This is a genomic window from Stenotrophomonas sp. 59, from assembly GCF_030291095.1.
GTDB lineage: Bacteria > Pseudomonadota > Gammaproteobacteria > Xanthomonadales > Xanthomonadaceae > Stenotrophomonas > Stenotrophomonas maltophilia_Q.
Genome location: NZ_CP127408.1, coordinates 2,182,262 through 2,295,002 on the forward strand (window position 1 = coordinate 2,182,262; position 112,741 = coordinate 2,295,002).

The following is a 112,741-nucleotide window of genomic DNA, read 5'->3' on the forward strand; positions in this document are numbered from 1 at the left end:
TTGCCCGCCAAGCGTGATGGTGGCAGGTTTCAGCGCGCCCGGCGTGCCTCGGCCACCTGGCGTCGGTGCAGGCGGAACAGGTGGCGCTCCATGGCCATTTCCAGGCCATCGCCAAGGCGCTGGAAGCGCAGCCACAGATAGTGGCCGCCGCCGCCATCGGCCGCTTCGGCAATCACTTCCACCGGCAGGTCGATATGGTCGGGCAGCCAATCGCTGGGCTGCAGGCGCACCAGGCCCGCCTGGCCGGGGCTGGCGCCACTGCGCGGGCCCAGCTGCAGGCGTATCCCGCGACGCGACCAGCGCACCGGGCGCAGGGTCAGTTCCTGGCCCTGCTGGCGGACCAGGCGGCCAAGCAACACCATCGCCAGATCCAGCTTCGCCTCCAGCCGCTGCAACTGCAGGCTGGCTTCATTGCGGTCGTCATGCTCGTCAACGCGGCTGTCTTCAACCAGTGCCAGGCTGCGCAGCAGGCCTTCGGCGCTGCCGGTACGGCCGGCGCCACTGCCTGCCTGGAACTCGGCAGGTAGCGCCAGCTCGCAGCTGAGCGTTTCGTCGAACAGCTCGCTTTCGGCAGGATGGTGCAGCGACGTTGTCGGCAGTTGGGTCATGCCAGCGATTCTGCCTGCAGGTAGGCATGCGCCGCGCGAAGAGAGCGCTGGCCGTCATTCATCAGTGCAGCCACCGCATCGCGGCGCTGGCGCAGCAGGCCCAGCAGGTTCTGCTGGCGCTCGAACAGCGCACTGAGTGGTGCGTGGTCGTCCAAGGTCAGCGGCTGGCTGAGCAGGGCATGCAGCGTGCTGTCGTGGCCGTCGAGCAGGCTGTCGGCCTGGTCGAGCGCATCTTCGCCCAGGGCCTTTTCGAAGGCGTCCAGCTGGGCGTGCAGTTCGTGCAGGCTCATGGCGCCACCGCGGCCGGGCGGCGCTGTTCCATCGGGATCGCATTCCAGGCGCTGTCGATCTCGCCCAGCAGCTGCAGGGATTCATCGAGGGCGGCACGGTCGTTGTGCAGGTTGGCCTCGGTCAGGCGCTGCAGCACGTAGTCGTAGAGTGCCGACAGATTTCCGGCGATTTCACCGCCGGCCTCATGATCCAGCGAGCCATTGAGGTGGCCGACGATCGCGCAGACCTCACCGATCGCCTTGCCCTTGCCGGCCTGGTCGCCACGCTCGAGGCTGGCCAGTGCGCGCCGCACGCGCTCCAGCGCGCCGGCCAGCAGCATCGCCACCAGCTTGTGCGGATCGGCGTCGGCAACCGCACTGGTCACTCCCACCTGGCGGTACTGCTCGGCATATTGACGGCTGGAACCGTACATTCGTGATTCTCCTTGCGCTGGGTGCCGCCGGCAGGTCGTGGGGACCGTTGCCGGCGGTGCGGCGTTGATTGCTGTTGCGTCCGTTATCGGTGCGTTACACGCCAAACTTGAGCGTTGCACGCCGTCCTTTAGCGGTTCAGCTGTGCCAGCTGCTGCTGCAGCGACGTATTGCTCTGCTGCAGCTTGCCCATCAGGCTGTCCAGCGCGATGAACTGCTTCTTGTAGCGCTCTTCCACGTTCTTCATGCGCGTGTCGAGGTCCTTGCGGCGCTTGTCGATGTTGTCCAGCGTGGTGTTGAGGCCCTTGGTGCGGGCGACGAAGGCGCCTTCCTTGCCGACCGTGGTGCTGACATAGCCGTCAACCATGGTGTAGAGCGTGCCGGCACCGCCGGTGTCGCCGGTGATTGCCGAGCGGATCTTCTCGGGCTGGCTGGCCAGCGCGGCGGCAAACTTGGTGGCATCCAGCACCAGACTGCCGTCGGCGTTGGGATAGCCGCGCGTCTGCAGCCCCAGCGTCTTCGGGTCCAGGCCATCGGCGGACAGCTCCTTCAGCACGCCCGACATCACCGAGCGCAACTGGCTGGAGGCACCACGCATCTGCGCGTCGCCGGTCAGGGTGGCGGCTTCCTTGGTCTTGGCGTCGTACTTGGTCTCGGTGTTGATCGCCGCGATTGCTGCGTTGTAGGCGGTCACGAACTCCTGCATCACCTTGGTGGCTGCAGTGGTATCGGTGCTGATCACGACGGTGCTCTTGCCCTTGACCTTGAGGTTCAGGGTCAGGCCCGGGACGGCATCCGCCACGGTGTTGCTGGCGCTGACCACCGTGACGCCATCGATGGTCAGCTCGGCATCGGCTGCCGCGGTGTTTTCCTGGAGGCTGCCCACCAGTGCGGTCAGTTTCGGGTCGCTGCCACCGTACTCGAGCTTGATCGCATTGGCGGCGCCGGTCTTTTCCTGGGCAATCGACAGGTACTGGTTGTCCCCCGAAGCGATCAGGGTCGCCTGCACGCCTTCCTTGCGGCCTGCAGCGTCGATCTTGTTGCGCACGGTGGTCAGCGTATCGCCGGCTTCCACCTCGACCTTCATCGTCTTTGCCTTGTCGCCGACGCCAACGGTCAGCGTCAAGGTTCCGGCGCCGAAGGTGTCGGTCTTCCCTACCGAGGTATTGGCAATCAGCTTGTGTGCGGTGGCAAGGGATTTCACCTCAACCTGGTGGGTGCCGTTGGATGCGGCCGCCTTGGTCGTACCCAGGTCGTACAGCGCCACCGAGGCCGTCAGCACGTCGTCGGTGTTGGCGGGCTGCGCCTTGCCGGTGGCGGTCACCGTGCGGGTATCGAAGGCCGTGGTGGCCTTCAGTGCGGTCAGTGCGGTCTTCAGCTTGTCGAAGGCCGAAGTGACAGTGCCGATCGACGACAGCTGCATCTTGGCCTTGGACTGCTGCAGGTTCAGCGCGTTGTCGGCGGGCTTGCGGTCGGCCGCGACCAGCTGGTTGACGATGTCCGAGATGTTGAGCCCCGAGCCAATGCCACCGTATCCAAAGCTTGCCATGTGATTCTCCTGGTATCCGGGCCTGGCCGCCGTGCGGTGGCCCGTCGTCAACGAAAATAGCGGCCTGCGCCGCTGGGTCTTGAGGACTTCGTTGATGCATGCGCCGTGCCAGTTGTCTGGCGGCGGATCTGGCACGCGGTTTGCAGGAGGGTTGGGGCAGGGTGCGGGTGGGATCACCGCAGGCTGCCGGGAGTCTGCAAAAAACCCTCCCCCAAGGCAGGGGAGGGATCAGGCTACTGACAATCGGGGGGAGACGAAGCCGCCCGGTACGTACAGTCAAAGGTACAGCGCTGAAAGAGAGGTCCGCAGGAGCGGGCGATGCCAGGCCGGTTCGGGAGTGATCCCGGGCCGGGCATGGCCCGCGCCTTCGTGCACCGTGGCTTCCGGGTTGCCGCTACCGTCGGTTCGATCCGACGGTAGCGGCGCCTTCTTGCCGTGGATCAGCGCAGCAGGCTGAGCACGCCCTGCGGCACCTGGTTGGCCTGGGCCAGCATGGCCGTACCGGCCTGCTGCAGGATCTGGGTGCGGGTCAGCTCTGCGGTTTCCTTGGCGAAGTCGGTGTCCTTGATGCGGCTGCGCGACGCCGACAGGTTTTCCGAGGAGGTCTGCAGGTTGGCCACGACCGAGGTGAAGCGGTTCTGGATCGCACCGAGGTCGGCGCGGGTGCTGTTGATCGCACCCAGGGCCTTGTCGACCACTTCCATCGCCTGCTGTGCACCCTTCACGGTGGACACGTCGATCTTGTCGGCGAAGCTCTTGGCCACTGCGGTGGTGCTGGCGGTGATGTCGGTCGGGCCGGCGGCGATGCCGGTCCAGGTGCCAGTTTCCACGGCGATGCCGAGGAAGGCGCCATTCTTGTCGACACTGTCCTTGACCGAGCTCAGGTTGATCTTGCCGCCACCGGCAGCGTCGACCTCGGCCAGGACGCCGGTCTCACCGATCTTGGCATTGATCGCAGCGACCATCGCCTTGGTTGCAGCGTCCTGGGTCTTGGTGCCATCGGCACCGCCCTGGGCGGCCACGTCGATGTCGGCGATCTTGATTGCCGAACCTGCGCCATTGGTGATGCTCATGCCGGTCATCTTCACGCCGGTCGTGGCGTCTGCCGGAGCGGCGATGGTGAAGCTGACCGAGTCGAACATCGCACCGCCCAGCGCATTGGCCTTGGCGTCGATGGTCTTGTCGATGGCGATGGCCTGACCAGCGTTGGCACCGACCTGGAACAGCTGGCTGGAGAACGAGCCGTCCAGCAGCTTGGTGCCGTTGAAGTCCGACTGCTTGGCGACGCGATCGATTTCCGAGACCAGCTGGGTCACTTCGGCCTGCAGCGCCTTGCGGTCGCTGGCCGAGTTGGTGGCGTTGGAAGCCTGCACCGACAGCTCGCGGACGCGCTGCAGGTTGTTGCCGATTTCGGTCAGCGAACCTTCGGCGACCTGGGCCAGCGAGATGCCGTCGTTGGCGTTGCGGATGGCGACGTCGGTGCCGCGGATCTGCGTGCCGAAGCGCTCGGAGATCGCCAGGCCGGCGGCGTCGTCCTTGGCGCTGTTGATGCGCGAACCGGAGGACAGGCGCTGGATGGTGGTGGCCAGCGAGCTGCCGCTGGTGCTCAGGTTGCGCTGAGCATTCAGGGACATGGTGTTGGTGTTGATGACTTGTGCCATGGTGCTTTCCTTTGGCGAAGGTGGAACGTATTTCAGGAGCCGGGCGGCGGTTCAGCTGCCGCCCGGCGGTCGATCAGGGAGCGGATCAGCGCAGCAGGCTGAGCACGCCCTGCGGCACCTGGTTGGCCTGGGCCAGCATGGCCGTACCGGCCTGCTGCAGGATCTGGGTGCGGGTCAGTTCGGCGGTTTCCTTGGCGAAGTCGGTGTCCTTGATGCGGCTGCGCGACGCCGACAGGTTTTCCGACGAGGTCTGCAGGTTGGCCACGACCGAGGTGAAGCGGTTCTGGATCGCACCGAGGTCGGCGCGGGTGCTGTTGATCGCACCCAGGGCCTTGTCGACCACTTCCATCGCCTGCTGCGCGCCCTTCACGGTGGACACGTCGATCTTGTCGGCGAACTGCTTGCCCGGGACCGGGGTTGCCGCGGCGAAGCCTGCAAGCGAGCTGCTGATGGCAGTGAAAGCGCCCGCGTTGTTCACGCTGTCCTTGACCGAGGTCAGGGTCAGCGCACCGGCGGCATCGGTTTCGGCCAGCACGCCGGTTTCGCCGATCTTTGCATTGATGGCGGCAGCGACGGCCTTGCCGTTTGCAGCGGTGTTGGCGGCAACGTCACCGACGCTCTTGACCGTCATGGCGCCGAAGTTGAAGACGGTGCCCTTGCTGTCGGTGATGGTGAACGCGCCCACGGCGGTGTCGGTGTCGGCGACACCGGCAATTGCGGTTGCAGTACCGCTGGAGAACTGTGCACCACCCAGCGCATTGGCCTTGGCGTCGATGGTCTTGTCGATGGCGATGGCCTGGCCGGCGTTGGCGCCGACCTGGAACAGCTGGCTGGAGAACGTGCCGTCCAGCAGCTTGGTGCCGTTGAAGTCCGACTGCTTGGCAACGCGGTCGATTTCCGAGACCAGCTGGGTCACTTCGGCCTGCAGGGCCTTGCGGTCGCTGGCCGAGTTGGTGGCGTTGGAGGCCTGCACCGACAGCTCGCGGACGCGCTGCAGGTTGTTGCCGATTTCGGTCAGCGAACCTTCGGCGACCTGGGCCAGCGAGATGCCGTCGTTGGCGTTGCGGATGGCGACGTCGGTACCGCGGATCTGCGTGCCGAAGCGCTCGGAGATCGCCAGGCCGGCGGCGTCGTCCTTGGCGCTGTTGATGCGCGAACCGGAGGACAGGCGCTGGATGGTGGTGGCCAGCGAGCTGCCGCTGGTGCTCAGGTTACGCTGAGCATTCAACGACATCGTATTGGTGTTGATGACTTGTGCCATGAGGAGAGGTCCTTGAGCGGTTGCACGTGAGTTGGGTTAGACGCCCCCGACGTGCCCCGGGGGCGGCTCATGTCAGCGCTGCAACAGGCTGAGCACGTTCTGCGGTACCTGGTTGGCCTGGGCCAGCATGGCCGTACCGGCCTGCTGCAGGATCTGGGTGCGGGTCAGTTCGGCGGTTTCCTTGGCGAAGTCGGTATCGCGGATGCGGCTGCGCGAGGCCGACAGGTTCTCCGAGGAGGTCTGCAGGTTGGCCACCACCGAGGTGAAGCGGTTCTGGATCGCGCCAAGGTCGGCGCGCACGCTGTTGACCGATTCGAGGGCCTTGTCGACGATCGACAGCGCCTTCTGCGCGCCTTCGGCCGTGGTGACGTTCAGGTCCTTGACGAAGTTGGCCGTGGCGCCGGTCAGCAGGCCGCCGTCGGTGCTGGTCTGGGTCAGGCCCAGGCCGGCGATGGACGCGGCGGTGACGCCGGCCGGCGGGGTCGCGGCACTGACGCCCAGGGTGAAGGTCTGGCCGTCCTTGACCGAGGCCAGGCTGATCACACCGGCATTGACCGAGGCCATGACGCCGGTTTCGCCCAGCTTGTTGTTGATCGCGGCGGAGGTGGCCGAGGTGATCGATTCACCCGCCTTCACGGTGAAGTCGTTGATGGTCACCGTGGTGGCGGTGCCGCCCGGCGGGGTCACCGAGATCTGCAGGCCGGAGTAGGTGGTGTCGGCGGTGGCCTTGTCGGCCGCGGCCAGGCTGGTGCCGGTGTAGCCGTTGGCGAAGGTCGCCGCGCCCAGCGAATCGGCCTTGGCGTTGACCACGCTGTTGATGGCGATCGCCTGGCCGGCATTGGCGCCAACCTGGAACAGCTGGCTGGTGAAGGAGCCGTCCAGCAGCTTGGTGCCGTTGAAATCGGCCTGCTTGGCCACGCGGTCGACTTCCGAGACCAGCTGGGTCACTTCAGCCTGCAGGGCCTTGCGGTCGCTGGCCGAGTTGGTGGCGTTGGAGGACTGCACGGCCAGTTCACGGATGCGCTGCAGGTTGTTGCCGACTTCGCTCAGCGAACCCTCGGCGACCTGGGCCAGCGAGATACCGTCGTTGGCGTTGCGGATGGCCACGTCCAGACCGCGGATCTGGGTGGTGAAGCGCTCGCTGATGGCCAGGCCGGCGGCGTCGTCCTTCGCGCTGTTGATGCGCAGGCCGGACGAGAGGCGCTGGATGGTGGTAGCGAGCGAGCTGCCGCTGGTGCTCAGGTTGCGCTGAGCGTTGAGCGACATCGTATTGGTGTTGATTACCTGTGCCATGGGGTCGTCTCCTCTTATATGGAACCCGTTGGTGAATGAAACGAAGCGCCGCCTGCTTTTTTTGTGTGGCTGTGTGCTTCGCTGTTGCCAAATGAATAACGGCGCTTTGTCAACAACCTTTAGCCGTGAATTCCGTTGAAGCTGAAATCCGGTGCCGGAGGCTGTTTTTCCGGGGTTTTTCAGCCCTGGTCGGGCGTGAAGGCGACCCCGGAAGGGGCGGTTGGGCATGCCCAACCAGCGCTGATGAAGGTATCGGCGGGGCCGGGCCGGGCTTGATGGGCAATCACGGAAAATGCGCAGGAGCACCTTTCCGGTAGCGCCTGGCCACGCCCGGCGAGCGCGACGGAACGGTCACGCAGGAACGAAAAAGGCCGCGATGCAGGGCATCGCGGCCTTCAGGGGGTGACGCTTGCGAAGCGTCAGCGGATCTTGTTGAACAACGACATCGACTGCATCTGCGAGAAGATCGTCTGTGCCGCCTGCAGTGCGGTGCTCTGCAGCTGGTACTGGCTCAGCGCATCGGCGTAGTCCAGGTCGCGCATCTGCGACAGCGTGGTCTTCAGGGTCACGCTGTTGGCTTCGCGCATGTCGGCGGCATTGTCCAGTGCCTTCAGCTGCGCACCGCCGGCCGCGCGCGAATCGATCATCCGTTCCGACGCACGGGCCACATCGCGCAGGGCGCTCTGCAGTTCGTTCTGCTGCGCGCTCATCTTCGCGGTGGTGCCGGTGTCGGCATCAAGCGCGGCAATCAGCTTGTCCATGGTGTCGAAGATGTCGCGGCTGGTTGCCGGCTTCACGTTGAAGCTGTCACCGGCAGCAGGTGCGCCGGTGATCTGCAGGCGTACACCGTTGACTTCCACGTTGTCACCGGCCTTGAACGTGCCGGTGCCGGTCACGTTGCCAGCGCCGTCCAGTACCTGGTACTGGTCGGCGGCGGTGAAGCGGATGCTGAAGGACTGGCCGTTCCAGCTGTCGCTGCCATCGCGGGTGATGTTGGTCAGCACGCCGTTGCCGGTATTGCCGGCCGCGGCACCGCCATCGACGAAGCCGTCGCCGGTAGGAATGCGCATGAAGATTTCGCTGCCGGGCAGGGCATCCCGCACATAGGTGTCGGGGCCGACTTCAATCTGGCGCTGGGTCTGGTCGCCACGGTAGACCACCTTGCCATTGATCTTGGCGAACGGCGGATCGCCATCGTTGGTGCCGCCGAACACGTAGCGGCCAGTGCCGTCGTCGGCGTTGGCCAGCGACAGCAGGCCCTCGCGGATCTGGTTCAATTCGGTGATCAGCGTTTTCTTGTCGGCGGCGCCCAGTGCCGGATTGCTGGCCTGGATGGTCAGGTCGTTGACGCGCGCCATCAGGTCGTTGACCTGGGCCAGGGTGTTTTCCTGCACACCCAGCCGATTCTGCACGTTGCCGGCATTGAGTTTCATCCGGTCCAGTGCGGCCAGGCTGCGGTCAAGCCCCACGGCCGCACCGGCGGCGACCGGATCGTCCTTGGCGCTGACGATCTTGCTGCCAGTGGCGATCTGCTGCTCCAGGTGGCTGAGCTTGGCCTGCTTGGCCATCATCAGCGACACGGACTGGTTGAACATCATGCTGGTGGAGATACGGCTGCTCATCGACGGACGGCTCCCAGGATGGTCTGGAACATGCTGTCGGCGGTGGAGATCAGCTGCGACGCGGCCTGGTAGGCCTGCTGCAGGCGCAGCATGTCGGCCGCTTCCTCGTCCAGGTTGACGCCGGACACTTCATCGCGCGCTTCCTGCGCCTTGTCGTTGATCACCAGCTGTGCTTCCAGCGAATACTCGGCCGAGCGGGCGGCTGCACCGACCTGGGTGGTCAGGCCGCCCAGGGCGCCGTTGAGGGTGACCGTGCCGCTGTTGAACGCCTTGGCGCTCTCTACCTTGGACAGCCTGGAGGCGTTGCTGTTGTCCGAAGAGCCCGCCGGGGTCGGGGTGATGTTGAAGGTGTCGCCGACCTTCGGCGCACCGTCCAGCACGAAGCTCCAGCCATTGGCGCTGATGGTCTGGCCGGGCGTGTAGGTCTGCGGCGGGCCACCATCGATGGTGTAGGTGGTGGCCGAGGTGAACACGATCGCGGCCGGATTGCGCAGGTTGGCGTTGGTCGAATCGCTGACGGTGACACCGCTCAGCTTGCCGGTGCCGGTGTTGGACGTCGCCGCCGCGCCCTTTACCGCCGCCGCGGCGGCGATGCGCGAGGGGTCGGTGATCGCCACTTCCATGCTGCCAGCCACGCCTGCGGTCGGCTGCAGCAGGAAGCGGTCGTTGGCTGCCGGGGTACCGCCGACCACCAGCTTGACGCCGTTGATCACCAGTGGATCGGCGGCCGTGCCGGTGCCGGTCAGCGGAACGTTGGCGCCGGTGTCGGCACGGCTGGCCTTCCAGTTGGTGCCATCGAACTGCAGCACCACGTTCTGCGCGTCCAGCTTGCCAAGATCGCCGTAAGCGGCGCTGAGGCTTGCGGTACCGGTATTGGCATTGTTGGCGGTGACGCGTGGGTTGCCGATGTTGAAGAAGTCACCCCCCAGCTGGCCATACAGGTCGACGCCCTGGTGATGCACCTGGTTGAAGCTCTCGGCCAGGCCTACCGCCAGCTTGCCCAGTTCGGCCTGGGCCGGCGTCAGCACGGTATCGCGGAATTCCAGCAGGCCGCCGATCTGGCCACCGACCGCCTTCGGGTCGAGCCGGATGGTGTTGCCCTGCGTTTCCAGCGCCAGCTGCAGCCGCTCCGGCTGGTACGGGTCGGCAACGGTGGTGACCTTGGTTGCCGTGGTGCCCACCACCAGCGCGTTCCCGCCGGCGGTATAGACATTCATGATGCCGCCGTCCTGGATCACTGCGGTGCCACCGGTGTAGCCGATCAGCTGGGTGATCAGCTGGTCGCGGCGATCGAGCAGGTCCGGTGCGGCGCTAGCGACGTTGGTGCCGATCGCACCGTTGATCTGCGCGATCTCCTGCGCCAACCGGTTGACCTCGGTGGCGCCGGCCAGCAGGCCGTTGTTGACCTCGCTGTTGAGGTTGTTCAGGTGCGTGTTGAGCTGCACGAAGCGGTTGGCCAGCGCCTTGCCACCGTCCAGCATGTTCTGGCGGTCGGCGGTGCCGGCCGCATTGGAGGACAGGCCACTGACCGAATCGAAGAACTTCGACCAGACGCCCGACACGTTGGTTGCCGCGTCGGAGAACAACGAATTGACCCGGTCGGCCATGCCGGAGAGCTGCTTCAGGCGCGCCAGCTCGCCGCTGCTGTCGAGCAGGCGCGAGATCGCCAACTGGTCGGCGGTACGGCGGATGTCGGTGATGCGGGTGCCGTTGCCGACCGTGCCATAGCCGTAGTTCTGGGGATCAGCCGTGGCGAAGTTGACCTTCTGCCGGCTGTAGCCCGGGGTATTGAGGTTGGCCACGTTGTGGCTGGTGGTCGCCAACGCACGCTGGAAGGCGAGCAGGGCACCGGTACCGGTGGAAAGTACGCTGGACATGGGGTTCCTCAACGACGGGTGATACCCAGCGCCGCGGTTGCGGTGCTGGCGAAGGTCTGGCCAAGCCGCGAGCCGGCGTCTGCCACGGCGTTGACGGCACGCTCGATGGTCGGTCCGCCGGCGATCGCGGCGATCTTGGCCGCGTAGCGCGGGTCGGTGGCATAGCCGGCGCGCTGCAGGCCACTGGCGAAGCCCTGCACATCGGTGCCGGCCTGCAGGGCCTGCTGGTAGCGCGGGCTGGTCTTCAGCAGGCGCACGTAGTCGGCAAAGCTCTCGGCCGGCGAACTGTAGGCGCGGAAGCTGGCGGTCTCGTTGCGGCGCACGCCATCGACATACTCGTGGGTGCCGGCCACGGTGCGCTGGCCGTTCCAGCCATTGGCCTTGATGCCGAACAGGTTGTGCGATGTGCTGCCGTCGGCATGCTTGATGTGGCGCTTGCCCCAGCCGGTCTCCAGCGCTGCCTGGGCGACCAGGGCGCGGGCATCCACGCCCAGCTCCTTGGCCGCACGCTGCGCGTGCTGCCAGATGCTGGCGACGAAACCTTCCGGGGTGTGCTCGCCCAGCTGGGCGACGGCGGTGCGGGTAGCCATCGCATCGGCCGGGCTGATGGCCGTGCCGCGGTTGCTGGCGGTGGCCGACCACTGATCGCTGTTGGCGGCCCAGTCCTCGCCCTGCAGGCTGCCGATGTACGGATCTTCGGTGCCCAGCGAGCGGTGCATGCTGCTGCTTTCGCGCCCGGCGATCAGGTCCAGCGCCTGTTCCATCGGCGCAACCGCCGCGTGTGCGCCCGACTGGGCGCCGGCCGCCATCTGCTGCAGCAGGCGCACCGCCTGGCTGCCGTCTTCCAGCGGCAGCGACGGCGCGGGCTTGGCCGGTGCATTGAGCTGATAGGCACGACTGGCTTTGGCCGGGTCCACGCGGGTATCCAGCGCTGGGCCATCGGCGGCCTGGCCGGACAGCTGCCGGCTGATCATGCCGGACAGGCCCAGGCCCTTGCCGCGGGTCATCGCCTCGGCGATCTTCTGGTCGTACATGTCGCGGAACATCTTGTTCTCGCCGGGGAACAGCGAGTCGCCGAAGCTGGCGTCACGCATGCTCTTGACCAGCATCTGCGCGAACTGGCCTTCCAGCTGTCGCGCGACCTTGTCGATCTTGGCCGGATCGTTCTGTTGCGCCGGGTGCAGATCGAATGCGGGATTGATGCGCATGTCAGATCACCTCGAGCTCGGCACTCAGGGCGCCGGCCTGCTTCAGGGCTTCCAGGATCGCAATGAGATCGCCCGGTGCCGCGCCTACCGCGTTCACCGCGTGCACGATCTCGTCCAGGGTGGTGCCGCCGCTGAACTTGAACATGCGGCTGCCGTCATTGGTGGCGGTGATGGTCGACTGCGGGCTGGCTACGGTACGGCCGCCGGACAGCGCGTTGGGCTGGCTGACATTGGTGTTTTCCTGGATCGTCACGGTCAGCGAACCGTGCGAGATCGCGGCAGGCCCGACCCGCACCTGCTGGCCGATGACCACGGTGCCGGTACGCGAATTGACCACTACCTTGGCCGGGGCGCTGCCCGGGGTCAGCTCCAGATTCTCGATGCGCGCCAGCAGGCCGATGCGTGCGCCCGGATCGGTCGGTGCGGTGACCGCCACGGTCACGCCATCGACCGCGCGTGCCGCACCTTCGCCGAACGCGTTGTTGAGCGCCGCGACCATGCGCGAGACGGTCGTGAAGTCGTTGTTGTGCAGGTTCAAGGTGATCTCGCCGCCATTGGCCAGCGGGTCGGGCAGGGCACGCTCCACGGTGGCGCCATTGGGGATGCGGCCGACGCTGGGCACGTTCACCGAGACGCGCGAACCGTCCTTGCCCTGCGCGCCGAAGCCACCCACGATCAGGTTGCCCTGGGCGATGGCATAGATCTGGCCATCGGCGCCCCGCAGCGGGGCCATCAGCAGCGAACCGCCGCGTAGCGACACCGCGTTGCCAATCGAGGACACGGTGATGTCGATCGGCTGGCCCGGCTTGGCGAACGGCGGCAGTTCAGCGTGGATCGCCACCGCCGCCACGTTCTTCAGCTGCGGATTGACGTTCGGCGGAACATTCACGCCCAGCTCGCCGAGCAGGTTCTTCAGGCTCTGCACGGTGAAGGGCGCCTGGCTGGTGCGGTCGCCGCTGCCGTCCAGGCCCACCACCAGGCCGTAGCCCACCAGCGCATTGCCACGCACGCCACCGACCTGGGCCAGGTCCTTGATGCGTTCGGCGCTGGCCGGGGCTGCCACGATCAGCAGCATCAATGCGACGAACGACGCCGCGCGCCGCTGCCAGGAAGAAGAGAAGAAGAGTTTCATGGCCATACTCAGAACGGCGTCAGGCCGGAGTTGAAGAAGCGGCTCAACCAGCCCATCGCGTTGGACTGCGCGACAGGGCCGCGGCCGCCGTAGACGATGCGCGCTTCAGCCACACGGCTGGAGGGCACGGTGTTGTCCGCGCTGATGTCGCCGGGGCGCACGATGCCCTGTACCTGCACCAGCTCGTCGCCCTGGTTCAGGCGCAGGTTCTTCTGCCCCTGCACCACCAGGTTGCCGTTGGGCAGGCGCTGCACCACGGTCACGGTCACGTTGCCCTGCAGGCGGTTGCTCTGCGCGCTGTTGCCCTTGCCGGTGAAGTCACGCGCGCCCTTGGCCGTGGCACTCAGAATGTCCTTGCCGCCCAGGGTGACCGGTGCGCCGAGGATGGATGGCGTGCCCAGGCTCAGGTTGGATTCCTTGTTGGTGGCCGTGTTGGCACTGGTCTGCGCGGTGGTGTTTTCCAGCAGGGTGATGGTCAGCAGGTCGCCGACATCGCGTGCGCGACGGTCCGAATACAACTGCAGGGTCGGGCCGGCCGCGTAGATGGCGCCGGCGGTCGGTTCGGCCTGCGGTGGCATGATCGGCTGGATCGGTGCCATTGCCGGATAGGGGCGCACATCGCCGGCAATCACGCAGCCACCGAGCAGGGCAGCCACGGCGCAGGCGAGGGCAGTGCGGGCGAAGTTGGAAATGGGCGACATGGCGGTTTCCCGGGTTGGCCGGTCAGAGCTTGTTGTTGAGGTAGCCGAGCATCGAATCGGTGGTGGAAATCGCCTTGGCGTTCATTTCGTAGGCGCGCTGGGTTTCGATCATCGACACCAGCTCTTCCACCACGTTGACGTTGCTGCCCTCCAGCGCGCCCTGCACCACGGTGCCCAGGCCGTTGAGGCCGGGGTTGCCGTTCTGCGCCGGGCCCGATGCGGTGGTCTCCAGGAACAGGTTTTCACCACGTGCCTGCAGGCCGGCCGGATTGACGAAATCGGTCAGGGTCAGCGCACCCACTTCCACTGACGCCGCACCGTCGGCCATCTTCACGCTGATGGTGCCGTCGGTACCGATGGTCACCGACTGCGCGCCTTCGGGAATCTGGATGCCCGGCTGCACCGGGTAGCCGCTGTTGGTGACCAGCTCGCTGTCCTGGTTGATCTTGAACGAGCCATCACGGGTATAGGCCGAGCTGCCATCGGGCATCTGCACTTCGAAGAAGCCGCGGCCGTTGACCATCACGTCCAGTGCGCGGCCGGTCTGCTGCTGGCCACCCTGTTCGAAGTTCTTGGCGGTGGCGACCACGCGCACGCCGGTACCCAGCTGAAGGCCGGTCGGCAGCTGTGTCTGTGCCGAGGAGGAGCCGCCGGGTTGGCGCACCTGCTGGTACAGCAGGTCCTCGAAGCTGGCACGGTCCTGCTTGAAGCCGGTGGTGTTGGTGTTGGCGAGGTTGTTGGAAACCACCGACATGCGCATCTGCTGCGCATCCAGTCCGGTTTTCGCGATCCACAATGCCTGGTTCATCTTCGGTGTCCTGTCTGGTGGAGCCGGCCGCGCGGTGCGGCCCTTGTCTTCGGGTGTGCAAGCGGTGTGCCAGCGCCGCATTCAAGCGGCGCCGGAATTCCGTCAGCTGCCCAGGCGCAGCATGCTGTTGGCGCTGCGCGCGTTTTCGTCGCCGTGCTTGATCACCTGCACCTGCATTTCGTACTGGCGCTGCAGCTGGATCATCTGCACCAGCGCACCGGCCGCATCGACGTTGCTGCCTTCCAGCTGGCCGCTGTGCACCGCCGTGCCCTGCGCAGGTGCGAACGGCTGGCGTGGGTCGGTGTTGCGGAACAGGCCATCCAGGCCGCGCTCCAGGCGCTCGTCCGGCGCCTGCACCACCTTGATCCGTCCGACCTGCGCCATCGTCTGCGGGCCTTCGCCCTGCGGAATGATCGAGATCGTGCCGTCGGCACCGATCTCCATCGCCTGGTAGGGCGGAATGGCGATCGGGTTGTTGTTGTCATCCAGCACCGGGCGGCCGCTGGAGGTCACCAGCTGGCCGTTCGGTGTGACCGACAGTGCGGCGCCGCGCGTGTACGCCTCGGTGCCATCGGTGGACTGCACGGCCAGCCAGGTGCCGGTCTGCAGCGCCAGGTCCAGTGGCTTGCCGGTGATGTGCTGCGCGCCGGGCCGGCGGTTGAAGCCGGCGTCGACGTGCAGTGCATCCACCCGCGAGGCAAAGCCCTGGCCCTTGATCGGGAAGGCTTCGGTGTTGGCCAGCGCTTCCTTGAAGCCAGGGGTGTCCGAGTTGGCGAGGTTATGGCTGAGCGTACCCTGCGCCTGCAGGGAGGCGCGGGCACCGGTCATCGCCACGTAGAGGGCTTTATCCATGCGGGGAGTTCCGAGACGGGGTCAGCAGTTCATCAACGGATGTTGATGACGGTCTGGGTGATCTGGTCCTGGGTGGTGATCATCTGCGCGTTGGCCTGGAAGTTGCGCTGCGCGGTGATCATGTTGACCAGCTGCTCGGTGAGGTCGACGGTGGATGCTTCCAGCGAACCGGCCTGGATCTTGCCGAGGTTGGAGGTGTCCGGCATGCCGGTGCGCGGCGTGCCCGAGCTGAAGGTATCCACCCACAGGTTGTTGCCCTTCGATTCCAGGCCCTGCGGGTTGTTGAAGGTGGTCAGCGCGACCTGGCCCAGCGGCTTGTCGGCGCCGTTGGAATAGCGGGCATAGACCACGCCGGTTTCCGACACGGTGATCTCATTGAGCTTGCCGGCGGCATAGCCGTCCTGCTGGGTGTTGCGCAGCGCGAACTTCTCGCCGTACTGGGTCGAGCCGTTGATGTCCAGCGTCATGTTCAGCACGCCAGCGCCCGTGGTCGGGGTGAACGTGCCGAGGCTGACCTTGCCACTGGCCGGTGCGACCAGCTTGCCGCTGTTGTCGAAGGTGACCGGGGTCGGTGCGCCGGCCGGCTGGCCGTCCACGTAATTGCGTACGGTCCACTCGTTCGGGTTGGCACCCTTCACGAAATACGAGACCTGGATATGGCTCACGCCCAGCGAGTCGTACACGGTGATGCCGCCGCTGGAGTGGTTGTAGCTGTTGGAGTCGGTCGGGTCGAAGGTGGTGACGGTCGGCTGCTTGGCGTTGGCCGGCAGGGTGAAGCCGACCTTCACTTCGCTGGTCTGCTTCGGAGCGCTGTCGGTGGTCAGCAGCTGCAGGTCGACCATGCGGCCGGCATCGAAGTTGGTGCCGTCGGCATTCGGCGCGAACACCTGCAGGCGCGCACCCTGCGGGTTGACCACATAGCCGGACGGATCGGTCTGGAAGTTGCCGGCGCGCGAGTACACGCGGGTGCCGTTCATGTTCATGGTGAAGAAGCCCTCACCGGAAATGGCCATGTCCAGGCTGCGGCCGGTCTGTTCGTTGTGGCCCTGCTTGAACTGCTGGGCAACATTGGAGACACGGACGCCCGAACCTACGGCGTTCTTCGACAGGCCGTAACCGGTGGCCGAGAACAGGTCGGCGAATTCGGCGCGCGATTCCTTGAAGCCGGTGGTGTTGACGTTGGCGACGTTGTTGGCAGTGACGCTCAGGTCGGAATTGGCGGCATTGATGCCGGACAGCGAGACATTGAAGCCCATGGGATGCTCCTGGTAAGTGCGGGGTGTGCGGCTCAGCTGACGCGGAGCACGTAGTCGATCGGGGCCGTGCCCAGGCCCTTGAGGTTCAGGTACAGGCCGTCGGAACCGACGGTCACGCTTTCCACCGGCGCCTGCACGTAGGTGGACAACTTGGTGCTCTTGCCGGCGGTGTCGACGTGGTTGGCGACGATGGAATACTTGCCCGGCTCCATGCGCTTGCCGTTGGCATCCTTGCCGTCCCACTGGAACGCGGTCTCGCCGGCGGCCTTGGCTTCCACGCTCAGCGAGGTGACCTTGGCGCCGGTGGCATCGGTGATGTCGACGGTGATGATGCCGGCCGAGGGCGCGGCCACCGTGCCTTCAACGTTGCCTTCCTTTTCCAGTACCAGCTTTTCCGACGGCACCAGCACCTGGTGGCCGACCAGCGCCGCACCACGCAGCACCTGGTCGCTGGCCATCGATTCCTGGAAACCCTTCACCGTCTTGTTCAGATCGGTGATGCCCTGCACGGTGGACATCTGCGCCATCTGCGCGACCATCTGCGTGTTGTCCATTGGCTTCAGCGGGTCCTGGTGCTGCAGCTGTTCGGTCATCAGGCGCAGGAAATCGGCCTGGTCCAGCGTGTTCTTCTTCTTGGTGGCGTTGCTGTTCGGGGCGTTCAGACCGAGTGCGGTGTAGACGTCCTGGTTGGTCTGGTTGTTGACGGCGGTGGTCATGGCGGTATCCGGTACTGCGGGCCTCAGCGGCCCATGGTCAGGGTGGCCAGGGCCAGTTCCTTGGCGGTGGTCAGCATCTCCACGCCGGCCTGGTAATTGCGCGAGGTCGAGATCAGGTTGACCATCTGCGCCACCGGATCGACGTCGGGCTGGTAGATGTAGCCGTCGGCGTCGGCCAGCGGATGGCCGGGCTCATAGCGCTTGATCGGCGCCGCATCGCTCTGGGTGATCTCCTTCACCTTCACCGAGGTGATGTTCGGATCGTTCTTGCTGGTGACGGCCTGGAAGATCGGCTCCAGCGGCTTGTACACGGCGTCGGCGGAGCCGGCGACGGTGTCGGCGTTGGAGAGGTTGGAGGCGATGGTGCTCATGCGCACCGACTGCGCCTGCAGCGCGGAGCCGGCGATATCGAAGATCGGCAGGTTGCTCATGGCTTATTGCCCCGTGATCGCGGTCAACATGGAACGCACCTTGCTCTCGACGAAGCTGAGCGAAGCGCGGTACTCGAGCGCGGCACGGCCATAGGCTGCACGCTCGGCATCGGGATCGACGGTGTTGCCGTCCAGGCTGGGCTGCACGCCTTCGCGCGCGATCTGGAACGGGTTCAGGCCACTACTGATTTCGTAGTGCTGCTCATGGGTGGTGGCCATCAGGCCATTGGCATCCTGCCCCTGGGCATGGCGCAGGGCGGCATCGAAGTCCAGGTCCTGGGCCTTGTAGCCGGGAGTGTCGGCATTGCCGAGGTTGCTGGCGATCAGCTTCATCCGCTGTTCGCGCAACGGCATGGCCTGGGCATGGACGCCCAGGTAGTCGGTAATCAGGTTGCGCACGGTGCACTCCCACGGGAACGTTGCCCGGGAAGCTGCAAGGGGTGTGCCAAAGTGCGCGCGACATCGCGTCCGCCGGGCATGGCCCGGCGCTACTCCTGGGGTGGGGGAGGTTGTGGTAGCGCCGGGCCATGCCCGGCGGAGACCCGTGACGCGGCCTTACGCCGCCAGCGCGACCTTGCGCAGGCGGTCCAGCACGAAGTCGGCCAGCTCGTGCGGCGAGTACTTGGCGACGAAGGCGTTGGCGCCCACTCGCTCGACCATCGCATTGTTGAATACGCCCGACAGCGAGGTGTGCAGCAGCACATACAGGCCGGCCAGGCCCGGATGGCGCCGGATTTCCGTCGTCAGCGTATAGCCGTCCATGGCCGGCATCTCGATGTCCGAGATGACCATGGCGTAGCGTTCGGCCGGGTTCTCGCCCGAGGCGTGGATCTGCAGCAGGTGGTCCAGCGCCTGCTTGCCGTCGGAGAGCAGGGTGGCACCCACGCCCAGCTGGTCGAGCACGCTGCGGATCTGCTGCCGGGCCACGCGCGAGTCATCCACCACCAACACCTGCAGCTGCGGGCCGTCCGAGGGCATCGCCATCGCCGGGTCGAGCACCGCCTCGCCGCGCACCTGGGCAATGTCGGCCAGCACGCTTTCGACATCGATGACCTGGATCAGCTCGCCCTGGAAGCGGGTCACAGCGGTCAGGTAGCTCGATTCGGCGCCCAGCTCCGGCGGCGGGTGGATGTCTTCCACCGCGATGTTGACGATGCGCTCCACACCGCTGACCAGGAAGCCCTGGATCGAGCGGTTGAACTCGGTCACGACCAGGTAGCCGGGCGAGGTGTCCGCCTCCGGCTCGCGCTCGGGATGGCCGATGGCCAGGCCGAGGTCCAGCACCGGCACCGAGCGGCCGCGCACGTCGGCCACGCCGGAGAACTGGCTGGGCAGCCCGGGCACCTGGAACAGCTCCGGGCGCCGCAGGACTTCCTGCACCTTGAAGACATTGACGCCAAAAAGCTGACGTCCGCCGAGACGGAACAGCAGCAGCGCCAGGCGGTTGTGGCCGGCCAGACGGGTCCGCTGGTCGATGCGGTTGAGCAGGTCATGGGACATGGCTGCTGTATCGGCGCCGCAGTGGCGGAACTTGAGGGTGCTCTGTCGCCCGCGTGCTCCACATCGCTTTGTGCGACTCTGCACCCCATTTCGCGCTCTACGCCGCATTTCGTGTTCTACACCCCATTTGTAGAGTCGACTGTTAGTCGACTGCTCTTCTGGTCGACTGCTCTTGGATCCGATCGCCGGAAACCCCGCGCTTCGCGCGCAAGTCGACTGACGCGAAAGTCGACTAACTGTGATCTCTCTGTAGGTTGTTCATCCGGGACATCTTTGGAAAATGGTGGTTACCACACCTCTCCAGACCCCAAAGAGCCCGGATGAACCCCCATAAAAATGCCCGTTTGACCGTCCATAGTCGAGCACTTCTTGTTCGCCGCATCCTCCACGAGGGCCTGCGCCCAGAGGAAGCAGCCCAAGCATGCGGCGTAAGTGTGCGTACGGCCTACAAATGGCTGGCCCGATTCCGGGAATTGGGGGTGTCAGGACTGGAAAACCGCAGCTCACGCCCTCACCGGACACCACATGCCACATCTGCACCGGTGGTCGAGCAGATCAAGGAGTGTCGCCGTAAACGGCAGACCTATCTGACCATCTCCAAAGCCTTGGGGATCGGCCACAGCACCATTTCCAGGCTGATGCGCGCCCACGGCCTCAATCGTTTGTGCCGGCTGGATCCGCCTAAGGAGGTCATCCGATACGAATACGATCAGCCCGGAGGGCTGCTACACCTGGACATCAAGAAGCTGGGCAACTTCCAGCGGCCGGGCCATAGAACCGACGCCAAGCGCCGAGGAAATGCCGGTGGCGGAGGCTGGGGCTACGTGCACGTGGCTATCGACGATCACTCCCGCATCGCCTACAGCAGCGTTCACCCCGACGAACAAAAGGACACGGCCTGCCAAGCACTGCTTGGTGCCTTGGAGTACTACGCCAGCCTGGGAATCACCTTCAAACGAATTCTGACCGACAACGGGGCGTGCTATCGCTCCACTGCATTCGCCAAGCTACTTAAGTCCCTTGGGATCAAGCACATGCGGACCAAACCGTACACCCCGCGCACCAACGGCAAAGCGGAGCGCTTCATCCAAACCAGCCTGCGTGAATGGGCCTACGCCCGCGAATACGCCTCCTCGGACCAGCGCAATTCCGTGCTGACCCAATGGCTGCACCACTACAACTGGCACCGCCCTCACATGGGGATCGGTGGTCAGCCACCTATTTCCAGAGTCCTGCTGAACAACGTGGTGGGTTTACACAACTAACAGTCGACTCTACACATCGCCATCCCGAGACCCGGTCTCTGGCACGCCCCTTGCACGCAGCTGGGCCAGGTCCCATCGACAGGAGGCGCCATGCGCCGGGTCACATCTCTATTGGCCATTGCACTTGCCCTGGCCTCGCCATGGGCGGCTGCCTCCGACTGGCAGCCCGTAGCCAGCATCCGCGCTGCAGCGCTGACGACCTTGCCGGCGGGCAGCGAAGGTGAGGCCCAGGTGGCCGATGCGCTGCGCCTGCCGAAGTGTGGCGGCGCGCTGCAGGTGCAGCCCACCGCCAACACCACCGTGGAGGTCAGTTGCCCCGATGCGGGCGGCTGGCGCCTGTTCGTACCGGTGAAGGTGCGGCGCAACCAGACCGTGCTGGTGCTCAACCGTGGAATCGGCACTGGAGAAATCCTCACCGCCGCCGATATCACGACTGCCCAGCGTGACGCTGCCCGGATTGCCGGTGCGGTGCTGGCCGATCCCAACGCGGCGATCGGTCGCATCGCCCGCCGTCCATTGCAGGCCGGGGCCCTGCTGTCGAACAACGATCTGGTGGTGCAGCGTCTCATCAAGCGAGGAGACAATGTGGCCCTGATATCGCGTCGCGGCTCGGTCGAGGTCCGCATTGCCGGTCGCGCGATGGGCGATGCCGGTGAGAATGAACGGGTCTCGGTGGAGAACCTGTCCTCGCGGCGGATCGTGCAGGGCACGGTCGACGCCGCAGGTGACGTAATCGTGGCGCGTTGATTTACCGCAAAATATCCCTAAAGATCGCGGCCCCGAGGCCGTTATCCCTTGTGAACGGCAACTCCAGGACACCCCATGAGCCAGAAAATCGACGGCAACCTGCAGGTCCCCCAGGCACTGCGCAGCGTGACGACCCCGGCCAGCAAGCCCGGCGTCAGCAGCGATGCGCCGGCGCGCCCGGTCGAGGCAGCCGACAGCCTGCGCCTGACCGGCGAGGCCACCAATCTGCAGGCCATCGAGCGTGAGCTGACCACCGCCCCGGCGATCGACGCCCAGCGTGTGGCCGCCGTGCGCGAGTCGCTGCAGAACGGCACCTACAAGATCAATCCGGACGCGATCGCATCGCGCATGCTCGATCTGGACCAGCAGCTGCAGGGATGACCGCAGCGATGAGCGAGCCGCTGCAGCGTCTCGCCCAGGCCTTGGACGTTGAGCGCCAGGCCCTGGTCGAGCACGACGTGCACGCCCTGATCCGTGCCACCGGCGCCAAGCTGGAGGCGCTGCGGGCGCTGGAAGGCGCACCGCCGGTCGGCGAGGGCGAACAGCTGCAGGAACTGGCCGAGCGCAACCGCGCCAACGGCGTGCTGCTTTCGCGGCGCCGGCGCGAGGTCAACTGGGCACTGCGCCAGTTGGGCCGTACCGAAGACGCTTCGGCCTATGACGCCAAGGGCCAGTCACACACGGTCACTGCCCGCCGCCCACTCGCCGTCGCCTGACGCGACGGCGGTCGCACTACCCACCCCCGCGGGCTGAAGCCCGCTGCGTGACCGCGTATATTGGGCGCCTGTTCGAATGCCCCGAGTCGCCGTGTCCGCTGCCAACGCCCTGGTTACCGCCCCCCTTCCGCCGCAGCCGGTGCTGCAGGCCCTGCTTGAGCGCCTGCGCGAAGGGCTGCTGCTGTTCACTGAAGACGGGCAGGTGGCGCTGGCCAATCCGGCCGCGCAGAACCTGCTGGCCGGCGGTGAGGACGGTGCATTGCCGCCGCCGCAGCGGCTGCGTGAACTGCTTCCGCCCGATGCGCTGGAGCAGGCGCGGCAGCATGGTCACTGGAACGGCAGCCTGCCGCTGGGAGAGGGTGTGGTCATCGCCCACCTTTACCACCACGGCCCGGTGGGCCAGGGGCACTTCCTGGCGTTGTTCCGCCATATCGAAGGACAGGAAGACTACGAACGCGAGCTGCAGCAGCGCCATGCCGAGCTGCGCCAAGCCTACCTGCGCCTCAACGGTACCCAGGAGAAGCTGCTGCAGTCGGAAAAGATGGCCTCCATCGGCCAGCTCGCGGCGGGTGTCGCGCACGAGATCAACAACCCGATCGGCTACGTGCACTCCAACCTGGGCAGCCTGCAGGAATACCTGCGCAGCCTGTTCACGGTGATTGAAGCCTACGAACGCGCCTTGCGCGCGCCGGACCCGAAGGCGTTGATTCCGGAAATCGACGATATCCGTGACCGCCTGGACATCGATTTCATCAGCCGTGACCTGCCGCAGCTGATGGCTGAATCGCGCGAAGGCATCGAGCGGGTCACCCGCATCGTGCGTGACCTGAAGGACTTCTCGTATTCCGGCCGCGACGAATCGTGGAAGCTGGTCGACCTGCATGCAGGCCTGGAATCGACCATCAACATCATCTGGAACGAGCTCAAGTACAAGGTCACCCTGCACCGCGAGTTCGGCCAGCTGCCGCTGGTGGAGTGCCTGCCGTCGGAGTTGAACCAGGTCTACATGAACCTGCTGCTCAATGCCGGCCACGCCATCGCCGAGCGCGGCACGATCACTGTGCGTACCGGTGTCGATGGTGACCAGGTGTGGGTCGAATTCGAGGACACCGGCGGCGGCATCTCGCCGGAACTGCGCCAGCGCATCTTCGATCCCTTCTTCACCACCAAGCCCGTTGGCAGCGGCACCGGCCTGGGCCTGTCGATCTCCTACAGCATCATCAACAAGCACCACGGCCGCATCGACCTGGACAGTACCCCGGGCGTCGGTTCGCGCTTCCGCGTGGTACTGCCGGTGAAGCAGCCGCGCTGAGGGCGATGGCGCAGGGGACCCGGTCGTATCGCGCCGATGCGCCGACAGACGGGTAGAGTCGACTGTCAGTCGACTCGCGCGCAGCGCGGTTTTTTCGAGACTCCGCGAAGAGCAGTCGACTGACAGTCGACTCTACCCCCGATCCGCATTTCCCCTGCAGGCCCTCACCGCGGCGGCCGGCCATCGTTGTTTGAAGCAGTCGTGCTGAGGGCGATGGCGCACGGGTCCGGATCGTATCGCGCCGACAGACGGGTAGAGTCGACTGTCAGTCGACTCGCGCGCAGCACGGTTTTTTCGAGACTCCACGAAGAGCAGTCGACTGACAGTCGACTCTACCCCCGATCCGCATTTCCCCTGCAGGCCCCCACCGCGGTGGCCGGTCATCGTCGTTTGAAGCAGCCGCGCTGAGGGCAATGGCGCACGGGTCCGGATCGTATCGCGCCGACAGACGGGTAGAGTCGACTGTCAGTCGACTCGCGCGCAGCGCAGGTTTTTTCGAGACTCCACGAAGAGCAGTCGACTGACAGTCGACTCTACCCCCGATCCGCATTTCCCCTGCCGGCCCTCACCGCAGCGGCCGGTCCTCGCCGTTTGAAGCAGTCGTGCTGAGGGCGATCGCGCAAGGCTCTGGATCGTATCGCGCCGACAGACGGGTAGAGTCGACTGTCAGTCGACTCGCGCGCAGCGCGGTTTTTTCGAGACTCCGCGAAGAGCAGTCGACTGACAGTCGACTCTACCCCCGATCCGCATTTCCCCTGCAGGCCCTTACCGTGGCGGCCGGCCATCGTCGTTTGAAGCAGTCGTGCTGAGGGCGATGGCGCACGGGTCCGGATCGTATCGCGCCGACAGACGGGTAGAGTCGACTGTCAGTCGACTCGCGCGCAGCGCGGTTTTTTCGAGACTCCGCGAAGAGCAGTCGACTGACAGTCGACTCTACCCATGATCCGCATTTCCCCTGCCGGCCCTCACCGCGGCGGCCGGTCCTCGCCGGCATCCCCGGTTTCCACCGGCGCCGGCCCGGCATTGCTGCGCCGCTGTTCTTCGTAGGTGCGGAACGCCTGGTGGATGTGCTTGCGCAGCTCATCGTCGTTCCAGGGCTTGGTCAGGAAGCGGTAGATCGCACCACGGTTGATCGCATCGGTCACCGTGTTCAGGTCGGTATAACCGGACAGCACCAGGCGGATCGTGTCCGGGTACAGCATCTTCACCCGGCCCAGGAACTCGGTGCCGCTCATGTCGCTCATGCGCTGGTCGGACAGGATCACCTGCACATCGTTGATCGCCAGCAGGTCGAACGCATCGCGCACGTTGCCGGCGGCCAGGATGCGGTAGCCATCGCGACGGAACAGGCGTACCAGCGAGCGCAGCACGTTCTCCTCGTCGTCCAGCAGCAGCAGCGTGCGGTCCGGGCGGGTCTCGGCAAATGCTTCCGGGCGCAGGTAGCGGCGGCGCAGGGTCATGCCAGCGGCATCGGCCGACATCGGTTCGCCGAACAGGTAGCCCTGGAACACGTCGCAGTCGTTGCGGCGCAGGAAGCCCAGCTGAGCCTGCGATTCCACGCCGTTGGCGATCACCGTCATGCCCAGCTGGTGGCCCATGGCGATGATCGCGCGGGCGATGGCGGCCTCGCGGTTGCCGGCGGGTGCACTCTTGATGAAGCTGCGGTCGATCTTCAGCTTGTCCACCGGATAGCGCACCAGCGCACTCAGGCTGGAATCGCCGGTGCCGAAGTTGTCCAGGCTCAGGCTGATGCCTTCGTTGCGCAGGTTGGCCAGCGTCTCGTGCACGAAGTTGACGTTGTTGGTCAGCGCGCTTTCGTTGATCTCCAGCGTCAGCATCTGCGCCGGCACGCCCGCGGCCTGGATCAGGCCCATCACTTCGGCGAAGAAGTTCGGCCGCAGCAGCTGCAGGGTGGAGACGTTCACGGCAATCGTGAAGTCGTCGAAGCCCTGGTCGCGCCACAGGCGGGCCTGCTTCAGCGCGCCCTCCAGCACCCATGTGCCGATCTGCACGATGATGCCCAGCCGCTCGGCGGTGCGCATGAAGCGCTCCGGCACCAGCATGCCCAGGGTAGGGGACTGCCAGCGCAACAGCGCCTCCATGCCTACCACGTGGCCGTCGCGGGCACTGACCAGCGGCTGGTAGCGAAGCTTCAGCTCGCCATTGGGGATCGCGTCGACGATCTGGCGCGCGATGATGCTCTCGCTGTGCGCGCTCGGCGGGGTATCCACTGCGTGGATGCGCACCGCGTTGCCGCCTTCGCGGGCCGCCTGGTAGAGCGCATCCTCGGCGTGGTCGAGCAGGCGGGAGGTACTGCTGGCGTGGTCCGGGCACAGGCTCACGCCCAGCTTGCCGGTCATGAACAGCGTGTATGGCAGCACCGACAGGGGCAACTCCATCTGTTGCCGGATTTCCTCGGCGAAGTCCTCCGGCAGCGGCACGTCGGCGGTGCGCGGCACCGCGATCAGGAACTCGTCGCTGCCATGCCGCCACAGTTTGCCGCGGCCTCGCAGGTAGGACTGCAACCGCTGCGCTACCAGCACCAGCGCCTGGTCACCTACCTCGGCGCTCATGTTTTCGTTGACCGAAGCGAAGTGGTCGATGTCCACGTGCATCAGCATCAGCGCGGTGCCGCCGGAGGCCGCCTCGGCGACCATCGCCTGCAGCTCGGGGTTGCCGGCACCGAGGCGGTCGGGTGCATCGTCGATGCTTACCGGGGGCTGGTTGGGATTCCACATAGGCTCAGTATTCCGGTGAATCGACGGCAGCCATGCTGGCCGCCTGGTAGGGGAGGTGGACGTCGATCAGGGTGCCCTCGCCGTGTGCGGACTCGATCCGCACATGGCCGCCGACACTCTGCGCGCGCTCGCGCATCACGATCAGGCCCAGGCCGCGCGGACCGTCCGGGTCGAAACCCTCGCCGTCGTCGCGGATCTGCAGGTGCAGTCCCCGCTTGCCGACGTCGCGCAGCTGCAGTTGTACCTGGCTGGCGCGCGCGTGCCGCAGCACGTTGGTCAGGCTCTCCTGCGCGATGCGGAAGCAGGCCTGTTCGATGCTGTTGTCGGGACGGTGCGGCAGGGGCTCGATCTCGGCCAGCAGTTCCACCGGCGAAGAACGGAACAGCACCCGTGCCTGCCAGCTGAGGGCCGCTTCCAGGCCCAGCGCGTCCAGCTGCGGCGGGCGCAACAGGGTGGAGATGTCGCGCAGCTTGGCCACCGTGGTGTCGGCCAGGCTGACGATCTGTGCCAGGTCCTCGCCGCGGCGCTGTGGATCATGCTCGTCCTGCGCCGCATAGGCGGACAACTTGATCGCAGTGATCGCCTGGCCGATGTCGTCATGCAGATCGCGCGAGATCGCGCGGCGTTCGTCCTCCTGCAGCGAGAACAGCCGGCCAGCCATCGCCTGCAGTTCGCGGTTGCTGGTTTCCAGTGCACTGCGCGTGCGTTCGGAATCGCTCAGGTCACGCACGATCAGCAGCTTGCAGTCGCGGCCGCCGTAGCGCACCTCGCCCACCGCCAGGCCGGCATGGAAGCTGCGCCCGTCTGCGCGCTGCATGGCCACCACGCTGCTGTGGCCGGGGCCCAGGTGTGGCTGCCCGGCGCGCAGCTGGCTGCGGACGCGGGCCAGGTCACCGGCAGCGACCAGCGCCGACAGTGGCTCACCCAGCAGGGTGTGGCTGCCATAGCCGAACAGGCTGGCCGCCCAGGCGTTGGTGTACAGCACGTGCTCGTCGGAGAGGATCACCACGCCATCGGGCAGCACCCGCACCAGCTCACGGAACTGTTCTTCGCGCTCGCGCAGCAGGCGTCGCGATTGCTCCCGCTCGGTCACGTCCTGCAGGGTACCCAGTACGCGGCTGCGGCCGGACTCATCGACACCACTGGCGGCACGCAGGTGCACCATCAGGGCGCGGCCGTCCATCGACAGCAGGGGCAGCAGTACGTCCACCTGCACCGGATCACCCGAGCAGAGGTCGGCCAGCAGCTGTTCGGTCTGCGTGGCGGTGGCGGGGTCGGCGGGCACCAGCAGCTCGTCGAAGCGGTGCCAGCGGCGGGCTTCCGGAGGCCGGCGGCCAAGCAGGCGGTAGACCTGGTTGGAGTAGCGGCCCATGCCGGTGGATGGATCCAGCTCCCAGGCGCCGATGCGCGCCAGCTCGTGCGCTTCCTCGACCCGGGCCAGCGCCTGGTCGCGGCGCAGCTGGGCCAGGTCTTCCGCGGTGCGGTCGATGGCGATCAGCAAGCGGGCATTGTGGCCGTCATAGCTGATGGCGTTGGAGCGCAGTTCCATCTGCCGCAGCGAGCCGTCGCGCAGCTGCAGCTGGGTCCGCAGGATGCACAGCTCCTCGGGTGCCTCGCGGATCGCCTCCAGCTTGGTCTGCAGCGCCTGGTCCTGGCCGGGTGGCCACAGCGAGTCGATGGTCTGCTCCAGCAGTTCATCGCGCTCCCAGCCGAATGCGCTGCAGGCCGCCGGATTCGCGTCGAGGATCGCCAGCGTGTCCAGGTCGTAGACCAGGATCGGGCCGGGGTTGCCCTCGAACATCTGTCGCAGGCGCAGCTCCGACGCCTGCTGGCGCGCATGGGTGTGCAGCACATGCTCGGCCAGCGGCCGCAGCAGCAGGTACAGCAGGCCGGCACTGGCCAGTGCGAAGAACGAGCCCTTCACGCTCTGCCACATCGCCGCCTGCTGCGGATCCGGCACCAGCGCCTGCACGGCACTGTCGGAGGCGATCATCCAGGCCAATGCCATCACCAGGTAGCTCAGCACGACCCGCCGCCGGTCGCGGCTCAGCGCCTGCGCCATCCGCGGGTCGGGAACAGGGGCGATGCCGGTCGGTTCTGCAGGCATGGACGGGCTGGATGAAAGGGTGCCGGCCATCTTACCGCGCGGGTGTGCCCTGACCACTCAATTATCCGCCGCAGGCGCCGTTAACCACTGCGTGCCCCGCTGACGGGCGTGTCATCCGGAGCAAGATCGCGTGGACCAAGGGATCATCGCCAGCCTGCTGCAGCACCCGCTTGCGTCGGCGCTGGTCATCGTCGACCGCACGGGCCGCCCGCTGGCGGCCAATCCGGCTGCGCGCGAGCATGGCCTGCCGGCCACCGTGGCCGCCTATGCGCCGATGCTGGAGGATCTGCGCCTGATGGCGGCCGATGGCGGCATCGTGGCCTGCACGCTGCCGGGTGGCCCGCACGGGCACTACGACGGCCACCTGCGCGCCGTGCATGATGGCGCCGGTAATCTGCTGGCCTTCACGCTGAGCATTCCCGAACCGGTGCCGCTCGGCGGCGGTGGGCGCTGGGAGCTGGCGCTGGACAGTGCCGGCCACAGCCTGTGGGACTGGGACATTCCCAGCGACCGTGTGGTGCGGACTCCCGCACTGTGCGATGAAACCGCCACCGAGATACTGGCGCGCGTGCACAGCGAGGACATCGCCCAGGTACGGGTCGCACTGAACGAGCATCTGCGTGGACTTAGCGAGCAGTACAGCGCACAGTTCCGTTTCCGCCAGGCCGATGGCCAGTGGCGCTGGGTGCTGGACCGGGGCCGCGTGGTCGCGCGCACCGCCGATGGCCAGCCGTTGCGCATGGTCGGCACCCATACCGATATCGAACAGCAGAAGCAGCTGGAAGGGTTGCTTCAGGAACAGCAGCTGCACCTGAGCGAGGCCCAGCGCATCGCCAGCATGGGCAGCTGGTCGTTCGATCCCAACAGCGGTCACTTCTGGTGGTCGCCGGAGCTGCGTTCGCTGCTGGCGCTGGAGCAGGGCGCCGTGCCCGGCCAGCGCCGCTGGCTGAAGCAGCTGCACCCGCGTTCACGTGGTGCACTGCGTGCAGCCTGGCGACGGTTGTGGCGCGATGGCCGCGCCGCCAATCTCGAGCTGGAACTGACCCGCGGCCATGAACCGTCGCAGCACCTGCGGCTGTGGATGCAGCCGCTGCTGGACATGGACGGACAGCCCAAGCGGTTGCTCGGACAGGTGCAGAACATCACCGAGCAGCACCAGACCGATGCGCTGATCCGATGGCGTACCGAGCTGCTCAACCGCGTCTCCGCGCTGGGCCGCATCGGCGGCTGCGAGATCGAGGTGCAGACCCGGCACATGCAGTGGACCGAGGAGTGCTATCGCATCCACGGCCTGCGCAAGGAACCGATCACCCTCGACCAGGCGCTGGCGTTGTACACCGAGGACTCACGCAACGCCTTCGAAGCGGCGTTGGGGCGCATCGCCGATGGCGGGCTGCCCGAGCAGCTGGACCTGTGCTTCTACCGCCAGTCCGGCCTGCGCGTCTGGGTGCAGGTGCTGATCGAACTGGACCGTCGTGATGGGCTGCCGCCGCGCTTCGTGGTGCTGTTCCGTGACATCACCCGCGAACGCGAGGCCAACGAGCGTATCGAGCTGCTGGCGCATTACGATCTGCTCACTGGCCTGCCCAATCGCGTGCTGCTCGGCGAACAGACCGCCGAAGCCATCGAGGAAGCGCGCGACCGCGGCACATCGCTGGCGATGCTGTTCATCGATCTGGATGGCTTCAAGACCATCAACGACAGTTTCGGCCACGCCACCGGCGACGCCCTGCTGAAGGCGGCCGCCACCCGGCTGCACCAGAACCTGCGCAACAACGATCTGTTCGGCCGCTTCAGTGGCGATGAATTCATCGTGGTGCTGCGTGACCTAGCCGAACCGGAGGATGCGGGCCATGTGGCACGCAAACTGATCGCTTCGTTGGCCGAACCGCTGCGCCGGGGCGAAACCACCTTGAAGGTGGGCGCCAGTGTCGGCATCGCGATGCTGGGTGACGCGCAGACCGACTTCGATTCCCTGCTGCGTGCCGCCGATGCGGCGATGTACGCGGCCAAGGAAGCCGGCCGCAATACCTACCAGTACTACAGCCAGGACGCGCTGGCCCGCATCCAGCGCAAGCTTGAGCTGGAGCATGCCCTGCACGGCGCCATCGAGCGCGAAGAGTTCAGCCTGGCCTACCAGCCGCTGCTGCATGCCCACCACGGCGAGCCGCCGGCGATCGAGGCGCTGCTGCGCTGGCACCGGCCCGGGGTCGGCTACTGCAGCCCGGCCGAGTTCATCCCCATCGCAGAGAAGTGTGGCGAGATCGTTCGGATCGGCGACTGGGTACTGAATGAGGCCTGCCGCCAGGCCACCGCCTGGGACCGTGCCGGTCTGCGCTTCGACCGCATCGCGGTGAATGTCTCGGCGGTACAGCTGCGTGACCGCGGCTTTGCCGAGCGCGTGATCGAGATCTGCCACGCCCATGGCTGGCCGCCGCAACGACTGGAGCTGGAACTGACCGAGTCGGCATTGATCCGTGACACCGACATCCTGCGGCATTGCTTCGACGTGCTGGAACGGCACGGCGTGCCGCTGGCGGTGGATGACTTCGGTACCGGCTTCTCCAACCTCAACTACCTCAACCGCTTCCCGGTGGGCCGCCTGAAGATCGACCGCAGTTTCGTGCAGGGCATGCTGCACGATTCGGGCACGGCCGAAGTAACCCAGGCGATCGTGCACCTGGGCCACGCGCTGGGCATGAAGGTGGTGGCCGAGGGCGTGGAAACGCACCAGGAAGAAGACATGCTGCGCCGCCAGGGCTGCGACGAGATCCAGGGCTACCTGTACTCGCGCCCGCTCAGCCCGCGCGACCTGGCTCAGTGGCTGCGCCAGCCACAGCCGGTTTCGCTGCGCACCGATGCCAGTGGGGAAGTGGTGCTGGTGCGCTAGCTGGCGACCATCCACGCATGGCGTGGATCTACCGCAACCCGCTCTGGTGGGTGCCGACCTTGGTCGGCACGAATGCCTGCGCTCGCGACCATCCACGTATGGCGTGGATCTACCGCCCTGGGTCAACGAATCGCTGCGGGAACTCCGACCGCACCCGCGCCCGCACTGCCTCGACAACCTCGGCATAGCGCCGCAGCTGGATGCGATAACCCATATAGAACACCAGCAGCATGCCCAGCATCGGCCATGCCGCCGGGCGCACCAGGATGATGGGCACCACCAGCACGGTCAGGGCCAGCGCGAACCAGCTGCATCGCCCGATCACACGCACCTCGTGGCGTCGTTTGTCGGCCACCAGCTGGCCGTGCATCAACGGAAAATAGCGGCCGCCATAGCCCGGTGCGAAGCTCTCACGGAACGCCACGCTGCGGTCGGGCAGTACACGGAACACAAAGCTCAGCCACTTGTCGGTAGGAAGGTCGTACTCCAGTCCGATCAGCGACAGCTGTGTCAGTTCAGCCGGAGAGGCGGCGATGCGCTGGTTGAACAGGACGATGCCGGTGCGGAAGAAGAGCGGTGCCCAGAACAACAGAAGCAGCAGTTCCAGCAGCATCAATGCGATTACGGCGATGGCCATCGGTCTTCCATGAGCGGGACCGGCGCATCATGCCACAGCGATTCAGCCCATCTTGTAGATCCACGCCATGCGTGGATGATGTGGCAGCGCGTGTTCCCGGACGCCATCCACGCATGGCGTGGATCTACCTCAGGGCTTCGCCATCCAGCCCCAGGTCCCACGCCAGCCCCAGCAGCTCCTCGTCCGCGCGGGACGGCGCCGGACGTGCATCGGCCAGCTGCTGCAGTTCGCGGATCTCTTCGCGGGCGACCTCTTCCAGCTGCTGCAGCTGCTCACGCACGCTCGCGTTGCGCGGGCGCTCGTTATCGGTGAGGGAGGGCAGGGCACGGATCAGGGTCATGGTGCGCGTACAGGATGCATCCAACGGCAGGGTACAGGCAAAGGCCCCGGGATGACCGGGGCCTTGCGGGCTGCCGGCAACGGCAGCGGACATCAGGATCAGAACAGCTCGACGGTGCCAGCGCCCATGCTCTGCTGGGCAACCGGCTTGTGCGGCGGGCGTTCCCACTCGCTGCGCAGTTCGCGCAGGCGGCTGCCGGTGCGCTGCAGGGCGGTGGCGATCTCTTCGTCGAACACGCCGCCGTTGCGGTGCAGCAGCTCCTGCAGGGCCACCGCTTCACGGTTGATCGCGGTCAGGCGGTCCAGATGAGTGTGCACGCCGCCCAGCGCCTGGGTGGCGATGTCTTCGAACTGCAGGGCGCGCACGGCCTCGGCCACGCTGCCGTCGATCGAACGGGCGCAGTCGGACACTTCGCGCATGCCGTCGCCCAGCGAGGCGTTGATCTGGGCCACGTTGTCGAGCATCGCCGCCGCTTCCTGGCGCGCTTCGCGGGAACGATCCATATCGCGCGAGGCCATGTGCGAGACCGTCTCGCGGACCTTGGCAATGGCGTCCTTGGAGCTGTGCGCCAGCTTGCGGATCTGCTCGTTGAACGTGGTCGAGCGCTCGGAGAGGTTGCGCACTTCGTCGGCGACCACCGCGAAGCCACGACCGGCTTCACCGGCACGCGCCGCTTCAATGGCAGCATTCAGTGCCAGCAGGTTGGTCTGGTCGGCGATCGACTTGACGTCTTCCAGCAGCGCGAAGATGCCATCCAGGTGCTGCGCCATCTGGTCGATGTGCTGCACGGTGGTGCTGCTCTGGCCGCTGACCTGTTCCAGCGCTTCGACCAGCTGTTCCATGCGGTGGCTGGCGTGCTGGGCGAAACGGGCAACGTCGAGGCCGGCATTGCCTTCATCACCGGCGCGGTCGACGATGCGCGACAGGGCCTGGCTCTGCTGGCGCGACTTGCGGTTCATCGCATCGAAGCTGCCACCGAGGCTGGAGACGGCCTGGCGGATCAGGTCACGGGCGCGTTCCACTTCGCCGCGCGAACCGTCGATCTCGTTGCCGACGAAATTGCGCAGTTCGGTCAGTAGCTGGTCCTGCTCACGCAGGACACGGGCATGTTCCGGGGAACGGTGCGCCTGGGCGCGGGTGGTCCACCACGCAAAGCCGAGCCAGCTCAGCGTCATCGTGGTCAGGATCGCCCAGCGCAGGGCGGCCGGCCATTCGAAACCGATGGCGAAGGGGAGCAGCAGGGTCAGAGCCAGGGGGGCGGCCAGACGGATGAAAATGCGTGAGTACATGGACGTTCTCGGGAGGTGCACGGAGGATGTATCGGCCGTACCCCCTTTCTCTTTAACGTCGATGTGCCTTGAAGTGCATTCTGAATGCGCCGGTTTTCCGGCGCCTTGGCGGCTTCAGGGCCAGGCAGCGACGGGGTCGGATCCCTTTCCATGGAAAAGGGCTCTGACCCCTCGGGCTCAGGCCAGCTGCCGGTCCACGGCCTCGATCATCGCCTTGCGGCTGAACAGGAAGTCCCAGTAGCTGCCGCCCAGCTGGCGCCACAGCACCGCCGAGCGCACCGCGGCCAGCAGCAGGGCGCGGATCTCGGCCACCACGCCGGCCTGGCCCAGGTAGTGCGGGTTGCCCTGCACCATCACCCGCGGCTTGAGGTGGCTGATGGTGTCCGCGTACAGGCCACCCAGGTTGGCCAGCACGTCCGGATGGCCGCTGTCGCCCAGCTCGGTGGCCTGGCGCTGGGCGCGCTCGATGCCCGAGGCAACCTTGTTCACGGTGGCGCCGTCCTGCACGAAGCGGCGCTCCAGCTGCAGCACCGACAGGGCCAGCTTGGGCAGGATCGGGTCCTGGCCCTGGCTGCGGAAGTAGTTGTGCAGCAGGCGCAGGCCAGCCTTCAATGCATGACGGTCACCGAACACCTCCTGCGGCGAGGACGCATCGACACGGAACACGCTGTCCACGGCGGTGCGCACGGCGGCGGCGTCGGAATGGCCGGTATCGGCGATGCGGCGTACCTGCTGCAGGGCCTGGGCAATGCCGGCCAGGGCCAGGACGCGGTCGTCGACAGTGAAACTCATGCAGCGATTACCTCAAAAGGGGAAGGGGTGGTGCGCAGGCGCTGTTCCAGCGGCGCATCGGTGGCGGCGATCACCGCGCCACCCAGGCACACCTCACCGTCATACAGCACCAGTGATTGACCGGGGGTAACGGCGCGCTGCGGGCGCGCGAAGGTGACCAGCAGGCTGCCATCGTCCAGCACCTCGACCGTACACGGCTCGTCGGGCTGGCGGTAGCGGGTCTGGGCGGTGCATTCGAAGCGCCGCGCCGGCGGCGAGCCGGCAATCCAGTGCGCGGTTTCCGAACGCAGGCGGTCGGACAGCATCCACTTGCTGTCGCGGTCCTGGTCCACATACAGCACGTTGCTGGCCACATCCTTGCCGACCACGTACCACGGTGCGGCCGGGCGGCCGCGCACGCCGCCGATGTTCAGCCCCTCGCGCTGGCCGAGGGTGAAATAGAACACGCCCGGATGTTCGGCGATGACGCTGCCGTCGGCCGGGTCGAGGATCTGGCCGGGCTTGGCCGGCAGGTAGCGGCCGAGGAACTCGCGGAAGTCGCGCTCGCCGATGAAACAGATGCCGGTGGAGTCCTTCTTGGCGTGGGTCGGCAGGCTGACATCGCGCGCGATCCGACGCAGGTCGGTCTTTTCCAGGTCGCCGATCGGGAACAGGGTCGCCGACAGCTGTTCCTGGCCCAGCTGGTGCAGGAAGTAGCTCTGGTCCTTGGAGCGGTCGGCGCCACGCAGCAGCAGCCACTGGTGGCCGCGCTGGGCCACTCGCGCGTAGTGGCCGGTGGCGATGCGCTCGGCGCCCAGCTCGCGGGCGGCATCCAGGAAATGCTTGAACTTCACTTCGCGGTTGCACAGCACGTCCGGGTTCGGCGTGCGGCCGGCGGCGTATTCGGCCAGGAAGTGCTCGAACACGCCCTGCCAGTACTCGCTGGAGAAATCGCGGAAGTGGAAGGGAATGCCGAGCAGGCCGCACACCGCCACCGCATCGCGGCGGTCGTCCTCGGCGCGGCAGTCGCCGCTGCCATCGTCAGCCCAGTTCTGCATGAACAGCCCGGCCACGGCCTCACCCTGCTGTACCAGGCGCCAGGCGGCGACCGAGGAGTCGACACCACCGGAGACGCCCACCATCACGCGCGGAGTGCTCATGCGACCTCCCGGACCAGCGAAAGCGGGTGGCGCTGGCCACCCAGGTAATCGGCCACCACCTGCCAGACCAGCGGGCTGCGCTGGCGTTCGCCGGCGGCCCGCAGCTCGGCCGGGGTCAGCCACAGTGCGCGATCAATGCCGGTGTCCAACGGCTGCGCCGGGTCATGCGAGACCGGGCGCGCCGCATAGCAGAAACGCAGGAAGGTCGTGCCGTCGCCGGCGGTCCACTGGTAGCAGCCGATGAAATGGGTCAGCTGCACCGTCCAGCCGGTTTCCTCGCGGGTCTCGCGCAGGGCTGCCTCGGCCAGGCTTTCGCCAGGCTCGAGGTGGCCGGCCGGCTGGTTGAGCACCTGCCGGCCGTCAATGGTCTCTTCAACCAGCAGCACGCGGCCGCCGTCGACCACCACGGTGGCGACGGTGGCGTGCGGTGCCCAGCGCGGGTCCGGCGTGGCGTTCAACTCAGAACTCGTCCTTCTTGGTCAGTTCCAGCTCCATGGCGTCGGCGGTGCGGATGGCCGCATCGATGGCGTCGCTGAGCTGGTCGGCAGTGGCATCGGCGTCGATCTTGACCACGAACATGGCGGTGGTGTCCTGCTTTACCCAGCCGCCCATCTTGGCATCCTGCGAATCTTCCAGCAGGCGGTTGGCCACGGCCACCGGGAACTGCTTGGTCTTGGCGCTGTATGCGGGCGACCAGATCTCGCGGATGTTGTGGGTGCCGAAATCCTCCACCGCCGAACGCACATAGACCATCTGGGTGCGGTCACCCTCGACGTCGAAGACCATGCGGTAGTCGCCATCCTCATCGACTTCGTAGGTGTAGCCCAGCTTGTCCAGGTGGCGGGCCACGGCCTTGTCGGCGTCTGCTGCAGCGGCGGAGCCGGAGGCAGCCAGGGCGATCAGCAGGGTGGAGAGAAGGGTCCTTTTCATGAAGATCCTGTGAAACATTACTGAGAGAGGGTGCAATTGTGACGGCGGGCGTGCGTGCCGTCCAATCTGCGGCGGGCCGACGCAGGCTCGCCCGAGCCTCTATAATGGCCCGATGCCCCATGAGTCTTCCCCCGATTCCCAGCACGAGCACGGCGTCGCCGTAGAGGCCGCGCGCCCGGAAGTGGCGCCGCCGCCGTTCTACCAGGTGATGCTGCTCAACGACGATTACACCCCGATGGATTTCGTGGTGGACGTCCTGCAGCAGTTCTTCAGCATGGACCTGGACAAGGCCACGCAGGTAATGCTGCACGTCCATACCCGCGGCCGTGGCGTGTGCGGTGTGTTCACCCGCGAGGTGGCCGAGACCAAGGTTGCCCAGGTCAACGAGTACTCGCGGATGAACCAGCACCCGCTGCTGTGCACGATGGAAAAGGCCTGACCGGCATTTGGTGCGGGCCTATCTGCGCTTGGCGCATCGTGCCCACCAAGGTGGGCACCTACCAGGGCAGGAGCCTGTAGAGCCGAGCCCACGCTCGGCTGCTGCTCACCCAGGCATCCAGATCTCTGCCAACGGCAGCCGAGCGCAGGCTCGGCTCTACAGCTGGGTCACGCTCCCGCCAGTGCCTCCAGCGCCATTTGCGCTACCGTCTCATCAATGTCGGCCGGGTCGCCGTCATCCCGGAACCAGACCGCCGACAATCCCGTGCTGGCCGCGATCCAGCGCAGCAGGCGCGTTCGATCCAGCTCCGCCAGCGCACTGACCTGTTCAAGACGAGCCACAAACCGTTCCGGTCGCGTCGCGACATGGATGCCGGGACCGCACAGGTCCGGGTTGCTGAACAGTGTGGTGTAGTCGAAGGCCCGGTCGCCCAGCAGCCGCTTCGGGTCGATCGCCAGCCAGCCGCGCGCGCCGAAATCCAGCACGTTGTCGTGGTGCAGGTCGCCGTGCAGCGGCCGGATCTCCCGTTCGTCCTGCAGCAGCCCCTCCGCCAGTGATCTGCACTGTTCCAGCAGTGGCGGCAGCGCAGCCCTTGGCTGCAGCAGGTCGGCGAACCATGTACGCAGGCAGACCAGTTCCGCTGGCGGTGCGCTCCGTGGCCGGTGCAGCCGCTGCAGGACCTGGCACAGGATCGTGGTGCAGGCGTCGTCGTCGCCCTGGATCGAACGCTGCCGCAGCGAGTCGCCACCGGCACGCTCGATCAGGATCGCCGGCCCCTCGTGGGCCAGCAGTTGGGCAGCGCCGTCGCCAGCCCACCAGCGCAGCAGCCGATGGGCGTTCTGTTCCTCGGGTTCGTCGCTGACCTTCAGCATTGCCGGTTCGCCGGCGGCGGTCAGCACCGGCCAGAGGCGGGCGCGCGGTGTCTCGATGGCTTCGCCATCACGCCGCAATCGCCAGCGGCTCAGGTAGGGTTCGCTCATGCTGGGCGGGCTGTCCTGGAGTGAATGAAGATCAAGCGATGTGTACTGCTAACGCCATCTGAACGCAGCAATCCGCTAGGGTGATGGAAAACGCGTAGTCAGGCCGCATATTGTCCCCATCTGCCGCCGGAGTAATCCATGTTCAGCAAAGACCTCGAACACACCATCGGCCAGTGCTACAAGCGCGCCCGTGAGGCCCGGCATGAGTTCATGACGGTCGAACACCTGCTGTTGGCACTGCTCGACAACCCGTCCGCCCAGGCCGTACTGAAGGCCTGTGGTGCCGACGCCGAACGCCTGCGCCAGGAGCTGGAGCAGGCCATCGAGGCCTCCGTGTCCCGCCTGGCCGAGGATGACGGCCGCGATACCCAGCCGACCCTGGGCTTCCAGCGCGTGCTGCAGCGGGCCGTGTACCACGTGCAGTCCTCGGGCAAGAAGGAGGTCACCGGCGCCAATGTGCTGGTCGCCATCTTCGGCGAAAAGGACTCCCATGCCGTCTATTACCTCAACCAGCAGGATGTGACCCGGCTGGATGTGGTCAATTACCTGTCCCATGGCATCGCCAAGCTGGGCGAGGAGGGCGAGCAGCCGTCTTCGTCCTCGGAGGGCGAGAGCCGCATGGAAGGCGGGGAGGGCGAGCCCAAGGGAGATGCCCTGACCGAGTTCGCCAGCAACCTCAACGACCAGGCCCGGGCAGGTCGCATCGACCCGCTGGTCGGCCGTGCCGACGAGATCGAGCGGACCATCCAGGTCCTGTGCCGCCGCCGCAAGAACAACCCGCTGTACGTGGGTGAGGCCGGCGTGGGCAAGACGGCCATCGCCGAAGGCCTGGCCCGTCGCATCATCGAAGGCTCGGTGCCCGACGTGCTGGCCGACGCGGTGATCTACTCGCTCGACCTGGGCGCACTGGTAGCCGGTACCAAGTACCGTGGTGACTTCGAGAAGCGCCTGAAGAGCGTGCTGACGGCACTGAAGAAGGTGCCCAACGCGGTGCTGTTCATCGACGAGATCCACACCATCATCGGTGCCGGTTCGGCGTCGGGCGGCACCATGGATGCGTCCAACCTGATCAAGCCGGCGCTGGCCTCCGGCGAGCTGCGCTGCATCGGCTCGACCACCTTCCAGGAATACCGCGGCATCTTCGAGAAGGACCGGGCACTGGCCCGCCGCTTCCAGAAGATCGACATCGTCGAGCCGACCGTGGGCGAAACCTACGAGATCCTGCAGGGCCTGAAGTCCAAGTACGAGCTGCATCACGGCGTGACCTACTCCGACGAGGCCCTGCAGGCCGCAGTGGACCTGTCGGTGAAGCACATCGGCGACCGCCTGCTGCCGGACAAGGCCATCGACGTGATCGACGAGGCAGGTGCCCGCCAGCGGCTGCTGCCCGAGGGGCAGCGCAAGGAGCTGATCGACGTCGAGGAGGTCGAGGCGATCGTGGCCAAGATGGCGCGCATCCCGGCCAAGCAGGTCAGTGCCACCGACAAGGATGTGCTGCAGCACCTGGAGCGCAACCTGAAGATGGTGATCTTCGGCCAGGACCCGGCCATCGAGACGCTGTCCTCGGCGATCAAGCTGGCCCGTTCGGGCCTGGGCAACCCGGAAAAGCCGATCGGCAACTTCCTGTTCGCCGGCCCGACCGGTGTCGGCAAGACCGAAGTGACCAAGCAGCTGGCGTTGCAGCTGGGCATCGAGCTGGTCCGCTTCGACATGTCCGAGTACATGGAGCCGCATTCGATCAGCCGGCTGATCGGCGCGCCTCCGGGCTACGTCGGCTTCGACCAGGGCGGCCTGCTGACCGAGAAGATCGTCAAGACGCCGCACTGCGTGCTGCTGCTGGATGAGATCGAGAAGGCGCATCCGGACATCTTCAACATCCTGTTGCAGGTGATGGACCGTGGCGTGCTGACCGATACCAACGGTCGTGAGGCCAACTTCAAGAACGTGGTGCTGGTGATGACCACCAATGCCGGCGCGGCGCAGGCCTCGCGGCGTTCGATCGGCTTCACCAAGCAGGACCATGCCACCGATGCGATGGAAACGATCCGCCGCAGCTTCACCCCGGAATTCCGCAATCGCCTCGATGCGGTGGTGCAGTTCCAGGCGCTGGGCTTCGAGCACATCCTGCGCGTGGTGGACAAGTTCCTGATCGAGCTGGAGATGCTGCTGCAGGAGAAGCACGTCAGCCTGTCGGCAACCCCGACCGCGCGCGATTGGCTGGCCCACCACGGTTTCGACCCGCTGATGGGTGCCCGGCCCATGGCCCGCGTCATCCAGGACAAGGTCAAGCGCCCGCTGGCCGACGAGCTGCTGTTCGGCAAGCTGGTCAACGGCGGCAAGGTCAGCATCGACGTGCGCGACGACGAGCTGGTGGTCGAAGCCCAGGCCGAGCCGGAGCGCCTGCTGCCGGTGACGGTGGAGTAACTTCGCGCCGCACCGGTGCCCGGTACGGGCAGGGACAAGGGCGGCTTCGGCCGCCCTTGTCGTGTGCGGTGCAGTTCAGCGCCCTTGCTGGGCCAGGCGCTTGAAGGTTGCTGCATCGATCGGCTCGATCCAGGTCACGGCGCAGTGGTTGCTTTCGGTCCGAAGCGTGCTGCGGGCGCCGCCGCAGACCTGTCCAGGCGTGCCGGGCGTGAAGAGCGCGTAACGGGCCGAGGCGGCAGCGCCCAGGCAGCGCTTCTGCAGGTGCACCCGATAGTGGCTGTCACCGTCGCGCAGCAGCACCTCGCGTTCCGTACTGGAGGGGCGGATATCGCGATTGCTGCCGAGGGCAATGCACTCGGACGGGTTGGAGGGCTTGCTGGGTTCGGCGGCGAATGCCGACAGGGACAGGCTGACCAGCAGAACTGCCGGCAGCAGGACGTGCGGGAGCAGGGCGTTCATGATCGGGCGGGGGTGGCGATCCGGACTGGATCGGATCCCACGATGCCGCCGCTGCAGCAAGCGCGAATCTGCCGCAAGCAGGGCTGACCGACGCCATGGTGAGCTCGGTCATGGTGACCTCCGGCAGGGCCGGATTCCGGGCATGACAAAAGGCCAGCAACCAGGGCTGGCCTTGTCGAAGTGGCGCCAGGCGCCGACCGCTTACTTCATGCGGTAGGTGATACGACCCTTGGTCAGGTCATACGGGGTCATTTCAACCTTGACCCGGTCACCGGTGAGGATGCGGATGTAGTTCTTGCGCATGCGGCCGGAGATATGGGCGATGATTTCGTGCCCATTTTCCAGACGAACGCGGAAAGTGGTGTTCGGCAGCGTCTCGCTGACGGTGCCCTCGAACTCGATGGAATCGTCTTTCGACATGTAGTCCTGTGCGGTTCAGAAAACGGCCACGCTGGGCCTAAGGCGCAGTATTTTACGCGTGACGGCGCCAGCTTGCAAAGTTTGTGTTAACCCCCGGCCAAACGCCGTGCTGGCAAGCGCCCGACCGCCTGGGTCCATGGGCCTTCCAGGCCGTCACCGCGTACGGCCCGGCGCACGTGGAGCAGGAATTCCGCGCGCGGGAGGTGCTCGGCACCCATCCGCAGCAGGTGCGGATTCTCCACCTGGGCATCGATCAGTTCCCAGCCCCAGCCATGCAGGGTGAATGCCAGGGCGGCCAGGGCGATCTTGGAGCCGCCGCTGGCACCACTGAACATGCTCTCGCCAAAGAACATCGACCCGATCGCGACCCCGTAGATGCCACCGACCAGGGTCTGCCGGTCCCAGACTTCGAACGAATGGGCGAAGCCCAGGTCGTGCAGCTGGCTGTAGGCCTCGACCATCGCCGGGCTGATCCAGGTGCCGTCCTGGCCGGGCCGCGGCGCCGCCGCACAGGCACGCATCACGCGGCTGAAGGCGGTGTCGGCGGTGACCTCCCACGTACTGCTGCGCAACTGGCGGCGGAAGCGGCTGGACAGATGCACGCCGCCGGTGCGGAACACCACGCGTGGGTCTGGCGACCACCACAGGATCGGCTCGCCCTCGCTGAACCACGGAAAGATGCCGCCGGCGTAGGCATTGAGCAGGCGCACCGGATGCAGGTCACCGCCGACGGCGAGCAGGCCATCAGGCTGGCGCAGCGCGGTCTCGGCCGGAGGAAAGGGGGCGTCCGGCATATCTGCCAGGCGCCAGGGCAACTGGCGGGTCATGCAGCCATTGTATTCGTCGTGGTGATCGGCGATGTCTGGCACCATCAGTTCCCGTCGGCAAGGAGCCCCGCATGAGTGAATCGATCAGTGCCATCCTCGATGTGCACGACACCCCGCGCACCCGCAACGACAGCCAGAGCATGCTGCTGTCGCTGGCCGGCGAGGCGCCGGGTCAGCTGGGCGAACTGATCCGGGTTGCGCTGGCGCGCCGCTCACCGGCTTCGGCCTTTCTCGACATGACGCTGGACCTGCTGCCCGATGAAGCGGTTGCGCCGGTCTGCGCCGAGGCCTGGCGCCGCTATCGAGATGGCGAGCGCGGTGAACTGCTGGCCAGCGTGATGGAGTTCGCCAGCTACCAGGCGCCACAGGTGCTGCAGGATGACTGGGAGGCGTTGCTGGCGGTGGCCATTGAAGATGAGCTGCAGCTGGCCTCACAGGTATGGCGGGGCTTGCCTCCTGCCACTGCCGCGCACTGGGCACAGATCCTGGCCGAAGCCGATGATGATCGCGAAATGGCGCGGGCCAGGGCGTTGCTGCTTGCCACCCATCCCGAGACCTACGCCGTCGCCCGCGGATACGTGGTCGACTGGGGGCGGCTGGATGCCGATGTATGGGCGCACTGGGCCGGCGTCGCCGACGGACCGCAGCCGCGCCGCCTGCATGGGGAGCGGCCGTTGCACATCCGCTTTGGCCGCGAACAGCATCGCGCGCAGCAGGCTGACGAACCGAGCTGGCGCAAGCGCATCTGGCGCCTGCACCCGACCTGGAATGGTGGGCGGGTGCATCACGCTGGCCGTATGGGAGGGCCGCTGGAGGCGCAATGTGGCAGCTGCCATGCGCCGTTGCAGCGTCTGTTGCAGACCGATGCCGCCGCGCTGCAGCCTGGCGCAACGGGCGAGATCACGCTGGGGCTGTGCCTGGACTGCTGTGGCTGGGAGGAGCCCCCTGTGCGTTTCTATCGCCATGACGCCACTGGTCTGCCCGCCTGCCACCCGAGCCAGTACCGCGCAGTACCGGCCACGCCCACCGACAGCGGTGACCTGATGCGTGCCGAAGTGGGCCTGGCCGTCATGGACAGCGCGCGCTGGCGGCAGCAGGACTGGGGGCAGTCCAATCATCGACAGAACCTGTCGCGCTTGGGTGGCGCGCCGAGCTGGGTGCAGAGTGCCTGGTACCCGGCGTGCATCGATTGCGGCCAGGAGATGCCGTTCGTGATGCAGCTGGATTCGACGCTGCCGACCGCCGGTGGAGGCACGCTGCTATGGGGCAGTGGCGGCATGCTCTACACGTTCTGGTGCGCCAGGTGCCGGGTGAGCGGGCACTTCTGGCAGTGCACCTGAGCGGGGTGTCCTCACCATCGCTCTCGACTCTACGAATACGTGCGGCTCTCGCTATTGCTCTGGTAGGTGCCCACCTTGGTTGGCACGCCCCCCCCCCGGGGGCACCCAGGTCGCGAATGCTCGAGACTACGGCACTGCACGGAACGGCCCATGTCCCTGCAGCTCCTGCTGGTAGCGCCGCACATCGCGTCGCTCCTGCCGGCACCAGTCCTGCAGTGCTTCTGCAAAGTCCGCATCAGCCACCCAGTGCCGGCTGCGTACCAGCGTCGGCAGGAAGCCCCGCGCCAGCTTGTGCTCGCCCTGCGCGCCCGGCTCGAAACGGGTCAGTCCTTCGCTCAGGCAGTACTCGATTCCCTGGTAGTAGCAGGCCTCGAAGTGCAGTCCGGGCAGGGTGGCGCCGCCCCAGTAACGGCCATACAGCGTGTCTCCGCCACGCAGGCACAGCGCGCCGGCAATCGGTTCGCCGTCCTGTTCGGCCAGGAACAGCACCAGCCCGCGGCCCAATGAAATGGCTAGGTGGCGCAGGAAGGCCTCGGTCAGCGCGGGGGCATTGCCGTACTCGAGGAAGGTCTGCAGATAGAAGCGGTACATCGCCTGCAGATCGGCGCGACTGGCGTCATCACCGTGCACAACGCGGAAGGTGATTCCCTGGCGGGTGACCTTGGCCCGTTCCTGGCGGATGTTCTTGCGGTGCTTGTGGTCCATCGAGGCGAGGAACTGCTCGAACGTGTGCCACTCGCCCGGGTTCTGCCACTGGAACTGCACGTCTTCACGCAGCAGCCAGTCATCGCCGAACAGCGCCTCGTCCACTGCGGTGTGGAAGTTGATATGGGCCGAGGACACGTCCAGCGTCGGCAGCGCATCGCGCAACGCCGACAGCAGCGCGGCGCGGTCTGAATCGTGACGGGCCAACAGCCGCGGCCCGGTGACCGGCGAGTACGGCACTGCGCCGAGCCATTTCGGGTAGTAGTCGCGGCCATGGCGCGCATAGGCGTTTGCCCAGGCGTGGTCGAACACGAACTCGCCGTGCGAGTTGGTCTTCAGGTAACCCGGAATGGCGCCCATCAGGCGGTCGCCTTCCCACAGGGTGAAGTGCCGGGGCTGCCAGCCCCAGTCCTCGCGCAGGCAGCCGTGTTGTTCCAGGCCCGAGAGGAAGGCGTGGCTGACGAAGGGGTTGCGGCCGTCGTGCAGGGCGTCCCAGTCGGTGGCGGCAATGGACTGCAGGGAGTCGAGGAAGCGGGGGGAGGGCATGGGGGAAGGATAGGGCAGGTGGAGTGCGAAAAGTATTGCCGCACTCGACTTGAGGATTATCCGAATTGGTCGAAATCGCGAGTCGGTTCAACGATGTAGCTGGGAGTTGGATAGGACATTCGATCTTCGCGCCCATCTGGCGCATACCCACATCGAAGGATTCGACATATGGAATGCATGCATGCTCTCCGTTGTTCTGCGTTTGCGCTGATCATTGCTGGCCTGGGCGCTGGGCCGGCAGCGATTGCCCGGCCCGTACAGGCGATCGAGAGTGATCCGGGGCTGGATCTGCTGCTGACGCGAGAGGCGCAGCGGATACTTGACGCACACCAGGTCCGAACGTCGCGGTCAACTCATGTGGTCGTAAATGCTTCGGTCGATCTGGAGCGTCAGCGACTGATCATTCGCTTCGGCCCCGGCATGTTGCCTGCGGAGGATGATCACTCGCTTGAGGAAATCGAGCAGTACATCCGGAGCTCGCTTGAGACTTATGCAATGAAATCCGGTGCGGGCGAGGTCCAGTCGGAGGTCCTGTACGAAGGAAGGCCCTACTGGGAGCACTTTCCAATCATGACTTCGGCACGATCTCAGTCATCGGATGCTTCGATGGTGAACTCGGTACTGGTCTCTGCAAGTCACGGTCTGGTTCGTGTACATCCTGGGTTGGAATGGGAGTTCCAGCGCCCCGCCATGAATGGCGTCCAGGAGGATCTGATCACCCCTGGCTATGCCGAAGAGCTGCAGCAGTTGATGGAAGAGCGCGGAGGACGGTTGGTCCACCGGGCGCGTCGCAATCAGGGCGACCTGCATCCAGAGTCCGGGCGGGCCTGGAGCGAAATGTCATCCAGATACCATCTCCGCGATCTGCTGCCGGATCGGCCGGATATCTGGAATCACTTTGCCAACAGCACGGCGACAGACAGGGAGGTTTCCGATGATATTCGTGCTCGGCCCTACTATGCGAATCATCTTGGTGCAGCGGGGTTGTTCAGCATTCACACGAATGCGGATGCCTCGGGTGCGGCTCGGGGAACGCGCGTCTATTACCATCCACGCAAGCCGGGTGATCAAAGGCTTGCCGACATGGTGCTCTGCTACATGCGCGAGCTCATTACGGCACAGGAGGGGTATGCAGACTTTCCTGTGGCTGCGGCTGGTGCAGCTGCCGGCCACGGCGAGAACGGTTTCGCGCAGATGCCATCCGTGGTTGTCGAAGTTGCCTTCCACACAAACCCAACCGATGCCGCAGCTTTGCTGGACCCGGCTTTTCGCACCGCCTCAATGAAGGGTGTCGAGAAAGGCTATCGGCTGTTCCGTGAAGGGGAGGGTTGCGTGCCGTTGAAGGTGGAGCCCATCCAGTCCATCGAGCTGTCCGCGGGGAGTTCGCGGCGCGTCGATGTGGTCTTTGAGGGCCACCCCCGATATCCGATTGATCTGGTCACCACCAATGTGGGCTGTCCGCCCGGATGGACCTGTACCGACGGCAAGGTCCACATCGCTGCACCGGACGAGAAGCCCAGTCAGATCATCATGAAGTGCGAGAACGCTGGCAGTGCCCCCTTGTTCTGGAGCACGCAGGTGGTCGATGCCGATGGGGTGAAATCGCCGCCGGTCAGGCACAGGGTGCAGTGCATACGGCGACCGGGTGGGTTGAGTGTTGCGGCGGCAGGGTTGGTTGGTCACTGAAGGCAAAAAAGGCCGGCGCTTTCGCGTCGGCCTTTTGTTTGAATCGAGCAGGGCTCGACTCTACAGAGCATGGTCAGCGTTTCAGCTGGCCTTGCCCTCGGCATCCAGGAAGCGCTCGGCGTCCAGCGCGGCCATGCAGCCGAAGCCGGCCGAGGTGATAGCCTGGCGGTAGTGCTGGTCGGCCACGTCGCCGGCGGCGAACACGCCTTCCACCGAAGTCTGGGTGGCGTTGCCGCCCAGGCCCGAACGGATTTCCAGGTAGCCGTTGTTCATCGCCAGCTGGCCATCGAACAGGGTGGTGTTCGGGTGGTGGCCGATGGCCACGAAGAAGCCGTGGGCATCGATGTCGCGGGTGCTGCCGTCCAGGGTGGACTTCACGCGCACCCCGGTCACGCCAGCGTCGTTACCCAGCACCTCCTCCACCTGGTGGTGCCAGACGGTCTCGATCTTGCCCTCGGCCACCTTCTTGAACAGCTTGTCCTGCATGATCTTTTCCGCCTTCAGGGTGTCGCGGCGGTGGACCAGGTAGACCTTGCGGGCGATGTTGGACAGGTACAGGGCCTCTTCCACGGCGGTGTTGCCGCCACCCACCACGACCACGTCCTGGTCACGGTAGAAGAAGCCGTCACAGGTGGCGCAGGCGGACACGCCGCGGCCCTTGAACTCGTCTTCGGTCGGAATGCCCAGGTACTTGGCGGTGGCGCCGGTGGCGATGATCAGCGCATCGCAGGTGTACTCGTGGCTGTCGCCGATCAGCTTGAACGGTCGCTGCGACACGTCAGCGGTGTGGATGTGGTCGAAGATGACCTCGGTCTCGAAGCGCTCGGCGTGGGCCTGCATGCGTGCCATCAGGTCCGGGCCCATCAGGCCGTGGGCGTCACCCGGCCAGTTGTCCACCTCGGTGGTGGTCATCAGCTGGCCGCCCTGCTGCAGGCCGGTGATGACGACCGGCTTCAGGTTGGCGCGGGCGGCGTAGACGGCGGCGGTCCAGCCGGCCGGGCCGGAACCGAGGATGACGAGACGCTGGTGGCGGGAGGGCAGGCTGGTGCTCATGTAGACTCGCGAAAAGGTAGATGGGACAAGGCGCTGCCGATGTTTGCGCAGCATCCGTGGCTGGTCATAGAGTGGCGGCTGGGGCAGGGCGATTCAAGCCGATGAACGGAACGCCGTCATCCAGCAGTGGTTTCGGCCCTCTGATTGGCCTGCCGGACGCCGCATAACTGAAAACTGACGCCGTCTCATTTATTATCAATCACTAACAGCGCATTCCAAAGGTATGGTCTAAGGTGGCGAAGCAGGTCCCCGAACGCTCCAAGTCCGACGACAGCAAGGCGTCACGTCGCACGGCCGCGGCGGCGACGACCGACAATCCACGCCGCCAACGCCTCTGGCGCGACCTTGGCCTGATCGCCATCGCGCCGGCGCTGCTGTACCTGGCGGCCAGTCTGTTCACGTATTCAGCGACCGACCCGGGCTGGTCGCATACCGGCAGCGTGGTCGCGCCGGTGCACAACCTCGGTGGCCGCGCCGGCGCCTGGATCGCCGACGTGCTGCTGCAGCTGTTCGGCTACATCGCCTTCCTGCTGCCGGTGGTGCTGGGCGCGCTGGCGTGGATCGCCATGTTCGGCCTCAAGCGCGAGAGCAAGGGCGAGAACGACCTGGACCCGGCGCTGCGCCTGGTCGGCCTGGTCGGCTTCCTGATCGCCGGTACCGGCTTCCTGCACGTGCGCCTGTTCAGTGGCGATGTTTCCAGCGCCGGCGGCATCCTCGGCAAGCTGGTGGGCAACTCGCTTACGGTGGGCTTCGGCGCGCTGGGCGCGAACCTGTTCGTGCTGGTGCTGCTGCTGGCCTCGATCACCCTGGCCACCGGGCTGTCCTGGTTCACGGTGATGGAGAAGATCGGCCGCGGGGTGATGTCACTGGCGCCGTTGCTGGCGCGCAAGAAGGAAGAAGTCACCGAGTGGCAGCAGACCCGGGTGATGCGCGAGGAGCGCCAGGAAGTGCGCAAGGCCGACGCCGAGGTGCGCGCCAAGCGCGAGCCGGTCAAGATCGAGCCACGCCCTGAACCGGTGATCGAGAAGAGCGACCGGGCCAAGCGCGACACGCAGATCCCGATGTTCCGTGGCGTCAATGGCGATGGCTCGGACCTGCCGCCGCTGGCCCTGCTGGACGATCCCAAGCCGCAGCCGGTGGGCTACGACAAGGAAACCCTGGACGCGCTGTCGCGGCAGATCGAATTCAAGCTGAAGGACTTCCGCATCGAGGCGCAGGTGGTCGGTGCCAATCCCGGCCCGGTCATCACCCGCTTCGAGATCGAGCCCGCGCCGGGCATCAAGGTCAGCCAGATCAGTTCGCTGGACAAGGACATTGCGCGCGGCCTGTCGGTGAAGTCGGTGCGCGTGGTCGACGTGATTCCGGGCAAGTCGGTGATCGGCCTGGAAATCCCCAACGTCACCCGCGAGATGATCTACCTGTCCGAGCTGCTGCGTTCGAAGGAGTACGACAAGTCGGCCAGCGTGCTGACCCTGGCGCTGGGCAAGGACATTGCCGGCCGCTCGACCGTGGCAGACCTGGCGCGCATGCCGCACCTGCTGGTGGCCGGTACCACCGGTTCGGGCAAGTCGGTGGCGGTCAACGCGATGGTGCTGAGCCTGCTGTTCAAGGCCTCGCCGAAAGACCTGCGGATGTTGATGATCGACCCGAAGATGCTCGAACTGAGCGTCTACCAGGGCATTCCGCACCTGCTGGCGCCGGTGGTCACCGACATGAAGGAGGCTGCCAACGGCCTGCGCTGGTGCGTGGCCGAAATGGAGCGCCGCTACAAGCTGATGAGCGCGGTGGGCGTGCGCAACCTGGCCGGCTTCAACAAGAAGGTGAAGGAAGCCCAGGACGCCGGCCAGCCGCTGATGGACCCGCTGTTCAAGCCGAACCCCGAGCTGGGCGAGGCGCCGCGCCCGCTGGAGACGCTGCCGTTCATCGTCATCTTCATCGACGAATTCGCCGACATGATGATGATCGTCGGCAAGAAGGTGGAAGAGCTGATCGCGCGCTTGGCACAGAAAGCGCGTGCGGCCGGCATCCACCTGATCCTGGCCACGCAGCGCCCGTCGGTGGACGTGATCACCGGCCTGATCAAGGCCAACATCCCGACCCGCATCGCCTTCCAGGTCAGCTCCAAGATCGACTCGCGCACCATCCTCGACCAGTCCGGCGCGGAAACCCTGCTCGGCCACGGCGACATGCTGTACCTGCCGCCGGGCACCGCGATGCCCGAGCGCGTGCACGGCGCGTTCGTCTCCGACGAGGAAGTGCACCGCGTGGTCGAGCATCTCAAGGCGATGGGCCCGGCCGATTACATCGACGGCGTGCTGGACGAAGTGCAGACGATGGGTGACGGCGTGGTCGTCGGCGCCACCGGCCTGCCCGAGAACAGTTCTGCCGGCGACGAGTCCGACCCGTTGTACGACGAGGCGCTGCGGGTGGTCACCGAGACCCGCCGTGCTTCGATCTCCGGCGTGCAGCGCCGGCTGAAGATCGGCTACAACCGCGCGGCGCGACTGATCGAGGCCATGGAAGCGGCCGGCGTGGTCAGTGCGCCCGAACACAATGGCGACCGCACGGTGCTGGCACCGCCGCCGCCGAAGTAAGACCCGACGTACCCCCACGACGTCCAAGGAACCGACGCATGCTTCACCCCGTCCCCAGCGCGCTGGCACTGGCGCTGGCAGCCTTCCTGGCTGCCGGCCCGGCACTGGCAGATACCGCCACCTCCGCGCCCGCCACGGCGCCGCCTTCCACCAGCGGCGATACCGAAGCCAGCAACAATTTCAGCATTGTCCGTTACCGCGCCGACTACCAGGTGCGGCCGGATGCGGGCAATGTGCAGACCGAAACCTACGAAGTCCTGCTCAAGACCAAGGCCTCCGTCGAGCAGTTCAGCCAGGTGCGGCTGAGCTACAGCGAGAAGATGGAAACGCTGGAAGTGCTTGGCGCCTACACCATCACCGCCGATGGTCAGCGCCGCGACGTGCCGGCCGACCGCATCTACACCCAGGAGAGCTACTCCAGCGCCTCGGCGGCGATGTATGCCGACCGCAAGGTGCGGGTGATCGTGTTCCCGAACCTGGCCCCGGGCACGCGCCTGTACTACCAGGTGCGCCGCACCCAGGCCACGCCGTACTTCCCGGGCTATTTCGGCCTGTGGGAGACGTTCAATGTGTTCACCGAGTACGAGGATGCCGAGGTCACCCTGAGTGCGCCGGCCAGCCTGCCGATGTTCGTCGACAGCCGTGGCGTGCAGGGCAGCGACCGGCCGACGGTGAAGAACGGCCAGGCCCAGTGGCGCTGGCGCTACCAGCGTCGCGAGGCGATGCCGGCGCAGAACTGGTCGGCAGCGGGCTGGGAGTTCGGCCCGAACATCATGGCCAGCACGTATCGTGACTGGGCGCAGATGGGCCGTGCCTACCAGCTCAAGGCCGGTCCGGCGGCCGAGGTGACCCCGGCGCTGCAGGCGCTGGCTGATGAGATCACCGCTGGCATCAGCGACCGGCGCGAGCAGGCCGACGCGCTCTACCGCTGGGTGGCGCAGAACATCCGCTATGTGGCGGTGTACCTGGGCAATGGCGGCCTGGAGCCGAACAGTGCGCAGAGCATCCTCGACAACCACTACGGCGACTGCAAGGACCACGTGACGATCCTGGAGGCGCTGCTGGCGGCCAAGGGCATTGCCAGTTCGCCGGTGCTGATCGGTGCCGGTGGTGGGCCGACGCTGCCGAAGATCCCGGTGCTGGGCCGCTTCAACCATGCCATCACCTACATTCCCGAATTCGATCTGTACCTGGATTCGACCACCGCGTGGGCCCGCTTCGGCCAGTTGCCGGAAGGCGATCTGGGCGCGCCAGTGATGCGCACCCGCGATGCCACCCTGGCACGCACCCCGGCCAATACGCCGGAGCGTAATGCCACCTCGATGGAGGTGCGTTTCACCTTCGACGCCAACGGCAACCTGCGCGGCGAGACGATTCCGAAATTGGGCGAGAACGCCGAGATCGGCATGCGCGCCCAGTTTTCCCAGCTCAACGCGCAGAACCGTGCGCGCGCTGAAGAGCAGATCATGGCCGCGTCCGGTTTCGATGGGCGAGGGCAGCTGCAGATCCAGGGCGTTCCGGTCGACCTGACCCGGCCGTTCGGCTATCGCATGGCGTTCCAGGCCGAGGACTACGCCGACTTCAGCGTGGCCGGTGGCATGGCCGTGCCAGACCCGCCAGGTGGGGAGTCCGTGCGCGGCTTGTACGCAACCGCCTCGGCGCCCGCCAACGAGACGCCGTTCTACTGCAATGCCAGCCTGCGCGAGGAAACCTACCGCCTGCAGTTCCCGGCCAATGCACCGATCATCGCCATTCCGGCCAGCCAGCGCTTCACCAACGCGGCCGGCGAGTACCGGGTGGACTGGAGTCGCGAAGGCCAGGAGGTCACCGTGCATCATCGCCTGCAGCAGAACGCGGTGCGCGGGCCGGAGGCGCTGTGCCAGCCGCAGGACTACGCCGCGTTCCGCGCGCTGTATCGCGAAGTGCGGCGCGGCTTCCGTGGCCAGGTGCTGTACGGCAAGCTGCCGGGATCCGGCGGCTGAATCGCCGATGGACGTTCAGGGCGGCATAATGTCGCCCTGATCGCCCATTCATCTTTGTCCGGGCACACTGGCAACCACCTTTCCTGGCGCCCGCGCCCACAGGATTCCCGCATGAACTTCCGCTTCCGCCGTTTTCTTGCCACCACCACCTTGGCCGTGGCCTGTGCTGCCGCCGGCAGCGCCTGGGCCGGCGCCCGCGATGACCTGAAGACCTTCACCAGTGGCCTGAAGGGGCTGGATGGCCAGTTCAGCCAGCAGGTGTTCGACAGCCGCGGCAAGGTGAAGGAATCGACCAGTGGCCGCGTGGCCCTGTCGGCGCCGCGCCTGTTCCGCTGGGAGTACGTGCGCCCACATGAGCAGCTGATCGTGGCCGACGGCAAGAAGGTCTGGATGTACGAGCCGGACCTGGAGCAGGCCACCGTACGCGAGCAGGGCAAGGAAGAGCAGAACAGCCCGCTGACCGCGCTGATCAACCCGGCACTGCTGGAACAGCAGTACGACGTCAGCGAAGAGGCCGCGCCGCGTGACGGCCTGCAGTGGCTGTCGCTGTCGCCGAAGCGCGAGACCGAAGCCAGCTTCCAGTACGCCGCGCTGGGCTTCAATGCCCAAGGCCTGGCCAAAATGGAAATTACCGACGCCGTCGGCCAGCGCACCGTGATCAGCTTCAGCGGCTGGAAGCGCAACCCGGGGTTCGCCGCTGGCACCTTCAGCTTCACCCCGCCGAAGGGCACCGACGTCATCGGTAATTGATGGGTGACGCCGGGCATGGCCCGGCGCTACCTGCTCTGGTAGGTGTCAACCGGCAACGCCTTGGTGGGTGCCAACCAGCACCGCCCTGGTGGGTGCCAACCTTGGTTGGCACGCTCTCGCGGTACAATGCGCAGGTGGCAAGACATCGTTCAACTTCCTTCCCCGGCCCCGATCTGCTGAGCGTCGATCGGGATCACCTGCGCCCGCTGGCCGAGCGCATGCGCCCGCGCACCCTCGACGAAATGGTCGGGCAGAAACGCCTGCTGGCGCCGGACAGTGCGCTGCGTCGCGCGGTCGAATCCGGGCGCGTGCATTCGATGATCCTCTGGGGGCCGCCCGGCTGCGGCAAGACCACGCTGGCGCTGCTGCTGGCCGAGTACTCCGACGCTGAATTCCGTGCCATCTCCGCGGTGCTGTCCGGTCTGCCGGAGGTGCGCCAGGTGCTGGCCGAGGCCGCTCAGCGCTTCGCCGAAGGCCGTCGCACGGTGCTGTTCGTGGACGAGGTGCATCGCTTCAACAAGGCGCAGCAGGATGCGTTCCTGCCGCACATTGAACGCGGCACCATTCTGTTCGTTGGCGCTACCACTGAGAATCCATCGTTCGAACTGAACTCGGCGCTGCTGTCGCGTTGCCGCGTACATGTGCTGGAGGCGGTCTCGCCGACCGACATCGTCGAGGCGCTGGAACGTGCACTGGGCGACCGTGAGCGCGGCCTGGGCGAGGAGGGCATCGAGGTCGCTCCCGAACTGCTGCTGGAAATCGCCACCGCCGCCGATGGCGACGTGCGTCGTGCGCTGACCCTGTTGGAGATCGCCGCCGAACTGGCGGGCGGGGAGGGCGGTCGCATCACGCCGCAGACCCTGACCCAGGTGCTGGCCGATCGTACCCGTCGCTTCGACAAGGGTGGCGAGCAGTTCTACGACCAGATCTCGGCGCTGCACAAGTCGGTACGCAGCTCCAACCCCGATGCGGCACTGTACTGGCTGACCCGCATGCTCGATGGCGGCTGCGATCCGTCGTATCTGGCGCGCCGACTGACCCGCATGGCCATCGAGGACATCGGCCTGGCCGATCCGCGCGCGCAGAGCATGGCGCTGGAGGCCTGGGACATCTACGAGCGGCTGGGCAGCCCGGAAGGCGAGCTGGCCTTCGCCCAGCTGGTGCTGTATCTGGCCAGTACCGCCAAGTCGAATGCCGGCTACGCCGCGTTCAACCAGGCCAAGGCCGATGTGCGCGAGAGTGGCACCGAAGAAGTGCCGCTGCACCTGCGCAATGCGCCGACCAAGCTGATGAAGGAGCTCGGCTACGGCGCCGAGTACCAGTACGACCACGACGCCGAAGGCGGCATCGCACTGGACCAGACCGGGTTCCCGGATGCGATGGGCGAGCGCGTGTACTACAACCCGGTGCCGCGTGGCCTGGAGATCAAGCTGAAGGAAAAGCTGGACCGCCTGCGCGCCGAGCGCGAGGCCGCGCGGGCCGCGAAGGGCCGCTGACCCGGCTTCCGTAGAGTCGAGCCATGCTCGACTTCGCCCTTGGCCGGAGCATGATCGCCTTCGGGAACAGCAGCCGAGCATGGCTCGGCTCTACAGGGGTAATGGCAGTCGAGCATGGCTCTGCTCTGCATTGTTCCCGGCGCCGGTCTTTGGCACACTGCGCGGCCACTTTTTCAAGGATTGATGCCGTGCAGGAAATGATTCTGCCGTTGAAGCGCTATGCCCAGTTCGAGGGCCGTGCCAACCGTCGCGAGTATTGGATGTACCAGCTGTTCCTGTTCCTGGTGGCGACGGCGGTGATGCTGCTGGCCGGCGTGCTGGCGATCCTGCTGCGCAACAGTCCCGATGCGCTGGCCGGCATCCTGATCGGCATGGTGGTGCTGCTGGGTGTGATGTGGCTGGCGACGATCGTTCCGCTGATCGCCGTGACCGTGCGCCGCCTGCATGACTGCAACCAGTCGGGCTGGTTGTTCCTGCTGGCGCTGGTGCCGGGCGGTGGAATCGTGATCATGATCTTCTCGTTGCTGCCGGGCACACCGCAGGAGAATGTCTATGGTCCGGTGCCTTCGGGGCCCTGACGCTGCGCGAGTCGAGCATGGCCCGACTCCACAGAGGCAACGAAAAGAAGCCGGCGTTTCGCCGGCTTCTTCTTTACTTGACGGTGCAGTCGCCGAAGGACAGGTAGTCCGTGCCGGAGCTGAACTGCAGCGTGCAGCTGGCGGTGAAGAGGGCGCCTTCCTCCAGGGCGCCCAGCTTGGCGGCCTGCTGGTCGTCAGAGGTGGTCAATCGGGCCAGGACGTTGCCCTGGTCATCGCCGGCCTCAACGAGCGGTTCGCCCGCCAGGTTGCTGGAGACGCCCAGCGCCACAGCGGTGAAGGTCACCGTCTGGTTGAGTTCTTCCATGCTCAGGGTCGAATTGCCGGCCTCTTCATAGGCCTGGTAGAGCGTCGGCAGATCCTGCGCGGCGTACGCGGCCAACGGTGCAAGCAGGCCGAGGGTAAGGGCGATCAGTGCGGTGTGCTTCAAGGGGGTCTCACAATCATGGGATCCGATCCCATGGCGGTTGTGTGCAGATGAACGCGACCCGGATGGCGGCAAGTGCCCGCCATCCATGGCTGCGCTGGAAGCGGGGCGATCCAATGCCCCGATGGGCGGCAAAATAGGGGAATTGCTGCCCCTTGCGCAACCCGGGCATGCGCGCGCGTGATACACAGCGTGACGTTTGATCGATGTGATAATCATTCGCGTTTAAGGTAGACTGCGGTCCCTTGTGAACCGGCGGCCGCGGGCCGCTCCTGCCGCCGCCGATGAAGCATTTCGTCCTGCCTTCGCCCCGTGGTCCGCTGGCCCGCGGCCTGGTCGCCTTGATGATGGGTCTGCTCCTGGCCACCCCCTACGCCCATGCGCAGCAGCGCAACCCGCTGCAGAAGATCGGCCACACCGTGCTCGACGAGCCCGCGGCCAGCTATCGTTTCGAGCAGTTCGTGGTGGACAGCCCCGACCAGCAGCGCCGCTGGCGGGTGAATGTGGCGATCCCGGCCAAGGCCGGCAAGGCGCCGCTGCCGGTGCTGTACGCGCTGGATGGCAACGCCGTGGCGATGGTGCTGGACCAGCCGATCCTGGCCGAGCTGGCCGCGCGCAAGGCGCCGCCGGTGCTGGTGCTGATCGGCTACGACAACGACCTGCGCATTGATTCGAAGGCCCGTACCCGCGATTACACCGCATGGATCGACCGCGCGGATGACGAGAGCGGTAGCACGCAGGCGGCAGGTGGCGGCGCCGCCGCCTTCCTCGACGTGATCGAGCGCCGCATCAAGCCAGAGGTCGAGCGTCGCGCACGCATCGATGCGCAGCAGCAATCGCTGTGGGGCCACTCGTTGGGTGGGTTGTTTGTGCTCAATGCGCTGTATACCCGCCCTGCCGCGTTCCAGTCCTATCTGGCGGCCAGTCCCTCGCTGTGGTGGAGCCAGGGCGCGGCGCTGGGCGATCCGGAACAGCAGTTCGTGCAGAACGTGCATGGCCAGCCGGCACGCGTGTGGCTGATGCTCGGTGGCGCCGAGCGCGTCGGCGATCGCGGCAAGCGCGACATGAACAATCCGCGCGTGGTCGCGCACCTGCGCCGCATTGGCGGAGCTACGCCAGATGCAGCCATGCAGTTGTCCGAGCGGCTGGCCAAGGTGCCGGGACTGAGCGTGCAGTACCGCGAGTTCGAGGGGCTCGGCCATGGCCCGATGCTGCCGGCCTCGTTCCACGCGGCGTTGCACGAGCTGTACGGCGTGACCGATCGCAGTGCCGGTGACGGCGGCGCCGCCACTGGCGGTGACAACGCCACCGAATGAATCCCTTCGCACGCAGTGCCGTGCGACCCCACTACCCAGGCGAGGCTGCCGGCGTGCAGCGGCCCAGGCAACCGATGAATCCCGCGCCGCGTGGCGCGGCCTACGTGTGCAAGGAGCCTTCCATGTCGTTCCGTCCTTCTTTCCGTCTCACCTCTCTCGCCGCGGGCTTGTTGCTGGCGGTGACCGCCACCGCGCAACCGGTGTTCGATCAGCCGGCCAACGCCACCTTCAAGGGCGAAGTCGTCTCGCGCGGTGAGAACGTGGTCCCCGGCAGCACTGCCGACGTGGTCGGTCGTGGCTTCGTGCCGGGCCAGAAGGTCAGCCTGCTGCGCGGTGACAGCGTGCTCAACGCGCAGCCGGTGGTGGTTGATGCCGATGGCAACTTCAAGACCCAGCTGAGCATTCCGGCCGACGCCGTGCCGGGCACCCATCCGGTGGTGGTGCGCGCCAGCCAGCCGGCCGCAGCAACGGTGCTGAAGCTGCGCGTGTCGCCGCAGCTGCCGCTGTCCGGCCAGGCGCAGTTCGCCACCCAGTCCAACAAGCTGGTGCCGGGCCTGTACCAGTCCGCCTACAGCGCCGCCAGCAATGCCGTGTTCGTCACCTCGGCCGTGGGCCGCCCGCCGGTGACCCAGTCGCAGCTGCTGAAGCTGGACCCGAAGTCGCTGAAGGTGACAAAGGCGATCACCCCGGCGCAGGTGCCGGGCAGCACCAACGGTGCGGTGTACGCGGTCTATGGCGTGGGCGTGGATGACACCAACGGCAATGTCTGGGTGACCAATACCCGCCAGAACTCGATTGCGGTCTATCGCCAGAAGGACCTGTCGCTGGTCCACCAGTTCCCGGTCGATGCCGTGCCGCATGCACGCGACGTGGTGGTCGACGGCACCCACGGCAAGGTGTTCGCTTCGGCCACCGGCGAGGACCACCTGTCGGTGTTCGATGCCAGGACTTTCAAGGAACTGCCGCAGGTGACGCTGGAGTCCGGCGTGGATGACGGCAAGTTCACCCCGATGAGCCTGGTGCTGGACGAGAAGGCCGGCAAGCTGTTCACCGTCAGCATCGGTACCCCGGAAGCGGCGGTGATCGATGTGGCCAGCGGCAAGGTCGACAAGGTCATCGACCTGGGCAATTCGATCAGTGCCTCCGGCGTGGCCTTCGATGCGGCGCGGAACCGCCTCTACGTGGCCTCGCAGGGCACCGACAACCTGCTGATCGTCGATGTGGCCGCCGGCAAGGTGCTGCACGACGTGCCGGTCGGCGCCGGTGCGCTGAACGTCGCCTTCGATGATGCATCCGGCCTGGCCTATGTGAGCAACCGCGGCGCCGGCACCGTCACCGTGGTGAACGGCGACGGCAAGGTGGTCGCCAACCTCGACGGCGGCACGCTGCCGAACCATGTCCGTGCCGATGGCAAGGGCAACGTGTTCGCGGTGAACAAGTCGCGCGGCGCTGAAGACCCGAAGGGTGACCGCATCACCCGCATCACCCCGAAGCAGTAAGTCACACGGCGGGGTGGCGTAAGTGTCGCCCCGCCAGCAAGGAGAATGTCCATGAACATCGCGTCCCGTCTGCGCCTGTGCGCACTTCCGTTGGCTGTTTCGCTGGCGCTGGCCGCCTGTGGCGGCTCCTCGGCCCCCTCGGATGCTGCGAAGCCTGCCGAGCCGGCGGCCGCAGCGCCGGCTGCGGAAACCGCGTTGCCAGCAGGCTGGCAGCGCGTGGCCGGTGCTGAGATGCCGGCTGTGCACGACCAGAAGGCCGTGCTGCCGGCCAAGGTGCATTCCGACGATGGCGCCGACGTCGAAGTGGCCGACACCAGCCGCATCATCGCCGGTGGCGACGATGTCATCGCGGTGATCGAGGCGCTGGGGCTGGGCAAGCAGGTGTTCGCTGCGCCGACCAACACCACCACCCAGGCCGGCCTGGCCGCACCGCACCAGTTCCTGTTCAACCGCACCACGGGCGTGGAAGGCGTGCTGAGCCTGAAGGGCTCGCTGTTCCTCGGCAACAGCCTGCGTCGGCATACCGAGCTGGCAAAGAAGCTGCGCGAAGTGGGCGAGCCGGCGGTGGTCATCGATGACCTGCAGCCTGCACCGGAGAAGGTGCGCAAGGTGGCCGCCGCGCTAGGGCTGGCCGAGGCCGGGCAGGCGCTGGCCACCCAGGTGCAGCGTCAGCTCGACGAGGCTGCAGCGATTGGCAAGGGGCTGGGCCATGCGCCACGAGTGATCCACGTCTCGGCAACAGGTGCCGGTGGCTCACCGACCGTGGCGGGTGCCGACAGCGCGTCGGCGCAGCTGATTGCCCTGACCGGCGGCGTCAACATCGGTACCGAGGCGGGAGTGAAGAACTACTCGCAGCTGAGCAATGAAGGCGTGGTTGCCGCGGCGCCGGAGGTGATCCTGGTGACCGAGCATGACCTGCAGCTGTTCGGCGGAGCCGAGGGCCTGTGGAAGGCGTACCCGACGCTGAAGCAGACCCCGGCCGGGCAGGCCAACCGGGTCTGGGTGATGCCGGATGTGCAGCTGAAGTACACCAGTGTCGGCTCCGGTGCCGGTGCGCTGGCGCTGGCCAAGGCGTTCGCGGCGATGCCGAAGGCATGAGTCCAGCGGATCGGCGCCGCCGTCGCGGGCGGACGATGTTGATGGTGGCGTTGCTGGCACTGTTGGGGGCAGTGCTGGCGTCGTTTGCCGTGGGTCCGCTGCGCTTGCCGCCGCTGGAAGTGATGCAGGCGCTGGCGGTGAAGCTGGGCCTTGTCGATCCGCAGGCGGTCAGCAGTCGCGATCTGGCCGTGGTCTGGCAGCTGCGCATCCCGCGTGCCCTGCTGGGCGCGATGGTGGGCGCGTCACTGGCGATGGCCGGTGCCAGCCTGCAGGGCTTGTTCGGCAATCCTCTGGCGGATCCGGGCATCGTCGGTGTCAGCCAGGGTGCGGCGCTGGGTGCGGTGGCCGCGATCGTGCTGGGCGCTGCCGGTGCCGCCGGCTGGCTGGTGCCGGTAGCCGCATTTGCCGGCGGTGCGCTGGCCATCGGCCTGACGTATGCGTTGGCCCGGCCCGGCAAGGGCACGGGTAACGCCACGCTGCTGCTGGTCGGCATCGCGATGGCCGCGTTCTGCTCGGCGCTGATTGGTTTCCTCACTTACATCGCCAGCGAAAGCGAACTGCAGTCGCTGGTGTTCTGGCAGATGGGCTCGCTGGCACGCGCCAACTGGGCCGACGTGGCGGCGGTGGTGCCGTTGTTCGCCATTGGCGTGTTCGCGTTGCAGCGGCTGGCTACGCCGCTGGACATGCTGGCGCTGGGCGAACGCCAGGCGCAGCACCTTGGGCTGGACGTTACCCGCACGCGTCGCCGACTGGTGGCGTTCAGTGCGCTGCTGGTGGGTGCGGCCGTGGCGTTTGCCGGCTCGATCAGCTTCGTTGGCCTGGTGGTGCCACACGTGGCACGCCTGCTCGTCGGCCCGGGTCATCGCTGGTTGCTGCCGTTGTCCGGCCTGCTTGGCGCGCTGCTGATCGTGGTGGCCGACACCGCAGCCCGCACGCTGGATCCACCGGCGGAGATTCCGCTGGGCCTGTTCTCGGCTGCGCTCGGCGCGCCGTTCTTCCTCTGGCTGGTGCTGCAGCAGCGCCGCAAGGCGGCACCATGAGCGTGCTGTTGAAGCTGCACGACGTGGTGGTGCGCCGCCAGCAGCGCGAGATCCTGCATGGCATTTCGCTGGCGTTCGAGCCCGGCACGGTGACGGCGTTGGTCGGCCCGAATGGCGCAGGCAAATCCACGTTGCTGGCGGTTGCGGCCGGCGATCTGCGCGCCGATGCGGGCGAGGTGAGTCTGCTGGGCAAGCCGCTGGCCAGCTACAAGGCCGGACCACTGGCGCGCGAGCGCGCGGTGATGCCGCAGGAGCACGGCGTGCGGTTTGCCTTCAGCGTCGAAGAGGTGGTGGCGATGGGGCGGTTGCCGCATCCGCCGGATCCGGTTGTCGATGATGCCCAGGTGGAAGCGGCGATCGATGCCGCTGAACTGCAGGCGCTGCGCCTGCGGGAAGTGCAGCAACTGTCTGGTGGTGAGTCCGCCCGAACCACGTTCGCGCGCGTGCTGGCGCAGGACACGCCGCTGCTGCTGCTGGATGAGCCGACTGCCGCGCTGGACCTGCGCCATCAGGAGCGCACGCTGCGCAGCGTGCGCGCTTGTGCCGGAGCCGGTGCCTGCGTGATCGTGGTACTGCATGACCTGAATCTGGCGGCCGGCTATGCGGACCGTATCGTGCTGCTGGAGCAGGGCAGGGTGGCGGCCGATGGCACGCCCTTGCAGGTGCTGACCGAGGACAATCTGCAGCGCGTCTACCAGCAGGATGTGGTGGTGCTGGAGCACCCGCGGCGCGGAGTGCCGCTGGTGGTGGTGACCTGAGCCACGGTTCACCAGCTTGCTCCGGGTATCATGGTTGCTTCGTTTTCTTCAATGGACTGATGCCATGATCCGTACCGTTACGCGCGGTGTGCTGCTTGCCGCGATGATTGCTTCGGTGTGCGCTGCCAATGCAGCGTCGACCTCCCAGGTTTCGCTGACCAATGCGGCTGAGAACGCCTCACTGATCGAGACCCGGCATTCCAGTGGCGACGGTGCCGCTGTGACGTCGATGAAGACGCAGTACTTTGCCAACGAGGAAATGTCGGTGAGCTGGGACGACCAGCAGGTGCTGGTGCTGTGCAGTGAGGCGGCGTACCTGCAGATTCCTGCCGCCAAGCTCAAGGCAGGAGCGTTGACCGCCGAGCAGCGGCAGATGATCGTCTATCAGGCACTGATGTCCGGCCTGGGGGCTGTCGCGGGCGTTGTCGGGCCGGCAGGTGAGGTGGTAGCCGTGGCTGATGACGGTAGTGAGACCCGCAGCGTTGGCGAGAACAGGTGGGCGTATGGCGTTGAGCGCTACGACGTGATCACCCAGCGGTTGCCGGACGGTGCACTCCGGGTCCGAACCCGCAAGACGGAAACCGTGAATACCACGCCGCCAGCGGGTCCGGATGACATGTTCAGCACCGAGGACGACCAGGCGGCACGCTTGTCCGAACTGGCGCCGGTGGGCAGTTGGACTGAAGTAGTGGTGCGCGGTGGCGCGCGCCAGCCGCATGTGGATCCGGCGATGTCGCTGCAGGGCTGGATCTCGATGGGGGATGACCGGGCTGCGACGGTGGCCGAGGCACGCAAGCTGCACGGCTGCAAGTAAGGCATGGCAGAAGGGTCAGATCCCTTTGCCAAGGGCAAAGGGATCTGACCCTGATCGTTGCCGGCCTCATCGTTCCATTTATGTGCGCAATATTCACTTGCGCGCCAGATTGGCAGGTCTAGAATGCGCTCCATGAACCGGATGCCGCTCCTGAAGTTTTTCACCCTGACCCGCGCAAGCGCGGAACGGGCGTGTCTGCCTGGAGCCCTACGAGGCCGCTGAAACGGCTATCGCTGGACCTTCGACAGAGCGCCCTTCGGGGCGCTCTTTTCGTTTCTGCTTTCCCGCAAGTCGACTAACAGTCGACTCTACCCAGTCGACTCTACCCAGTCGACTCTACCAAGCTGACTCTACCCAGCCGACCAACAGTCGACTCTACCCAGTACCCAAGGAGAACGTGCCATGCACCAGATCGCCGAGACCGAACGCTAGCCGCGCACCCTGTCGCCAACCGGGGTGCGCGGCCTCCGAAGTTGGCTTTGCAGGAATCTCTTCATGAACACCCAAGTCCTTTCCCGTCGCCGCAACCTCGGCATCATTGCCCACATCGACGCCGGCAAGACCACGCTGACCGAACGCCTGCTATGGAAAAGCGGCGAGATCCACCGCGTCGGCGAAGTGCACGACGGCAACGCGACCACCGACTTCTCGGCGATCGAGCGCGAACGTGGCATCACCATCGGCGCGGCCGCCGTGCAGGCGCAGTGGGCGCCGCGCGACCTGCCGCCCCATCGGTTGACCCTGATTGATACGCCCGGCCACATCGACTTCGCCATTGAAGTCGAGCGTTCGCTGCGCGTGCTCGACGGCGCCGTGGCGGTGTTCTCGGCCGTGGATGGCGTGCAGCCGCAATCGGAGACGGTGTGGCGCCAGGCGCGCCGCCATCGCGTGCCGCTGATTGCCTTCGTCAACAAGATGGATCGCGTCGGCGCCTCGTTCGAGCGCGTGCTGGAGCAGTTGCAGGACAAGCTGCAGGCACGCCCGTGGGCGCTGGGCGTACCGCTGGGCAGCGAAGGTGGCTTCAACGGTTGGGTCGATCTGGTCGATGAGCGCGTGCTGCAGTGGCAGGACGGTGCTGTGGCGACGATCACCCCGTGGGACGACACGCTGCGCGCGGCATGGCAAGCGCAACGCGATGTATTGGTCGAGGCGGTAGCCGATCACGATGAGCAGCTGGCCGATGCCTGGCTGGAAGGGCGCGTGATCGATGCCGAACAGCTGCGCGCAGCGATTCGCCGGGCGACGCTGGCGGGTGCGGGCGTGCCTGTGCTGGCCGGTGCAGCGTTCAAGGACAAAGGCATCGAGACGCTGCTGGACGCCGTGGTCGATTACCTGCCATCGCCGTTGGACCGGCCTGCCGTGACCGCTGAAAGCGAGGGCGGCGAGGTGGTGCTGCCGCCGGACCCGGATGGCCCGCTGGCAGGCCTGCTGTTCAAGATCACCCATCAGCAGCACGGCGCCCTCAGCTTCGTGCGGCTGTACTCGGGCACCTTGAAGGTGGGCGACGCGGTGGCCAGCTCGCAGCACCCGCAGGGCCGGCGTGTCAGCCGGCTGGTGCGGGTGCAGGCCGACCAGACCCATGACATCGAACAGGCCGTGGCCGGCGACATCGTGGCGGTGCTGGGCTGGAAGGATGCAGCCAGCGGTGAAACGCTGAGCGGCCGTGCACAGCCGCTGCGCCTGGAGAACATCCAGGCTCAGGCGCCGGTGCTGGCGTGGCGGCTGGAGCCGGCGCGTGCAGCCGACCTGATCCGGATGGCGCAGGGCCTGGCCAGCCTGGCCCAGGAAGATCCCTCGTTCCGCGTCGAAACCGACCGCGACACGGCGGAGACCCTGGTCTGGGGCATGGGCGAGCTGCACCTGGAGGTGATGGTCGAGCGCCTGCGCAGCGAATGGAAGGTTGATGTGGGCGTGGGTGCGCCGCGCGTGGCCTACCAGGAGACACCGATGCGCGCGATGTCCGGCGTCGTCGGGCGGCTGGTCAAGCAGACCGGCGGCCAGGGCCAGTTCGCGCACGTGGTGCTGGATGTGGCGCCGCGCGACGACGACCAGGTGGTGTTCAACGACCGCATCGTCGGTGGCGTGGTGCCGCGCAGCTTCATTGCAGCGGTGGAGAAGGGCGTGCGTGCCGCGCTGTCGGAGGGTCCGCAGGGTCATCCGGTGGTCGGTATCGAGGTCAGCCTTGTCGATGGCCAGACCCATGCGAAGGACTCCTCCGAAATGGCGTTCCATCGCGCGGGTGCCGAGGCGATCAAGGCGGCGCTGGCAGAGGGTGGCACGCAGCTGCTGGAGCCGGTGATGGCGGTGACGGTGCATTCGCCGTCAGCGTCGGTGGGTGATGTGGTCGGCGACCTCAACCGCCGCCATGGTCGCATCACCCGCATCGACGACCAGGAGGGTCGGGCTGAGGTCAATGGCTTCGCGCCGTTGGCGCAGCTGGTGGGTTACACCACCTCGCTGCGTTCGCTCAGCCAGGGACGCGCCAGCAGCGAAGCGCACCTGCATGGGTACGAGCCGGTGCGGGTTGCATGAGGAAGGTGAGGGGGGCCCGTGCGCGGGCTCCCTTTTTTGTGTTGGCGTGGGTGTGCGTATCCACGCGTGGCGTGGATCTACCGCGGGTTGGCGGGGTTTCGTATCCACGCGTGGCGTGGATCTACCGGGTGTCGGAGGGTTTGCGTGTTGAAGTGGGGCTGCGGTAGATCCACGCCATGCGTGGATGAATTCGTCGCGTCACTTTCTTTTTTGCACTGCGCTGCAACAAAACTGCAGAAAAAGCTGGATTAAAGTGATGCCTCACGATAAATTGCGCACCCCCCGTTGCTCGCCGCCGCCCGCACCCCTCTCATGCGTGATGACAAAGACCCCGGAACCCTGGAGCTGACCCTGCCGCGAAAGCGCGGTCGTCCGCCCAAGTTCGGGTACGCCATGAGTGATGCGCAGCGGGCCGCACGCTATCGCGCGCGGCGGGCGGGGCAGGCCAACCATGCCGATGTGCGCTCCTGCTCGGACATGGTGCTGCTGGACAAGATCCGCGCGGCGGTCAGCGCCCGCGACACCGAGCTGGCCGGTTTTCTGGTCCATGTGCTCTGGCAGCGATACCCCCTGCAGCTGAAATAGGCCGTCTATGGGGTGGCCGTTGTCATCGAGCTTGTTGATAATGCGGGATTCAGGTTGTTCCCGCTGGCGCGCCCGGGATGGCAGGCGCGCATGATCGAACGGTTCCCAAGATGACCACCACCAGCGACACCACCACCGAAGCGGCGCCGAGCAACGCCCCCCTGTTCTACACCCGTCCGGTGCCGCTGCAGGCCGATGTGCACGCCGACCTGCGCATCCTGCCGGGCAGGCTCGAGTTTGCCGCGGGCAACAACGCCATTCCGCTGGTGCTCGGCGAGTTCTCGCTGGCGCTGCACCACTTCCCGATCCTGTTCGCTGGCCCGACCGCAGTGCCGATGGCCGCCGTTGGCGTGTCCGACCAGAACCTGTTCATCAAGGGCGGCCTGTGGGAAGACGAGGCCTATATCCCGGCCTACCTGCGTCGCCACCCCTTCATCTTCATCGACACCGGCTCGGACAATGACTTCCTGCTGGGCATCGACGAAGAGAGCTCGCGCGTGGTCAAGGGCGGTGACGAAGGCCAGCCGCTGTTCGTCGACGGCAAGGCCACCGACATGGTGCAGCAGGCGCTGGAGTTCTGTGGCCAGTTCACCCGTGAGCACGAACAGACCCAGGCCTTCTCCAAGGCCCTGATCGACAACGGCCTGCTGGTCGAGCGCAATGCCACCGTGCGTACCCCGGATGGCCGTGAGTTCAACCTCAATGGCTTCCAGGTCGTCGACGTCGAGAAGTTCGTCGCGCTGCCGGAAGCGACCGTGGTCGAGTGGCACCGCAGCGGGTGGCTGGCCCTGATCCACCAGCACCTGATGTCGCTGGGTCGCTTCAACGACCTGACCCGTCGCCAGGTCGAGCGTCTGGCGGCCTGATCAGGCCCTGGGCATGGCTTCCGCAGTGCGGGAGCCATGCCATTGCTGAAGGACTCGCAACAGGCGTCGCGCATCGGCCCAGTCGGGCGTGGGCTCGCCAGCCAGGTCCCACAGGTCGGCCGCAGTGTCGGCCTGCGCGGCGGCGCCGCACATCTGCAGCGCGCCCTGCAGGCGATGGGCATGGTGGCAGAGGGAGGTTGCATCAGCGGCTTCCACGGCCTGTTCAATCTGCGCCAGTTCGTGGCGGATGTCTTCCCGATAGGTCAGATCCCGGCAGGCAGGGGCTACGGACCGCTCGGTGTAGCCGTCAATGGGCAGGTCCAGTGCCAGCAGCAGGTCCGCAACCTGCAACGGCTTGGCCAGGCTGGCATCGAAGCCAGCCTTGCGGGCGCGCATTGCGTGCCGAGGCCCCTTCCTTGCTGATAGCGCAATCAGTCGCAATGGCTGTTGTGCCTGACGGCGCAGCTGTGTGGCCAATGCGTAGCCGTCCATGTCCTGCAGCCCGATGTCGAGCAGCACCACGCTGCGCGGTTGTGCGGCCTGCTCGGCGAGCGCGCTGGCGGCGTCGGCAAGCGTACGCACGTCGGCGCCCAGCCGTCGCAGCTGCTCGCCGATGATCCGGCGATTGAGCGCATGATCCTCGACCAGCAGCAGGTCGAATCCAGCCAGTGGTGTGTCGTTTTCGAGCATGCCGACGGACGCCTCCCTTTTGCTGACTGCCCGCACCGGCAGGCGCAGAGTGAAGCGACTACCACGCCCATGCACGCTGTGCGCGGACAGATTGCCGCCCATCGCCTGGCTGAGTTCATGCGCGATCATCAGGCCCAGCCCGCTGCCGCCGCGCGCCTGCCCGCCTTCACACTGTTCGAATGGGCGGAACAGCAGGGCCATCTGCCTGGCCGGGATGCCGATGCCGCTGTCGATCACGTCCAGCAGCAGCTCCTGAGGATGGTCGGCCGGTGTCAATTTCAGGCGCAGCTCGATGCCGCCGATATCGGTGAACTTCAGCGCATTGCCAAGCAGGTTGTCGACAATCTGGCGAAACCCCTCCCGATCAAGTGCAACAGCCGGGGCGGGGTCGGGCTGGCACTCGAAGCGAAGCGCCAAGCCCTTCTGTCGCGCGTGTGGCCGCAGGGCATCCAGTGATTGACGGCAGAGTCGGGCAATGTCGCACGGTTGTGCCTGGGGCCTGTAGGTTCCGCTGGCCAATCGTGAGAATTCCAGCGATCGATTGAGCAGGCCGCGCAGCGAATGCCCAGCCACATGCGCGGCCGCGAGTAGTTCGCGCTGCCGCCTGGGCGATGGAGACTGGCCGAGCAAGTCGATCGAGGCGAGCACGGTCTGCGCAGCATTGCGCATCTCGTGGCTGATCATGCCGACCGCGCGCGCTTGGCTCCGACCCTTGCGGGCCCGGTGGCTGTGCACCGCGCGCCACAGCAGGGGGATGCCGGCCAGTGTGGCAAGCAGGGTGAGCAGCCAGGGCGAAGAGGGCGCGCGCATCCAGTCCAACGCGCGCTCGATGGTCGCGGGCACTGCCTGCTGGGCCCACGCCTGCAACAGGCTGGCATGCTCTTCCAGCGTGATGTCGCGCAGGCCCTGCTCGATGCGCAGCAGCAGTTGCCGGTCCTCGTCGCGCGTAAGCAGGTGCAGGTCGGTGGAAAAGTCGCTGTCGAACCGCTGAAGCTGCAGTTGCCCGCGGAAGTGATGCCGGATCAGGGGCCGCAAGGTCGTTTCCAGGCCGATCGCGACGTCGGCGATGCCACTCTCGACCGCCGCCAGCGCGGCATGGCGGTCGGCCAGGTGCAGCCGCTGGATGCGCGGATGGTGCAGCGCAAGCCAATCGGCGTAGGGTCCGCCTTCGACGACGGCCAGTACCCTCGTTCCCAATTCCGCAATATCGTGCGGCAGGGGCTGGCCGGCGCGCCCGGCCAGCATGGTTCTTCCTCCGGGAAACGCGACCGACTCCAGCAGTCCTGGGCAGGGACGTGGCTGCTGGCGGGATCGCCCCATCACCAGCACCAGATCGGCCTTGTGCTGGCAGACCGCGACAACAGAGGCGCTGCCACTGGGGTAGGCCTGCTCCAGGAAACGCAGCCGTGCGTGTCGTTCCACAAGGCTGGCATAGCCATGGGCGAGGCTCGGCATCGGCGCCGAATCGGCGAGGGCGGCGGGCATCTGGCGCAGGGCGGGTGCGGTGGCCACCCGGACCTCGCGCCCCGACTCCCATGGCCGGGTTGGCGCGTCTTCCGCGGACGCCACAGGCAACAGAAGCAGCGCCAGCAGCAGGGCCGGCATGTGCCGTTGCAATCGGCTGGCCGTTCTCACATCACCTCCAGCTGTCGTCGCATGGCGTAGATCTCGGCATCGTTGCGCAGCCCGAGCTTTCGCAGGGCCGCGGTCTTCTGCGTGCTGATCGTCTTTATGCTGCGATGGCGTTGAAGCGCAATCTCGGAGACGGTCAGGCCTGCGAGCAGTAGATCGAGCACTTCACGCTCGTTGCGGCTGAGTTCGTCGAAGGCTGCCGGCAGCGTGCAATCGGGAGGTAGTCGTGACAGCCCCTGCGACACCCGCACGATGGCATCCGAAAGCATTGCCAGCGGTTCGGCCTTGCTGACAATGCCACTGATGCCGCTGGCAATCAGCTGGCTGACGTGCGTGGTGGGCGAGAGGGTGGCGAAGGCGAGCAGAGGCACGCGAGCAAAGCAGTCACGCAGCAGGCTCACCAGTTCTGTGGCACTGCGGTCTTCGCGGCCCAGTGCAAGGTCGATGATTGCGACGTCCACGGACATCTTCCGCAGGCTGCCGATGAATTCGTCGCTGCACGCATGGCTGGCGACGATGCTGAAACGGTCATCGCCGGACAGGTGCAGGGCGGTACCACGACGAACGACTTCATGGTCGTCCAGGAGCGCCAGCCGCAGCCGACGCGGTGCAGGAAATCCATTCATGCGCTGGGAGGTGATCGGCGCCCGTGGGGCGTGATGATCATTCTGGCGCTGCTGTCGCGTCGAACATCGAAATTGCTTGATTTTTGCGATTATTCCTAAGAGTCGATGTGCTGCATCCATCGATTCTGGACTATCCATTGACGGTATGGATTGCCGGGCCGGGGGCAATCCGTTTCCGCAAGCGAGATGGCGCCTGGTGCGGATGTCATCGGGAAACATCCGGGGCAGCACGGCGCCGATCCGCGCCCACCGGGATCGACTTCATGGCGTCTGATCGTTGCCGTGCAGGCTGCGCGCCATCTCGCTGGTTCCGGCCCAGCCAAGGTCAGCGTACAGCGGCTTCCCCTGCGCGGTGGCATGCAGGACCGCGTAAGTGGCGCCACGTTCGGCGAAGGCGTCGTCGGCCAGGGTCATCAGCTTCCGGGCGATGCCCCGGCGGCGGTACTCCGGTTCCACGTACACGTTGAGGACGTAGCCGCGGTAGCCCTGCTCCGGATGGGCAGGGTGGGGTGGCCAGTCGATCAGCATCAGGCCAATGCCGGCGATGGTCCTGCCGTGGTCTGCAAGGACATGGCCGAAGTACTCGCCCGAGGCCAGGCGCGGCGCCAGCCAGGCAAGGAAAGGAGCCGCCATCGCCCGCAGGACCTCCTCGGTCCGCCCACTCTCGCGGAACATGGCTTCGCGGTGGGCGCAGATCACATCCAGGTCGCTCGCACGGATCTGCCGCACTTCAAGCCCGTTCCATGTCGCCTCTGCGTGGCTGCCCATCGTGCTGATCCCCGGCTCAGGTCTGTCCGGCAATTCTGGCATCCTCTGCCGGGTGATGCATGACGCAGGACGCAATCGGGTCGTTGTTGCCACGCACTACCGGATGGATTGCGGCACGCGCCTCAGCCGGCGGATGTCGTAGCCCATTTCGGCGATGCGCTGCACGGCTTTCTGGTAGTCGCCGTCGGACACCTGCGGCGTACGTGCCATGTACCAGACATAGTCGCGCTTGCTGCGCGCCACGATGGTCTGGCGGTAGCCGTCATCCAGCCAGGCGATGATGTACTCGGCCTGGATCGGCCAGATGAACTGCATGCCCCATACCGCGCCATGGCCTTCCTCTTCGACATGGCCGATGGGGTGCATCGACCTCTGCGGGGCATCGAAGCTGCCCTTGCGATAGGTGAAGGTGGTCTGGATGCGCCCATCGGGCTTCAAGGCATAGCTTTCCACTGCATCGTAGGCGTCGCGTTCGGGCCAGGACGGGATATGGGCGATCACGTACCAGTCGCCCATGAAGCGGGGCACATCCACCGAAGGTGCCTGCGGAAGTGGCCGGGTGTCGCTGGAGGAGCAGCCTGAGCCGAACAGGCCGACCGCGATCAGCGGAAGCAGCGGGAACATGCGCATGTCACACCTCAGCGGGGACGGAACAGGTAATGGGCCACCAGCCATTGCTGGCCGTCGTCGTAACCGAACAGTTCGGCACACGCCATCCAGAACATCCGCCAGCGCTGCCACCAGATCCGCGCGGCCGCCGGTCCATAGGTCGCCGCCAGCACCGGCATCACCTGGTCGCGTGCAGCGTCCTGATTGGCCAGCCAGTGTTCCGCAGTGCGCTGGTAGTGAGTGCCGTCCAGCAACCAGCGCTGATCGAGCCGCAGGTCGCGCTGGAAATGCAGCAGGGTATCGGCGGCGGGCATCAGGCCGCCGGTGAAGAAGTGGCGGCCCATCCAGTTGTCGCCGCCCCGGGTCTCAAATGGATACATCAGCGTGCGATGGGCGAAGATGTGCACGAACAGCGCACCGTCCGGCTTCAGCCACTGCGCGATGCGCGCCAGCAGGCGCTCGTAGTTGCGCACATGCTCGAACATCTCGACCGAAACGCAGCGATCAAACTGCGCCCAGGGCAGTTCCAGCTGGTTCACGTCACGGGTGAGCACTTCCACATTGAGCAGTCCGCGCGCCTGGCACTGGGCCATGATGTGATCGCGCTGGCTGTGCGAGTTGGACACGGCGGTGATCGTTGCGCGCGGGTAGCGCTCGGCCATCCACAGCGTCAGCGAGCCCCAGCCACAGCCCAGTTCGAGGATGTGCTGCCCATCGGCCAGGCCAGCGCGCTGGCCGTACAGTTCCAGCATCGCTTCTTCAGCCTGGTCCAGCGTTTCGCGCCCGGTGGTGTAGTAGCAGCTGCTGTACTTCAGTCGCTTGCCCAGGCAGGCCTGGAAGAACGCCGCGGGCACTTCGTAATGCTGGCGATTGGCCGCATCGGTATGCAGGGCGAGCGGGCTGTCGGCCAGTTCGGCGATGCGGCGACTGAAACGCGCGGACTGCGCTTCGATGCCGCCTTCCGATTCTTCCTGCAGGCGCTGCGCGCACAGCCGCCGGATGCCGGCACGCAACGCGGCATCCGGCAGCAGGCCGCGTTCGGCCCAGGCGGTCAGCCCGGTTTCTGCTTCCCCGGCCGGATTCAGTGACGGTATCGCGCTCATGCGGAATGCTCCTTGGAGGGGCGGGGAAACCAGGGGAAGAACATCGACGTGCTGCGCTGGTAGGCGCGGTAGTCGTCGCCGCGGCTGCGCAGGGCCTGCTTTTCGGTGAACGGGATGCCGCTGAGATAGCGCAGGAATACATACATCAGCACGGGGCCGAGCCAGGCCAGCCACCACAGCGGCGAGCCGACGGCCAGCAGCACGTAGGTGAACCAGTGCAGCCACTCGAAGAAGTAGTTGGGGTGGCGGGAGTACCGCCAGAAGCCGTCTCGGCAGGTGCGGCCCTTGTTCGCCGGGTTGGCGCGGAACCGGGCCAGCTGCCGGTCGGCCAGCGCCTCTCCGCCCACGCTCAGCAGCCAGACGAGCGCGGCCGCCAGCACCCAAGGCGTCGTGCCAGCGGTTTGATTGGTGGCGACCGCGACGAAGGGCAGGGCAAACAACACCACCAGCAATGCCTGCGCCATGAAGAACCCGAAGATCTTTCCCTGGTGTCCCTGCCAGTGCGCACGGAGGTAGCGATAGCGCCCGTCCTCTTCTTCGTGCCGGACGCGATGCCAGAGATGAAGGGCCAGGCGACCGCCCCACAAGCCACCGAGCACAGCCAGCGCCACCCGTGGCGTCACCGCGCCATCGCCCAGCAACGCCAGCATCAGCGCGGCGGCAGCCACGCTCTTGGCCCAGAGCACATCCACAACGCCGATGTTGTGGTGACGGCGCTGCCAGGCCCAGCCCCAGCTCATCACCAGCACCGCGTACAGCAGCACCCAGAGCAGGCTGATCATGATGACGCTCCGGCGAGAGGTGGTTGTGGCGTAGTACGCGGGCCGCTACGGGCGGCCCGGCACAACAGGGAAAGCGCAATGGCCCAGCCTGCGCCCAGCACCAGTACGCCATGCCACATCGGGCTGTTGAACTGCACCGCACCGAATCCACGCGCGGCCGACAGGTAGGCCAGCGGCGCCAGCAGCAGGCCGAACAGGGGCGGCAGGGCAGGGAGGCGCTGCAGGAAGCGCATCGAGGTGGTCAAGGTCATGGCAAATGCCGCCCACAAGGCCATGATCCAGGGCGGCGGCGCCCATCCCAGCGGTGCCGCGGCGTAGCGTACGGCGCCGCTGGCGGCCGCACTGGCATCGACCAGCCAGGCGCAGGCCAACGCAAGCACCAGCAGCCGCAGATCCAGTCGCGGATGGGCCGACGTCAGCAGCTGGCTGGCGATGTAGAGCGACGCAGCCAGCAACGCGGGCCACTGCCAGCCGCGCCCGGCGCCGGCCACCGCGCATAGCCAGACCAGCTGGTTGCCAATCAGGTTGGCCCAGAACCGGCGCATTTCAGTTGCCTTCACCAGGTGCGACCGCGGGCCGATGGCCCGGGCGCGCCAGCAACAGATGGGAGACGCCGATCGAACGCTCCAGGAAGCCGCCTTCGCAGTAGGCCAGGTAGAAATCCCACAGGCGGCAGAAGCGGGCATCGAACCCCTGCGCCTGCACCGCAGGCAACTGCGCGAGGAAGCGTTGGCGCCAGGCGCGCAGAGTCAGCGCGTAGGAATGGCCAAAGTCTTTCTGAGCGATCAGCTGCAGGTCGCTGGATCGCGTCTTGGCCGCCATGATGGCGTTGATGGAAGGGATGAAGCTGCCGGGGAACACGTAGCGCTTGATGTAGTCGATGCTGCGCCGGGCCTGCTCGTAGCGGTGATCCTCGATGGTGATGGCCTGCAGCAGGGCAACGCCATCGGGCTTCAGCAAGCGCTGAAGCGTGGCCATGTAGGTGTCCAGGTACTCGGCGCCGATCGCTTCGATCATCTCGATCGAAACCAGCTTGTCGAACTGGCCCTGCAGGTCACGGTAGTCCTGCATCAGTAACGTGACCCGGTCCTGCAGGCCGGCGGCCCGCACGCGCTCGGCGGCCAGCGCATGCTGCTCGGCGGAGATGGTGGTGGTGGTGACATGGCAGCCATAGTGCTGCGCCGCGTGCACCGCGAAGCCACCCCAGCCGGTACCGATTTCCACCACGCGGTCACCCGGCTTGAGTTGCAGCTGCTGGCAGATGCGGTCCAGCTTGCGCCGAGAGGCGGATTCCAGCGATTCGGATTCGCTGGTGAACAGCGCCGACGAATACATCAGGTCAGGCGACAGGAACAGGGCGAAGAAATCGTTGCCCAAGTCGTAGTGGGCGGCGATGTTGCGCCGGCTGCCTTCACGGCTGTTGCGGTGCAGCCGGTTCCAGCCGCGCAGCAGCCAGCCAGCCACACGGGCCGGGCCCTGCTCCATGCCGTCCAGCAGGTCGCGGTTGCGTACCAGTAGCTGTATCAGTGCGACCAGATCATCGCAATGCCATTCACCCTGGATGTAGCTCTCGCCGGCGCCGACGCTGCCTTGTGCAGCGACCTTCCGGTAGAACGCCGGGTCTTCGATGGTCACCGTCACCTGCAGCCCGGCGTGGGCGTTGCCCAGCCGGACCTCGCCAAGGGCATCACGCACGCACAGGTGGCCGTCACGCAGGGGGGCAAGCTGTGCCAGCAGGCGACGGCGCAGGAAGGCGTCCAGCGCGCCGGCGCGCGGCAGGGTCACCGAAGGTGTCATCGAGTTCATTGCGGTTTCCCGGCAAGGGTGGGGTGGTCGTGTACGGGGTTGCGCTTCAGCCACAGCCGCAGCGCGTGCCAGTGGATGGCGGCCACCACCTGGGTGGTCATCAGTGGATAGCAGGCGAGCACCCGGGCCAGCCCCCGGCCATCCAGGCGGCGGCGGTGCATCGTCTGGGTGGCATCGAACTGCCGGATACCGTCGCGCCAGACCTGCATGTGCACGCGCAGGTCCTCATCGGGGCTGTTGAAGCGCCAGTCATAGCGGCAGTCCATCGGCATGAACGGCGAAACGTGGAAGCGTTTGTCGAACTGCCAACGCAGTGACGTACCTTCGTGCGTGGCCGTAGCGACCGGCAGCACATAGGCGTGCCGTTCCTTCCAGGGAGTATTGGTGATCTCGGCAACGATGCAGTCCAGCGTGTTGCCGTCGGCCTGATAGCAGTAATAGAAGCTGACCGGGTTGAACACATGCCCGGCAAAGCGAAGGTGGGTGAGCAGGCGCACTGGCCCTGAAGGTCGATGACCGAGCGTCTTCGCGGCATGGTCGCGCACGGCATCGGCCAAAGGCTGTGCGGGATCGCCGAAATAGTCACTGCGCCGGAACTCGGCGAGGTTGCGGCGATTGACCGACCACAGCCAGCGCTCAACAAATACGCTCTCCAGTTCATCCAGGTCGAGCAGCAGTTGTGCAACCGGGTAACGGAACGCATGCGGATGCGGATGATGCCGGCGATGCACCACCTGCCCGAAATAGAGTGCGCTGGCGCTCATGCCGCCACCTCGCCCGGTAGCGATACCTCGCGATGCGGTGCGCAGGCCTCCAGTGCATCCACCACGCGGCGGGCGCTGCGGATGCCATCCTCATGGAAGCCCCAGCCCCAATAGGCGCCTGCGAACCAGGTGTGGCGATGGCCCTGCAGCTCCGCCCAGCGCTGTTGCGCGCGAACCGCCGCGTGATCGTGCACCGGGTGTGCATAGTGCAGCGTGCGCAACACCCTGGCCGGATCGATGGCCTCGCTGCGGTTGAGGGTGACTACCAGCGGCGTGCTGCCGGGCAGGCCCTGCAGCAGGTTCATGCAGTAGCTGACCGTGCAGGGCGCGGCCGGATCCCGCGGGACATGCGCGTTCCAGGCGGCCCAGGCCTTGCGGTTGCGTGGCAGCAGCGACGCGTCGGTATGCAATACCGCTTCGTTGGATTGGTAGCGGATGGCACCCAGCACCTCGCGTTCGACGGGATCGGCATCACCCAGCAGGGCCAGCGCCTGGTCGCTATGGCAGGCCAGGATGACTTCGTCGAACGCCTCGACGCCTGCGGCGCTATGCACGCGTGCACCCCCGGGCATGCGTTCCACCCGCTGGACCGGGCACTGCAGGCGCTCATGCACCCGCCAGCGGCGGCGCAGGGCGTCCACGTATCGCGCCGAGCCGCCCGTGACCACCCGCCAGGAGGGGCGGCCGGTCATCTGCAGCATCTGGTGGTTGGCCATGAACTGCGCCAGGTAGCGGGCCGGGAACTCCCGCACGGTGGCCGCGGGAGAGGACCACAGCGCCGAGGCCATCGGCAGCAGGTGCTCTTCAATGAAGGCCTCGCCATAGCGCTGGGTGCGCAAGTACTCGCCCAGCGTCGGGCCTTCCTCCTCGGCCAGCAACAGCGGGGCATCCTGGTAGAACCGGCGCAGGTCGGTCAGCATGCCCCAGAAGCGCGGCGACACCAGGTTGCGGCGCTGGCAGAACAAGCCATCCAGCGAGGTGGCGTTGTACTCCACGCCGCTGCGCTCGCTGTGCATGGAAAAGCTCATCGTGGTCGGCTGCGACGCCACGCCCAGCTCGTCGAACAGTGCCGTCAGCAGCGGGTAGTGCTGGGGATTGAAGACGATGAAGCCGGTGTCCACGGCCATGCGCGTGCCGTCTATCTGCACGTCATGGGTATGGGTGTGCCCGCCCAGGTAATCGCTTGCCTCGAACAGCGTCACGTCGTGCCGTTCCTGCAGCCACCAGGCGCTGGCCAGCCCCGAGATGCCTGAACCGATGATGGCGATTCGCATGTCAGTACCTCGCCTTGGCCAGCACCCATTCGGGGATGGGCTTGAGTCCCTTGACCAGCCCGAACGCCGCCATCACGCGCAGCCCGTACCAGGTCAGGTCGATCTCCCACCAACGGAAGCCTTGGCGCACGGTGCCGGGGAAGAAATGGTGATTGTTGTGCCAGCCTTCGCCGAACGTCAGCAGGGCCAGCCAGAGGTTGTTGCGGCTGTCGTCGCGGGTCTCGAAGCGGCGACGACCGAAGCGGTGGGCCAGTGAGTTGATGGTGACCGTGGCGTGGAACAGCACGATGGTGGAAATGAAGAATCCCCACACCAGCAACTGCGGGCCGGAGGTGTGCAGGCCCGGCGCCCAGTGCTCCAGTGCTGCACCCAATGCATACAGGCCAACGGCCAGCAGCACGGGAACGGCGGTATCGAAACGGTCCAGCCAGCGCAGTTCCGGGAAGCGCGCCAGGTCCGGCACCCGCGACAGGTCGGTGGTGAAGGCTTCACGGGTCAGGAACCAGCCCATATGGCTGCGCCAGAAGCCGCCTTCGCGCGGCGAGTGCGGGTCCAGTGGCTGGTCGGCGTGGCGGTGATGGTGGCGATGGTGGGCCGCCCACCACAGTGGACCGCGCTGGACGCTGGACGCGCCGATCACCGCGAACACGAACTGCACGGCGCGCGGTGCCTGGAAGGTGCGGTGCGAGAAGTAACGGTGATAGAACGCGGTGATGGCGAACATGCGCACCGCGTAGAGCACCGCGGCCACGATGACGGCCGTCCATGAGACGCCAACCCAGATCACCGCGATGCAGGCCACGTGCATCAGCGCGAACGGCACCGCCCGCAGCCAATCGATGCGGCCCGGCTGTTCCGTGCCGGCGTCCGCGGCGTCGCCGGTATCAACCCAGCGCTGCAGGGTACGCAGCAGGCGCCAGCGTCGACGGGGGAGGGGCGATACAGAGGCCATGGCGGATCTCGGCGGGTGTCGTGTCTTCCTTTACGCAGCAGAATGCGTAATGGATGCGACGTGTTGCAGTGAATGTCGGCTTCACGTGTTCGTGACGGGGCAGCGGTCGACCAGTGGCTGCGCCCATGCCTGCTGCCACTCAGGCGTGGGGCGTTGCGCGGGTGGCGAGCCAAAGCGCACCGTCACCTGCGGATAGGTGCCCCGCGCATCGCGCAGGTTGCTGGTGCCGTTGAATTCCAGCAGGCGCCGGTCGGCACTGGCATAGACCAGCGACAGGCGGGGCGCGATGCCGCCATACCAGGTGTCGAGGCTGACCTCGATCGACTGGGCGTCGATGCCTTGCCAGCGCAGGGTGCCGGTATGTCGCACCTGCACCGGGAAGTAGCGCTGTCGCCCGGGCACCAGGAACGGCAGCGAGAGGCGCTCGCCCTGCATCAGCGCCGCCCAGTGCAGGCGGACCGCCGCATCGAATCCCGCATCGATCACCGCGTCCTGCGGCAGATCGAGCCTGCGCTGCCGGAGCGGACTGGCTGCGTCCTCCTTCCAGGCGACCGATACTGCGCCGCTGACGGCCTCGATCTCGGCTGTCTGGCCACTGCGCCGGTCCTCCAGTGAATAGCCGCGTGCCTGCGGACGGGTGCTGGCTGGCAGGTGCTTGCGGGCGAACGGCTGCCCCCCCGGGCACTGGTACAGCACCCAGCGTTCGGCACCCTCGGTCGCATCGCGGCGCCAGTGCACTTCACGGTAGAGGACCCGACCCTGCGGGGACGTGGCCACGCCCTCGCTCCGCAGCATGGGGGCCGCCAGCGCGGCATGGGGCAGGCACAACAACAGCCAGGCGATGCGCATGGCATTCATCCGTAAGGGCGGGTCCAGGTCGTACGGCAGGCGGGGCGGGTTGGATGCGCAATGCGGGCTGCATCCAATTGCCATTCCCGCGCGTACAGGGGAGAGACCTTCACCCGCCCGCCGCGAACGCAGATGTACCCTGACGCCGCCAGCACCCTCGCCAACTTCAACAGCGCACGCACCGTGTCCAGCTCCCAGCAGCCCAGCAGCGAGCCGAAAAACTGGGCCGGTGACATGGACGGTGTCGCGCGGCTGCGCGACCGCGACTGTTTCATGCGGATCTATGACCATTTCATGCCGCGCCTGTGCGTCTATCTGCGCGGGCTGGGCGCGCCCGAGGCGGTGGCCGAGGAGCTGGCGCAGGAATGCCTGCTGCGCCTGTGGCTGCGTGCGGCCGACTATGATGCCGCGCAGGGTGCGCTGAGCACCTGGCTGTACCGCATCGCCCGCAACCTGCATATCGACCGCGTGCGTCGCGAGCGCAGCTGGATGCAGGTGCAGGTGGCGGTGGAGGACGCCGCAACGATGGACGTGGTCGAGCGCAGCAGCGCCGAGCAGTTCGCCGACCAGGCCCGGTTGCGCCAGCGCATCAACGAGTTGCCCGCGGTGCAGGCGCGGCTGGTGCGCATGTCCTACTTCGAGGCCAAGAGCCACAGCGAGATCGCCGAAGCGCTGGGCATGCCGCTGGGCACGGTGAAATCGCACCTGCGGCGTGCGTTCCTGCAACTGCAGTCGAAAGTGGGAGGTGCGCTGTGAATCCGCACCATCATCTGCACGAATCCACGCTGATGAGCTACGCCGCGGGCGCGCTTCCGGCGCCGTTGAGCATCGTGGCGGGTGCCCATCTGGAGCAGTGCCCGCACTGTCGCCAGCGCCTGCGCGAGGCCGAGGCGATCGGATCGGCCTTGCTGGAACAGACCCAACCTTCCACGGGCGATCTACGCCACGCGCAGTTGCGCGAGGCGATGTTGATGCACCTGGCGGCGGACGCGCCTGCCTCGGCAGTGGCGTTGCGACCCGTTTCGAGAGAGCGACCCGAAGCCGATCCGGACCATCTCCCTGCTTCGCTTCACCCGTATTTCGGTGCGTCGCTCAGCGACCTGCGCTGGCGCTGGATGGCGCCAGGCGTGCACTGCATCCGTGCAGAGCAGATGCCTTCGCTGATCATGCTGAAGATCGCCCCGGGCAAGTGCCTGCCGATGCACAGCCACGGCCGTAGCGAGCTGACCCAGATCCTGCGGGGCTCGTACAACGATGCGCTGGGGCTGTTCGCGCCCGGCGACGTGGCGGACCTGGATGAGGACGTGGAGCACCAGCCGGTGACCGCGCCGGGGGTGCCGTGCATCTGCGTTTCGGCGCTGGATGCGCCGCTGGTGTTCAGTGGCTGGTTGGCGCGGAAGATCCAGCGCTTCGTGAAGCTCTAGCGGGGCAGGAGACGGTGATGGCCAGGGTAAAAGCATTGCGTGTTCTGTTGACCGGCGCCGCCGGGCTGGTGGGGCAGGGCGTGGCGCTGGCCTGCCAGCGCTCACCGCAGGTCGGCCACCTGACCGCGCTGGTACGGCGTCCGGGCAGCCTCAACGGTGCGGGCAGCGAGCGGGTCGTGCCGGATTTCCTGCGCATCGATGAGCAGCGTGACGATCTGGCTGGCTTCAACGCGTGCTTCTATTGCGCGGGCGCACCTCCGGTGGGCACCGCCGAAGCCGAGTACCGGCGGGTGACGCTGGACACCACACTGGCCGTGGCCCGCGCGTGGGCGGCAGTGAATCCCGACGGGTGCTTCCTGTATGTGTCCGGCGCCGGCGCGGACCCGCAGAGCCGGGTGATGCCGCTGCGGATCAAGGGCGAAATCGAACTGGCGCTCCGCACGATGCCGGTGCGTACCGTGATGCTGCGCCCGGGCGGCGTGCGGCCGGTATCGGGAACCGGCACGCGCCACGCGGTGCTCAAGCCCTTGTACTGGGGTGGCGCACCGCTGATGAAACTGGCTGGCGCACTCGTCCCTTCACTGGTCACCAGCAATCTGGCGGTGGGCCAGGCGATGATCGCACTGGCCGGACGGGAGCATCCACCTGCGACGGTGGAGTGCAAGGACATCAACCGGATCGCAGCGGGAACACCTGATCCGGCGCCTTGAGCTTTTGGTGCGCACGCCCCCAGATCCTGCAGGTCCGCCTCGATCAGCAATAATCTGACTGCACCCCCGTGGTGGTTCTGGTAAAGCGGCGCAAGACTCGCATGGAACTGCCACTGCACGTGCAGGACGCCCAGATAGCGCTCGCGCGAGGCGAAGATGCGCTGTTCCAGAAAATGCTGATCGAGGCGGCCGTGAGTGCTGCGGGCGTGTTCCTTCAGCATCAGGCTGAGAGGAACGGCATGAGGGCGGGCTGGGATGGGCACGGACATCGACAGGCACCCTGGCAGAACCGCGCCCACCGGCGTGTAGAGGTTTCGCAGCCGGTGCATATGGGCTGCACACCGGCTCGACAGGGGGTGACCTAGGGTTGGTCTACCTTCAACAGTTGCCACGCCCGTGAACCTGCAGACGCTGCCACCCCTCCCGTATCGCATGCTGCCCGACAGCTGCCAGTTTGAATTGCTGGATGTTGATGCCCTGCAGGATCCCGCCAGCGGCCGTCTGCTGCATCTGTATTCGCTGGTGGCTCGTTGCCTTTCCTGTGAGACGGTGTTCAAGGCAGAGGAAGGCCAGGGGCTGGTGAGCCATTCTTCTGCCAGAGTGGTGCGCTGCCCCACGGGCTGCGGCCAGCAGGCCTTCAAGCCGTCCCTGCTGAGGGCGTGGCGTCCGCAGGCGATTGCCCGGGCCTGATTGGTGTGCGTTGCCGTCACAGCAGCGCGGGGTTGGCCTGCCAGACCGCGTAGTTCAGCGCGCAGGCAAACGAGATCCAGGCCAGATAGGGCAGCAGCAATATCGCCGCAACGCGATTGACGCGCGCAAATGTGACGACCGTGGCGCACACCAGCGCAATCAGTAGAAGAATGTCAGCGAACGCGACGGCGCCAAGCTTCCAGCCGAAGAACAGCCAGCTCCACAGTGCGTTGACGGCCAGTTGCAGCAGATAGAGCAGAAGCGCCGGTTGCGCACCGCGCCAGCCGCGCTCGCGCCAGACCCGCCAGGCCGCCACCGCCATCAAAGCATAGAGCAGCGTCCACACCGGGCCAAAGACACCGGCCGGCGGCGCCCACGTGGGCAGCTCAAGCGAGGCATAGAAGGTGGCCGCCGTTGAAGATGCCCGCGCGCCCAACGCGGCCGCAGCGAAGGTGATCGCCAACCAGCCCAGAAACCCGGAAATCTGTGTACCGCGCTTCATTCCGATACTGCTCCATGCTCCGTATGCCGCTGCATACGCATGAAAGCGGCATTTGGATGCAGGCGCCGCAGCTTTCAGTCTGAAGACCCGCCAGTGCTTGCAGGCAGCAGGGAAGGGCGCTCGTCAAACCACTCGCGCGCCTTGGCCAGATGCCACTGGCGCTGGTCGCCATCCAGCTCGATGCCCGCTCCCAACAGCCCCCAGCGCAGATAGAGGTCGCCGCGCTTGCGCTGTTCCAGAAGATCCAGTCGCGCGCGCACCGACAGTCGATCATTCTCGGCCTGCAGGCCATCGATCACCAGATGGCCCGGGCGCCAGCGCAGTGAGGCCTGTGCATCCACCTGTCCGGAATCCAGCAGCGACAGGGTCCAGCGCGGATAGTCCGTGCGTTCGGCGAACAACGCCAGCAAGGGGCGCGCGTCGCTGAGTGTCAGGTCGGTGGTGGCGTCCACCTGGAAGGGCGATTGCGCATCGATGCGGCCGCGCTTGAAGGCCACGCGACCTCTCCACGCGGTCGAGCGTTCGGTGCCGGCCACCTGCACGTTGCGCAGTTCGACCGTGGTGCCTGACAGGTCGAAATGACGCTGATTGAAGTCGCCCCGGCGCAGCGTTGCATTCACGTCCACATCGCCCCCCATGTCCAGGCCGGCGACCTTCGCGCTGGTGTTGCGCCCCTGAAGGCGGGCCGTGCCATGGCCAACGCGGCCATCGGTATCGAGGGTGGCATCTCCGCTGAGTGAGCCGGTGCCGCGAAGCAGGCGCACCTGTTTTGAACCGAGATAGCGGTTGTAGGCGGACAGATCCGGAATCGTGGCCTCGCTGAAACTCAGATGCGCACGCACCCCCTTGCGCAGCTCCTGCAGGCGACCGTCGCCGGTCAGGTCCAGCGCCAGATCACGACCATCGAACAGCCGCACGTCCTTGGCATCGTTGGGCCGTGCGGTGAAGCGGGGCAGTCGCACGGAAAGCAGCGCTTGATTTGGAGCGCCTGACTTCAGTTCCCCGTGGGCGCTGGCGGCACCTGCAAGCCGGACACCGGCGACCTCGGCAACTGCTTCGGCAGAGGGAATGTCCACCGTGCTGCCTTCGCTCAGCTCGCCGTTGCGCAGCCGCAGGTCGGCCTTCAGTGTGCCGCCGCCGTCCAGTTGCAGCCACGGCTTGCGAACGAACAGGGCAGGGATCCAGTTGAGCGAGGTGAACGTCCATTCGCCGCGCACCGTGCCGGAACTGCGCTCAAACAGTTGGGCCGGATCCTGGAAGGGGATATCACGGCCCGTGATGTGCAGGTCCGCGTCCACTTCGCTGCCCGAGCCGGGCCGGGGTGGCAGGCGCGCCTGCAGGCGCAGGTCATTGGCCACATTGAGCTGAAGGGCCAGCACGCCGCGGTCGGGAGCGCCGTCGCCAAGGTAGAGCGGCACCTGCCAGAGCGCGTGGTCGCCAGCCTGCAGCTGGCCACCGATCAGGTGTGCCGAGAGCTGCAGGCGGCCCGGCACCGGGGCGCTGGAGATCTTCGGGGTGGTGGCATCCGTATCCATGCGCAGGCCCTGGCTGCGTGCATCAACGTCCAGCTGGGCACGCAGGATCTTCAGTTTGGCGAGCCCAGGCGCCTGGTCCCGGTAATGGCGCGGGTAGCTGAAGCGTGCAGCCAGGTTCATGTCGCCCAGCAGCTGCACGCCGTCGAAGCTGGTGTCCGCACCCTTGAACGTGACGGTTGAATCCAGCAGTTCCGAAGGACCGCCGCGCAGCTGCTTGACGAAGCCGACCGTGCCCTGGCCCTTGCCGATGATCAGCAGTTTGCCGAAACGGGCGCTGCGGATGCTGTCGCTGTGGATGGCATCGAAACGCAGCGTCCAACCCTGGTCGCTGCGCGGGGGCGGCGGAATGGCCTCTTCAACGCGGCTGATCTCGGCCGATACGCCCGTGGCCTGCAGGCGCGGAACCCGTACTTCGCGCTGGAACAGCGGCAGGATTGCCAGCCTGGCGCTTGCCCGGTCGGCATGCAGTACGTAGACGGTGTGGTTGACGTGGCCGCGCATGTGCACGTTCCAGGCGATCACGTGGCCGGGAAGCAAGGTGATGGCCGGGCCCGTGGACATCACGAACTTGTGCGGCTTGCGGTTGGTGACCTGGTCGAACAGTGGCGTGTTGAGGAAGATGTTGCCGGCCAGGAGGTAGGCAACATACAAACCCAGCAGGATGTAGATGGCAATGCGCCATCGCCGGGGCAGGTGATGTGCGGGCGCAGGAGGAGGGGACATGTACCACTCGAACAACGAGGACCCCCGCACTATTGCGAAGTGAGCGGCGGCAGCATGTGAAGCCGCCGCGCCGCGCAGGTTCGCCGTGACCTGCCACGCTAAATCAATTGCAACCCATCGGGATGGAACCGGGTTTCATACAATCCATCCGGCACCTATCCGATATCCAAGGAAGACACTGTGAGACAACGCGTCATCGTATGCCCGCTGATCCAGAACCAGGGCGCCTACCTGCTGTGCCGCATGCCGTTGGATCGTGGTGCATTTCCAGGCCAATGGGCACTGTCCGGCGGTGGGCTGGAGCCCGACGAACGCATCGAGGAAGGCCTGCGCCGGGAGATCCGCGAAGAGCTGGGGCACGCGCTGCAGATCGGTGCCGTTCAACCGTGGACCTTCCGCGACGACATCCGCACCAAGCTCTATCCGGACGGTTCCAGCGAGCAGATCCACATGATCTACCTGATCTTCGACTGCGAAGCACTGAATCGCGACGTTACGATCAACGAGGAGTTTGATGCCCATGCCTGGGTAGAGCCGAAGGATCTGGGTGCGTACGACCTCAATGAGGCGACCCGGATCACGCTTCTGGCGAAGGGGCTGCTTTCGAACTAGTGCAGGAAGAGGCACCGGGTCTATATCGAGGGCCTGCGCCAGCGGACTGCCATAGGCTATTAACGTGACGCGTCACGCCAGACGGGAATCACGTTCCTGTCAGGGCAAGTGACCGGCCGATGCGATTGGAGGCGGGAGAACGATGAAGGTCCTACTTTGGGCACCTATAGCTTTATTTGCCTTGCTGTCATTGAGAGCGCTGGCTTTCGTGGCCTATCAAGGACTGAACGGCGCCGCCTTTGAAGAGGAAGAGATCATTGTCGCGGGGGTCGGCTTGGTTTGCGGCTGGATCGCCTGGGTCATGTACAAGACCCTGATCGGACGATGGAGGAAGCAGTAGCTGCCAGGCCGCGAAGGGGCCTGCTGGGAAAGCTGGCTTCTTGTCATGGCAAGGTCGGTGGTTGAGGCGAGCGCTACGCCAGCGTCCCTCGGGATGCCGTGAACATAATATACATTATGCGAAATGCCGTATCCGCCGAGTCTGGGCCTTCGTCGGGTCCTCTTGGCAATGGCTGCGGCTCTGGCTTGGCTCTTGCCTCCCTGTTGGAACCCCCGACAAGGATGAGCTCGCAGCATGATCAAGATCGATCCGCACGAACGAATTGACCTGACGGGCCCTTGGAGCCGACCCAACTAAAGTTGTTACGCCGCTCAACGTATTAGTGCTACTTCTCTGAAGTTGGCGCCTCCATCAAGCAAGTAGCGCCATTAGTTGGCGTCCACTAGGCTCGACTGCAGGAACCGAGGCGATTCGGCTCGCCTTCTGGAGGCGAGCCTTCCAAGTAAAAGTACTACTTCAGCGCGCTCATTGCTTCGGCCGCTTGCGTTTCGGCCTAACATCAGCAGCGATGCGAACTTCTTTGGATCGCTTGAATGCAACTTCCAGCTGAGCTGGCAAATCTCGAAGCCCTGAAAGTTGTCCCTCGAGCGCGTCACATCTGCCGCGCAGGATATCGGCAGCCTGACTGGCCGTGGCGGCCGCTGCTTGGGCGGTCTGGATATCCTGGCGCAGCTGCTTCTCAAGAGCTCTGTGTTGCTCGGATGCCTTGCTTAGCTGCACCTGGAGTTCTTTCGCCTCCTGTCGGGCGCGATCAACATCGCTGAGCGCCCGATTCTCGACAGATCTGGTGTACTCGGCCCAGTCTTCTCGCTCAGATTTCGCCGTTTCTAGCGCCTCATGAAGCCTGGCGTCGAGTTGCTGTCTCGATGCTTCATTTCGATCAGCTCTTCGAAGCTCGACATCCCGCTGCTCTACAAGCTCTGACATCTGCAGACGGAGCTGGTCAACCAATCGCTGTAGCTCTGCAGCTTGCGTAGCGGCAATCCTCTCTCCTGTGAGAGCATCGTCGCGCTCTGAGCGCATTTGCGTCAGCTCGTCAGCTACAAGCCGGGACTTTGCCTCCAGTGCATCACGCCGGGCGGCCAGTGACTGCTCAGCCGCTGCAAGCTCTCGATGGGCGGCCTCCCGGGCATGACTCAACGCTAGCTCCCACCATTGTCCGGCGAGTTCTGCCAACACCGCTGGTGCATCTTCCAGGTCCGGACGCGCTGGCTGCAGGCGCGTGCCAAGTCGCTTCCACCACGTCTCCAGCCAGCGGGTCACGGTGTTCGGCGAGCCTGTCCCCAGGTGAGTCCGGATCCGCTCGACGGTTGGGCGTTCGCCCTTGCCGACCAATTCGTCGGCGGCGCTATGGACGTCAGATTCAGTGATGCCCCGGGCCATGCGAAGTCTCCTTTACTGGCGCCCTACTCTGCTGGTAGCGTACTCGCGATAAGTGATGATTATCGTGAGTACGAACCCTATCTCATAGCATACATTACATACTATGAATCAAAATCCCACGTCTTCTACCTTGCCGGCGACGGCCGCGCATCTGGTTTTGCCAGAGCAACTGGCCCAGCAAGCCGCCGAAGCGGTGCGCGAGCTGCTCGCCGAAGCGGCTGCGGCCAACACCATCCGCAGCTATGCCACCGCCCTGCGCTACTGGGCCGGCTGGCACCGAGGACGCTATGGGATCGAGCTGGTTCTTCCGGTCAGTGAGGCTGTGGTGATCCAGTTTCTCGTCGACCATGTTCAACGTCGAAGCAAAGCTGAGCTGGTGAGCGAGCTGCCGCAGGTGCTGGATCAGACGCTGGTGGCCTCCGGCCTCAAGGCCAAGGTCGGGCCGCTTAAGCTGTCGACTGTAGTCCAGCGGGTGGCGGTACTCTCAACCGCCCACAAGCTCAAACGGCTGACCAACCCATGCGAGCTGCCCAGCATCCGTACCCTGCTCAGCCGGGCTCGGCGTGCTGCGGTCAAACGGGGTGAGCGGCCTACCAAGAAAACCGCAATTGCTCGGGCTGAACTCGAGGCCATGCTAGCGACCTGCGATGACAGCCTGGAGGGCCTGCGTGACCGTGCCCTACTCTGCTTTGGCTTTGCCAGTGGCGGGCGCCGGCGCAGCGAAATTGCTGCTGCTGATATGCGCGACCTGCGCAAGGTCGGCGAGGACGGCTACATCTATCGACTGGAGTACTCAAAGACCCAGCAGGCTGGGGTGACGGCAGACTCGACCCCCGACAAGCCCATCTTGGGGCGCAGCGCAGACGCGCTCGCCGCCTGGCTGGAGGCTGCGGGGATCCAAGAGGGCGCGATCTTCCGGCGAGTCTGGAAGGGGCGATGCGGCCCCGCCCTGCTCCCCGGCTCTGTGGCCGCGATCGTGAAGCGCAGGGCCCATTTGGCGGGCTTGGAAGGGGATTTTGGAGCGCACAGCCTGCGCTCGGGGTTCGTGACGGAGGCGGGAATGCAAGGGGTGCCGCTGCCTGCAGTCATGGCGTTGACCGAGCATCGCTCCGTGGCGAGCGTGATCGGGTATTTTCAAGCTGGCGCCGCCGTAGAGAATCCTGCCGCGCGATTGCTCAAGTAAGTCATTTTTTCGATACACGCCATTGACCGGGGGACGCCGTGGCCATTTCGACAGTTCCGTCAGCGGAACAGATCATCCAGCTATACGAAGCCGGCAACCTTGCAGCCGAGCTCGCGGAGTACCACCTCCCCGCTAAGGATGGGAGCGACACGTTCCTGAAGCGCTGCGTCGTCTTGCACAACAACGGCGACATTGATCTTGTCGCCGTCCCGAGCCAGCCGACGTTCGCCATTCTCGATCTGCAGTCGTTCTTCACGGCGCAGCAATTCTATTGCGATGCCATCCCTCGACTCCGCACGAATGCAACCGCCTTGATGGCCTGCTGCCACATCCTGATCGAACGCGCGGGGAATGACGGCGTGGCACACATGCCGAACGGCGCGTTCCGTCAATGGTGCAAGGGCAACCCGGAAGGCGCGGCCGGCGTTATTCGGGACGCCAGGGCCGGGGGCGAACTGGAGATACAGTTCGTGACATTCGCTCTGCAGGGCATCAACGACATCGAGGCGGCCACCGCTTTTGTCCGGGAATACGACGACAACCGACGGCTCTGCGGCCTGTCGGCGCTTGGCCAGATGGCGTTCGCGGATGGCGACAGCGCTAAGCATGCCATCGCGGTCGTAGAGCCATTCATCGCCAGCAACAACGACGATGTGGTCCGGGTGAATGCGTTATCCGCGGCGTTCGATATCCTGCAGTCGCTCAAGGACACCGCACTGCCACGGCGACTGATCCGGTCCGCTGTGGAGAGTCCGGGGCCACAGGTTCTGTATGGACTTGCGCGGCTCCTGTTCCAGTCGCATTCTTCGCTGGACATGGAGACGGTCAGAATCGCGCTGAACGCCCTGCGAGCTGTCGATGTGGAGCACCAGGGCACTATCCGTCTGGTGGACAGCGGGCTGCAACGCATGGTCGGCACGCCCAACGAATCACAGGCGCTGGACTACCTGACCGAAATGCTGGGCGAGGGAACGCTAACCATCGAGCAGTTCAATTCGACCGTACACGAGTTAAATATCGAAAACCCGCAGCGGGTGTACGAAATAGTCGTGCGATGGCTGCTGTCGGGCAGCATCGCATTGGCCAGTAGTACCGGCCAATTCATGAGGGCCGGCAAGGAACGCGTCTTCAATACGAGTGCGCAGTCTCTCGGCCTGAGCCATGATCAGCAACTATTCCTGTGCCGCAAGGCGATCGGCTTCCTGTTCGTGCATCCCGTGGCATGCTGCTCGATCCTAGTCTCAGTGATCCGTGCCGCGGATGAGGACATCAAGGCACTCGTCGGGCAGCTCCTGTTTGACCCCATTCTCCTGAGCTATGGAGGCGGCGCCAGGGACTATCTGGTAAGCCTGTCTTCGACCGACGCGGCCTACGACACGGTCCAGAACGTGCTGACCAGGTTCGAAAAGTTCTGCTCCGCCATCGATGCGATTGGCTCCATCAGGGAGCTGCATCCTTCCGAGCGACAGCTGGACACCGTGCATCAGCGCTCGCACGACCAGATGCGGGAGGCACACAAAGAGGCGGAAAAACAGTCCGTCTTCCGCAAGCTCATGCACCATTCGACTATCCTGCACGGAAAGCGCACGCTCACCTACGTCGTAGATCCTGGTGGCCAGAAGCGTGCATTCGCCATGGATCTTCACAAGCACCGCACCTACATCGAACTCCCACACCTGGAGAAACTCGACCCCGTTGGGCTGGACTACCTGCGCCGCATGTGCATGGTCGAAAAGCCCGCATGAAGCTCATCTTCCGAAGCTACTTGGCTTCCCTGCGCGAGCGCGAAGAACTCGATGCAATCCTGCCGGATCTGCTCAGCGAGCTGGGCTACATCGTCTATTCCCGCCCGCAGCGTGGTACGACGCAGGCCGGCGTCGACATTGCGGCCGTCGGCGCGGACGAGGATGGTGAGCGCAAACTGTTCTTGTTCACGGTGAAGCGCGGAGACCTCACTCGGGAGTCCTGGAACGACGGCACGCCGCAATCGCTTCGCGCCTCGCTCGACACGATCCTAGACAACTACGTCCAGCACCGGGTGCCCAAGCGCTACCAGGACTTGAAGATCGTCGTGTGCATGGTTTTTGGTGGCGACATGCAGGAGCAAGTGCGCAGCGACGTCGAGGGCTACGCCCGGCGATATACCACCGATCGGGTCTCGTTTGCCGAGTGGAACGGGGACAAGCTCGCCGGCATGCTGATGCAAGGCATCCTACGCGAAGAGATCATGCCCAAGGCTCTGCGTCGCCATTTCCAGAAGGCGGTCGCAATGGTGGACGACCCCGAGATCGCCTTTCAGCATTACTCGCGTCTCGTGCGCGAACTATGCCAATCCGCCACGAACGACAAGGAACGAGTCAGAAGCGCCCGCCAAATCTACATCGCGCTTTGGGTGCTGTTCGTGTGGGCGCGCGACGTTGACAACGTCGAGGCGCCTTACCGCGCCAGCGAGTTTGCCCTGCTCCATCTGTGGGATCTGCTACGTCCTTACGTCGGCAAGACCCGCAACGCCGCCGGCAAGGCAATCACCGCAGTCTTGGGCGATGCTATCCAGCTTCATCTCGCGATCAGCGAGGAATTCCTGTATCGCAAGATCCTTCCGCATGTTAGCGTTCCCCACGGCATTTCAATGGCGATCTGCGGCGGGACGTCCGCCGACGTTAACCTAAGGCTGTTCGACCTCCTCGGCCGGATCGCGATGGCCGGCCTCTGGATCCACTGGATCAGCCAACAGGACCCGGATGCCGAGCGCAAGATCAGGCTGCATGCCCAGACCAGAGCATTGGTGGACGCCGGCTTCCAGCTAATCAACAATAATCCGGCGCTGTTCCTGCCGCTCCAGGATGAGCATTCCATCGAGGTCGCGCTGTTCCTGCTTTTGGTCGGGGCTGCCGATGGCAACCTGCACGACGCGCACGCGTGGTTGCAAGGAATGACACAACGGCTGGCACTGACACTGCGCACGCATGGCCGGTACCCCTGCGTCTTCTCCGAGTACCGCGACCTCATCGCGCACCCACGCTGCCGGACCGACGAGTACCGCCAGGAAGCGACGGCTGGTTCGACGCTGATTCCGCTTATGGCAGCCTTTCTCTCGTATTTCGACGACGGGGAATGCTTGGTGCAATTAGTCGACCTTAAGGCCAAGGAACTACAGCACTGCACTCTCCAGCTATGGATCCCCGACGAATCGAGCGAAGCAGGCCTCTACATCGGCAGCGACGAGCACGGGATTGCGCTATGCGATCTTCCCCTGACAATCGGCGGCCAGGATCAGATCGATACCCTCGACGCGGCGTTCAAGCAGGAAGGCGCCTTCGACAAGCTTTCGGCGATCGCGACGGGCTATTGGCCAATCGTGCTCGCCGCCTGCCACCACCACCGGTGGCCTGTGCCACCCCAGTTCTGGCGGCGTTTCGTCGCCCCACTTGCTGCGGAGTGAGCGAGGCATGATATCCGCACTGCAACAGCATCTCGCGTCACCCGACGTGACTCTGGAGACCCACGTGCGGCGCTGCCATGCCGGATTGGACGAAGAGCTGCGGCCCCGTCGCATCATCTATCTGGACACCAAGTACTGGATCATCCTGCGCGATGTTGTCGCTGGCGTACGCACGGCCGATCCGGAAACGGAACTGCTCGGCGCCCTGCGCGGACTTGTCTCAACAGGCAAGGCCTTCTGCCCTCTAAGCGAGAGTACCTTCGCCGAAATGCTCAAGCAAAGCGACAAGCGAACCCGCATCGCGACGGCGAAGATAATCGATGAGCTGAGTCTGGGTGTCGCGTTGATCCCGTTCGAGCAACGTGTCGCTATGGAACTGCGGACCTTCATCTATGGTCAATGCCGAGATCTCGGCGTCCCTGAGCTGCAGCGCCTGCCTTGGACCAAGCTCGGCTACGTCCTAGGCGTAGTGCACCCGCACGAGACCGCGTTCGACGCGAGCACCGAGCTCGCGATCCAGAAGGCGTTCTTCGACCACATGTGGTCCCTATCGCTTTCGGAGATGGTCGATGCGCTCGGTGGCAAGGAAATGCCCTCAGATCGGCACCCGCGCTTGGCCGAACAGCTCAATGCGGGCAATGCGAAGCATGCCGGACATCTGCACAGTTTCCGGCAGACCTATGTCATCGAAGCGCAGGGTGCGGCCGAGGCCTATGCGTCGATGGCCATGGAGATTGCCCGAGACTTGCAGAAGCTCATCACGGGGACCTCGCCCTCGGGGGCAGACAGTGCTGCGGAAGCGGAGGCGGTTCGTATTTGGACCAACATCTTGCTGGCGGCGCTCAAGCAAGATAAGTTCAAGGTCGTTCTCCCCAGCCTGCACATCAACACCTGCCTGCATGCGAGTGTTCGCTGGAATAAGCCCCAACAGCTTGAGGCAAACGACTTCGAAGACTTCCGGCATGCCTGTTCGGCGCTAGCGTATTGCGATATCTTCCTCACCGAACGTCGACTGAGGGCAATGGTCACCGCAAATCACCTGGCGCTTGATCGCCAATACGATTGCAAGGTCGCTGCCGCAATTCCGGACGCTCTCACTCTACTTCACTCCGAATAGAAGCCGCCACTCCCATTGCGTCGCCTTCTGTCGCGGTTGCCTGAATGCGGCAAACGAGCCATGCTGAGTTTGTCAGGATTACCATGGAGCGGCTGATTTGTCCCCCTTAGACCCGTATTTGGGCACACACGAGTTTCACGAAGGGAAGGCGTGTCGATGACAGCCCCAAAGCCGGCAATGAAGATGCCCGAGCTACCGATCTTCGCACGGTCACTCACCATAGGTTTCTTAGTCGCGGAGGTCTGGCGAGCCGCCTTCTACCTCGGTGCAAGCTTCGCCGTGACGTTATCTGAAGTGCCCATCTGGGCGAAGGTGGGGGTGATACTCGCGGGTACGGCTCTATGTTCGACCTATGCAGTGAAGCGAGGCGCACTTGCCGCGGCCGAGCGAATGGCCCGCAGTCTACGTGTCGACCTACTGATTGCAGTCGGTATAGGCATTTGGGCAAACGAACTAGCTTCCCCATGGTTGGCTAGGGCTCACACAGCTCTGAAGGATGCGGATCCTCATTGGGCGCCGATAGTTCTCGTTCTGCTCTCCGCCATCTTGCTGTCGCCGCTGATCCAGCGATACTTCCCGAGATCCAAAAAGGCAGCCCCGCAGCTCTACTTCATCGCAGATGAAGAGATCGGAGAAGAGAGAGATGATCTGCTTGCGAGCGAAGTGCAAGCCAAGGCGTTCGCGGAAACCGTCCTTGAAAGCGGCGCACATCCAGGGCTTGTCTTTGGAGTCGATGGCCCTTGGGGCGTAGGCAAGACAAGCTTTATCAACCTCGCCGAGCGCTACTGGAAACTCGCAGAAGACAGGGTCATTGTTTGCCGATTCGAACCCCTTAGGTATACGTCCGAGTCTGACCTGGCGGACCGCATGATTCGGGACTTGTCCGCCGCAATTCAACGGAAGGTCTTCGCCCCCGAGTTCCGGCCAGCGGTGTCGCGGTACTCGCGCCTGATAAAGGGGAAAGCCGATGTGTCGTTCCTCGGCTTTAAGGTCTCTCTGGAACCCGGGCAAGAGACCGTTGATGAGCTGCTCGACGACATCGACGAAGTCCTCAAGCGGATCGGCCGGCGCGTAATCATCGTCGTAGACGATTTGGATAGATTGGACGTAAAGACCACTAACAGCGTTTTGTTTGCTACACGGCGGACATTCAAGCTTTCTCAGGCAACCTACGTTCTCTGCTATGACACCGAGATACTTGCCGGCAGCAAAGATGAAGACTCGAGAGTACGTGAGTTTCTTGAGAAGTTTGTGACCGTCAAGCTAAGCTTGTTCGTCGACAGCTCAAGAATTAGGGACTTCCTGCGACGAGACTGGCAACGCGAAGAGAACCAGCTTGGCTCGATCCCGTCTGACACGATGCTGAAGCTCGGCGCTGTACTCAACGAGCTGGCGGACATTCTTGACGGCGAATTAGCGGCAAAGTACCTGCCCCTTGTTGGCGACCTGCGCAAAGTAAAGCGGTTCGTCAATGCGATGTTGCTTATGCAGCTTGAGAGAAGCGACTTGGGTCGCACGGATTTCAATAAGCGCGATCTCATCAATCTTATACTCCTGCACCTGAATTACCCTGGGTTGTTCAGACGCATCTATGCCGAAGAGACCGAGGGGCGGAGCGGGACTTTCTCAGTGCATCATGAGTACGATGCTCGAGAGTACAGAAATAGCGCTGAATTCTCAAAGCTAGCGGGCGAATGCCAAGGGACCGCAGAATTTTTACTGAAACAGCTTTTCGACGTGAAAGCCTTGGAGCTCGGTAACGTTGGTAGCGTAGATGAAAAAGTGCTGGTGTCACGGGCATGCTTTAACCAACTCCCCTTCAGAAATCTTGAAGGCTACCTCAAGCTGATTGTGCGATTCGCGACGCCTGAACCGCAGGAGACATTTGTTCTGTATCAGGAGGCCGTGGACAAGGTTCGGAAAGGAACACCAGTTGCGTCAATTCTGAAATCACCCGACTTCCACTTGAATCAAGGAGAGCGCGCGCATGATCAGTTCTGGAGAGTGCTTGTCAATCAAGCCCATGACTTCACTCACTCTGTAGCGGAAGATGCAATCGACACGCTCGTCAACTATCTGCCGTGCTACTCATCGATCGAGAATGAGGATCGAGGATTGCGACCGAGGTCGATCTATTCCTTGCTGCGCCTCCTCGATCGTGCCGGCTGGGGAAGGACGTCCGGCCGACGCCTTACAAATTCTCCAGAGAATGTTGTAGAAATCGCGCAGCGAATCTTCGGCGAGGGCTCCCACCAAGGCAAGGGTTTACTGCAACGACTCGCCAGCAGCGACCGAGGTGTTCTCGGCTGGAACGACCTAATGTTGTTTAGGCTCCAATGCTCCGCAGATCGTCAGGGACAATTGTATAACTTGCAATCAGCCCTCATTCATCACCAGGATGTAGGCGCGCCAACAACTGGCTTGGTAAGCAAACTCGCTTTGATGGGGATGAGAGGGCTATCTCAGGGTGTCTTCGCGCTCTTTAAGCGAGTTTATATTGATCCCCAGCGAAACTTTTTCTCCGAAGTCAGCGACGTCCCGGATAGCGCGCTCCTCGGCGAAGCGTGGCCTCAGATAGTCTCGCAGATTTCAAGGCGGAATCAAACTGAGCCCGGTACCCTCTCGCTTTCCCAACTTGCCTCCTCGGCACGCTCTATTATTAAATCCTTCGTGATCTATCAGCTATGCAATTCGCTGCCACCAACTGGTTCAGGTGTTGGTTGCGGGCTTTATGATGAATCGGGAAATTCCGATGGTGGTGGTATAGCAAGGCTAATGAACGAATACGTGTTCGGCGTCTGCTTCAATCCAGCCATCGAAGAAGACAACGTCTTTCATTTCCTTGATCATTGTCTTTCGCACTTGTCCAGCCCTTTCTTTTCTGAACGCGAAGAGGACGGCTACTTTGCATCCAAGACTGGGATTATCGGCGGTTTTGACACCAAGAAGATGGGGCTGTACTGGACCAAGTACGGGGAGTTTATCCGCCAAAAGGTCCTGGGCATGGAAGAGCGACATGTAATTACGAGCAATTATATAGCTTCATATCACGACGATCTGGCTGGAGTCTTCACCGTGCTTGATGTATTGGCCGACGAAGCGACTGCGGAAGGCTCGAGGCCCGATGAGGCGGTCTGACGATGCGGCTAACCAGGTGCCTCAGTCAAAGCGTGGCAGCGGGATAGCGCCTACCCACCTGCCGTTACTGCAATGCCGCCGCATCCCCACCCCCGATAAATCTTCCTAATCCTAAAACTGAATGGCAGCCCCCCCCCCCCCTGCCCCACCTTCAGGAGACATCAGGCAGGGAACGTCTCCCCAACCAGTTCCTCGCTCCGCTCCCAAAGCCTACGCGCACTGTCCGCATCAAGCGCGTAAGCAAAGGCACCATACCGAACACTGGCACCTTCAGTAATGGGCGCAACACCGCAATCTTCACAGTACTGTCCACCGATCTCCTCAGGCGGGGCCGTGACGGCAGCCCATACAGTGGTGGCCGCACCCTGTGGGATCGTCTTGTAGACCAGGTCGGGAGCGCCCACCTGCTTCATGTCATCCAGCAAGGCCTGGAACACGCCCTCTTCGGCATACCGCCCAAGCTCTGTGGCGATGGAGCCTGGCATCAACGCACAGGCACGGACACCGCGATGCTTATGGCGCCGGTCAAATTCCACCGCGAACAGCACGTTGGCAGTCTTGGCCCGGCCGTAGGCAACCCAGGGGTCATAGGCAGTCCGTTCGAAGTTCGGATCATCGATATCAACGTCACTCAAGCGGTGACCTGCGGACGACAGACTCACCAGTCGTCCGCCGTCAACGATCAGGGAGGCGATGCGATTGACCAGAACGAAGTGACCCAGATGATTGGTGCCGAACTGAGTCTCGAAGCCATCGACGGTGTACCCAAGGGGCGTCACCATCACCCCGGCGTTGGCGATGACCGCATCGAACATCTGACCGTCGGCAAGGAGCTTGTCGGCACACGCCCTGACCGAAGCCAGTGATGCCAGATCAACTTCGATCAGGCTGAAGCGCCCCCCAGCTGCATCAGCGGCTGCGCGAACGACGGCGGTAGCCGCCTCCGCCTTCGCAAGATTGCGAACGGCGCCGACTACGTCCGCGCCGCGGGCGACCAGCGCACGCGCGGTTTCGACCCCCAGGCCCGCGGATGTACCCGTGATGAGGTAGCGCTTTCCACGCAGGTCCTTTCCATCGAGCGCCTCGTCCGCAGTCGTCTGTGCATCAAACCTTCCGGTCATTGTCCTGTTCCTGCTGCATTGCCCATAGGGCGAATCTGTGGCCATGGGCGGCGAGGATCCTCACGGCGTGCCTGAGGCATGTGGTCACAGTGGCCACCCAAAGAGAGCGACCAGCCTAGGCCGGACGGCATACCGGATAAATGCGCTTCCAGGTACATGAGTCGTTAGGCCAGCTAAACAAACGCCGAGACCCTGCATGAGCAGGGTCGGCAATGCCCGGAGCCATCGCAACTCCGCGCGGACGTTGAATCCCAGCTACCCGGTGGGCAATGCCTTGGGTCGGCTGCCGTGCCTTCTCTTTGCGCGACGATCTTCGGCCACCACGCGCCTGCGCTGCGGTGAGGCCAGCTGCTCACGTCGTTCGACCAGGAAGTCCATCAATGCCCGGACCTTCGCCGGCATCTGGGCGCGCGATGGGACGTACAGGAAGAAGCCGGGAAATGGACGGCACCACGGCGCCAGCACGCGCACCAGTGCACCGCTGGCCAGGTGCTCGCTGACGCACAGATCGATGTGGCGAATCAGTCCCACACCCTGCAGCGCTGCCCGGAGCATGCTGTCGTCGTCGTTGAACACCGCGTTGCCCTGCGGTTCGAAGACCAGCTTTCGGCCTTGGCCACCTGGTGCAGTGAACGTCCAGTGGTCGATCGTCCCACTGGACGTGAACCGGTAGGCCAGGCAGTTGTGCCGGATCAGATCACCGGGAGTCTCGGGTATACCGTGCTGCTCGAGGTAGGCCGGGGATCCGACGATCGCCATCTCCAACGGAGGCGTGATCGGCACGGCCACCATGTGCTCGTCCAGGCTCTCGCCCAGGCGGATGCCGGCGTCCAGACCGTTGGCCACCAGATTGGAAAAGCCGTCATCCATGATCAGTTCAAGCCGCAGCTTGGGATAACGTGCCAGGAACTCGCCCATGTGCGGCTCCAGCAGAAGTCGTGACGCGATGCGCGAAGAGTTCATGCGAATCACACCCGAAGGCTCTGCATGGACCTCCCCCAGTTCCTCCACGGCTTTCTCGATCGCCGTCAGTGCCGGCTGCAGCACGTCCAGCAGCTGCTGTCCTTCTTCGGTCAACGACATGTTCCGGGTGGTGCGGTGCAGCAGCCTGACATCCAGCCGCTCCTCCAGTGCTTTGAGGTGCTGGGAGAGCGCTGCCCGTGTGATCTCCATCTCGGTGGCCGCCTTGGTGAAGCTGCGATGCCGGGCGATATGGGCGAACCAGGTCAGGGACGTTACGAGCGAAGGTTCGATGGGCATTGTTTAGTTCTTCTTACGGCTCATGTATCCGGAAGACTATTTATTGGACCCAATCCGGTCAATAGGATGGGCTCTGTCGGCAGCAGAGCCGGCCACCTCACACCCACACCGGAGCACGCACATGCGCAACGTCACGTTCAAGAATCTCAATGGCCAGGGCGTCACCACGGCGGCCACCCTGTACTTCCCGGAAGGCTTTGACGAAGCCCGAAAGTACCCGGCAGTCGTCGTGTCCCATCCCGGTGGTGGCGTGAAGGAGCAGACCGCCGGACTGTACGCCGGGAAGCTGGCCGAAGCAGGCCTGGTCACGATTGCCTTCGACCGTTCTTACCAGGGCGCGAGCACCGGCGAACCGCGGCAGCTGGAGAACCCCTATGTCAGCACCGAGGATGTGAGTGCGGTCATCGACTACCTGACCACCCTCCCCTACGTGGACCAGGACAAGATCGGTGCGATGGGTATCTGCGCCGGCGCTGGTTACAGCGCCAACGCCGCCATCAACGATCGTCGCATCAAGGCACTGGGCATGGTCAGTGCGGTCAACATCGGCCAGATGTTCCGCAATGGCTGGGAGAACACGGTCAAGGACGCCGATGCCGTGGGCTACCTAGACTTCGGCTCCAATGCGCGCACCACCGACATCGCTTCGGGCGAGTTCGCGACCATTCCTCTGGCACCGCTGCGCGAAGAAGACGCGCCCAATGCCGAGCTGCGCGAAGCATGGGAGTACTACCACACCCCGCGCGCCGAACATCCCAATGCCCCGGGCTTCGCGCTGACCCGCAACCTCAACCAGATCATCACCTACGACGCCTACAACAAGGCCGAGGCATTCCTGACCCAGCCGATCCTGGCGGTGGCCGGCAGCGTTGCGGGGAGCAAGTGGATGAGCGATGACCTGCTGGCCCGGGCCGCAAGCAAGGACAAGTCCCTGCATGTGGTTGAGGGTGCAAATCACATGTCGCTGTATGACGTGCCGAAGTTCGTCGATGAGGCGGTTTCGGTCCTGGCCCCGTTCTTCCAGACCCGTCTGAAGTAATCCAGATGCCCGGTGAGGCGGCTACGGCAATGCCGGGCCGCCTGGGCATCCCATCGAATACGTGAGCAGAACATGACTACATCCACATCATCGAAGGACAAGGCACCTTCGGCGGCCCAGGCGGCCTGGGGCGATATCGCCCCCGCGCTGGCGGACTACACAGACCGCGTTCTCTTCGGCGACCTGTGGGAGCGGCCAGGCCTGTCCCCCCGCGATCGCAGCCTGATCACCGTGTCTTCGCTGGTCACGCTCTATCGCATCAACGAACTGCCCTTTCACCTCGGAAAGGCTCTGGACAACGGCGTGACACGGGAAGAACTGGTCGAGCTGATCACCCATCTCGCCTTCTACTCCGGCTGGCCGACCGCATCCACCGCTCTCGGCATCGCCCGTCGCGTCTTTGAAGAACGCGGCATCTGACCAGGAGAACACCATGAGCGCCATTACCATCAAGACCGTCAGCTATCCGAACCTGGGCTGGCAGACCGCGGCCGATCTTTACCTGCCTGCCGGTTTCGATGAAGGCAAGAAGTACCCTGCCATCGTCAGCACGCACCCCATCGGCAGCTGCAAGGAACAGACGGCGGGCAATGTCTACGCCAAGGGCCTGGCCGAACAGGGCTTCGTGGTGCTGGTGCACGATGCCAGCTTCCAGGGCGCCAGCGGCGGGGAGCCTCGCTTCATCGAAGACCCGTCGATCCGCGTTTCGGATATCCGTTTCGCCGTCGACTACCTGCAGTCGCTGCCGTACGTCGATGCCGGTCGCATTGGTGCGATCGGCGTCTGCGGCGGCGGTGCGTACACCATCCACGCTGGCATTACCGACCACCGCATCCAGGCGCTGGTATCCATCACCGCCGTGAACTACGGCCGCCTGATCCGCGAGGGTTTCGCACAGTTCAAGCCGCGCGAGCTGGCAGCCAACATTGCCGGCATGCGCACGGCCCAGGCGCAGGGTGCCGAGCGTGATGTAGCCAACCTGTTGCCGGATTCGGTTGAAGCGGGCAAGGCTGCAGGCATCACGGATATCGACGTACTGGAAGCCACCGAGTACTACAAGACGGCACGCGGCCAGCAGCCCAACGGTGCCACCAGCCAGCTGATGTCCTTCAGCGGTGCGGCGATGGGTTGGGATGCGTTCCTCAACGCCGAGGTGCTGCTGACCCAGCCACTGATGGTGGTCATCGGTGACAAGCCCGGTGGCTTCGGCGCCTATCGTGATGGCTGGGAGATCTACAGCCGCGCGGCCTCCGAGAACAAGCAGATCGTCGTCGCTGAAGGCTGGTCGCACTACGACCTGTACGACAAGCCGGAGCCGGTCGCGATCGCGATGGCCCAGGTGGTTCCGTTCTTCAAGGCCAACCTCTGACTGACCGGCAGGTCGTCCATCAGCAAGCAAAGGAAGTGAACATGAAACCCCTACTGTCTGGAAAGACCGCCATCATCACTGGTGCCAGCAAGGGCATCGGCCTTGCTACAGCCAAGCTGTTCGTCTCGCAGGGTGCGAATGTCGTTCTCACCGCTCTCAAGCAGGCCGACCTTGATGCCGTGGTGAAGGAGATCCAGGACGCCGGTGGCAATGCGCTGGGCATCGTCGCGGACTCGGCCGATCCGGCAGCGCCCCGGCTGGTGTTCGCCAAGGCAATCGAAGCGTTCGGGCAGGTCGACATCCTGGTGAACAACGCCGGGTATGGCGACATGATGTCCATCGAGGAGTACACGGATGAGCACTTCGACGAAGTGGTGCAGGTGAACTACGCCGGCGTATTCCGCTTCTGTCGCGAGGCAGTGGGTCACTTCATGCCGCGAGGCACCGGCGCCATCGTCAACGTTACCTCGGTGAACGGATCGCTGCCGCTGGGCGGCCTGGCGTACGTCTCCACCAAGGCCGCCGTGAACGCGATGACCACCAACATCGCAGTCCGCTTCTCGGGCACCGGCATCCGCTGCAACGCGGTGGCCCCGGGCAACACCGATACGCCGATGGCCCGTGACTGGGCGGCCGGCAAGCTCACCGGCGGATCGACGATGGTTCCCTACATCACCAAGCATACCGACCAATCCCTGCCCTTCACGCAGCCCGAGGACCAGGCGAACGCCATCCTCTATCTGGCAAGCGACATGGCGCGCGCCGTCACCGGGCGAGTTCTGGTGGTAGACAACGGCGCCTACATCGGTGCCTGACAACAAGGAGTCGTGATCATGAAAAACGTTCTCATCCTGGGCGCAAGCGGCCAGATCGCCCAATGGGTCATCAGATCGCTCGCCGCAGAGAAAGGCATCCAGCAGACCCTGCTGCTGCGTGACCCGAAGAAACTGACGGGCAAGGAGCCGGCCAATGCGAAGGTGGTCATTGGCAACGTCCTGGACAAGAAGCTGCTGAAGGATGCGGTCGCAGATCAGGACATCGTCTACGCCAACCTGACCGGCGAAGACCTGGACAAGCAAGCGCAGGCGGTGATCGCAGCGATGAACACCGCGGGCGTCAAGCGCCTCATCTTCGTCCTCTCGCTGGGCATCTATGACGAGGTTCCGGGCAAGTTCGGCGAGTGGAACAACGACATCATCGGCGAAGACCTCAAGCCGTTCAGGCGTGCAGCGGACGCCATCGAGGCCTCGGGCCTGGACTACACGATCCTGCGCCCGGCTTGGCTGACTGACGAGGACGAGGTGGACTACGAGACCACGGAAAAGGGCCAGCCGTTCAAAGGCACCGTGGTTTCCCGCAGGAGCGTGGGTGACCTGATCAGCCAGATCATCGTCGATCCGGCTCGCCACACCGGTGGGAATCTAGGGTTGAACAAGCCAGGAAGCGACGGCGACAAGCCGTACTTCATGTAACCGCGATGGATCCCGGGCGCCCAGTGAGAATCCTGCACCTTGATGCCAGTGGTCGCCCGGGCCTGCGAGCCATTTGTCCTCCCGGCCATCATGGCTCCTACTCGCGTCGGCTCAGCAGACATTTCGTCGAATGCTGGTTGGATGCGTGGCCAGAAAGCGAAGTGGAGTACAGGGATCTGGGAGCGGCACCACCAAAACAGGTGGGTCCGCGCTGGATTCAGGCGGTGTGTGATGGCGGTCCGCTGTCACCCGCACAGCTCGACGCCGTGGCTGAGAGTGATCTGATGGTGGATGAGTTGTTCTGGGCAGACATGGTCGTCATTGGCACGCCGTTGTACGACCTGACGATGCCATCGTGCCTTAAAGCATGGCTTGCCAACGTTGTACATCAAAGCCGGACTGTGCCGGATGACGCAGAAAACGCCGACCCTCGACGAGCCTTCTGCGAGCGGTTCTTTCCCGTGGTCGTGCTGAGTGCGCGCGGTGGCCACGGCATGGATGAAGGCGGCGAGTTCGCGCACCTCAACAAACTGGAGTCCAGCCTGCGCGCGGCGCTGGGCCGCATTGGAATCACCGAGATACATGCCATCGCGGTCGAGCATACAGCCGAGGGGGGAGAAGCACTGTTGCGATCCCTAGCCAACGCGATCTCGAGGATGGAGTGCCTGGCAGCCGCACTGCTTGATCGCTATCAGCACGATCGGCAGCAGATGACAACAACCCAATTCTAAAGAACGAAAGAGGCCAACCCATGGGACGTCCCCACATCATCTGTCACATGGAAACATCCATCAATGGCAAGGCCTACGGCCCGTTCATGGAGGTTCCGCTTCGCGCTGCATTGGCTCGTGCCTATGACGAGACGCATCTGAGCTTTGGCAGCCAGGCCTGGCTCTGCGGCCGGGTAACGATGGCGTACTTCGCCGGTACTGGGTCCCCCCGCTTTGATCCCAAAGCCCCCCGCGTGGCTCGACAGGACTACATCGGTGATGCAGGTGCGCGTGATTTCGTCGTCTCCATCGATGCTTCCGGAAAGCTCCCCTGGAACAAGAACACCGTCCAGTATGGGTTGCGGCCAGAGGCGCATCTGATTGAAGTGCTGACGGACCGCGCCTCTGATGATTACATCTCGTATCTCCACCAGCGGAAGATCTCGTACATCTTCGCCGGTGGCGATGAGCTCGATCTGGCCCTGGCCGTGCAGAAGCTGAAGGTCTTGTTTGGCATCCAGACACTGGTCGTATCTGGAGGCCCCATCGTCAATGGAAGCTTCCTCCATGCGGGACTGATCGACGAGATCAGCCTGGTGACCGTTCCTGCCCTGGATGATGCCAACGACACCCCGACCTCGTTCCAACGCCCGGCGAGCCTGAGCTCGCAGCCACCACGCAAGTACACGCTGAAGTCAGCGCAGGTTCTTTCGGATGACGTGCTGTGGGTGCGCTACGTCACCCCTTGAAACGGTCGAATCAATCCGGTTCGGCCCCTGAAGAGATACTCTTGTGAAGCTAAATAGCATTGAAGGAAAGATCGCCGTGATCACTGGTGCCTCGAGTGGCATTGGCGAAGCCACGGCGAGAGCACTGGTTGCAGAGGGCATGTCGGTGGTGCTGTCCGCGCGCCGGAAGGACCGCATTGAGGCCTTGGCGACCGAACTCGGACCGCAGGCACTTGCCATTGCAGCCGACGTAGCAGATCCAGACCAGGTGGCGGCCCTCTTCAGCGAAGTCCGCCAGCGATTTGGTGGCTTGGACTTGTTGTTCAACAACGCCGGCATGGGTATTGCGGGCCCATTCGAAGGCAGTACTCCTGACGACTGGCGCCGCCAGATCGATGCAAATCTCTATGGCGTGCTCCACTGCACGCACGCCGCTCTGCCGCTGATGAAGGGCCGGCCCGGGGCAATGATTTCCACGGTCTCAAGTGTCGGTGGCAAGACGAGCGCCCCCAACTGGGCCGTGTATTGCGCGACGAAGTTCGCTGTCAGCGGGTTCTCCGATGGGTTGCGCCAGGAGCTTGCAGGGCAAGGCATCCGGGTCTCGCTGATTCATCCGGGTGCGGTGCACACCGAGTGGGGCCACAACGTGCCTTCGGACGTGATGCGGGAGCGTCGTGAAGCGATTGACGCACTTCTTCCGGAAGACGTCGCCAACGCACTGGTCTACACCTTCGCTCAGCCGCCAGGCGTGCTGCTGGACGACATCGTTATCCGCCCTACCCTGCAGCTGACCCTCTGAGGTTGGCGCTTCAGGAGAATTGACATGAACAGAATCTGGTTTATCACGGGTGCATCGCGAGGCATGGGTCTCGAGATCGCCAAGGCCGCGCTCGCAGACGGCGATAGTGTCGTGGCCACGGGGCGCAGCATGGAGCAGCTTCGTGCTGCCTACGCGGACGCGCCTCAGGATCGTATCGAGCTTCAGGTCCTTGACGTGAGCAGACAGGCGCACGCACAAACCGCAGTCGATGCAGCCATTGCTCGCTTCGGGAAGATTGACGTGCTGGTCAACAACGCCGGCTTCTGCCTGCTCGGGCGCTTCGAGGAGGCAACCGCCGCGCAGATCGAGCAGCAGTTCGCCACGAATGTCTTTGGCATGGCGAATGTGCTCAGGGCGGTGCTGCCGGTGATGCGTCGTCAAGGCCGTGGGCGCGTGATCAACACCTCGTCCATTGCAGGCGTGAAGGCTGTTGCCAATGCAACGTTCTATTCGGCGTCGAAGTTCGCCGTTGAAGGAATGACGCTGGCGCTGGCAGACGAGGTGGCGCCGCTTGGGATCCAGGTCACCGCGATCGAGCCGGGCTTCTTCCGTACCGAATTCTTGAATGAGCGATCCGCCAGGTACGGTGACGTTTCGATTGCTGACTATGCACCGTTTGGAAACGCCCGAAGCCTGCTGGCATCGGCAGATGGCCAGCAGCAGGGAGACCCGGCCAAGCTTGCGCAGGTCGTCCTTCAGGTCGCCGGCATGGAGCATCCGCCGCGGCAGCTGCTCATCGGCAGCGATGCGGTGGACTTCGTCATGCCGACGCTGGAAGGCCGAATTGCCGAGACGGGCAGGTTCGAGGAACTGACCCGCTCCACTGACTTCTGAGGAACAGGAGGTGAGGCGCATGTCCTGGATCCAGATCATTGGCGCCTCGATCGCAGTGGCGTCCCTCGCGGCATTTGCCGTCCTGCTTGCGGTGAGCGTCATCGAGCGACGGCAGGCCGGCGAGACTGTGGGAATCGAGCCCTACATGCCGAGCGCAGACGCGCGCGTATCCGGTGTTGCGGTGGTGTATTACTCGCGCTCCGGGAACACGGGCCTTGCAGCCCGGCATGTCTCCCGGCAGCTGAACGCGCGCCTCTACGCCCTGAAAGTGCCTGACCATGAGCTTGGTGTAGGCGGTCTGGTGGGTGCGTTGAGGGCCGCGGATGGGTTGAAGCGGGACGCAGGGGCTTTGCCGAGGACATGGCCGAGGACCATTGACCTGGCACCCTTCGACACGGTCTGGCTGGGCTCCCCGGTCTGGCTCTACAGCCCCGCTCCGCCCATCTGGTCATTCGTCGAGAACAATCGCTTTGATGGCAAGCACGTGGTGCTGTTCAACACGTACAACAGCCACATTGGCGATGAATATATCTCGGCGTTCCGGGACAAGGTGATGAGCCGCGGAGCGCGCTCGTTCGAGCATCGGCAGCTACTCCGTGGCCGTATGACACGACAGCTGTCACCTGAAGAGATGCTTGAGGCGATTGACCGGGAATGGTTCGGAATCAACCCGGACTCGCCTCTTTAATACGAGTGGAAATTGAAACCATTGTGCGCCCCATCAGTGGGGTCCACCAACCATGTGAACGCAATGATGAATGATCTACTGCTTGAACCCTACGTGTTCAGCAACGGCACGGTGCTGCGCAACCGAATCGTGATGGCACCGATGACGACCTGGTCCTCGAACCCAGACCAGACAGTTTCCGACGAGGAGCTGTCCTATTACCGCGAACGCGTGCAGGGCGTCGGCCTTGTGCTGACGGGCTGTACCCAGGTGCAAGCCAACGGCGTCGGCTTCACCGACGAGTTCGCGTCCCATGATGATCAATTCATCCCAAGCTTGCGGAAGCTTGCACAGGCCGCAAAGAGCGGCGGCGCTCCTGCAGTCCTCCAGATCTTCCACGCGGGTAACAAAGCGGTGCCGTCGCTGATCCCGGAGGGCGAGCTGGTAAGCGCAAGTGCCATGGCCGCGCCGAAAGGGCCCTTCAACAATGGAGAAGTGGCCAGCCGCGCACTTGACCCTGATGAGATCCTGGCAGTCATCCATGACTTTGGCGAGGCCACCCGTCGCGCGATCGAGGCCGGATTCGATGGCGTGGAGCTCCATGGGGCACATGGCTTCCTGATCCAGAACTTCCTGTCGCCGCTGTTCAATCAGCGCTCCGACGAGTGGGGAGGTTCACTGGAGGCGCGGATGCGCTTCCCCCTTGAGGTCGTACGCGAAGTGCGTCGCGTGATCTCGCTTCGCGCCCAGCGCCCCTTCCTGCTGGGGTATCGGATTTCGCCGGAGGAACCGGGTGACGGTGCGTTGCGTGTCGGGGATGCACTGGCATTGGTGGACACGCTGATTGAAGAGGGCAACCTCGACTACCTGCATGTATCGCTTTACAACGTCCTGGCAGGCAAGCCTCTGGATGCGGATGATGAGCAAACCACCGCCGAGCTGTTCATTGAGCGCGTTGGCGGACGCCTGCCATTGATGGCCGCAGGCGAACTACGACTGCCCCGGGATGCTCGCACCGCTCTGGACGGAGGGTTGTCTCTTGCTGCGGTTGGACGTGGCCTGGTGCTGGATCCGCAGTGGGTGGAGAAAGCGGTGGCGGCGCGCGAGGGTGACATCGTGACGGCGCTGGATCCTGACGCGGAGGCTGTTGGTTTGAAGATTCCGGCCAAGCTGTTCGGGGTGATCCGTTCGAATCCAGGGTGGTTCCCTGCGAGATCGGTTGCAACGCCGGAGGCGGCGTGCAGCTAAACGCGGCTCCGCACCCTCGTCGCGTAGATAGCTTGGCATCGCAGCGACCGATATTGCCCACTCATGTCATATGAGCCGTACCAGCCTAGCCTGCTCTGATGGGTTGGATACTACAGAGGTAGATGCCTCACGGGGCGATGCAGGCATGTGGATGGGGTCTTAAGCGGCTATCCAATTGGTGCATCGCGACCATGGGTGCTCCGGCACCCTATCCACGCCGCCGACCCGCGTCAACGCAGGTCAATCGCCTCCCCCCGCGATGTCCGCTTTCGACCAGAAGTGGACACTCGCCCTACCCCCGATAAACATCCCTAATCCCTGCCTCGCAACCGCCCGCTTCCGGAAAGAAGCGCACAGCCGGCCTGGGCGCGCGGGACGATCAAATAGCGCAGCTCGGTTGATTTCCTGCCAGCCGGGTAATGCGCCTTAGTGCGGCCGTTTAGTTGCCGAGAACATTTGAGAACAAGGACATGAATCCGGCGTTATTTTGAGAGTAGTTGGCACCTAGAGCCCCTTGGGCAGGAACGAAGCCGTTGTTAGCCCAAAGCATTGTGAGTGAGTAATAGATCAATAGGAAACTAAACCAGCAGTGCGCATATGTCTTAACGCCAGCTTTGCTGCTGGTAAACGGGGAGATTGAGTTGGCATGGGTGCGATCATTGCGAAAGCCATAACCAAGGCCGCTTACAAGAAGTAAGATCCTATCCTGCTGAGAAAGGGCGAACTGACCCAAGGGATAAGTCAGCGCCTGGCCTGTGAGCGCCTTTCGCAAGAGAGATGCTCCCTTTCGCCGGTCGCTTGCATTCGAATAGTTATAGCCTGACAGTTTGTCGAGCAGGGCTTGAAGAGCCTGCGAAGTGACGGGGCCGTTTCCGTTGGCGAACAGTAGGCGCTTCGCGAATGGGCTAGTGGGGGGGGCGTAGGGTTTTTCTTTGATGATCTTCTTTAGCATGAATCTTGCTGTCTGCATCGGGATCTTATTGACAAATTCCTGAAACTGAATCGAGGCATTGCCGTCATTGTTCAGTGCACTACATATTTGCGGGACCGCAAATACACGAAGCGCCTCGGTGATGTTTAGATTTGGCGCCCCCTTCTTTGTCAGGTGTTCGAATGCCTTCCATGCCCAGTCGAAGGAATGGTCCGGTCGCCGGGGAAGGCTGCCAAGTGCGTCGAGAACATACGAAAGTGAGATGTGCCCCTCAAGAGTCAAATTGGCATTGACCTGGATTGGGACAAAGAGAGGAACACTTGTCGCTGCGATCCGCTGACCAAACTGGATCTCTGCAGGGAATGGCGCCCCATTCGGCCAAGAATTGTAGGAATTCAGCCTATCCTGCTTTGACATTATGCATTCCTTTTTATCTTAATTTTTAGTTTGGTGACACGAAGATCGACAGCTAGCCTGTCGACTCTACGGAATTGCCCTGCTGTTGTCACCGCCACAATGTATAGACCCACCGATTTTCTGCTCAGGTGTTGCTTTCCCGGCGCCCGCGCTACGTTCGAGCAGGCCGTGGAATGCGGAAACGATGCGGCCGCTCGCTGCCTGTACGCCGATGGCTGATTGCACAGCCGCAGCCGGACGGCCGCGAGCAGGCACGCACACTGTTCGCCAGCATCATCGACGATGCCCAGCACTGGTCGCGCCACGCGCGCAGCCACAATGCCGCATGGCTAGAGCGGACCAAGGCCGCGTCGAAGGGCTATTGAGGACAAACAACCTCTGGCAACCGTGTCGCATCCGCCTCCCTTATGGCCCCGGTGGGCGAATGCCGACAGTCCGCAGGCATCCACAGCCAACATGGCCGATAGCCTTGCAACGCAAGGATCTGGCCCGGTTGCGCCAAATGCAACGATTCTGAAAATGTTGAAAGTGATGTCGGCATCAGCCTTACTGCATTGGCGTCGCGCACAACCGGGCGTATTCCTTTGCGTGCCACCGGAAACGGGTGGCCGGGATTCGAAACCCCGGTAGTTCGCTGAAGTAAAACGCTTGCCAGCCGGCATCACTCTGTGTGGTGCCGGCTGGCAATCCGTCGGCCGGCTATGGCGGGCGGTGCGTGGAGGCCTTGTGCCTGCCGGTTCAGCGAACACCGGGTTTCGAACCACGCATCGTCCGCCACCTTTATCGGTGGCGGCTTCTGCCTGCACGCAAGGAGCCCAGCCATGACCAAGCCCCACTCCCCCGCCCCACACGCCCTCCACGACGCGCCCGCCAACGGCCCCACGCTGGACCCGAACACCCTCATCGCCCTGCTGCACAGCATCGGCTCCGGCGTCGCCTCCGATGGCCAGCCGTGGCCAGAGCGCCATCAGATGCCCGGCCGACGATTGGCCCTGGCCGATACGGACTGCGCGCTGGCGGGCCTGCGCGTGGTGCTGGAGATCCTGCTGGCCGCGCAGCGCGCCCGCGAGAATGGCGAGCTAGAGCAATACGTCGGCCCACGGGTGATGGAGGGTCTGATCATGGCCGGATTAGGACTCGCCGCGCACGCCAGCGCGCGCCTGCAGCCGGAGGGCTGAGTGGCGTGGCACCGCTGGGCGGCCGTGGCGCTGTGCATCGCCTCATTGGTTGCGGCACAGCGTCAGTTGTCGGCGCGCCCCATGCCCTCGCCTCTCGCGTTCAAGAGCATCTCCGGTGAGCGCTATTCGCAGCTGCGTCGCCAGACGATCCAGTTCGTCGAGGCACGGCCGAGGCATGGCTTCCAGTTCGTCGAACGGCATGAAGACGGCGCTTTCCAGATTCTCTGCAGAGGCGTTCCGGTGCTGTGGCTGGAGAGGCGCTCTCAGTATTTGCTGATGCAGGCAACACTGGATGTGGAACAGCGAGCGCCCGACGTTCTGCAGCTACGGGCGCTGCTGCAACGGCAGCTGCAGCCATTGGACTACCTGGAACAAGTGCTTGCTGGCGTGCCGGAGCCCGTTTTGATGGATCGGATGCTGGGGGTTCTCGCTGGTGGAGTACCTGATGGGGCGCGATGTGTGACGGAATAGCCGAGCATGGCTCGGCTCTACAAGGGCGCTACCACGTCCGGTTCGGGTTCTTGTATGGAGCCCTCAAGCAGGGCGACATAAGTGTCCAGGCGGGTGCGCAGGCCAATCAGCATCCAGCCCACGGCGTACAACAGCACCATACCGAAGATCAGCAGTGCACTAAGTAGGCTGATGTCAAATGCACTTGCCCAGTCGCCCCATTTCCATCCACGGAACTGCAGGTAGAACGCGATCAGCAGCGGGAATGGACCAATCCTCTGCAGACCGCCATACATCATGCCCATGCGTTCGACCATGTTGGTGCGCAAGGTGCTGACGAACTTGAGTCGCCGCTCGCGCTCGACCCTGGGGAAGCAGCGGAGGTCAGTAATCACGACTTGCCAATGAGCGAACTCAGTGTCCATTTCCTGGGCGTGCGAGAGCCGCGGCTGGCTGAACTGGCGGACCCCCCTGCGGGCCGCAAGAAGGCCGGCCACAACGAAACTACTGAGCTCCACCACGAGGCATGCCGTGACGAACGGAGAAGTAACAGTGAGCGGAACCCATCGATCCGGCAGCTGACTACTGAGCACGCCGACGACGGCGGCCACTATTCCGGCGCGGAACGACCACGTCTCGATCCTGCCGGCCTTCGGATAGATACTCTGCTCGGCCAGCCCCTGCACACGCTGGTAAAGCCAGTGGAAGGTCAGTTCTTGCGAATCGGTCTTTGCCAGCGGATCGAATCCGCCCCCTGCCTGCATGTCCATTGCACCCCTGCCCCGGCCGGCGCAGATGCCGGCCGCCCCATCGTACCTGAGCGCGCTTCGGATGGCGCCTCAGCGGGAATCACATACCCAGCTCCGACAACCCCGGGTGATCATCCGGGCGACGCCCCAGCGGCCAATGGAACTTGCGGTCGCTTTCCTTGATCGGCATGTCGTTGATGCACGAGAAGCGCCGCTGCATCAGGCCATCCGCGCCGAACTCCCAGTTTTCGTTGCCATAGGAACGGAACCAGTTGCCGGAGTCGTCGTGCCATTCGTACGCGTAGCGGACCGCAATACGGTTCTCGTTAAAGGCCCAGAGCTCCTTGATCAGGCGGTACTCGAGCTCCTTGTTCCATTTGCGTGCCAGGAACTGCCGGGCTTCTTCCCGGCCGTTGGTGAACTCGGCACGATTACGCCACTGGGTGTCGAGCGAATAGGCAAGCGACACCTTGTCGGCATCGCGGGAATTCCAGCCATCCTCGGCAAGACGCACTTTCTGGGTGGCCGATTCAAGGGTGAACGGAGGAAGCGGCGGACGGGGTTGTTCAGCGGACACGGGGAGACCTCCAATCGAGATGGATACACGAGTTGCTTCAAACGATCTGGCGTACTCAGGCGCTAGCGCTTGGCCTGTTCCAACAACAGCTTCGCGACATCCTTCGCGGTGTCTGCGGCGCTGAAATCACCCATCACGCGCGACAGGGTGATGGCGCCTTCCATCAGGACCAGCAGCTGACGGGCCAGTACCGCCGGCTGCTCCACATCAAGTTGCCCGGCAAGTTCCAGCGTGTAATCGAGCAGCTTCTGCTTGTGGTTCCGCGCGATCTCCCGGATCGGATCGGCAGGGTCGCCGACCTCGCCCGCGGTGTTGATGAACGCGCAACCGCGATAGCCCTCGGACTGGAACCAATCCCTGAGCACGGTGAACATGCCGAGGATGCGTGCTTCCGGGGTATCAGCCTTGTCGCACTCCTGCCGGAACCAGGCCAGCCAACGGACGTCGCGCGCCCTCAGCGCAGCGGCGGCCACGTCGTCCTTGTTCTCGAAGTTGCGGTAAATGCTCTTCCGCGCCACGCCAGAGGTCTTCACCAGCAGGTCCATGCCGGTGGCGTGGATCCCGTTCTGGTAGATCAGTGCCTCGGCCGTGGCCAGGATCTTCTGTTGGGTGTCGGTGGTGGCCTTGCTCATGACCACAAGGTAGAACGATCATTCTCCCTCGTCAACAGGCGATGGCAGGCGATTCGTGCGCGCACATCCGTGCAAGACGATCTATCAAGAAATCCGGACAGTGCATCACCCGGACGCCTGATTACGGGCGCAAAGTACGCCTCACCACCCACCCATGAGAGTTCCCGCATGAATGCCTTCGCCCGCTCACTGGCCATTGCCACCCTCGCCCTTTCGCTCCAGGCCGGCCTGTCCGCGCAGGCCGCCGAACCGGCCAGGCCGGCGGCGGTCACCGCCATCGCGCGCACCGCCAGCTACATCACCACCGCCGACGGCGTGCAGCTCTACTACAAGGACTGGGGTCCGAAGGACGGCCCGGTCGTGACCTTCAGCCACGGCTGGCCGTTGAATTCGGACAGCTGGGAATCGCAGATGCTCTTCCTGGCCAATCATGGCTACCGCGTGATCGCGCATGACCGTCGTGGTCACGGTCGCTCCAGCCAGCCGTGGGACGGCAACGATATGGATCACTACGCCGATGACCTGGCCACGGTGATCAATACGCTGGACCTGCACGATGTCACCCTGGTGGGTTTCTCCACCGGTGGCGGCGAGGTGGCGCGCTACATCGGCCGGCATGGCACCGGGCGAGTGAAGAAGGCCGTGCTGATCAGCTCGGTGCCGCCGTTCATGCTGAAGACCGCCGACAACCCCAACGGCCTGCCGATCGAAGTGTTCGATGGCATCCGCAAGGCACAGATGGATAACCGCGCGCAGCTCTACAAGGACATCCCGTCGGGCCCGTTCTACGGCTTCAACCGCCCGGGCGCGAAGGTGTCGCAGGGGCTGATCGATGCGTGGTGGGCGCAGGGCATGCAGGGCGGCCACAAGAACACCTACGATTCGATCGCCGCGTTCTCGGCCACCGATTTCCGCGCGGACCTGAAGAAGTTCGATGTGCCCACGCTGGTCATCCACGGTGACGACGACCAGATCGTGCCGATCGATATCTCAGGTCGCCAATCGGCAAAGCTCATCAAGGGCGCGAGGCTGATTGTCTACCCGGGTGCGCCGCATGGCCTGACCGACACCCACAAGGACAGGGTCAACCAGGACCTGCTGACGTTCCTGCAGGAAAAGTGAGTGACCGGGGGGCTCCGTTGGGATGGCGGAGCCCTTCCTGCCCAGAAGCAGGGCCGGCGCCGGCCCTGCTTCGGCTGCCACGTCAGTGAACGATTGCGGCCGTGGGATTTCAGGCCAACGATGGAGCGCGTTCCGCACTTTGATGAAGGGTTAACCTCCAACGGAGGACACTGCGCCCTCACGGCTCTTCTCCGGCGCAGAATCCTTTGCTCCCGTGTCCAGCCTCAGACGACACGGCCATGCATCCTCCCAACGCCTTCCGGATCCACGCGATCCAGCCCCTTCTTGCGCGCAATGGCGCAATCGTTCGCCTCGATCAGTTGCGATCCACCTGCAAGAGCTGCGGCCTGCGTTCTTCGATGACCGAGGACGCCGGCATTCAGACGAGTCCATTGGGCACGACGCTCACCTGCCCTGCATGCGGTGCAACAGGGCTGATGGACGAGGTGGAGATATGGCACCACTGGCTTGAGCAGTGCCGCCGTGAACGGATGATGGCGCTCTTTGATCCAAAGCCTGACTGACGAGCGCCGCGCCTCAGCCTTCGCCCGGACGCCGCCCCGCCAGGCTGCCCATCGTGAAGGCGAAGCCGGCCTCTTCCAGCAGCGCTCTCATGCGCAGCTCCACGCGCCTGGGTGAAAGAAGGCTGTTGGGCGCGTACAAGGCATAGACGTACCCGGCGCCGTCGATGATTTCGCGGCGCACGGCGCAGTCGTTGGATTCAGCCGCCTCGGACCAGACAGACATCAGCCTCGCGGGGCTGATGGACTGCCCGTTGCGAAGGCGAAAGAACAGCCAGCGCACTCCCAGGGACTGGGTTGGATTCAACCTAGCCACTGCGAGCCTCCAATGCGCCGGAAGAGATCCCTGAGAACTTCAGGATCCAATCGTGGGTGCTCGTCCTTTGAAGATCGCGGAAGGTCGATGCGCGCGGCACCCTTCACCAGTGCAGGCAGATCGGACTGAAGGTCGATCCACCATCCCGCGGGCAGCCGGAGCCCCGTGCCCGCTCTATCGTAGATGCAGATCGGAAAAGTCATCGCGTTGCTCCTGAATGACTTGAGCATACGCTTGCGCGATGTCAGGTCTGGATGCGACGCCTAGGGAGATGCCGCATCGACGCGCTTCGCGCATTCGAACACGTGTGCTTCGTCCTGCTGGACCCTGCGGAATGAGTCCAGCCAGCTGAATGCTGCGCCACGGTTCTGAATCATGTCGCCGAGCCTTCCGGTCAGGCACCGTGCGCACTCCATGCCGCCTGGGCTGGGCGCATGGCAGCAACGGCATTGCGCCATCGTTGTGGTTTTCTCCGGGCGGCACTGGTACATGATCTTGGTCATCAGGCTGATCGCCTGGCTCTGCGACGACATGCACGCTCCCTGTCTGCAACGGAAGCAGCCGCGCGGCGCGCGGCTCCCCCTCTTTCTCAGCGGCGTGTATCGCCGCCGAGACC

Annotated in this window: 110 protein-coding genes and 1 pseudogene (1 of these 111 only partly in view); 52 read left to right on the forward strand and 59 right to left on the reverse strand. The window is 64.9% G+C overall.

The annotated features are described in order from the left end of the window. Window positions 1–29: 29 nt before the first annotated feature. From QP552_RS10165 to QP552_RS10255, 19 genes are all read right to left on the reverse strand, one after another. Window positions 30–608, reverse strand: coding sequence for a PilZ domain-containing protein (locus QP552_RS10165; protein ID WP_106549941.1), 579 nt, complete (start codon window positions 606–608; stop codon window positions 30–32). Then, a complete protein-coding gene (locus QP552_RS10170) occupies window positions 605–898 on the reverse strand; it encodes a hypothetical protein (protein ID WP_049427432.1) in 294 nt (97 codons plus the stop codon). The genes QP552_RS10165 and QP552_RS10170 overlap by 4 nt, the downstream gene beginning before the upstream one ends. Next, window positions 895–1,311, reverse strand: a complete 417-nt coding sequence (gene fliS, locus QP552_RS10175) for a flagellar export chaperone FliS (protein WP_049448908.1) — start codon at window positions 1,309–1,311, stop codon at window positions 895–897. The genes QP552_RS10170 and fliS overlap by 4 nt, the downstream gene beginning before the upstream one ends. Before the next feature lie 128 nt (window positions 1,312–1,439). Further along, window positions 1,440–2,858, reverse strand: coding sequence for a flagellar filament capping protein FliD (gene fliD, locus QP552_RS10180; protein ID WP_043033573.1), 1,419 nt, complete (start codon window positions 2,856–2,858; stop codon window positions 1,440–1,442). 440 nt (window positions 2,859–3,298) lie between these two features. Beyond that, complete coding sequence (locus tag QP552_RS10185) at window positions 3,299–4,519, reverse strand: flagellin (RefSeq protein ID WP_111112574.1); 1,221 nt, start codon at window positions 4,517–4,519, stop codon at window positions 3,299–3,301. 85 nt (window positions 4,520–4,604) lie between these two features. Continuing rightward, window positions 4,605–5,780, reverse strand: coding sequence for a flagellin (locus QP552_RS10190; RefSeq protein ID WP_111112576.1), 1,176 nt, complete (start codon window positions 5,778–5,780; stop codon window positions 4,605–4,607). 72 nt (window positions 5,781–5,852) lie between these two features. After that, the gene (locus QP552_RS10195; RefSeq protein WP_111112578.1) at window positions 5,853–7,073 is read right to left on the reverse strand and encodes a flagellin; all 1,221 of its coding nucleotides are present in this window, start codon (window positions 7,071–7,073) and stop codon (window positions 5,853–5,855) included. Between the two features lie 419 nt (window positions 7,074–7,492). Then, window positions 7,493–8,695, reverse strand: coding sequence for a flagellar hook-associated protein FlgL (flgL, locus tag QP552_RS10200; RefSeq protein WP_049432134.1), 1,203 nt, complete (start codon window positions 8,693–8,695; stop codon window positions 7,493–7,495). Next, window positions 8,692–10,572 carry a flagellar hook-associated protein FlgK gene (gene flgK / locus QP552_RS10205; RefSeq protein WP_111112579.1) on the reverse strand — a complete coding sequence of 627 codons (1,881 nt, stop codon included), beginning with the start codon at window positions 10,570–10,572 and terminating at the stop codon, window positions 8,692–8,694. The genes flgL and flgK overlap by 4 nt, the downstream gene beginning before the upstream one ends. A gap of 8 nt (window positions 10,573–10,580) precedes the next feature. Further along, the gene (gene flgJ, locus QP552_RS10210) at window positions 10,581–11,780 is read right to left on the reverse strand and encodes a flagellar assembly peptidoglycan hydrolase FlgJ (RefSeq protein WP_111112581.1); all 1,200 of its coding nucleotides are present in this window, start codon (window positions 11,778–11,780) and stop codon (window positions 10,581–10,583) included. A 1-nt stretch (window position 11,781) separates the two neighbouring features. Beyond that, window positions 11,782–12,918, reverse strand: coding sequence for a flagellar basal body P-ring protein FlgI (locus QP552_RS10215; protein WP_106549946.1), 1,137 nt, complete (start codon window positions 12,916–12,918; stop codon window positions 11,782–11,784). 2 nt (window positions 12,919–12,920) lie between these two features. Continuing rightward, window positions 12,921–13,613, reverse strand: coding sequence for a flagellar basal body L-ring protein FlgH (gene flgH, locus QP552_RS10220; protein ID WP_106549947.1), 693 nt, complete (start codon window positions 13,611–13,613; stop codon window positions 12,921–12,923). Window positions 13,614–13,635: 22 nt separating this feature from the next. Next, the gene (gene flgG, locus QP552_RS10225; protein WP_005409571.1) at window positions 13,636–14,421 is read right to left on the reverse strand and encodes a flagellar basal-body rod protein FlgG; all 786 of its coding nucleotides are present in this window, start codon (window positions 14,419–14,421) and stop codon (window positions 13,636–13,638) included. A gap of 102 nt (window positions 14,422–14,523) precedes the next feature. After that, window positions 14,524–15,273: a flagellar basal body rod protein FlgF gene (locus QP552_RS10230; RefSeq protein WP_106549948.1), complete on the reverse strand. Its 750-nt coding sequence runs from the start codon at window positions 15,271–15,273 to the stop codon at window positions 14,524–14,526. 32 nt (window positions 15,274–15,305) lie between these two features. Then, window positions 15,306–16,529 carry a flagellar hook protein FlgE gene (gene flgE / locus QP552_RS10235; protein ID WP_111112584.1) on the reverse strand — a complete coding sequence of 408 codons (1,224 nt, stop codon included), beginning with the start codon at window positions 16,527–16,529 and terminating at the stop codon, window positions 15,306–15,308. Window positions 16,530–16,561: 32 nt separating this feature from the next. After that, a complete protein-coding gene (locus QP552_RS10240; RefSeq protein WP_005413273.1) occupies window positions 16,562–17,245 on the reverse strand; it encodes a flagellar hook capping FlgD N-terminal domain-containing protein in 684 nt (227 codons plus the stop codon). A 23-nt stretch (window positions 17,246–17,268) separates the two neighbouring features. Next, window positions 17,269–17,676 carry a flagellar basal body rod protein FlgC gene (flgC, locus tag QP552_RS10245; protein WP_033835497.1) on the reverse strand — a complete coding sequence of 136 codons (408 nt, stop codon included), beginning with the start codon at window positions 17,674–17,676 and terminating at the stop codon, window positions 17,269–17,271. A gap of 3 nt (window positions 17,677–17,679) precedes the next feature. Next, complete coding sequence (flgB, locus tag QP552_RS10250) at window positions 17,680–18,075, reverse strand: flagellar basal body rod protein FlgB (protein WP_005409576.1); 396 nt, start codon at window positions 18,073–18,075, stop codon at window positions 17,680–17,682. A gap of 156 nt (window positions 18,076–18,231) precedes the next feature. After that, window positions 18,232–19,176 (reverse strand): chemotaxis protein, encoded by a 945-nt coding sequence (locus QP552_RS10255; RefSeq protein WP_005409577.1) that lies wholly within the window; start codon window positions 19,174–19,176, stop codon window positions 18,232–18,234. A 320-nt stretch (window positions 19,177–19,496) separates the two neighbouring features. On the opposite strand from QP552_RS10255, the gene QP552_RS10260 reads away from it, so the two are divergent. The 5 genes from QP552_RS10260 to QP552_RS10280 all read left to right on the forward strand — a co-directional run bounded on the left by QP552_RS10260 (window position 19,497) and on the right by QP552_RS10280 (window position 23,216). Next, on the forward strand, window positions 19,497–20,441 hold the full coding sequence (locus tag QP552_RS10260) for an IS481 family transposase (RefSeq protein WP_286074378.1): 945 nt from the start codon (window positions 19,497–19,499) through the stop codon (window positions 20,439–20,441). 90 nt (window positions 20,442–20,531) lie between these two features. Then, window positions 20,532–21,188 (forward strand): flagellar basal body P-ring formation chaperone FlgA, encoded by a 657-nt coding sequence (gene flgA / locus QP552_RS10265; protein WP_286075808.1) that lies wholly within the window; start codon window positions 20,532–20,534, stop codon window positions 21,186–21,188. 75 nt (window positions 21,189–21,263) lie between these two features. Then, complete coding sequence (gene flgM, locus QP552_RS10270) at window positions 21,264–21,569, forward strand: flagellar biosynthesis anti-sigma factor FlgM (protein WP_049432154.1); 306 nt, start codon at window positions 21,264–21,266, stop codon at window positions 21,567–21,569. Continuing rightward, window positions 21,566–21,904: a flagellar protein FlgN gene (locus tag QP552_RS10275; RefSeq protein WP_006366325.1), complete on the forward strand. Its 339-nt coding sequence runs from the start codon at window positions 21,566–21,568 to the stop codon at window positions 21,902–21,904. Before flgM ends, QP552_RS10275 begins: the two co-directional genes overlap by 4 nt. Before the next feature lie 91 nt (window positions 21,905–21,995). Next, window positions 21,996–23,216 carry an ATP-binding protein gene (locus tag QP552_RS10280; protein WP_286075809.1) on the forward strand — a complete coding sequence of 407 codons (1,221 nt, stop codon included), beginning with the start codon at window positions 21,996–21,998 and terminating at the stop codon, window positions 23,214–23,216. 965 nt (window positions 23,217–24,181) lie between these two features. Here QP552_RS10280 and QP552_RS10285 read toward each other — a convergent pair. Both QP552_RS10285 and QP552_RS10290 read right to left on the reverse strand, forming a co-directional pair. Beyond that, window positions 24,182–25,954 carry an EAL domain-containing protein gene (locus QP552_RS10285; RefSeq protein ID WP_286075810.1) on the reverse strand — a complete coding sequence of 591 codons (1,773 nt, stop codon included), beginning with the start codon at window positions 25,952–25,954 and terminating at the stop codon, window positions 24,182–24,184. 4 nt (window positions 25,955–25,958) lie between these two features. After that, the gene (locus QP552_RS10290; RefSeq protein ID WP_106548573.1) at window positions 25,959–28,061 is read right to left on the reverse strand and encodes a PAS domain-containing sensor histidine kinase; all 2,103 of its coding nucleotides are present in this window, start codon (window positions 28,059–28,061) and stop codon (window positions 25,959–25,961) included. A 130-nt stretch (window positions 28,062–28,191) separates the two neighbouring features. Here QP552_RS10290 and QP552_RS10295 point away from each other — a divergent pair, with 130 nt between their 5' ends. Further along, window positions 28,192–30,951: an EAL domain-containing protein gene (locus QP552_RS10295; RefSeq protein ID WP_286075811.1), complete on the forward strand. Its 2,760-nt coding sequence runs from the start codon at window positions 28,192–28,194 to the stop codon at window positions 30,949–30,951. Between the two features lie 109 nt (window positions 30,952–31,060). Here QP552_RS10295 and QP552_RS10300 read toward each other — a convergent pair whose 3' ends face one another. The 7 genes from QP552_RS10300 to QP552_RS10330 all read right to left on the reverse strand — a co-directional run bounded on the left by QP552_RS10300 (window position 31,061) and on the right by QP552_RS10330 (window position 36,078). Beyond that, window positions 31,061–31,588: a hypothetical protein gene (locus QP552_RS10300; RefSeq protein WP_286075812.1), complete on the reverse strand. Its 528-nt coding sequence runs from the start codon at window positions 31,586–31,588 to the stop codon at window positions 31,061–31,063. 124 nt (window positions 31,589–31,712) lie between these two features. Next, window positions 31,713–31,928: a hypothetical protein gene (locus QP552_RS10305; RefSeq protein ID WP_106548570.1), complete on the reverse strand. Its 216-nt coding sequence runs from the start codon at window positions 31,926–31,928 to the stop codon at window positions 31,713–31,715. A 98-nt stretch (window positions 31,929–32,026) separates the two neighbouring features. Continuing rightward, window positions 32,027–33,217, reverse strand: coding sequence for a methyl-accepting chemotaxis protein (locus QP552_RS10310; RefSeq protein WP_032127364.1), 1,191 nt, complete (start codon window positions 33,215–33,217; stop codon window positions 32,027–32,029). A gap of 177 nt (window positions 33,218–33,394) precedes the next feature. After that, complete coding sequence (gene hflD / locus QP552_RS10315) at window positions 33,395–34,009, reverse strand: high frequency lysogenization protein HflD (protein ID WP_010485865.1); 615 nt, start codon at window positions 34,007–34,009, stop codon at window positions 33,395–33,397. After that, on the reverse strand, window positions 34,006–35,148 hold the full coding sequence (mnmA, locus tag QP552_RS10320) for a tRNA 2-thiouridine(34) synthase MnmA (RefSeq protein WP_106548569.1): 1,143 nt from the start codon (window positions 35,146–35,148) through the stop codon (window positions 34,006–34,008). Before mnmA ends, hflD begins: the two co-directional genes overlap by 4 nt. Further along, the gene (locus QP552_RS10325; RefSeq protein WP_111112595.1) at window positions 35,145–35,606 is read right to left on the reverse strand and encodes an NUDIX hydrolase; all 462 of its coding nucleotides are present in this window, start codon (window positions 35,604–35,606) and stop codon (window positions 35,145–35,147) included. The genes mnmA and QP552_RS10325 overlap by 4 nt, the downstream gene beginning before the upstream one ends. A gap of 1 nt (window position 35,607) precedes the next feature. After that, window positions 35,608–36,078, reverse strand: coding sequence for a hypothetical protein (locus QP552_RS10330; RefSeq protein ID WP_049427058.1), 471 nt, complete (start codon window positions 36,076–36,078; stop codon window positions 35,608–35,610). Between the two features lie 112 nt (window positions 36,079–36,190). Here QP552_RS10330 and clpS point away from each other — a divergent pair, with 112 nt between their 5' ends. Next, a complete protein-coding gene (gene clpS / locus QP552_RS10335; protein WP_005409592.1) occupies window positions 36,191–36,517 on the forward strand; it encodes an ATP-dependent Clp protease adapter ClpS in 327 nt (108 codons plus the stop codon). Between the two features lie 167 nt (window positions 36,518–36,684). On the opposite strand, the gene QP552_RS10340 is transcribed toward clpS, so the two are convergent. Continuing rightward, window positions 36,685–37,497: an APH(6) family putative aminoglycoside O-phosphotransferase gene (locus QP552_RS10340; protein ID WP_286075818.1), complete on the reverse strand. Its 813-nt coding sequence runs from the start codon at window positions 37,495–37,497 to the stop codon at window positions 36,685–36,687. A gap of 138 nt (window positions 37,498–37,635) precedes the next feature. Between QP552_RS10340 and clpA the strand changes: the two genes are divergently transcribed. Beyond that, window positions 37,636–39,921 (forward strand): ATP-dependent Clp protease ATP-binding subunit ClpA, encoded by a 2,286-nt coding sequence (clpA, locus tag QP552_RS10345; protein ID WP_111112601.1) that lies wholly within the window; start codon window positions 37,636–37,638, stop codon window positions 39,919–39,921. Window positions 39,922–39,996: 75 nt separating this feature from the next. Here the strand turns inward: clpA and QP552_RS10350 are convergent, their stop codons facing one another. The 3 genes from QP552_RS10350 to aat all read right to left on the reverse strand — a co-directional run bounded on the left by QP552_RS10350 (window position 39,997) and on the right by aat (window position 41,627). After that, the gene (locus tag QP552_RS10350) at window positions 39,997–40,380 is read right to left on the reverse strand and encodes a hypothetical protein (protein WP_111112603.1); all 384 of its coding nucleotides are present in this window, start codon (window positions 40,378–40,380) and stop codon (window positions 39,997–39,999) included. A gap of 201 nt (window positions 40,381–40,581) precedes the next feature. Further along, window positions 40,582–40,800, reverse strand: a complete 219-nt coding sequence (gene infA / locus QP552_RS10355) for a translation initiation factor IF-1 (RefSeq protein ID WP_005409596.1) — start codon at window positions 40,798–40,800, stop codon at window positions 40,582–40,584. Between the two features lie 86 nt (window positions 40,801–40,886). Then, window positions 40,887–41,627, reverse strand: coding sequence for a leucyl/phenylalanyl-tRNA--protein transferase (aat, locus tag QP552_RS10360; RefSeq protein WP_111112701.1), 741 nt, complete (start codon window positions 41,625–41,627; stop codon window positions 40,887–40,889). A gap of 71 nt (window positions 41,628–41,698) precedes the next feature. Here aat and QP552_RS10365 point away from each other — a divergent pair, with 71 nt between their 5' ends. Beyond that, window positions 41,699–42,967 (forward strand): hypothetical protein, encoded by a 1,269-nt coding sequence (locus QP552_RS10365; protein ID WP_111112605.1) that lies wholly within the window; start codon window positions 41,699–41,701, stop codon window positions 42,965–42,967. A gap of 126 nt (window positions 42,968–43,093) precedes the next feature. On the opposite strand, the gene QP552_RS10370 is transcribed toward QP552_RS10365, so the two are convergent. Then, a complete protein-coding gene (locus QP552_RS10370; RefSeq protein ID WP_111112607.1) occupies window positions 43,094–44,218 on the reverse strand; it encodes a GNAT family N-acetyltransferase in 1,125 nt (374 codons plus the stop codon). Window positions 44,219–44,395: 177 nt separating this feature from the next. Between QP552_RS10370 and QP552_RS10375 the strand changes: the two genes are divergently transcribed. Continuing rightward, complete coding sequence (locus tag QP552_RS10375; protein WP_286075822.1) at window positions 44,396–45,904, forward strand: N-acetylmuramoyl-L-alanine amidase; 1,509 nt, start codon at window positions 44,396–44,398, stop codon at window positions 45,902–45,904. Window positions 45,905–45,985: 81 nt separating this feature from the next. Here QP552_RS10375 and trxB read toward each other — a convergent pair whose 3' ends face one another. Further along, window positions 45,986–46,957, reverse strand: coding sequence for a thioredoxin-disulfide reductase (gene trxB / locus QP552_RS10380; protein ID WP_106548561.1), 972 nt, complete (start codon window positions 46,955–46,957; stop codon window positions 45,986–45,988). A gap of 233 nt (window positions 46,958–47,190) precedes the next feature. Here trxB and QP552_RS10385 point away from each other — a divergent pair, with 233 nt between their 5' ends. From QP552_RS10385 to QP552_RS10405, 5 genes are all read left to right on the forward strand, one after another. Continuing rightward, window positions 47,191–49,551 carry a DNA translocase FtsK gene (locus QP552_RS10385; protein ID WP_106548560.1) on the forward strand — a complete coding sequence of 787 codons (2,361 nt, stop codon included), beginning with the start codon at window positions 47,191–47,193 and terminating at the stop codon, window positions 49,549–49,551. Between the two features lie 38 nt (window positions 49,552–49,589). Next, window positions 49,590–51,533: a DUF3857 domain-containing protein gene (locus tag QP552_RS10390; RefSeq protein WP_111112611.1), complete on the forward strand. Its 1,944-nt coding sequence runs from the start codon at window positions 49,590–49,592 to the stop codon at window positions 51,531–51,533. Window positions 51,534–51,644: 111 nt separating this feature from the next. Continuing rightward, entirely contained in the window at window positions 51,645–52,283 is a 639-nt protein-coding gene (lolA, locus tag QP552_RS10395) for an outer membrane lipoprotein chaperone LolA (RefSeq protein ID WP_111112613.1), read from the forward strand. Window positions 52,284–52,501: 218 nt separating this feature from the next. Beyond that, window positions 52,502–53,779, forward strand: a complete 1,278-nt coding sequence (locus tag QP552_RS10400) for a replication-associated recombination protein A (protein WP_227199431.1) — start codon at window positions 52,502–52,504, stop codon at window positions 53,777–53,779. 188 nt (window positions 53,780–53,967) lie between these two features. Further along, the gene (locus QP552_RS10405) at window positions 53,968–54,357 is read left to right on the forward strand and encodes a DUF805 domain-containing protein (RefSeq protein ID WP_106548556.1); all 390 of its coding nucleotides are present in this window, start codon (window positions 53,968–53,970) and stop codon (window positions 54,355–54,357) included. Between the two features lie 73 nt (window positions 54,358–54,430). On the opposite strand, the gene QP552_RS10410 is transcribed toward QP552_RS10405, so the two are convergent. Then, window positions 54,431–54,805 carry a hypothetical protein gene (locus tag QP552_RS10410; RefSeq protein ID WP_111112615.1) on the reverse strand — a complete coding sequence of 125 codons (375 nt, stop codon included), beginning with the start codon at window positions 54,803–54,805 and terminating at the stop codon, window positions 54,431–54,433. 281 nt (window positions 54,806–55,086) lie between these two features. Between QP552_RS10410 and QP552_RS10415 the strand changes: the two genes are divergently transcribed. The 9 genes from QP552_RS10415 (at window position 55,087) to QP552_RS10455 (ending at window position 65,310) form a co-directional block, all read left to right on the forward strand. Continuing rightward, complete coding sequence (locus QP552_RS10415) at window positions 55,087–56,118, forward strand: alpha/beta hydrolase-fold protein (RefSeq protein ID WP_111112617.1); 1,032 nt, start codon at window positions 55,087–55,089, stop codon at window positions 56,116–56,118. Between the two features lie 122 nt (window positions 56,119–56,240). Next, entirely contained in the window at window positions 56,241–57,617 is a 1,377-nt protein-coding gene (locus tag QP552_RS10420) for an ATP-binding protein (RefSeq protein ID WP_111112703.1), read from the forward strand. A gap of 51 nt (window positions 57,618–57,668) precedes the next feature. Further along, entirely contained in the window at window positions 57,669–58,715 is a 1,047-nt protein-coding gene (locus tag QP552_RS10425; RefSeq protein ID WP_111112619.1) for an ABC transporter substrate-binding protein, read from the forward strand. Further along, entirely contained in the window at window positions 58,712–59,755 is a 1,044-nt protein-coding gene (locus QP552_RS10430) for an iron ABC transporter permease (protein ID WP_106548552.1), read from the forward strand. Before QP552_RS10425 ends, QP552_RS10430 begins: the two co-directional genes overlap by 4 nt. Continuing rightward, window positions 59,752–60,513, forward strand: a complete 762-nt coding sequence (locus tag QP552_RS10435) for a heme ABC transporter ATP-binding protein (protein WP_286075829.1) — start codon at window positions 59,752–59,754, stop codon at window positions 60,511–60,513. The genes QP552_RS10430 and QP552_RS10435 overlap by 4 nt, the downstream gene beginning before the upstream one ends. Before the next feature lie 64 nt (window positions 60,514–60,577). Beyond that, window positions 60,578–61,327, forward strand: a complete 750-nt coding sequence (locus tag QP552_RS10440) for a hypothetical protein (RefSeq protein WP_286075831.1) — start codon at window positions 60,578–60,580, stop codon at window positions 61,325–61,327. 495 nt (window positions 61,328–61,822) lie between these two features. Continuing rightward, entirely contained in the window at window positions 61,823–63,859 is a 2,037-nt protein-coding gene (fusA, locus tag QP552_RS10445) for an elongation factor G (protein ID WP_286075833.1), read from the forward strand. Between the two features lie 312 nt (window positions 63,860–64,171). Then, on the forward strand, window positions 64,172–64,444 hold the full coding sequence (locus QP552_RS10450) for a hypothetical protein (RefSeq protein ID WP_005409616.1): 273 nt from the start codon (window positions 64,172–64,174) through the stop codon (window positions 64,442–64,444). A gap of 110 nt (window positions 64,445–64,554) precedes the next feature. After that, window positions 64,555–65,310 carry a SapC family protein gene (locus QP552_RS10455; protein WP_286075835.1) on the forward strand — a complete coding sequence of 252 codons (756 nt, stop codon included), beginning with the start codon at window positions 64,555–64,557 and terminating at the stop codon, window positions 65,308–65,310. On the opposite strand, the gene QP552_RS10460 is transcribed toward QP552_RS10455, so the two are convergent. The 12 genes from QP552_RS10460 to QP552_RS10515 all read right to left on the reverse strand — a co-directional run bounded on the left by QP552_RS10460 (window position 65,311) and on the right by QP552_RS10515 (window position 77,165). Next, window positions 65,311–67,605, reverse strand: a complete 2,295-nt coding sequence (locus QP552_RS10460) for an ATP-binding protein (protein ID WP_111112626.1) — start codon at window positions 67,603–67,605, stop codon at window positions 65,311–65,313. It lies immediately after the preceding gene. A gap of 26 nt (window positions 67,606–67,631) precedes the next feature. Next, window positions 67,632–68,378 carry a response regulator transcription factor gene (locus QP552_RS10465; protein WP_258394032.1) on the reverse strand — a complete coding sequence of 249 codons (747 nt, stop codon included), beginning with the start codon at window positions 68,376–68,378 and terminating at the stop codon, window positions 67,632–67,634. A gap of 141 nt (window positions 68,379–68,519) precedes the next feature. Continuing rightward, window positions 68,520–69,026, reverse strand: a complete 507-nt coding sequence (locus QP552_RS10470) for a GNAT family N-acetyltransferase (RefSeq protein ID WP_286075836.1) — start codon at window positions 69,024–69,026, stop codon at window positions 68,520–68,522. Between the two features lie 96 nt (window positions 69,027–69,122). After that, window positions 69,123–69,656 carry a lipocalin family protein gene (locus tag QP552_RS10475; protein WP_286075837.1) on the reverse strand — a complete coding sequence of 178 codons (534 nt, stop codon included), beginning with the start codon at window positions 69,654–69,656 and terminating at the stop codon, window positions 69,123–69,125. Between the two features lie 8 nt (window positions 69,657–69,664). Next, window positions 69,665–70,738, reverse strand: coding sequence for a cyclopropane-fatty-acyl-phospholipid synthase family protein (locus QP552_RS10480; protein WP_286075838.1), 1,074 nt, complete (start codon window positions 70,736–70,738; stop codon window positions 69,665–69,667). After that, window positions 70,735–71,520 (reverse strand): DUF1295 domain-containing protein, encoded by a 786-nt coding sequence (locus QP552_RS10485; protein WP_286075839.1) that lies wholly within the window; start codon window positions 71,518–71,520, stop codon window positions 70,735–70,737. The genes QP552_RS10480 and QP552_RS10485 overlap by 4 nt, the downstream gene beginning before the upstream one ends. Next, complete coding sequence (locus tag QP552_RS10490) at window positions 71,517–72,065, reverse strand: DUF2878 domain-containing protein (protein ID WP_286075840.1); 549 nt, start codon at window positions 72,063–72,065, stop codon at window positions 71,517–71,519. Before QP552_RS10490 ends, QP552_RS10485 begins: the two co-directional genes overlap by 4 nt. Window position 72,066: 1 nt before the next feature. Then, entirely contained in the window at window positions 72,067–73,326 is a 1,260-nt protein-coding gene (locus QP552_RS10495) for a cyclopropane-fatty-acyl-phospholipid synthase family protein (protein ID WP_286075841.1), read from the reverse strand. Beyond that, window positions 73,323–74,090: a DUF1365 domain-containing protein gene (locus QP552_RS10500; RefSeq protein ID WP_286075842.1), complete on the reverse strand. Its 768-nt coding sequence runs from the start codon at window positions 74,088–74,090 to the stop codon at window positions 73,323–73,325. Before QP552_RS10500 ends, QP552_RS10495 begins: the two co-directional genes overlap by 4 nt. Continuing rightward, window positions 74,087–75,364: an FAD-dependent oxidoreductase gene (locus tag QP552_RS10505; protein WP_286075843.1), complete on the reverse strand. Its 1,278-nt coding sequence runs from the start codon at window positions 75,362–75,364 to the stop codon at window positions 74,087–74,089. Before QP552_RS10505 ends, QP552_RS10500 begins: the two co-directional genes overlap by 4 nt. Before the next feature lies 1 nt (window position 75,365). Further along, window positions 75,366–76,316: an acyl-CoA desaturase gene (locus QP552_RS10510; RefSeq protein WP_286075844.1), complete on the reverse strand. Its 951-nt coding sequence runs from the start codon at window positions 76,314–76,316 to the stop codon at window positions 75,366–75,368. 81 nt (window positions 76,317–76,397) lie between these two features. Beyond that, window positions 76,398–77,165, reverse strand: coding sequence for a hypothetical protein (locus QP552_RS10515; protein ID WP_286075845.1), 768 nt, complete (start codon window positions 77,163–77,165; stop codon window positions 76,398–76,400). A gap of 132 nt (window positions 77,166–77,297) precedes the next feature. Between QP552_RS10515 and QP552_RS10520 the strand changes: the two genes are divergently transcribed. The 5 genes from QP552_RS10520 to QP552_RS10540 all read left to right on the forward strand — a co-directional run bounded on the left by QP552_RS10520 (window position 77,298) and on the right by QP552_RS10540 (window position 79,989). Beyond that, window positions 77,298–77,921: a sigma-70 family RNA polymerase sigma factor gene (locus QP552_RS10520; protein WP_106548536.1), complete on the forward strand. Its 624-nt coding sequence runs from the start codon at window positions 77,298–77,300 to the stop codon at window positions 77,919–77,921. After that, the gene (locus QP552_RS10525; protein ID WP_286075846.1) at window positions 77,918–78,589 is read left to right on the forward strand and encodes a ChrR family anti-sigma-E factor; all 672 of its coding nucleotides are present in this window, start codon (window positions 77,918–77,920) and stop codon (window positions 78,587–78,589) included. The genes QP552_RS10520 and QP552_RS10525 overlap by 4 nt, the downstream gene beginning before the upstream one ends. A 17-nt stretch (window positions 78,590–78,606) precedes the next feature. Next, on the forward strand, window positions 78,607–79,299 hold the full coding sequence (locus QP552_RS10530) for an oxidoreductase (RefSeq protein WP_286075847.1): 693 nt from the start codon (window positions 78,607–78,609) through the stop codon (window positions 79,297–79,299). 101 nt (window positions 79,300–79,400) lie between these two features. Beyond that, complete coding sequence (locus QP552_RS10535) at window positions 79,401–79,664, forward strand: hypothetical protein (protein ID WP_146146947.1); 264 nt, start codon at window positions 79,401–79,403, stop codon at window positions 79,662–79,664. A gap of 31 nt (window positions 79,665–79,695) precedes the next feature. Further along, window positions 79,696–79,989, forward strand: a complete 294-nt coding sequence (locus QP552_RS10540) for a hypothetical protein (protein WP_106548532.1) — start codon at window positions 79,696–79,698, stop codon at window positions 79,987–79,989. A 16-nt stretch (window positions 79,990–80,005) separates the two neighbouring features. Here the strand turns inward: QP552_RS10540 and QP552_RS10545 are convergent, their stop codons facing one another. Both QP552_RS10545 and QP552_RS10550 read right to left on the reverse strand, forming a co-directional pair. Then, complete coding sequence (locus QP552_RS10545; RefSeq protein WP_286075848.1) at window positions 80,006–80,491, reverse strand: TspO/MBR family protein; 486 nt, start codon at window positions 80,489–80,491, stop codon at window positions 80,006–80,008. Window positions 80,492–80,565: 74 nt separating this feature from the next. Further along, the gene (locus tag QP552_RS10550) at window positions 80,566–82,749 is read right to left on the reverse strand and encodes a hypothetical protein (protein ID WP_286075849.1); all 2,184 of its coding nucleotides are present in this window, start codon (window positions 82,747–82,749) and stop codon (window positions 80,566–80,568) included. Window positions 82,750–82,929: 180 nt separating this feature from the next. On the opposite strand from QP552_RS10550, the gene nudI reads away from it, so the two are divergent. Then, a complete protein-coding gene (gene nudI, locus QP552_RS10555; RefSeq protein WP_286075850.1) occupies window positions 82,930–83,361 on the forward strand; it encodes a nucleoside triphosphatase NudI in 432 nt (143 codons plus the stop codon). Window positions 83,362–83,503: 142 nt separating this feature from the next. Continuing rightward, window positions 83,504–83,701, forward strand: coding sequence for a hypothetical protein (locus QP552_RS10560; RefSeq protein ID WP_062607033.1), 198 nt, complete (start codon window positions 83,504–83,506; stop codon window positions 83,699–83,701). A 465-nt stretch (window positions 83,702–84,166) separates the two neighbouring features. Here the strand turns inward: QP552_RS10560 and QP552_RS10565 are convergent, their stop codons facing one another. After that, window positions 84,167–85,084 carry a DNA-binding protein gene (locus QP552_RS10565; protein WP_286075851.1) on the reverse strand — a complete coding sequence of 306 codons (918 nt, stop codon included), beginning with the start codon at window positions 85,082–85,084 and terminating at the stop codon, window positions 84,167–84,169. A 103-nt stretch (window positions 85,085–85,187) separates the two neighbouring features. On the opposite strand from QP552_RS10565, the gene QP552_RS10570 reads away from it, so the two are divergent. The 5 genes from QP552_RS10570 (at window position 85,188) to QP552_RS10590 (ending at window position 93,964) form a co-directional block, all read left to right on the forward strand. Continuing rightward, on the forward strand, window positions 85,188–86,267 hold the full coding sequence (locus tag QP552_RS10570; RefSeq protein WP_286075852.1) for a site-specific integrase: 1,080 nt from the start codon (window positions 85,188–85,190) through the stop codon (window positions 86,265–86,267). 38 nt (window positions 86,268–86,305) lie between these two features. Further along, the gene (locus QP552_RS10575; RefSeq protein WP_286075853.1) at window positions 86,306–88,012 is read left to right on the forward strand and encodes a hypothetical protein; all 1,707 of its coding nucleotides are present in this window, start codon (window positions 86,306–86,308) and stop codon (window positions 88,010–88,012) included. Beyond that, window positions 88,009–89,709: a hypothetical protein gene (locus QP552_RS10580; protein ID WP_286075854.1), complete on the forward strand. Its 1,701-nt coding sequence runs from the start codon at window positions 88,009–88,011 to the stop codon at window positions 89,707–89,709. Before QP552_RS10575 ends, QP552_RS10580 begins: the two co-directional genes overlap by 4 nt. A gap of 7 nt (window positions 89,710–89,716) precedes the next feature. Beyond that, entirely contained in the window at window positions 89,717–90,826 is a 1,110-nt protein-coding gene (locus tag QP552_RS10585) for a hypothetical protein (protein ID WP_286075855.1), read from the forward strand. Window positions 90,827–91,003: 177 nt separating this feature from the next. After that, entirely contained in the window at window positions 91,004–93,964 is a 2,961-nt protein-coding gene (locus QP552_RS10590) for a KAP family NTPase (RefSeq protein WP_286075856.1), read from the forward strand. Window positions 93,965–94,125: 161 nt separating this feature from the next. On the opposite strand, the gene QP552_RS10595 is transcribed toward QP552_RS10590, so the two are convergent. Both QP552_RS10595 and QP552_RS10600 read right to left on the reverse strand, forming a co-directional pair. Further along, on the reverse strand, window positions 94,126–95,085 hold the full coding sequence (locus QP552_RS10595; protein ID WP_286075857.1) for an SDR family NAD(P)-dependent oxidoreductase: 960 nt from the start codon (window positions 95,083–95,085) through the stop codon (window positions 94,126–94,128). 255 nt (window positions 95,086–95,340) lie between these two features. Beyond that, entirely contained in the window at window positions 95,341–96,345 is a 1,005-nt protein-coding gene (locus QP552_RS10600) for a LysR family transcriptional regulator (RefSeq protein WP_286075858.1), read from the reverse strand. Between the two features lie 121 nt (window positions 96,346–96,466). Between QP552_RS10600 and QP552_RS10605 the strand changes: the two genes are divergently transcribed. The 11 genes from QP552_RS10605 to QP552_RS10655 all read left to right on the forward strand — a co-directional run bounded on the left by QP552_RS10605 (window position 96,467) and on the right by QP552_RS10655 (window position 105,232). Beyond that, a complete protein-coding gene (locus QP552_RS10605; RefSeq protein ID WP_286075859.1) occupies window positions 96,467–97,384 on the forward strand; it encodes an alpha/beta hydrolase in 918 nt (305 codons plus the stop codon). Between the two features lie 72 nt (window positions 97,385–97,456). Then, window positions 97,457–97,804, forward strand: coding sequence for a carboxymuconolactone decarboxylase family protein (locus QP552_RS10610; protein ID WP_253134777.1), 348 nt, complete (start codon window positions 97,457–97,459; stop codon window positions 97,802–97,804). A 13-nt stretch (window positions 97,805–97,817) separates the two neighbouring features. Beyond that, entirely contained in the window at window positions 97,818–98,753 is a 936-nt protein-coding gene (locus QP552_RS10615; protein WP_286075860.1) for an alpha/beta hydrolase, read from the forward strand. 41 nt (window positions 98,754–98,794) lie between these two features. Further along, entirely contained in the window at window positions 98,795–99,568 is a 774-nt protein-coding gene (locus QP552_RS10620; protein WP_286075862.1) for an SDR family NAD(P)-dependent oxidoreductase, read from the forward strand. An 18-nt stretch (window positions 99,569–99,586) separates the two neighbouring features. Beyond that, the gene (locus tag QP552_RS10625; RefSeq protein ID WP_286075929.1) at window positions 99,587–100,225 is read left to right on the forward strand and encodes an SDR family oxidoreductase; all 639 of its coding nucleotides are present in this window, start codon (window positions 99,587–99,589) and stop codon (window positions 100,223–100,225) included. Between the two features lie 23 nt (window positions 100,226–100,248). Then, window positions 100,249–100,956: an NAD(P)H-dependent oxidoreductase gene (locus QP552_RS10630; RefSeq protein ID WP_286075863.1), complete on the forward strand. Its 708-nt coding sequence runs from the start codon at window positions 100,249–100,251 to the stop codon at window positions 100,954–100,956. Window positions 100,957–101,003: 47 nt separating this feature from the next. After that, complete coding sequence (locus QP552_RS10635; protein WP_286075865.1) at window positions 101,004–101,684, forward strand: dihydrofolate reductase family protein; 681 nt, start codon at window positions 101,004–101,006, stop codon at window positions 101,682–101,684. Window positions 101,685–101,760: 76 nt separating this feature from the next. Then, complete coding sequence (locus tag QP552_RS10640; protein ID WP_286075866.1) at window positions 101,761–102,462, forward strand: SDR family oxidoreductase; 702 nt, start codon at window positions 101,761–101,763, stop codon at window positions 102,460–102,462. Between the two features lie 24 nt (window positions 102,463–102,486). Beyond that, a complete protein-coding gene (locus QP552_RS10645; protein WP_286075868.1) occupies window positions 102,487–103,317 on the forward strand; it encodes an SDR family NAD(P)-dependent oxidoreductase in 831 nt (276 codons plus the stop codon). Between the two features lie 19 nt (window positions 103,318–103,336). Further along, a complete protein-coding gene (locus tag QP552_RS10650) occupies window positions 103,337–104,005 on the forward strand; it encodes a flavodoxin (protein ID WP_286075870.1) in 669 nt (222 codons plus the stop codon). A 66-nt stretch (window positions 104,006–104,071) separates the two neighbouring features. Next, complete coding sequence (locus QP552_RS10655; RefSeq protein ID WP_286075872.1) at window positions 104,072–105,232, forward strand: NADH-dependent flavin oxidoreductase; 1,161 nt, start codon at window positions 104,072–104,074, stop codon at window positions 105,230–105,232. A gap of 439 nt (window positions 105,233–105,671) precedes the next feature. Here the strand turns inward: QP552_RS10655 and QP552_RS10660 are convergent, their stop codons facing one another. Further along, window positions 105,672–106,580 (reverse strand): hypothetical protein, encoded by a 909-nt coding sequence (locus QP552_RS10660; protein WP_286075874.1) that lies wholly within the window; start codon window positions 106,578–106,580, stop codon window positions 105,672–105,674. 138 nt (window positions 106,581–106,718) lie between these two features. On the opposite strand from QP552_RS10660, the pseudogene QP552_RS10665 reads away from it, so the two are divergent. The 3 genes and pseudogenes from QP552_RS10665 to QP552_RS10675 form a co-directional block, all read left to right on the forward strand. Continuing rightward, a pseudogene (locus QP552_RS10665) lies at window positions 106,719–106,945 on the forward strand (hypothetical protein); the annotation flags it as partial. Window positions 106,946–107,401: 456 nt separating this feature from the next. Beyond that, the gene (locus QP552_RS10670) at window positions 107,402–107,758 is read left to right on the forward strand and encodes a hypothetical protein (RefSeq protein ID WP_286075876.1); all 357 of its coding nucleotides are present in this window, start codon (window positions 107,402–107,404) and stop codon (window positions 107,756–107,758) included. Next, window positions 107,759–108,229, forward strand: coding sequence for a hypothetical protein (locus QP552_RS10675; protein WP_286075877.1), 471 nt, complete (start codon window positions 107,759–107,761; stop codon window positions 108,227–108,229). Between the two features lie 17 nt (window positions 108,230–108,246). On the opposite strand, the gene QP552_RS10680 is transcribed toward QP552_RS10675, so the two are convergent. The 3 genes from QP552_RS10680 to QP552_RS10690 form a co-directional block, all read right to left on the reverse strand. Beyond that, on the reverse strand, window positions 108,247–108,978 hold the full coding sequence (locus QP552_RS10680) for a hypothetical protein (RefSeq protein ID WP_286075878.1): 732 nt from the start codon (window positions 108,976–108,978) through the stop codon (window positions 108,247–108,249). 79 nt (window positions 108,979–109,057) lie between these two features. Further along, window positions 109,058–109,534 carry a nuclear transport factor 2 family protein gene (locus tag QP552_RS10685; RefSeq protein WP_286075879.1) on the reverse strand — a complete coding sequence of 159 codons (477 nt, stop codon included), beginning with the start codon at window positions 109,532–109,534 and terminating at the stop codon, window positions 109,058–109,060. A 62-nt stretch (window positions 109,535–109,596) separates the two neighbouring features. Next, entirely contained in the window at window positions 109,597–110,166 is a 570-nt protein-coding gene (locus QP552_RS10690; RefSeq protein ID WP_286075880.1) for a TetR family transcriptional regulator, read from the reverse strand. Between the two features lie 168 nt (window positions 110,167–110,334). Here QP552_RS10690 and QP552_RS10695 point away from each other — a divergent pair, with 168 nt between their 5' ends. Then, the gene (locus QP552_RS10695) at window positions 110,335–111,288 is read left to right on the forward strand and encodes an alpha/beta hydrolase (RefSeq protein ID WP_286075881.1); all 954 of its coding nucleotides are present in this window, start codon (window positions 110,335–110,337) and stop codon (window positions 111,286–111,288) included. A 239-nt stretch (window positions 111,289–111,527) separates the two neighbouring features. Then, window positions 111,528–111,812 (forward strand): hypothetical protein, encoded by a 285-nt coding sequence (locus QP552_RS10700; RefSeq protein WP_106548499.1) that lies wholly within the window; start codon window positions 111,528–111,530, stop codon window positions 111,810–111,812. A 13-nt stretch (window positions 111,813–111,825) separates the two neighbouring features. Here the strand turns inward: QP552_RS10700 and QP552_RS10705 are convergent, their stop codons facing one another. The 3 genes from QP552_RS10705 to QP552_RS10715 form a co-directional block, all read right to left on the reverse strand. Continuing rightward, a complete protein-coding gene (locus QP552_RS10705; protein ID WP_286075883.1) occupies window positions 111,826–112,125 on the reverse strand; it encodes a hypothetical protein in 300 nt (99 codons plus the stop codon). 263 nt (window positions 112,126–112,388) lie between these two features. Next, on the reverse strand, window positions 112,389–112,658 hold the full coding sequence (locus tag QP552_RS10710) for a hypothetical protein (protein WP_286075884.1): 270 nt from the start codon (window positions 112,656–112,658) through the stop codon (window positions 112,389–112,391). A gap of 56 nt (window positions 112,659–112,714) precedes the next feature. Next, a protein-coding gene (locus tag QP552_RS10715) for a hypothetical protein (protein WP_286075886.1) crosses the window boundary here: on the reverse strand, window positions 112,715–112,741 show its final stretch. It continues 189 nt past the right edge of the window; the window shows 27 of its 216 coding nt (coding positions 190–216); its start codon lies beyond the right edge, outside the window; it ends in the stop codon at window positions 112,715–112,717.

Bases quoted from the DNA above. Each gene is read 5' to 3' on its own strand.
- QP552_RS10165 (WP_106549941.1), bottom strand. From the start codon at position 608: ATGACCCAACTGCCGACAACGTCGCTGCACCATCCTGCCGAAAGCGAG.
- QP552_RS10170 (WP_049427432.1), bottom strand. From the start codon at position 898: ATGAGCCTGCACGAACTGCACGCCCAGCTGGACGCCTTCGAAAAGGCC.
- fliS (WP_049448908.1), bottom strand. From the start codon at position 1,311: ATGTACGGTTCCAGCCGTCAATATGCCGAGCAGTACCGCCAGGTGGGA.
- fliD (WP_043033573.1), bottom strand. From the start codon at position 2,858: ATGGCAAGCTTTGGATACGGTGGCATTGGCTCGGGGCTCAACATCTCG.
- QP552_RS10185 (WP_111112574.1), bottom strand. From the start codon at position 4,519: ATGGCACAAGTCATCAACACCAACACCATGTCCCTGAATGCTCAGCGC.
- QP552_RS10190 (WP_111112576.1), bottom strand. From the start codon at position 5,780: ATGGCACAAGTCATCAACACCAATACGATGTCGTTGAATGCTCAGCGT.
- QP552_RS10195 (WP_111112578.1), bottom strand. From the start codon at position 7,073: ATGGCACAGGTAATCAACACCAATACGATGTCGCTCAACGCTCAGCGC.
- flgL (WP_049432134.1), bottom strand. From the start codon at position 8,695: ATGAGCAGCCGTATCTCCACCAGCATGATGTTCAACCAGTCCGTGTCG.
- flgK (WP_111112579.1), bottom strand. From the start codon at position 10,572: ATGTCCAGCGTACTTTCCACCGGTACCGGTGCCCTGCTCGCCTTCCAG.
- flgJ (WP_111112581.1), bottom strand. From the start codon at position 11,780: ATGCGCATCAATCCCGCATTCGATCTGCACCCGGCGCAACAGAACGAT.
- QP552_RS10215 (WP_106549946.1), bottom strand. From the start codon at position 12,918: ATGGCCATGAAACTCTTCTTCTCTTCTTCCTGGCAGCGGCGCGCGGCG.
- flgH (WP_106549947.1), bottom strand. From the start codon at position 13,613: ATGTCGCCCATTTCCAACTTCGCCCGCACTGCCCTCGCCTGCGCCGTG.
- flgG (WP_005409571.1), bottom strand. From the start codon at position 14,421: ATGAACCAGGCATTGTGGATCGCGAAAACCGGACTGGATGCGCAGCAG.
- QP552_RS10230 (WP_106549948.1), bottom strand. From the start codon at position 15,273: ATGGATAAAGCCCTCTACGTGGCGATGACCGGTGCCCGCGCCTCCCTG.
- flgE (WP_111112584.1), bottom strand. From the start codon at position 16,529: ATGGGCTTCAATGTCTCGCTGTCCGGCATCAATGCCGCCAATTCCGAC.
- QP552_RS10240 (WP_005413273.1), bottom strand. From the start codon at position 17,245: ATGACCACCGCCGTCAACAACCAGACCAACCAGGACGTCTACACCGCA.
- flgC (WP_033835497.1), bottom strand. From the start codon at position 17,676: ATGAGCAACCTGCCGATCTTCGATATCGCCGGCTCCGCGCTGCAGGCG.
- QP552_RS10255 (WP_005409577.1), bottom strand. From the start codon at position 19,176: ATGTCCCATGACCTGCTCAACCGCATCGACCAGCGGACCCGTCTGGCC.
- QP552_RS10260 (WP_286074378.1), top strand. From the start codon at position 19,497: ATGAACCCCCATAAAAATGCCCGTTTGACCGTCCATAGTCGAGCACTT.
- flgA (WP_286075808.1), top strand. From the start codon at position 20,532: ATGCGCCGGGTCACATCTCTATTGGCCATTGCACTTGCCCTGGCCTCG.
- flgM (WP_049432154.1), top strand. From the start codon at position 21,264: ATGAGCCAGAAAATCGACGGCAACCTGCAGGTCCCCCAGGCACTGCGC.
- QP552_RS10275 (WP_006366325.1), top strand. From the start codon at position 21,566: ATGACCGCAGCGATGAGCGAGCCGCTGCAGCGTCTCGCCCAGGCCTTG.
- QP552_RS10285 (WP_286075810.1), bottom strand. From the start codon at position 25,954: ATGTGGAATCCCAACCAGCCCCCGGTAAGCATCGACGATGCACCCGAC.
- QP552_RS10290 (WP_106548573.1), bottom strand. From the start codon at position 28,061: ATGCCTGCAGAACCGACCGGCATCGCCCCTGTTCCCGACCCGCGGATG.
- QP552_RS10300 (WP_286075812.1), bottom strand. From the start codon at position 31,588: ATGGCCATCGCCGTAATCGCATTGATGCTGCTGGAACTGCTGCTTCTG.
- QP552_RS10305 (WP_106548570.1), bottom strand. From the start codon at position 31,928: ATGACCCTGATCCGTGCCCTGCCCTCCCTCACCGATAACGAGCGCCCG.
- QP552_RS10310 (WP_032127364.1), bottom strand. From the start codon at position 33,217: ATGTACTCACGCATTTTCATCCGTCTGGCCGCCCCCCTGGCTCTGACC.
- hflD (WP_010485865.1), bottom strand. From the start codon at position 34,009: ATGAGTTTCACTGTCGACGACCGCGTCCTGGCCCTGGCCGGCATTGCC.
- mnmA (WP_106548569.1), bottom strand. From the start codon at position 35,148: ATGAGCACTCCGCGCGTGATGGTGGGCGTCTCCGGTGGTGTCGACTCC.
- QP552_RS10330 (WP_049427058.1), bottom strand. From the start codon at position 36,078: ATGAAAAGGACCCTTCTCTCCACCCTGCTGATCGCCCTGGCTGCCTCC.
- clpS (WP_005409592.1), top strand. From the start codon at position 36,191: ATGCCCCATGAGTCTTCCCCCGATTCCCAGCACGAGCACGGCGTCGCC.
- QP552_RS10340 (WP_286075818.1), bottom strand. From the start codon at position 37,497: ATGAGCGAACCCTACCTGAGCCGCTGGCGATTGCGGCGTGATGGCGAA.
- clpA (WP_111112601.1), top strand. From the start codon at position 37,636: ATGTTCAGCAAAGACCTCGAACACACCATCGGCCAGTGCTACAAGCGC.
- QP552_RS10350 (WP_111112603.1), bottom strand. From the start codon at position 40,380: ATGAACGCCCTGCTCCCGCACGTCCTGCTGCCGGCAGTTCTGCTGGTC.
- infA (WP_005409596.1), bottom strand. From the start codon at position 40,800: ATGTCGAAAGACGATTCCATCGAGTTCGAGGGCACCGTCAGCGAGACG.
- aat (WP_111112701.1), bottom strand. From the start codon at position 41,627: ATGACCCGCCAGTTGCCCTGGCGCCTGGCAGATATGCCGGACGCCCCC.
- QP552_RS10365 (WP_111112605.1), top strand. From the start codon at position 41,699: ATGAGTGAATCGATCAGTGCCATCCTCGATGTGCACGACACCCCGCGC.
- QP552_RS10370 (WP_111112607.1), bottom strand. From the start codon at position 44,218: ATGCCCTCCCCCCGCTTCCTCGACTCCCTGCAGTCCATTGCCGCCACC.
- QP552_RS10375 (WP_286075822.1), top strand. From the start codon at position 44,396: ATGCATGCTCTCCGTTGTTCTGCGTTTGCGCTGATCATTGCTGGCCTG.
- trxB (WP_106548561.1), bottom strand. From the start codon at position 46,957: ATGAGCACCAGCCTGCCCTCCCGCCACCAGCGTCTCGTCATCCTCGGT.
- QP552_RS10390 (WP_111112611.1), top strand. From the start codon at position 49,590: ATGCTTCACCCCGTCCCCAGCGCGCTGGCACTGGCGCTGGCAGCCTTC.
- lolA (WP_111112613.1), top strand. From the start codon at position 51,645: ATGAACTTCCGCTTCCGCCGTTTTCTTGCCACCACCACCTTGGCCGTG.
- QP552_RS10400 (WP_227199431.1), top strand. From the start codon at position 52,502: ATGCGCCCGCGCACCCTCGACGAAATGGTCGGGCAGAAACGCCTGCTG.
- QP552_RS10415 (WP_111112617.1), top strand. From the start codon at position 55,087: ATGAAGCATTTCGTCCTGCCTTCGCCCCGTGGTCCGCTGGCCCGCGGC.
- QP552_RS10420 (WP_111112703.1), top strand. From the start codon at position 56,241: ATGTCGTTCCGTCCTTCTTTCCGTCTCACCTCTCTCGCCGCGGGCTTG.
- QP552_RS10425 (WP_111112619.1), top strand. From the start codon at position 57,669: ATGAACATCGCGTCCCGTCTGCGCCTGTGCGCACTTCCGTTGGCTGTT.
- QP552_RS10430 (WP_106548552.1), top strand. From the start codon at position 58,712: ATGAGTCCAGCGGATCGGCGCCGCCGTCGCGGGCGGACGATGTTGATG.
- QP552_RS10435 (WP_286075829.1), top strand. From the start codon at position 59,752: ATGAGCGTGCTGTTGAAGCTGCACGACGTGGTGGTGCGCCGCCAGCAG.
- QP552_RS10440 (WP_286075831.1), top strand. From the start codon at position 60,578: ATGATCCGTACCGTTACGCGCGGTGTGCTGCTTGCCGCGATGATTGCT.
- fusA (WP_286075833.1), top strand. From the start codon at position 61,823: ATGAACACCCAAGTCCTTTCCCGTCGCCGCAACCTCGGCATCATTGCC.
- QP552_RS10450 (WP_005409616.1), top strand. From the start codon at position 64,172: ATGCGTGATGACAAAGACCCCGGAACCCTGGAGCTGACCCTGCCGCGA.
- QP552_RS10455 (WP_286075835.1), top strand. From the start codon at position 64,555: ATGACCACCACCAGCGACACCACCACCGAAGCGGCGCCGAGCAACGCC.
- QP552_RS10460 (WP_111112626.1), bottom strand. From the start codon at position 67,605: ATGCCGGCCCTGCTGCTGGCGCTGCTTCTGTTGCCTGTGGCGTCCGCG.
- QP552_RS10465 (WP_258394032.1), bottom strand. From the start codon at position 68,378: ATGGATGCAGCACATCGACTCTTAGGAATAATCGCAAAAATCAAGCAA.
- QP552_RS10470 (WP_286075836.1), bottom strand. From the start codon at position 69,026: ATGGGCAGCCACGCAGAGGCGACATGGAACGGGCTTGAAGTGCGGCAG.
- QP552_RS10475 (WP_286075837.1), bottom strand. From the start codon at position 69,656: ATGCGCATGTTCCCGCTGCTTCCGCTGATCGCGGTCGGCCTGTTCGGC.
- QP552_RS10480 (WP_286075838.1), bottom strand. From the start codon at position 70,738: ATGAGCGCGATACCGTCACTGAATCCGGCCGGGGAAGCAGAAACCGGG.
- QP552_RS10485 (WP_286075839.1), bottom strand. From the start codon at position 71,520: ATGATCAGCCTGCTCTGGGTGCTGCTGTACGCGGTGCTGGTGATGAGC.
- QP552_RS10490 (WP_286075840.1), bottom strand. From the start codon at position 72,065: ATGCGCCGGTTCTGGGCCAACCTGATTGGCAACCAGCTGGTCTGGCTA.
- QP552_RS10495 (WP_286075841.1), bottom strand. From the start codon at position 73,326: ATGAACTCGATGACACCTTCGGTGACCCTGCCGCGCGCCGGCGCGCTG.
- QP552_RS10500 (WP_286075842.1), bottom strand. From the start codon at position 74,090: ATGAGCGCCAGCGCACTCTATTTCGGGCAGGTGGTGCATCGCCGGCAT.
- QP552_RS10505 (WP_286075843.1), bottom strand. From the start codon at position 75,364: ATGCGAATCGCCATCATCGGTTCAGGCATCTCGGGGCTGGCCAGCGCC.
- QP552_RS10510 (WP_286075844.1), bottom strand. From the start codon at position 76,316: ATGGCCTCTGTATCGCCCCTCCCCCGTCGACGCTGGCGCCTGCTGCGT.
- QP552_RS10515 (WP_286075845.1), bottom strand. From the start codon at position 77,165: ATGCGCATCGCCTGGCTGTTGTTGTGCCTGCCCCATGCCGCGCTGGCG.
- QP552_RS10520 (WP_106548536.1), top strand. From the start codon at position 77,298: ATGTACCCTGACGCCGCCAGCACCCTCGCCAACTTCAACAGCGCACGC.
- QP552_RS10530 (WP_286075847.1), top strand. From the start codon at position 78,607: ATGGCCAGGGTAAAAGCATTGCGTGTTCTGTTGACCGGCGCCGCCGGG.
- QP552_RS10535 (WP_146146947.1), top strand. From the start codon at position 79,401: ATGGAACTGCCACTGCACGTGCAGGACGCCCAGATAGCGCTCGCGCGA.
- QP552_RS10545 (WP_286075848.1), bottom strand. From the start codon at position 80,491: ATGAAGCGCGGTACACAGATTTCCGGGTTTCTGGGCTGGTTGGCGATC.
- QP552_RS10550 (WP_286075849.1), bottom strand. From the start codon at position 82,749: ATGTCCCCTCCTCCTGCGCCCGCACATCACCTGCCCCGGCGATGGCGC.
- QP552_RS10560 (WP_062607033.1), top strand. From the start codon at position 83,504: ATGAAGGTCCTACTTTGGGCACCTATAGCTTTATTTGCCTTGCTGTCA.
- QP552_RS10565 (WP_286075851.1), bottom strand. From the start codon at position 85,084: ATGGCCCGGGGCATCACTGAATCTGACGTCCATAGCGCCGCCGACGAA.
- QP552_RS10570 (WP_286075852.1), top strand. From the start codon at position 85,188: ATGAATCAAAATCCCACGTCTTCTACCTTGCCGGCGACGGCCGCGCAT.
- QP552_RS10580 (WP_286075854.1), top strand. From the start codon at position 88,009: ATGAAGCTCATCTTCCGAAGCTACTTGGCTTCCCTGCGCGAGCGCGAA.
- QP552_RS10585 (WP_286075855.1), top strand. From the start codon at position 89,717: ATGATATCCGCACTGCAACAGCATCTCGCGTCACCCGACGTGACTCTG.
- QP552_RS10590 (WP_286075856.1), top strand. From the start codon at position 91,004: ATGAAGATGCCCGAGCTACCGATCTTCGCACGGTCACTCACCATAGGT.
- QP552_RS10595 (WP_286075857.1), bottom strand. From the start codon at position 95,085: ATGACCGGAAGGTTTGATGCACAGACGACTGCGGACGAGGCGCTCGAT.
- QP552_RS10600 (WP_286075858.1), bottom strand. From the start codon at position 96,345: ATGCCCATCGAACCTTCGCTCGTAACGTCCCTGACCTGGTTCGCCCAT.
- QP552_RS10605 (WP_286075859.1), top strand. From the start codon at position 96,467: ATGCGCAACGTCACGTTCAAGAATCTCAATGGCCAGGGCGTCACCACG.
- QP552_RS10610 (WP_253134777.1), top strand. From the start codon at position 97,457: ATGACTACATCCACATCATCGAAGGACAAGGCACCTTCGGCGGCCCAG.
- QP552_RS10615 (WP_286075860.1), top strand. From the start codon at position 97,818: ATGAGCGCCATTACCATCAAGACCGTCAGCTATCCGAACCTGGGCTGG.
- QP552_RS10620 (WP_286075862.1), top strand. From the start codon at position 98,795: ATGAAACCCCTACTGTCTGGAAAGACCGCCATCATCACTGGTGCCAGC.
- QP552_RS10625 (WP_286075929.1), top strand. From the start codon at position 99,587: ATGAAAAACGTTCTCATCCTGGGCGCAAGCGGCCAGATCGCCCAATGG.
- QP552_RS10635 (WP_286075865.1), top strand. From the start codon at position 101,004: ATGGAAACATCCATCAATGGCAAGGCCTACGGCCCGTTCATGGAGGTT.
- QP552_RS10645 (WP_286075868.1), top strand. From the start codon at position 102,487: ATGAACAGAATCTGGTTTATCACGGGTGCATCGCGAGGCATGGGTCTC.
- QP552_RS10650 (WP_286075870.1), top strand. From the start codon at position 103,337: ATGTCCTGGATCCAGATCATTGGCGCCTCGATCGCAGTGGCGTCCCTC.
- QP552_RS10655 (WP_286075872.1), top strand. From the start codon at position 104,072: ATGAATGATCTACTGCTTGAACCCTACGTGTTCAGCAACGGCACGGTG.
- QP552_RS10660 (WP_286075874.1), bottom strand. From the start codon at position 106,580: ATGTCAAAGCAGGATAGGCTGAATTCCTACAATTCTTGGCCGAATGGG.
- QP552_RS10670 (WP_286075876.1), top strand. From the start codon at position 107,402: ATGACCAAGCCCCACTCCCCCGCCCCACACGCCCTCCACGACGCGCCC.
- QP552_RS10680 (WP_286075878.1), bottom strand. From the start codon at position 108,978: ATGGACATGCAGGCAGGGGGCGGATTCGATCCGCTGGCAAAGACCGAT.
- QP552_RS10690 (WP_286075880.1), bottom strand. From the start codon at position 110,166: ATGAGCAAGGCCACCACCGACACCCAACAGAAGATCCTGGCCACGGCC.
- QP552_RS10695 (WP_286075881.1), top strand. From the start codon at position 110,335: ATGAATGCCTTCGCCCGCTCACTGGCCATTGCCACCCTCGCCCTTTCG.
- QP552_RS10700 (WP_106548499.1), top strand. From the start codon at position 111,528: ATGCATCCTCCCAACGCCTTCCGGATCCACGCGATCCAGCCCCTTCTT.
- QP552_RS10710 (WP_286075884.1), bottom strand. From the start codon at position 112,658: ATGTCGTCGCAGAGCCAGGCGATCAGCCTGATGACCAAGATCATGTAC.